Source organism: Terrabacter sp. NPDC080008, from assembly GCF_040702505.1.
Classification (GTDB): Bacteria; Actinomycetota; Actinomycetes; order Actinomycetales; family Dermatophilaceae; genus Terrabacter.
On sequence record NZ_JBFBLC010000001.1, the window covers coordinates 906827 to 1021337 of the forward strand.

At 72.3% G+C, this 114511-nt stretch carries 101 protein-coding genes and 1 pseudogene (2 of these 102 cut by a window edge); 66 read left to right on the forward strand and 36 right to left on the reverse strand.

Translation table 11 applies throughout. The annotated features are described in order from the left end of the window. From AB0316_RS04215 to AB0316_RS04240, 6 genes are all read left to right on the forward strand, one after another. Nucleotides 1–652 carry the 3' portion of a nucleotide exchange factor GrpE gene (locus tag AB0316_RS04215; protein WP_366270706.1) on the forward strand. 65 nt of this gene lie to the left of the window's left edge, so the window shows 652 of its 717 coding nt (coding positions 66–717); its start codon lies beyond the left edge, outside the window; its stop codon occupies nt 650–652. An 89-nt stretch (nt 653–741) separates the two neighbouring features. After that, entirely contained in the window at nt 742–1761 is a 1020-nt protein-coding gene (locus AB0316_RS04220) for a DnaJ C-terminal domain-containing protein (RefSeq protein WP_366270707.1), read from the forward strand. Between the two features lie 21 nt (nt 1762–1782). Beyond that, entirely contained in the window at nt 1783–2250 is a 468-nt protein-coding gene (locus AB0316_RS04225; protein ID WP_366270708.1) for a helix-turn-helix transcriptional regulator, read from the forward strand. A gap of 119 nt (nt 2251–2369) precedes the next feature. Continuing rightward, the gene (locus AB0316_RS04230; protein ID WP_366270710.1) at nt 2370–5525 is read left to right on the forward strand and encodes an ATP-binding protein; all 3156 of its coding nucleotides are present in this window, start codon (nt 2370–2372) and stop codon (nt 5523–5525) included. A gap of 128 nt (nt 5526–5653) precedes the next feature. After that, nucleotides 5654–6331, forward strand: coding sequence for an ANTAR domain-containing protein (locus AB0316_RS04235; RefSeq protein WP_366270711.1), 678 nt, complete (start codon nt 5654–5656; stop codon nt 6329–6331). Nucleotides 6332–6350: 19 nt separating this feature from the next. After that, nucleotides 6351–6602, forward strand: coding sequence for a hypothetical protein (locus AB0316_RS04240; RefSeq protein WP_366270712.1), 252 nt, complete (start codon nt 6351–6353; stop codon nt 6600–6602). Nucleotides 6603–6635: 33 nt separating this feature from the next. Here the strand turns inward: AB0316_RS04240 and AB0316_RS04245 are convergent, their stop codons facing one another. Next, a complete protein-coding gene (locus AB0316_RS04245) occupies nt 6636–7028 on the reverse strand; it encodes a DivIVA domain-containing protein (protein WP_366270716.1) in 393 nt (130 codons plus the stop codon). 146 nt (nt 7029–7174) lie between these two features. On the opposite strand from AB0316_RS04245, the gene clpB reads away from it, so the two are divergent. Continuing rightward, on the forward strand, nt 7175–9739 hold the full coding sequence (gene clpB / locus AB0316_RS04250) for an ATP-dependent chaperone ClpB (RefSeq protein ID WP_366270717.1): 2565 nt from the start codon (nt 7175–7177) through the stop codon (nt 9737–9739). Between the two features lie 347 nt (nt 9740–10086). On the opposite strand, the gene AB0316_RS04255 is transcribed toward clpB, so the two are convergent. From AB0316_RS04255 to AB0316_RS04265, 3 genes are read right to left on the reverse strand one after another with little or no spacing between them, the layout of a single operon-like run. Next, nucleotides 10087–10992, reverse strand: a complete 906-nt coding sequence (locus AB0316_RS04255; RefSeq protein ID WP_366270718.1) for an ABC transporter permease — start codon at nt 10990–10992, stop codon at nt 10087–10089. Beyond that, nucleotides 10979–11944, reverse strand: a complete 966-nt coding sequence (locus AB0316_RS04260; RefSeq protein WP_366270720.1) for an ABC transporter ATP-binding protein — start codon at nt 11942–11944, stop codon at nt 10979–10981. The genes AB0316_RS04255 and AB0316_RS04260 overlap by 14 nt, the downstream gene beginning before the upstream one ends. Next, nucleotides 11941–13164: a hypothetical protein gene (locus AB0316_RS04265; RefSeq protein ID WP_366270721.1), complete on the reverse strand. Its 1224-nt coding sequence runs from the start codon at nt 13162–13164 to the stop codon at nt 11941–11943. The genes AB0316_RS04260 and AB0316_RS04265 overlap by 4 nt, the downstream gene beginning before the upstream one ends. A 105-nt stretch (nt 13165–13269) precedes the next feature. On the opposite strand from AB0316_RS04265, the gene AB0316_RS04270 reads away from it, so the two are divergent. Both AB0316_RS04270 and AB0316_RS04275 read left to right on the forward strand, forming a co-directional pair. Then, a complete protein-coding gene (locus AB0316_RS04270) occupies nt 13270–13920 on the forward strand; it encodes a response regulator transcription factor (protein ID WP_366270722.1) in 651 nt (216 codons plus the stop codon). Next, a complete protein-coding gene (locus AB0316_RS04275; RefSeq protein WP_366270723.1) occupies nt 13917–15350 on the forward strand; it encodes a HAMP domain-containing sensor histidine kinase in 1434 nt (477 codons plus the stop codon). Before AB0316_RS04270 ends, AB0316_RS04275 begins: the two co-directional genes overlap by 4 nt. On the opposite strand, the gene AB0316_RS04280 is transcribed toward AB0316_RS04275, so the two are convergent. Together AB0316_RS04280 and AB0316_RS04285 are read right to left on the reverse strand one after the other, a co-directional pair. Further along, on the reverse strand, nt 15322–15936 hold the full coding sequence (locus AB0316_RS04280) for an HAD family hydrolase (RefSeq protein WP_366270725.1): 615 nt from the start codon (nt 15934–15936) through the stop codon (nt 15322–15324). The genes AB0316_RS04275 and AB0316_RS04280 overlap by 29 nt on opposite strands. Beyond that, nucleotides 15933–16673: a hypothetical protein gene (locus tag AB0316_RS04285; RefSeq protein ID WP_366270726.1), complete on the reverse strand. Its 741-nt coding sequence runs from the start codon at nt 16671–16673 to the stop codon at nt 15933–15935. Before AB0316_RS04285 ends, AB0316_RS04280 begins: the two co-directional genes overlap by 4 nt. Nucleotides 16674–16790: 117 nt before the next feature. Here AB0316_RS04285 and AB0316_RS04290 point away from each other — a divergent pair, with 117 nt between their 5' ends. Continuing rightward, nucleotides 16791–17501: an LppX_LprAFG lipoprotein gene (locus AB0316_RS04290; protein WP_366270728.1), complete on the forward strand. Its 711-nt coding sequence runs from the start codon at nt 16791–16793 to the stop codon at nt 17499–17501. A gap of 10 nt (nt 17502–17511) precedes the next feature. Further along, the gene (locus AB0316_RS04295) at nt 17512–19248 is read left to right on the forward strand and encodes an MFS transporter (RefSeq protein ID WP_366270730.1); all 1737 of its coding nucleotides are present in this window, start codon (nt 17512–17514) and stop codon (nt 19246–19248) included. A gap of 108 nt (nt 19249–19356) precedes the next feature. Here AB0316_RS04295 and AB0316_RS04300 read toward each other — a convergent pair whose 3' ends face one another. After that, complete coding sequence (locus tag AB0316_RS04300) at nt 19357–20148, reverse strand: exodeoxyribonuclease III (RefSeq protein ID WP_366270732.1); 792 nt, start codon at nt 20146–20148, stop codon at nt 19357–19359. 52 nt (nt 20149–20200) lie between these two features. Here AB0316_RS04300 and AB0316_RS04305 point away from each other — a divergent pair, with 52 nt between their 5' ends. The 16 genes from AB0316_RS04305 to AB0316_RS04380 all read left to right on the forward strand — a co-directional run bounded on the left by AB0316_RS04305 (nt 20201) and on the right by AB0316_RS04380 (nt 37331). Next, nucleotides 20201–20977 (forward strand): SDR family oxidoreductase, encoded by a 777-nt coding sequence (locus AB0316_RS04305; RefSeq protein WP_366270733.1) that lies wholly within the window; start codon nt 20201–20203, stop codon nt 20975–20977. Between the two features lie 409 nt (nt 20978–21386). After that, nucleotides 21387–22064, forward strand: a complete 678-nt coding sequence (locus AB0316_RS04310) for a HAMP domain-containing sensor histidine kinase (protein WP_366270735.1) — start codon at nt 21387–21389, stop codon at nt 22062–22064. Beyond that, a complete protein-coding gene (locus AB0316_RS04315; RefSeq protein ID WP_366270737.1) occupies nt 22061–22711 on the forward strand; it encodes a response regulator transcription factor in 651 nt (216 codons plus the stop codon). The genes AB0316_RS04310 and AB0316_RS04315 overlap by 4 nt, the downstream gene beginning before the upstream one ends. 92 nt (nt 22712–22803) lie before the next feature. Further along, nucleotides 22804–23511 carry a response regulator transcription factor gene (locus AB0316_RS04320; protein WP_366270738.1) on the forward strand — a complete coding sequence of 236 codons (708 nt, stop codon included), beginning with the start codon at nt 22804–22806 and terminating at the stop codon, nt 23509–23511. Nucleotides 23512–23603: 92 nt separating this feature from the next. Further along, nucleotides 23604–24791: a DegT/DnrJ/EryC1/StrS family aminotransferase gene (locus tag AB0316_RS04325; protein WP_366270739.1), complete on the forward strand. Its 1188-nt coding sequence runs from the start codon at nt 23604–23606 to the stop codon at nt 24789–24791. Next, complete coding sequence (locus tag AB0316_RS04330; protein WP_366270740.1) at nt 24788–26287, forward strand: polysaccharide biosynthesis protein; 1500 nt, start codon at nt 24788–24790, stop codon at nt 26285–26287. Before AB0316_RS04325 ends, AB0316_RS04330 begins: the two co-directional genes overlap by 4 nt. 37 nt (nt 26288–26324) lie before the next feature. After that, on the forward strand, nt 26325–27788 hold the full coding sequence (locus tag AB0316_RS04335; RefSeq protein ID WP_366270742.1) for an RtcB family protein: 1464 nt from the start codon (nt 26325–26327) through the stop codon (nt 27786–27788). A gap of 21 nt (nt 27789–27809) precedes the next feature. Further along, the gene (locus AB0316_RS04340) at nt 27810–29267 is read left to right on the forward strand and encodes a hypothetical protein (RefSeq protein ID WP_366270744.1); all 1458 of its coding nucleotides are present in this window, start codon (nt 27810–27812) and stop codon (nt 29265–29267) included. Next, nucleotides 29264–30322, forward strand: a complete 1059-nt coding sequence (locus AB0316_RS04345; protein WP_366270746.1) for a hypothetical protein — start codon at nt 29264–29266, stop codon at nt 30320–30322. The genes AB0316_RS04340 and AB0316_RS04345 overlap by 4 nt, the downstream gene beginning before the upstream one ends. Continuing rightward, nucleotides 30319–31548 (forward strand): glycosyltransferase, encoded by a 1230-nt coding sequence (locus AB0316_RS04350; RefSeq protein ID WP_366270747.1) that lies wholly within the window; start codon nt 30319–30321, stop codon nt 31546–31548. The genes AB0316_RS04345 and AB0316_RS04350 overlap by 4 nt, the downstream gene beginning before the upstream one ends. After that, complete coding sequence (locus AB0316_RS04355; protein WP_366270749.1) at nt 31545–31967, forward strand: hypothetical protein; 423 nt, start codon at nt 31545–31547, stop codon at nt 31965–31967. Before AB0316_RS04350 ends, AB0316_RS04355 begins: the two co-directional genes overlap by 4 nt. Then, nucleotides 31964–32986, forward strand: a complete 1023-nt coding sequence (locus AB0316_RS04360) for an aminoglycoside phosphotransferase family protein (protein WP_366270751.1) — start codon at nt 31964–31966, stop codon at nt 32984–32986. Before AB0316_RS04355 ends, AB0316_RS04360 begins: the two co-directional genes overlap by 4 nt. Further along, nucleotides 32983–34383 (forward strand): O-antigen ligase family protein, encoded by a 1401-nt coding sequence (locus tag AB0316_RS04365; RefSeq protein WP_366270753.1) that lies wholly within the window; start codon nt 32983–32985, stop codon nt 34381–34383. Before AB0316_RS04360 ends, AB0316_RS04365 begins: the two co-directional genes overlap by 4 nt. 1 nt (nt 34384) lies before the next feature. Continuing rightward, nucleotides 34385–35668: an oligosaccharide flippase family protein gene (locus tag AB0316_RS04370; protein ID WP_366270755.1), complete on the forward strand. Its 1284-nt coding sequence runs from the start codon at nt 34385–34387 to the stop codon at nt 35666–35668. Beyond that, complete coding sequence (locus tag AB0316_RS04375; protein WP_366270757.1) at nt 35665–36693, forward strand: hypothetical protein; 1029 nt, start codon at nt 35665–35667, stop codon at nt 36691–36693. Before AB0316_RS04370 ends, AB0316_RS04375 begins: the two co-directional genes overlap by 4 nt. Beyond that, a complete protein-coding gene (locus AB0316_RS04380) occupies nt 36588–37331 on the forward strand; it encodes a sugar transferase (RefSeq protein WP_366270759.1) in 744 nt (247 codons plus the stop codon). Before AB0316_RS04375 ends, AB0316_RS04380 begins: the two co-directional genes overlap by 106 nt. A gap of 100 nt (nt 37332–37431) precedes the next feature. On the opposite strand, the gene AB0316_RS04385 is transcribed toward AB0316_RS04380, so the two are convergent. The 3 genes from AB0316_RS04385 to AB0316_RS04395 form a co-directional block, all read right to left on the reverse strand. Continuing rightward, nucleotides 37432–39021 carry a Rieske 2Fe-2S domain-containing protein gene (locus AB0316_RS04385; protein WP_366270761.1) on the reverse strand — a complete coding sequence of 530 codons (1590 nt, stop codon included), beginning with the start codon at nt 39019–39021 and terminating at the stop codon, nt 37432–37434. Nucleotides 39022–39099: 78 nt separating this feature from the next. After that, on the reverse strand, nt 39100–39555 hold the full coding sequence (locus AB0316_RS04390; protein ID WP_366270763.1) for a hypothetical protein: 456 nt from the start codon (nt 39553–39555) through the stop codon (nt 39100–39102). After that, nucleotides 39552–41015, reverse strand: coding sequence for a right-handed parallel beta-helix repeat-containing protein (locus AB0316_RS04395; RefSeq protein ID WP_366270764.1), 1464 nt, complete (start codon nt 41013–41015; stop codon nt 39552–39554). The genes AB0316_RS04390 and AB0316_RS04395 overlap by 4 nt, the downstream gene beginning before the upstream one ends. A gap of 182 nt (nt 41016–41197) precedes the next feature. On the opposite strand from AB0316_RS04395, the gene pyrE reads away from it, so the two are divergent. Continuing rightward, the gene (pyrE, locus tag AB0316_RS04400) at nt 41198–41761 is read left to right on the forward strand and encodes an orotate phosphoribosyltransferase (RefSeq protein ID WP_366270765.1); all 564 of its coding nucleotides are present in this window, start codon (nt 41198–41200) and stop codon (nt 41759–41761) included. Here pyrE and AB0316_RS04405 read toward each other — a convergent pair. After that, nucleotides 41725–42408: a hypothetical protein gene (locus AB0316_RS04405; protein ID WP_366270767.1), complete on the reverse strand. Its 684-nt coding sequence runs from the start codon at nt 42406–42408 to the stop codon at nt 41725–41727. The two genes, pyrE and AB0316_RS04405, sit on opposite strands and share 37 nt — an antisense overlap. A 152-nt stretch (nt 42409–42560) precedes the next feature. Here AB0316_RS04405 and AB0316_RS04410 point away from each other — a divergent pair, with 152 nt between their 5' ends. Then, nucleotides 42561–43292 carry a LemA family protein gene (locus AB0316_RS04410; protein WP_366270769.1) on the forward strand — a complete coding sequence of 244 codons (732 nt, stop codon included), beginning with the start codon at nt 42561–42563 and terminating at the stop codon, nt 43290–43292. 4 nt (nt 43293–43296) lie between these two features. Here AB0316_RS04410 and AB0316_RS04415 read toward each other — a convergent pair whose 3' ends face one another. Beyond that, nucleotides 43297–44019, reverse strand: coding sequence for a VTT domain-containing protein (locus AB0316_RS04415; protein WP_366270771.1), 723 nt, complete (start codon nt 44017–44019; stop codon nt 43297–43299). Between the two features lie 343 nt (nt 44020–44362). Here AB0316_RS04415 and AB0316_RS04420 point away from each other — a divergent pair, with 343 nt between their 5' ends. From AB0316_RS04420 to AB0316_RS04435, 4 genes are read left to right on the forward strand one after another with little or no spacing between them, the layout of a single operon-like run. After that, entirely contained in the window at nt 44363–45241 is an 879-nt protein-coding gene (locus AB0316_RS04420; RefSeq protein WP_366270772.1) for an ABC transporter substrate-binding protein, read from the forward strand. Nucleotides 45242–45255: 14 nt separating this feature from the next. Continuing rightward, complete coding sequence (locus AB0316_RS04425) at nt 45256–46149, forward strand: amino acid ABC transporter permease (RefSeq protein ID WP_366270773.1); 894 nt, start codon at nt 45256–45258, stop codon at nt 46147–46149. Beyond that, nucleotides 46146–46904 (forward strand): amino acid ABC transporter ATP-binding protein, encoded by a 759-nt coding sequence (locus AB0316_RS04430; RefSeq protein WP_366270775.1) that lies wholly within the window; start codon nt 46146–46148, stop codon nt 46902–46904. Before AB0316_RS04425 ends, AB0316_RS04430 begins: the two co-directional genes overlap by 4 nt. After that, nucleotides 46901–47545: a TrmH family RNA methyltransferase gene (locus tag AB0316_RS04435; RefSeq protein ID WP_366270776.1), complete on the forward strand. Its 645-nt coding sequence runs from the start codon at nt 46901–46903 to the stop codon at nt 47543–47545. The genes AB0316_RS04430 and AB0316_RS04435 overlap by 4 nt, the downstream gene beginning before the upstream one ends. Before the next feature lies 1 nt (nt 47546). Here the strand turns inward: AB0316_RS04435 and AB0316_RS04440 are convergent, their stop codons facing one another. Next, a complete protein-coding gene (locus tag AB0316_RS04440) occupies nt 47547–48719 on the reverse strand; it encodes a citrate synthase (protein ID WP_366270778.1) in 1173 nt (390 codons plus the stop codon). Nucleotides 48720–48844: 125 nt separating this feature from the next. Here AB0316_RS04440 and AB0316_RS04445 point away from each other — a divergent pair, with 125 nt between their 5' ends. Beyond that, nucleotides 48845–50032: a citrate/2-methylcitrate synthase gene (locus tag AB0316_RS04445; protein ID WP_366270779.1), complete on the forward strand. Its 1188-nt coding sequence runs from the start codon at nt 48845–48847 to the stop codon at nt 50030–50032. Between the two features lie 347 nt (nt 50033–50379). Here the strand turns inward: AB0316_RS04445 and AB0316_RS04450 are convergent, their stop codons facing one another. Genes AB0316_RS04450 through AB0316_RS04465 form a run of 4 tightly spaced genes read right to left on the reverse strand, consistent with a single transcriptional unit; the run spans nt 50380 to nt 54678 of the window. Beyond that, nucleotides 50380–51612: an ABC transporter permease gene (locus AB0316_RS04450; RefSeq protein WP_366270781.1), complete on the reverse strand. Its 1233-nt coding sequence runs from the start codon at nt 51610–51612 to the stop codon at nt 50380–50382. Further along, on the reverse strand, nt 51609–52517 hold the full coding sequence (locus tag AB0316_RS04455; RefSeq protein WP_366270783.1) for an ATP-binding cassette domain-containing protein: 909 nt from the start codon (nt 52515–52517) through the stop codon (nt 51609–51611). The genes AB0316_RS04450 and AB0316_RS04455 overlap by 4 nt, the downstream gene beginning before the upstream one ends. A 35-nt stretch (nt 52518–52552) precedes the next feature. Then, nucleotides 52553–53317 (reverse strand): response regulator transcription factor, encoded by a 765-nt coding sequence (locus AB0316_RS04460; protein ID WP_366270785.1) that lies wholly within the window; start codon nt 53315–53317, stop codon nt 52553–52555. Continuing rightward, nucleotides 53314–54678 (reverse strand): histidine kinase, encoded by a 1365-nt coding sequence (locus tag AB0316_RS04465; protein WP_366270787.1) that lies wholly within the window; start codon nt 54676–54678, stop codon nt 53314–53316. The genes AB0316_RS04460 and AB0316_RS04465 overlap by 4 nt, the downstream gene beginning before the upstream one ends. Before the next feature lie 77 nt (nt 54679–54755). On the opposite strand from AB0316_RS04465, the gene AB0316_RS04470 reads away from it, so the two are divergent. After that, nucleotides 54756–55883 carry a Xaa-Pro peptidase family protein gene (locus AB0316_RS04470; RefSeq protein WP_366270789.1) on the forward strand — a complete coding sequence of 376 codons (1128 nt, stop codon included), beginning with the start codon at nt 54756–54758 and terminating at the stop codon, nt 55881–55883. Between the two features lie 126 nt (nt 55884–56009). Here the strand turns inward: AB0316_RS04470 and AB0316_RS04475 are convergent, their stop codons facing one another. Next, nucleotides 56010–57425, reverse strand: coding sequence for an FAD-dependent oxidoreductase (locus AB0316_RS04475; protein WP_366270791.1), 1416 nt, complete (start codon nt 57423–57425; stop codon nt 56010–56012). Nucleotides 57426–57459: 34 nt separating this feature from the next. Here AB0316_RS04475 and AB0316_RS04480 point away from each other — a divergent pair, with 34 nt between their 5' ends. From AB0316_RS04480 to lysS, 10 genes are all read left to right on the forward strand, one after another. Next, a complete protein-coding gene (locus tag AB0316_RS04480) occupies nt 57460–58308 on the forward strand; it encodes a GNAT family N-acetyltransferase (RefSeq protein ID WP_366270793.1) in 849 nt (282 codons plus the stop codon). 143 nt (nt 58309–58451) lie between these two features. Beyond that, complete coding sequence (gene fbaA, locus AB0316_RS04485) at nt 58452–59483, forward strand: class II fructose-bisphosphate aldolase (RefSeq protein ID WP_366270795.1); 1032 nt, start codon at nt 58452–58454, stop codon at nt 59481–59483. Nucleotides 59484–59670: 187 nt separating this feature from the next. Next, a complete protein-coding gene (locus tag AB0316_RS04490) occupies nt 59671–62043 on the forward strand; it encodes an AAA family ATPase (protein WP_366270797.1) in 2373 nt (790 codons plus the stop codon). Nucleotides 62044–62150: 107 nt separating this feature from the next. Then, nucleotides 62151–62939, forward strand: a complete 789-nt coding sequence (locus tag AB0316_RS04495; protein ID WP_366270800.1) for a pentapeptide repeat-containing protein — start codon at nt 62151–62153, stop codon at nt 62937–62939. Further along, entirely contained in the window at nt 62936–63736 is an 801-nt protein-coding gene (locus tag AB0316_RS04500; RefSeq protein WP_366270802.1) for a Cof-type HAD-IIB family hydrolase, read from the forward strand. Before AB0316_RS04495 ends, AB0316_RS04500 begins: the two co-directional genes overlap by 4 nt. Beyond that, complete coding sequence (locus AB0316_RS04505) at nt 63733–64140, forward strand: DUF3151 domain-containing protein (protein WP_366270805.1); 408 nt, start codon at nt 63733–63735, stop codon at nt 64138–64140. The genes AB0316_RS04500 and AB0316_RS04505 overlap by 4 nt, the downstream gene beginning before the upstream one ends. Nucleotides 64141–64154: 14 nt before the next feature. Continuing rightward, on the forward strand, nt 64155–64958 hold the full coding sequence (locus AB0316_RS04510) for a Cof-type HAD-IIB family hydrolase (protein ID WP_366270807.1): 804 nt from the start codon (nt 64155–64157) through the stop codon (nt 64956–64958). A 220-nt stretch (nt 64959–65178) separates the two neighbouring features. Next, complete coding sequence (locus tag AB0316_RS04515) at nt 65179–66090, forward strand: hypothetical protein (RefSeq protein ID WP_366270810.1); 912 nt, start codon at nt 65179–65181, stop codon at nt 66088–66090. A gap of 201 nt (nt 66091–66291) precedes the next feature. Continuing rightward, entirely contained in the window at nt 66292–67602 is a 1311-nt protein-coding gene (locus AB0316_RS04520) for an adenylosuccinate synthase (RefSeq protein WP_366270812.1), read from the forward strand. Between the two features lie 59 nt (nt 67603–67661). Further along, the gene (gene lysS / locus AB0316_RS04525; protein WP_366270814.1) at nt 67662–69440 is read left to right on the forward strand and encodes a lysine--tRNA ligase; all 1779 of its coding nucleotides are present in this window, start codon (nt 67662–67664) and stop codon (nt 69438–69440) included. Nucleotides 69441–69806: 366 nt separating this feature from the next. Here the strand turns inward: lysS and AB0316_RS04530 are convergent, their stop codons facing one another. Next, complete coding sequence (locus AB0316_RS04530; RefSeq protein WP_366270816.1) at nt 69807–72131, reverse strand: ATP-binding domain-containing protein; 2325 nt, start codon at nt 72129–72131, stop codon at nt 69807–69809. A gap of 60 nt (nt 72132–72191) precedes the next feature. On the opposite strand from AB0316_RS04530, the gene AB0316_RS04535 reads away from it, so the two are divergent. The 10 genes and pseudogenes from AB0316_RS04535 (at nt 72192) to purL (ending at nt 81568) form a co-directional block, all read left to right on the forward strand. After that, nucleotides 72192–72830, forward strand: coding sequence for a GNAT family protein (locus AB0316_RS04535; RefSeq protein WP_366270818.1), 639 nt, complete (start codon nt 72192–72194; stop codon nt 72828–72830). Nucleotides 72831–72840: 10 nt separating this feature from the next. Then, nucleotides 72841–74118 (forward strand): phosphoribosylamine--glycine ligase, encoded by a 1278-nt coding sequence (gene purD / locus AB0316_RS04540; protein ID WP_366270820.1) that lies wholly within the window; start codon nt 72841–72843, stop codon nt 74116–74118. A 69-nt stretch (nt 74119–74187) separates the two neighbouring features. Beyond that, on the forward strand, nt 74188–74814 hold the full coding sequence (locus AB0316_RS04545) for an RNA polymerase sigma factor (protein ID WP_366270822.1): 627 nt from the start codon (nt 74188–74190) through the stop codon (nt 74812–74814). Between the two features lie 164 nt (nt 74815–74978). Beyond that, nucleotides 74979–75752, forward strand: coding sequence for a hypothetical protein (locus AB0316_RS04550; protein WP_366270824.1), 774 nt, complete (start codon nt 74979–74981; stop codon nt 75750–75752). A gap of 79 nt (nt 75753–75831) precedes the next feature. Next, nucleotides 75832–76746, forward strand: a complete 915-nt coding sequence (locus AB0316_RS04555) for a phosphoribosylaminoimidazolesuccinocarboxamide synthase (protein WP_366270826.1) — start codon at nt 75832–75834, stop codon at nt 76744–76746. Between the two features lie 173 nt (nt 76747–76919). Then, nucleotides 76920–77390, forward strand: a complete 471-nt coding sequence (locus tag AB0316_RS04560; protein ID WP_366270828.1) for a hypothetical protein — start codon at nt 76920–76922, stop codon at nt 77388–77390. 87 nt (nt 77391–77477) lie between these two features. Then, complete coding sequence (locus tag AB0316_RS04565) at nt 77478–78107, forward strand: hypothetical protein (protein WP_366270830.1); 630 nt, start codon at nt 77478–77480, stop codon at nt 78105–78107. 91 nt (nt 78108–78198) lie between these two features. Continuing rightward, nucleotides 78199–78447 (forward strand): annotated as a pseudogene (gene purS, locus AB0316_RS04570) (phosphoribosylformylglycinamidine synthase subunit PurS); the annotation flags it as partial. A gap of 110 nt (nt 78448–78557) precedes the next feature. After that, nucleotides 78558–79253 (forward strand): phosphoribosylformylglycinamidine synthase subunit PurQ, encoded by a 696-nt coding sequence (purQ, locus tag AB0316_RS04575; RefSeq protein WP_366270832.1) that lies wholly within the window; start codon nt 78558–78560, stop codon nt 79251–79253. Beyond that, nucleotides 79250–81568 carry a phosphoribosylformylglycinamidine synthase subunit PurL gene (purL, locus tag AB0316_RS04580; protein ID WP_366270834.1) on the forward strand — a complete coding sequence of 773 codons (2319 nt, stop codon included), beginning with the start codon at nt 79250–79252 and terminating at the stop codon, nt 81566–81568. Before purQ ends, purL begins: the two co-directional genes overlap by 4 nt. A gap of 83 nt (nt 81569–81651) precedes the next feature. Here purL and AB0316_RS04585 read toward each other — a convergent pair whose 3' ends face one another. From AB0316_RS04585 to AB0316_RS04595, 3 genes are read right to left on the reverse strand one after another with little or no spacing between them, the layout of a single operon-like run. Beyond that, nucleotides 81652–82668: an LLM class flavin-dependent oxidoreductase gene (locus tag AB0316_RS04585; RefSeq protein WP_366270836.1), complete on the reverse strand. Its 1017-nt coding sequence runs from the start codon at nt 82666–82668 to the stop codon at nt 81652–81654. Nucleotides 82669–82721: 53 nt separating this feature from the next. Further along, nucleotides 82722–83540, reverse strand: coding sequence for a fused MFS/spermidine synthase (locus AB0316_RS04590; RefSeq protein ID WP_366270838.1), 819 nt, complete (start codon nt 83538–83540; stop codon nt 82722–82724). Beyond that, nucleotides 83537–84328, reverse strand: a complete 792-nt coding sequence (locus tag AB0316_RS04595) for a GNAT family N-acetyltransferase (RefSeq protein ID WP_366270840.1) — start codon at nt 84326–84328, stop codon at nt 83537–83539. The genes AB0316_RS04590 and AB0316_RS04595 overlap by 4 nt, the downstream gene beginning before the upstream one ends. A 22-nt stretch (nt 84329–84350) precedes the next feature. On the opposite strand from AB0316_RS04595, the gene AB0316_RS04600 reads away from it, so the two are divergent. The 8 genes from AB0316_RS04600 (at nt 84351) to purM (ending at nt 91784) form a co-directional block, all read left to right on the forward strand. Next, nucleotides 84351–85232, forward strand: coding sequence for an LLM class flavin-dependent oxidoreductase (locus AB0316_RS04600; RefSeq protein ID WP_366270842.1), 882 nt, complete (start codon nt 84351–84353; stop codon nt 85230–85232). Between the two features lie 46 nt (nt 85233–85278). Then, on the forward strand, nt 85279–85641 hold the full coding sequence (locus tag AB0316_RS04605) for a sterol carrier family protein (protein ID WP_366270844.1): 363 nt from the start codon (nt 85279–85281) through the stop codon (nt 85639–85641). Nucleotides 85642–85655: 14 nt separating this feature from the next. Continuing rightward, nucleotides 85656–85919 carry a hypothetical protein gene (locus tag AB0316_RS04610; RefSeq protein WP_366270846.1) on the forward strand — a complete coding sequence of 88 codons (264 nt, stop codon included), beginning with the start codon at nt 85656–85658 and terminating at the stop codon, nt 85917–85919. Continuing rightward, on the forward strand, nt 85916–87124 hold the full coding sequence (locus AB0316_RS04615) for a CaiB/BaiF CoA-transferase family protein (protein WP_366270848.1): 1209 nt from the start codon (nt 85916–85918) through the stop codon (nt 87122–87124). Before AB0316_RS04610 ends, AB0316_RS04615 begins: the two co-directional genes overlap by 4 nt. Next, nucleotides 87121–87693 (forward strand): RNA 2',3'-cyclic phosphodiesterase, encoded by a 573-nt coding sequence (gene thpR, locus AB0316_RS04620; RefSeq protein WP_366270850.1) that lies wholly within the window; start codon nt 87121–87123, stop codon nt 87691–87693. Before AB0316_RS04615 ends, thpR begins: the two co-directional genes overlap by 4 nt. A 26-nt stretch (nt 87694–87719) precedes the next feature. Then, nucleotides 87720–89282: an amidophosphoribosyltransferase gene (gene purF / locus AB0316_RS04625; RefSeq protein ID WP_366270852.1), complete on the forward strand. Its 1563-nt coding sequence runs from the start codon at nt 87720–87722 to the stop codon at nt 89280–89282. A 253-nt stretch (nt 89283–89535) separates the two neighbouring features. Next, nucleotides 89536–90453 carry a hypothetical protein gene (locus tag AB0316_RS04630; protein WP_366270854.1) on the forward strand — a complete coding sequence of 306 codons (918 nt, stop codon included), beginning with the start codon at nt 89536–89538 and terminating at the stop codon, nt 90451–90453. Nucleotides 90454–90653: 200 nt separating this feature from the next. Next, nucleotides 90654–91784, forward strand: coding sequence for a phosphoribosylformylglycinamidine cyclo-ligase (gene purM / locus AB0316_RS04635; RefSeq protein WP_366270856.1), 1131 nt, complete (start codon nt 90654–90656; stop codon nt 91782–91784). Nucleotides 91785–92047: 263 nt separating this feature from the next. Here the strand turns inward: purM and AB0316_RS04640 are convergent, their stop codons facing one another. Continuing rightward, complete coding sequence (locus AB0316_RS04640; RefSeq protein ID WP_142181019.1) at nt 92048–92242, reverse strand: DUF3073 domain-containing protein; 195 nt, start codon at nt 92240–92242, stop codon at nt 92048–92050. A 391-nt stretch (nt 92243–92633) separates the two neighbouring features. Here AB0316_RS04640 and AB0316_RS04645 point away from each other — a divergent pair, with 391 nt between their 5' ends. Next, entirely contained in the window at nt 92634–92825 is a 192-nt protein-coding gene (locus AB0316_RS04645) for a BldC family transcriptional regulator (protein ID WP_045191048.1), read from the forward strand. A gap of 134 nt (nt 92826–92959) precedes the next feature. Further along, nucleotides 92960–93397: a VOC family protein gene (locus tag AB0316_RS04650; protein ID WP_366270859.1), complete on the forward strand. Its 438-nt coding sequence runs from the start codon at nt 92960–92962 to the stop codon at nt 93395–93397. A gap of 21 nt (nt 93398–93418) precedes the next feature. Here the strand turns inward: AB0316_RS04650 and AB0316_RS04655 are convergent, their stop codons facing one another. After that, entirely contained in the window at nt 93419–95125 is a 1707-nt protein-coding gene (locus AB0316_RS04655; protein WP_366270861.1) for a helix-turn-helix domain-containing protein, read from the reverse strand. Between the two features lie 149 nt (nt 95126–95274). Here AB0316_RS04655 and AB0316_RS04660 point away from each other — a divergent pair, with 149 nt between their 5' ends. Beyond that, complete coding sequence (locus tag AB0316_RS04660) at nt 95275–96543, forward strand: FAD-dependent oxidoreductase (RefSeq protein WP_366270863.1); 1269 nt, start codon at nt 95275–95277, stop codon at nt 96541–96543. Between the two features lie 91 nt (nt 96544–96634). Here the strand turns inward: AB0316_RS04660 and AB0316_RS04665 are convergent, their stop codons facing one another. The 12 genes from AB0316_RS04665 to AB0316_RS04720 all read right to left on the reverse strand — a co-directional run. After that, nucleotides 96635–98365, reverse strand: a complete 1731-nt coding sequence (locus tag AB0316_RS04665; RefSeq protein WP_366270866.1) for an alpha-amylase family glycosyl hydrolase — start codon at nt 98363–98365, stop codon at nt 96635–96637. Nucleotides 98366–98544: 179 nt separating this feature from the next. Further along, nucleotides 98545–101934, reverse strand: coding sequence for a glycoside hydrolase domain-containing protein (locus AB0316_RS04670; protein ID WP_366270868.1), 3390 nt, complete (start codon nt 101932–101934; stop codon nt 98545–98547). Nucleotides 101935–102108: 174 nt separating this feature from the next. Beyond that, nucleotides 102109–103089: a BadF/BadG/BcrA/BcrD ATPase family protein gene (locus tag AB0316_RS04675; protein ID WP_366270870.1), complete on the reverse strand. Its 981-nt coding sequence runs from the start codon at nt 103087–103089 to the stop codon at nt 102109–102111. Beyond that, the gene (locus AB0316_RS04680; protein ID WP_366270872.1) at nt 103086–103994 is read right to left on the reverse strand and encodes a carbohydrate ABC transporter permease; all 909 of its coding nucleotides are present in this window, start codon (nt 103992–103994) and stop codon (nt 103086–103088) included. Before AB0316_RS04680 ends, AB0316_RS04675 begins: the two co-directional genes overlap by 4 nt. Further along, a complete protein-coding gene (locus AB0316_RS04685; RefSeq protein WP_366270874.1) occupies nt 103991–104902 on the reverse strand; it encodes a sugar ABC transporter permease in 912 nt (303 codons plus the stop codon). The genes AB0316_RS04680 and AB0316_RS04685 overlap by 4 nt, the downstream gene beginning before the upstream one ends. Before the next feature lie 49 nt (nt 104903–104951). Continuing rightward, complete coding sequence (locus AB0316_RS04690) at nt 104952–106277, reverse strand: extracellular solute-binding protein (RefSeq protein WP_366270875.1); 1326 nt, start codon at nt 106275–106277, stop codon at nt 104952–104954. 67 nt (nt 106278–106344) lie between these two features. Further along, entirely contained in the window at nt 106345–107316 is a 972-nt protein-coding gene (locus tag AB0316_RS04695; RefSeq protein WP_366270876.1) for an N-acetylmuramic acid 6-phosphate etherase, read from the reverse strand. Nucleotides 107317–107520: 204 nt separating this feature from the next. Continuing rightward, a complete protein-coding gene (locus tag AB0316_RS04700) occupies nt 107521–108420 on the reverse strand; it encodes a MurR/RpiR family transcriptional regulator (RefSeq protein WP_366270877.1) in 900 nt (299 codons plus the stop codon). A gap of 4 nt (nt 108421–108424) precedes the next feature. Next, nucleotides 108425–110158 carry a serine hydrolase gene (locus AB0316_RS04705; protein ID WP_366270878.1) on the reverse strand — a complete coding sequence of 578 codons (1734 nt, stop codon included), beginning with the start codon at nt 110156–110158 and terminating at the stop codon, nt 108425–108427. A 60-nt stretch (nt 110159–110218) separates the two neighbouring features. Beyond that, the gene (locus AB0316_RS04710) at nt 110219–111541 is read right to left on the reverse strand and encodes a DUF1343 domain-containing protein (RefSeq protein WP_366270880.1); all 1323 of its coding nucleotides are present in this window, start codon (nt 111539–111541) and stop codon (nt 110219–110221) included. Between the two features lie 36 nt (nt 111542–111577). Then, on the reverse strand, nt 111578–113392 hold the full coding sequence (locus AB0316_RS04715) for a glycoside hydrolase family 3 protein (protein WP_366270882.1): 1815 nt from the start codon (nt 113390–113392) through the stop codon (nt 111578–111580). 154 nt (nt 113393–113546) lie between these two features. Beyond that, nucleotides 113547–114511: the 3' portion of an ATP-dependent DNA ligase gene (locus AB0316_RS04720; protein WP_366270883.1), read on the reverse strand. 592 nt of this gene lie beyond the right edge of the window; 965 of the gene's 1557 nt are visible here — the last part of the coding sequence; its start codon lies off the right edge, out of view — the gene reads right to left on this strand; its stop codon occupies nt 113547–113549.

The following is a 114511-nucleotide window of genomic DNA, read 5'->3' on the forward strand; positions in this document are numbered from 1 at the left end:
TGCCGGCGGCGACGCCGCCGGCACCCCGCCGCGGGGCGACTCGCGGGCCGAGGCCCACGGCGAGCGCCACCACACCTACTACGAGGGCGGCCCCGGCGCCTCCTCCGAGCCCGGCGGCGAGGACGAGTTCGACCACGCCTCGAGCGAGCCGAGCGGGTCCAAGCCGGCCGGCGACGCCGCTGCGGCGGCCGACGGGGAGGCGGAGGGCACGGCCCTCGCCGAGGAGGAGAGCATGGCCGCGACGCTGCTCGCGGACCTGCAGCGACTGCAGGCCGAGTACGTCAACTACAAGAAGCGCGTCGACCGTGACCGCGAGGTCATCCGTCACACGGCGGTCGGCAGCGTCGTCGAGTCGCTGCTGCCGGTCCTCGACGACATCCACATGGCCCGCCAGGCCGGCGACCTCGCCTCCGGCCCCTTCGCCTCGATCGCCGACAAGCTGGAGGCGACCCTCGGTCGCTACGGCGTCGAGCGCCTGGGCGAGGCGGGGCAGGAGTTCGACCCCACCGTGCACGAGGCCCTCATGCACGTGGAGGCCGAGCTGCCCGAGGGCGCGACGGGGACCACCGTCGTGCAGGTGCTCCAGCCGGGCTACCGCATCGGTGACCGGCTCGTGCGCGCGGCGCGGGTGTCGGTTGCCGACCCCGCCTGAGACGTCCGCCGCCGGGCTGCACGCGCAGCCCGGCGGCATACCCGATGATGGGAGCAGCGTGAGGGCTCTCGTGACGAAGGAGGTGCGCCATGGCTAGTCAGGACTGGTTCGAGAAGGACTTCTACGCGATCCTCGGCGTGCCCCAGGACGCCGACGCCGCGACGATCAAGAAGACCTACCGCAAGGTCGCCCGCGACCTGCACCCCGACCACAACGTCGGGGACACCAAGGCGGAGGAGCGCTTCAAGGAGGTCGGGGAGGCGTATGCCGTGCTGTCCGACCCCGAGAAGCGCAAGGAGTACGACGCCATCCGTGCCATGTCCCACGGCGGCGCCCGCTTCACCGCGGGCGGCCCGGGTGGGGGCGGTGCGGGCTTCGAGGACATCTTCTCCGCGTTCGGCGGTGCGGGTGGACCCGGCGGACCCGGCGGCACGCGCGTCCGCTTCGGCGGCGGCGGTGCCGGTGCGCAGCCGAACCTCGAGGACATCCTCGGGCAGATGTTCGGCGGTGCCGGCCCGGGCGCGGGCTACGGCGGCTACGGCGCGCCGGCCGGACCCCGGCCGGGCGCGGACGTGCAGGCCAGCACGAGCATCGGCTTCCGCGACGCCGTGGAGGGCTCGACCGTCTCGCTCAGCTCGCCCGACCTCGGCCGCATCAACGCTCGCATCCCCGCAGGTGTCAAGGACGGCCAGCGGATCCGCTTGCGCGGCAAGGGCCGTCAGGGCGACCCCGGAGCCCCGGCCGGCGACCTGATCCTGACGGTGACCGTCGAGAAGCACCCCGTCTTCGGACGCGACGGCGACAACCTGACCGTCGACGTGCCGGTGACCTTCGCCGAGGCCGCGCTCGGGGCGACCATCGCCGTGCCGACCCTCGACGGCGGCCAGGTCAAGGTAAAGGTGGCACCCGGCACCCCCAGCGGCCGCGTGCTGCGCGTCAAGGGTCGCGGCGTCAAGCGCGCCGATCATACCGGGGACCTGCTGGCCAAGGTGCAGGTGCTGGTGCCCCAGCGACTGACCGACGAGGCCCGTGAAGCCATCGAGAAGATGGCGGCCGCCGAGAACGGCCACGACCCGAGGGCCGAGCTGTTCCGGCGCGCCCGCGCCTGAGGACGAGTTGAGGAGGAGGTGATGGCGATGGCCCGCAAGAGCGCGCGCCCCGCGGGGCACGACGACGACGCCCCGGTCTTCGTCATCTCCGTCGCGGCCGAGCTGGCCGGCATGCACGCGCAGACCCTGCGCCAGTACGACCGGCTCGGCCTCGTCTCCCCGTCGCGCACCCGCGGCGGGGGCCGTCGCTACAGCACCCGCGACGTGCAGCTGCTGCGCGAGGTGCAGCGCCTGTCGCAGGAGGGGGTCTCCCTCGCCGGCATCCAGCGCATCCTCGACCTCGAGAACCACGTCGCGGCCCTGCAGTCACGGGTGGACGAGCTCTCCGCGGAGCTCGCCAGCGCGCAGGCCGCGCAGGCGGCCCTGGCGGCCGGGTCGCGCGTCTTTGCCGTGGGCCCGCGCGGCGAGGTCGTGACCGTGCGCCCCGGGCAGCGGCCGCCGCGCGTCCCCTCCTCGCAGGCCCTCGTCGTGTGGCGTCCCAACCGGTAGCTCGCGGGCTCGGGGCGCGAGCCTTACGTGTGTAACACTGTGCACGCCTCATGCAGCCGGGGCACCTTCGTTGCCCAATGCCCCGGAGGCAGTTTCTTGATCCCACTCCCGGACGTCGTATGACTCCGCACCAGCCGGAGGGCGACATCCACAGCGGCGCCGAGGCCGTCTCCAGCCGCCTGGAGACGCCTCCGCACAAGGAGACGCAGGCGCTCTTCGCTCAGACGGACTGGTCGACGACGCCTCTGGGCCCGGTCGAGACGTGGCCCAGCAACCTGCGTGTCCTCGTCGACGTCTGCCTCTCCTCGCGCTTCCCCATGCTCATCTGTTGGGGTCCCGAGCTGCACATGCTCTACAACGACGGCTACCGCGACATCCTCGGCCCCAACAAGCACCCGGGCGCATGGACGCTCCCGGTGCGTGCGGTGTGGCCCGAGGTGTGGGACGTCATCGGGCCGATGTTCGACGGTGTCACCAGCGGCGGTCCCGCGACCTGGGTCGAGGACGCGCTGCTCGTCGTCAACCGCGCCGGCTTCCTCGAGGAGGCCTACTTCACGTGGTCCTACGGGGCGATCCACGACGACGACGGCAAGGTCGTCGGCGTCCTCAACGTGGCCACCGAGACCACCGCCAAGGTCGTGGCCGAACGCCGCGCCCGGGTCTCCGCCGAGCTCGTCGAGACACTGGCCGACGCCCGCAGCCCCGAGGACGTACGCCGCCGAGCCGTCGCGGTGCTCGGCTCGCACACGCACGACCACACGAGCGCACAGCTGGTCTGGACCGGTGCCGGGGGCGCGCCCGGCGAGCACGACCGACCCGCCGAGGGCGACGACGTCGTGCACCGGGTGCCGGTGGTCGAGCCCGGGCAGCTCGAGCCCACCGCGGAGCTCCTCCTCACCGGCAACCCCCGCCGGCCGTGGGACACGCAGCTGCAGGTCTACGCCGAGCTGTGCGCCTCGCACGTCGCCATGGCCCTGAGCGGCATCCGGCACCTGCAGGAGGAGCGCCGCCGCGCCGAGGTGCTGGAGGAGCTCGACGCCGCCAAGACCGACTTCTTCGCCAACGTCAGCCACGAGCTGCGCACGCCGCTGACCCTCATCGCGGGGCCGGTCAACGACGCCCTCGCCGCCGACGGCCTGGAGCCCGACCAGCGCCAGCGTTTCGAGCTGATCCGTCGCAACACCGAACGACTCACGGGTCTCGTCGACCGCATCCTCGACCTCACTCGTGTCGAGGCCGGTGCGGTGGAGCCGCACTGGGTCGAGGCCGACATCGAGGAGCTCACGACCGGCGTCGCCGCCAACTTCCGCCCCGCCATCGAGCGCGCCGGGCTCGAGTTCGAGGTCGTCGCCGACGAGGTCGAGCACGCGGTCTACGTCGACGTCGACATGTTCGAGCGGGTCGTGCTCAACCTGCTCTCCAACGCCTTGAAGTTCACGCCGCGCGGCCGCATCAGCCTCCGGCTGGAGAGTCGTGACGACGGCTACGCGGTGTCCGTGACCGACACGGGCATCGGCATCGCCGAGAAGAACCTCGACCTCGTCTTCGACCGGTTCCGCCAGCTCGGCCGCGTCGACGACCGCCGCTCCCGTGAGGGTGCCGGCATCGGGCTGTCCCTCGTCCGGCAGCTCGTCGACCTGCTGGGCGGCACCATCGACGTGGCGTCCACGGAGGGGGAGGGCAGCACCTTCACGGTCTCCCTGCCGTGGGGCGAGCCGGCGTCGCACGAGGCGCTGCGGCCCTCGATCCGTCCTCGCTCGGCCGAGTCGTTCATCCTCGAGGCCAGCACGTGGGTGGTCCGTGACGACGTGGCGGCCCGGATGGAGGCAGGCGCGCCGGAGGCGGCCGCCTCAACGTCCGGCTCGACGTCCGACGCGGCCGCAGGCACGGGTGTCCGCCCGACGCTGCTCGTCGTCGAGGACAACCACGACATGCGCGACTACATCGCCCGGCACGTCGTCAGCGACTACGACGTCGTCTCGGTGCGGGACGGCGTCGAGGCGCTCGAACAGCTGCGGAGCGACCGGCCGTCCATCGTGCTGGCCGACGTCATGATGCCGCGCATGGACGGCATCACGCTGGTGCGCGAGATCCGTGCCGACCCGTCGCTGCGCGACCTGCCGGTCGTCCTGCTCTCGGCGCGCGCCGGCGCCGAGGCCAGCAGCACCGGGCTGCTCGAGGGAGCCGACGACTACGTCGTCAAGCCCTTCGACCCGCAGGAGCTCCGGGCCCGCCTGGCCGCCAACCTCGTCCGCTCGCGCTCGAGGTCGCGCGATGCCGCCTGGCTGCGCGCGATCGTCGAGGCCATCATCGAGCCGTTCGTCATCGCGGACGCGCAGGGACGCGTGCTCGACATGAACCCGGCCTTCACGCGTACGTTCGGCTGGTCCCTGGCCGACGGGCCGCTCGTGCCTCCCTACCCGTGGTGGCTCCCGGCGCAGGCCGGCGGGATCGAGCGGTCCCGGCACGAGGAGCGGATGACCGAGCTCCAGGCCGGCCGCCCGGTGCTCGACGACCGCTACCGCATCCTGCGCAAGGGCGGCGGCGAGGCATGGGTGCACGCCCGTGCGGCCAGCGTCCCGGCCACCGCCGACCACGACGGTTTCATCATCGTCGTCGTGCGCGACGAGACGCGTGAGCACGAGTCGCGGATGCGGCGTGAGCTGGCGGCCCGGATCGCCGTCGACCTCGCGAAGGCCGAGGACCTCGACCAGGCCCTGGCCACTGCGGTCACCGGCTTCACCGTCCTCTTCGACGGCGCGGTGACCCTGAGCGTCTCTCCGACGAAGGGCAAGCCGGTCGTTCTCTCGCCCCGCGGGCGGGTGTCGGCGGCGGAGCTGGAGCCGGCCGCGCGTCGCGGGCTCGAGTCGACCCCGTCCCGGCACGACGCCCTCGTCGGCGAGAAGCGCGAGGGACTGCTGCTGCTTCCCCTGGCCCAGGAGTGCGACTGCCGGGCGTGGGTGCAGTTCGACGAGCCCCGTCTCGTGTCGAGCGACGAGCTCGTCGTCGGAGACCTGCTCGCGCAGTCGCTCGGCCAGGCCGTCGACCGCGTGGTCGTGCTGCAGGCGCGTGCCCAGAAGGAGACTCAGCTCGAGCAGGCCATCGAGAGCCACCGCCTGATCGGCCATGCCGTCGGCGTGCTCATCGAGCGTCACCGGATCACGGCGCAGCAGGGTTTCGAGATGCTGCGCCGGGCCTCCCTCAACCGCAACATCAAGCTGCGCGAGATCGCCGCACGGGTCGTCGAGACGGGCCAGGACCCCGACACGGCCTGACCTCCCGGCACGGATTCCGATGCCGGGGGCCGCTGTCGCCGTGGCGTTTTGGCGGGAGCCCGGCCGGGATGCAAGACTGTGCTGCCTCCAAGATCGCGGGCCTTCGCCGGCATGCCTTGGAGGCTCGCGTGACGATCCCGCCCCCGTTCCCTTCAGCGAGCGACGACCGAGTCCTCGGTCGTCCGGCCGCTGCGGCCGAGCGGATCGCGGAGGCCGCCCGACGGATGGTCCTGCTCGACGAGCTCGAGGACGTGATGACCACCGCGGCCGCTGCCGTCGGTGACGCGATGGGCGCCGACGCGGTCCTGCGGGTCACCACCGCCCAGCACGACCTGTACGCGACGGCGTCGGGTGTCGTCCCGCCCGCCGCGCTGCCGGTCGAGGCCCGGGCGGCCCTGCTCGACGGCAGCGGTCCTGGCGTCCTGCTCGAGTCGGTCGCGGAGCTGGTCCGCTGCCGCAGCTGGGTCGGTGTCGACCTGGGGGTCGAGAGGGTCGAGAGGGCCGAGCGGACCGAGCTGCCGGACGCCCGGCTCGTCGGGGAGCTGCTGCTGCACTCGCTCGCGCAGGCGGTCCAGCGGACGGTCATCGTCGGGCGCAACCGCCGCAACGAGGCCAACCTGGAGCGCGCCCTCGACAGCCACCGCCTCGTCGGCCAGGCCATGGGCATCCTCATCGAGCGCCACCGCATCGTCGCCCACGAGGCCTTCGACCTGCTGCGCCGGGCGTCGCAGGACCACAACATCAAGCTCCGCGAGGTCGCCGAGCGGGTCATCGAGACCGGCGCCGAGCCGGGCGAGGTCGTCTGATCCCCCTACGCTTGGCTCCGTGAGCGCCGGCACCGAGCACCTGATCGTGCTGCCCGACCGCGAGGTCGCCGACGAGCTCGCCGCCGAGCTGGAGGCCGAGGGGTTGCCCGAGGTGCGCGTCGTGCGTGAGGCGCTCGCGGGCGAGGACGACGCGGAGGACCACGAGTGGGCCGTCTACGTGCGCACCCCCGCCGAGAGGGCGTATGCCGTCCGCTTCGAGGCGCTCGCCGCGGCCCACGGCGGGTGGTACGACCCCCACCCGCAGGGCTGAGCTGTCGGCTGGATGCCGAGCTGGGCCGCGGGCTCAGCCGCCGAGGAGCCGGGACAGCAGGCCGCGCCGCGGCTCGGTGACCGCGGAGGGCAGCTCAGCCACCGGGGCGGTGCCTGCGGTGGACGCAACGGGCGCGGTGGCCAGACCCTCCGGCTGGGCGCCCCCGAGGGTGGTGACCAGGCGGTCCAGCACCGCGTCGACGTCGGCTTGGGCGTAACCGCGCCGAGCCTTCGTCGTGGGGATCCAGGCGTTCTGCACCATGGCGACGAGGTCGGCGTCCGCCCGTGAGTCGGCGCCCGGGGAGAGCAGTCGCGCGACGATGGCGTCGATCAGGTCGTCGACGGCGGACTCCTCGTAGCCCTCGCGGAACTGCGTGGTGTGGAACCGCGCCCGGCGCAGCTCGTCGGCGAGGGCGGCACGGTCCATGGGCCGAGCGTACGGCGGCACCTGGCGTACGGCGGGTCGCCACGCGACGGCATACGCCCTCTCCGACCCACGCCGAAGTTGAGTGGAATAGACTCAACTCGGACCCGGTTGATCCCTGTGAACCCATCCCTCGACCAGGAGAACGCATGGACCTACAGCTGACCAACAAGGCTCAGGAGGCCTTCGCCCAGGCCGCGACCACCGCGACGGGCAAGCACCACCCGAACATCGAGCCGGCTCACCTGCTGCTCGCGTTGGCAGCACAGAGCGGCACGACCACCCCGGCCCTGCTCACGGCCGGCGGCTCGAGCGTGGCCGCCGCCACGGCGGCCGCCGAGCGGGCGATGGCGTCGATGCCGCAGGTCACCGGCGGCGTCCAGCAGCCGCAGCTCTCGCCGATCGGGCTGCGTGTCGTGCAGCAGGCCCAGCAGTACATGACGGCGATGGGTGACTCGTTCGTCTCCACCGACCACCTGCTCCTCGCGATCGCCCGCACCGGCCAGTTCGGCCTCGACGCCGACGCGATCGAGAAGGCCATCCCCGAGCTGCGTGGCGGCCGCAACGTCACCTCCGACAACCCCGAGGGCACGTTCGAGGCGCTGTCGAAGTACGGCACCGACCTCACGGCCCGTGCCCGGGAGGGCAAGCTCGACCCCGTCATCGGGCGCGACGCCGAGATCCGCCGCGTCGTGCAGGTGCTCTCGCGGCGCACGAAGAACAACCCCGTCCTCATCGGCGAACCCGGCGTCGGCAAGACCGCCGTCGTCGAGGGCCTGGCCCAGCGCATCGTCGAGGGGGACGTGCCCGAGAGCCTGCGCGACAAGACGCTCTACAGCCTCGACCTCGGCGCGATGGTCGCCGGCGCGAAGTACCGTGGCGAGTTCGAGGAGCGGCTCAAGGCCGTCCTCGAGGAGATCAAGGGCAGCGACGGGCAGATCGTCACCTTCATCGACGAGATCCACACCGTGGTCGGCGCGGGCGCCGGCGGCGAGGGCGCGATGGACGCCGGCAACATGCTCAAGCCCATGCTCGCCCGCGGAGAGCTGCGCCTCGTCGGCGCGACCACGCTCGACGAGTACCGCAAGCACATCGAGAAGGACGCCGCGCTCGAGCGGCGCTTCCAGCAGGTGTTCGTCGGCGAGCCGTCGGTCGAGGACACCATCGCGATCCTGCGCGGGCTCAAGGAGCGCTACGAGGCGCACCACAAGGTGACGATCGCCGACTCGGCGCTCGTGGCTGCCGCGTCGCTGAGCGACCGCTACATCAGCGGGCGCCAGCTGCCCGACAAGGCCATCGACCTCATCGACGAGGCGGCGTCGCGGCTGCGCATGGAGATCGACTCGAGCCCCGTCGAGATCGACGAGCTGCGCCGCGCCGTCGACCGCCTCAAGATGGAGGAGTTCGCGCTCGAGCAGGAGACCGACGCGGCCTCGCGTGACCGCCTCGAACGGCTGCGCAAGGACCTCGCCGACCGCACCGAGGAGCTCGCCGCCCTCAACGCCCGGTGGGAGGCCGAGAAGTCGGGCCTCAACGCCGTCGGTGACCTCAAGGCGCGCATCGACGACCTGCGCACCCAGGCCGACCGGCTGCAGCGCGAGGGGGAGCTCGCGGCGGCATCGAAGATCCTCTACGGCGACATCCCGACCCTCGAGAAGGAGCTGGCCACCGCCCAGGAGCGCGAGGCCGCGGCGGCTCCGGGTGGTGTGGAGGAGCCGATGGTCAAGGAGGAGGTCGGTGCCGACGACATCGCCGACGTCATCTCCGCCTGGACCGGCATCCCGGCCGGCCGGCTGCTCGAGGGCGAGTCCGAGAAGCTGCTCCACATGGAGGAGCACCTCGGTGCCCGGCTGATCGGGCAGACCGACGCCGTGCGCGCCGTGTCCGACGCCGTGCGGCGTACGCGGGCGGGCGTCTCCGACCCGGACCGACCCACCGGCTCGTTCCTCTTCCTCGGCCCGACCGGTGTCGGCAAGACGGAGCTGGCCAAGAGCCTCGCGGACTTCCTCTTCGACGACGAGCGCGCCATGGTGCGCATCGACATGTCGGAGTACTCCGAGCGCCACTCGGTCGCGCGGCTCATCGGAGCGCCTCCCGGCTACGTCGGCTACGAGGAGGGCGGCCAGCTCACCGAGGCCGTGCGCCGCCGGCCCTACTCGGTGATCCTGCTCGACGAGATCGAGAAGGCCCACCCCGAGACGTTCGACATCCTGCTCCAGGTGCTCGACGACGGGCGCCTGACCGACGGGCAGGGCCGCACGGTCGACTTCCGCAACGTCATCCTCGTGCTGACCTCCAACCTCGGCTCGCAGTTCCTCACCGACCCGCTGCTGTCGCCCGAGGCCCGGCGCAACGAGGTCATGGCGGTCGTGCGGTCCTCGTTCAAGCCCGAGTTCCTCAACCGGCTCGACGAGATCGTCGTCTTCGACGCGCTCAGCCTCGAGGACCTGACCCGGATCGTCGACCTGCAGGTCAAGGCGTTCGCGCAGCGGCTCGCCGACCGGCGGATCAACCTCGAGGTCACCGACGACGCGCGCCGGTGGCTTGCCGACAAGGGCTTCGACCCGGCCTACGGCGCCCGTCCGCTGCGCCGCCTGGTGCAGCGCGAGATCGGCGACCGCCTGGCCCGCGGCCTGCTGTCCGGCGAGGTCCGCGACGGCTCGACGGTCAAGGTCGGCGTCGGCTCCGACGGCGAGGCGCTCACCCTCGTCTGACCCACCCGCTCCTCGAGAGCGCGTTTCGTCCCACCTGTCACGCCGGCGTGTGGGGCGCGTGGGACGAACTGCGCTCTCGAGTTGGGTGGGAGGGGAGGAGGGCGTACGCGCGTACGTCCTTCGTCGTCGAGAGCGCGTTTCGTCCCACTCGAGTGCGCGTTTCGTCCCACCTGTCACGTCGGCGCGTGTGGCCCGTGGGACGAACTGCGCTCTCGAGTTGGGTGGGAGGGGAGGGCGTACGTCCTTCGTCGTCGAGAGCGCGTTTCGTCCCACCTGTCACGTCGGCGCGTGTGGCGTGTGGGACGAACTGCGCTCTCGAGTGGGGGGCGTACTCTTCATCGAGTGGGTCAGCTCGTGACGTCCTTGCCGGAGAATCGCGCCCAGGCCAGCAGCCAGAAGACGACGGCATACCCGAGGTCGACCCACAGGCCACGGGCGATGTTGTCCCAGAAGGGTGGGTCGCGGAGCAGGTCCGCGAAGGCCTGCCACTGGTCGACGAGCAGCCACGGGTGCAGCCACGCGATCTGCGGCACCGCGTCGGCGATCCACGACAGGATCGTGAAGATCACCAGCGCCACGGTCGCGGCGAGCGGCTGCTCCGTGAGCGTCGAGATGAACAGCCCGACGGCGCCGAGGGCCGCCAGCCCCGCGGCGATGTAGAGCCCGACGAGCACCACCCGCCAGACGGCCGTCCAGAACGGCAGCTCGGTGCCGGAGAGGGTCGGCATGGGCCCGGTGCCGAAGAGTGCGATCCCCGCGATGGCGCCCGCGACGGTCACGACGGCGACGCCCCAGACGGCGCCGATGACGAGCGAGGCGTACTTGACGGCGAGCAGCCGGGTGCGCCCGACCGGGACGGTCAGCAGGTAGCGCAGCGTGCCGAGGTTGGCCTCACCGGCCACCGAGTCGCCGGAGAGCATGGCGATCGCGAGCGGCAGGAACAGTCCCATCTCGACGCCCAGCGCGGCGAGCGGCACGAAGAGCCCGTTCGAGGTGATCGAGGACAGGAAGTCGGGCCCGCGCCCGGCGCGCGGCGCCGAGATGCGCACGGCGACGGCCATGAGCACCGGCACGGCGGCCAGCACGAGCAGCCCCATCTGGTTGCGGCGCCGGCCGCCGATGAGCGCCAGCTCCGACCAGAGCAGGCGGCCCGAGAGGCGCCTGCCCCATGGCGTCGGGCCCGCGGCCGCCGTCCCCGAGGGCGCGGACGTAGGCGCGGAGGTGGACCCGGTCACCGACTCAGCCACTGACATCGAAACCCTCCCCGGTGAGCGCGACGAACAGGTCCTCCAGGCTGGGGCTGCTCACGGTGAACTCCCTGACTCCCACCCCGCCCTGGACGAGCGCGGCGACGATCTTCTCCGGCTCCACCCCGCCGGGCACCCCGCATACGCCCCCGGCCGCCTGGGCGACCGAGGCCACGCCGAGCTCGCTCATGATGCGCATCGCCTCCGCGGGCTGCTCGGTCAGCACGCGTGCGACCGGCGCGGCCCCGCCGCGCACCTGCGCGGTCGAGCCCTGCGCGACCAGCCGCCCCTCGCTCATGACCCCGAGGTGGGTGCACATCTGCTCGACCTCAGACAGCAGGTGGCTCGAGACGAACACTGTCGTGCCGTCCGAGGCGAGCGAGGCCACCAGGTGGCGCACTTCGCGGGTGCCCTGCGGATCGAGGCCGTTGGTCGGCTCGTCGAGCACGAGCAGCTCGCGGGGGACGAGCAGCGCCGCCGCGATGGCCAACCGCTGGCGCATGCCGAGGGAGTAGGCGCGGTAGCGCTTGGCGGCGGCGGGAAGCAGTCCGACCCGGTCCAGCGCGGCGTCGACCCGCGCCGCAGCACTCCGACGGTCGGCCGTCAGGTCCGCGGCGTCGAGCCGTCGCAGGTTGTCGCGTCCCGAGAGGTACGGATGGAAGGCCGGCCCCTCGACGAGCGCCCCGACGCGGGGGAGCACCTGCTGCGCCTCGCCCGGAACCGACTGTCCCAGCAGGCTGCTCGTGCCCTCCGTCGGTCGGACCAGACCCAGCAGCATCCGGATCGTTGTCGTCTTCCCGGACCCGTTGGGCCCGAGGAAGCCGTAGACCGAGCCGCGCGGCACCGCGAGGTCGACCGCATCGACCGCCGTCGCCCCGCGGAACCGCTTCGTCAGGCCGCGGCTCTCGATCGCGAGGTCGACGACGTCCCCGACGCCGGCCACAGCAGTGGCGGTCACTTCGCCGCCAACGCGGTGTAGAGGGTCTGGGGTGCCACGGCCCCGACCGCCACGCGACCGTCGTCGGTGAGGACGGCGGAGAACAGGGTGCCCTCCAGCACGTGCCCCGTGCCCCACGCCCCGGAGGCTGTCGGCAGCGCCTTGAGGAGCGTGGCCAGCTGGCGTGCCGTGGCGTCGGAGCCGCCGCCGCTCGCCGACCCGGAGGCGGCCGGCATCCGGCTGACGACCACGGTGCTCCAGCCCGAGCCGACGACGCGCGTGGCGCCGGCCACCTTGGCTGCCGCGGCGGCCTGCTGCTTCGACGGTGCCGGGTTGGTCCCGGCCGTCCCCTTGGGCGCGGCCTGGTCGGACTGCGTCACGGTGGTGCCGGCGGGCGGCGTGAACGCGAACTGCCGTGCTTCGGGGGTGGAGAAGTCGACGGCCGTGAAGCCGACCTCGAAGGCGGGGTTCGACGCCTTGGTGGAGTAGACCTGCACGCGCAGGGGCACGTGCTTCTCGGCGTCGATCGCGATGCGCACCGAGGCCACGCGGGTGGCCGCGTCCTTCGGGGTCAGGACGAGCTCGTAGGCCGAGCGGCCCGCCACGGACGCGGTGCCCGAGGTGGTCACCGTGGTGTCCTTGCCCATCGCGGCGAGCGCCGCCGACGCGGCCTGGTCGGGAGTGCTCGGGACACCACTCGGTATGCCGCTCGGCCGCCCCGAGGGCCGGAGCGGTGCCGTGCCGCTCGTGCCGGCCCCTCGGTGCCCGGCCGGCACGGTGTGGTGCACGGCCGTCTTGTCGGCGCTCGACCACAGCCAGAGGTCGGTGCCGTTGCGGATCACGTCGGACTCCCCGCTCGTGCCGACGAGCGCGAGGCGCTGCCGCGTCGGACCGTCGACCCAGACCCGCCAGGTGTGGGTGCCGGACAGCAGCGAGGTGAGGGAGCTGCCGCCGGCCCCCGCCAGCGCGCCCGTGCCGCCACTGCCGCCGCCTGCCGGGCCGCCTCCGGTGAGCCCCGCGAGGGAGGGGAGGCCGAGGTCGGAGGTCTGCACCACCGTCCCGGAGAGGCTCGAGACGTCGGCGGAGCGCACGTCGGCGAGCAGCTGCTGCGCCGTGCGCGGTGGAAGTCCCGCGTCGGCAGATGCCGTTTGGTTGAGCGTCAGGGCGGCGACGCCGATGACGCCGAGGGCCGCGGCGGGCAGGCCCCAGCGAGTGGCCGGGTGCTGGGTGAAGATGCTCATGGGTTCATCGTGCGCCCGCCGGCCTGAGAGGCCACTGAGAACGCGAGAGGGGGCCACGGTCCGGCTCCGGCGCGCTCCGCCGCTGCGCCGTGCCATGGTTGCCGTGTGCGGGTGCTGCTGGTCGAGGACGAGGAGCGGATGGCGGCTGCCTTGGTGCGTGGGCTCGGCGCCGAGGGCTTCGTCGTCGACCACGTCGCCGACGGCGTCGCGGGCCTCGAGGCGGCCCGGTTCGGCGGCTACGACGTCGTCGTGCTCGACATCATGCTGCCCGGCCTCTCGGGCTACACGGTCGTGCGGACCCTGCGCGAGGAGCAGAACTGGGTGCCGGTGCTGCTGCTCACCGCCAAGGACGGCGAGTACGACGAGGCGGACGGCCTCGACTACGGCGCCGACGACTACCTGACCAAGCCGTTCTCGTTCGTCGTGCTGCTCGCCCGGCTGCGGGCACTGCTGCGCCGGGACCCCGGTCCGAGGCCGGTGGTGCTGAAGCAGGCGGGCGTAACGCTCGACCCCTCCAGCCACCGGGTCGAGGTGGACGGCGCCGAGGTGGCACTGGCGCCGCGCGAGTTCGTCCTGCTCGAGCACCTGATGCGCGCCGACCGTGCGGTCGTGGCGAAGGACGAGCTGCTCGACCGCGTGTGGGGAGGGTTGGAGGACCCGAACGTCGTCGAGGTCTACGTCGGCTACCTGCGGCGCAAGCTCGGACGGTCGCGCATCGAGACGGTCCGGGGCGCGGGCTACCGGATGGCGCAGTGAGCGAGTCGCTCCCACGAGCTGCCCTCTCGGACAGGCGAACCCACCGCCTGATGCAGCTCGGCCTGCGGGGGCGCCTCATGCTCGTGGGGCTGCTCGGCGTCACCGCCGCCCTCGTCATCGGAGGCGTGCTGCTCTACGTCGTGCTCACCGAGTCACTCTCGCGCTCCGTCGAGGCGGCCGCCCGCGCGAGCGCGGAGCAGGTGGCTTTGCTCGTCGATGCCGGTCGCGTGCCCGACCCGGTCCCCGTGTCGGGTGCGCAGGTGCTGCAGGTCCTCGACGGCAGGGGCCGGGTCGTCAGCGGCTCCGTGACGGCCGACCGGCTCACCTCGCTCGTCACCGACGACGAGCGCCGGCGGGCACTCGCGGGAGAGACGGTCATCGTGCCGGGCAGCCGCTCCGGCGTGAGCGGACGGCTGCAGGTGGCCGCCGTCGCGGCCGGCTCCGCGGGGCCGGAGGGTCGCGCCTACACCGTCGTCGCCGCGGCCTCCACAGCCGACATCGAGCAGAGCGCGAGCACCGTCCGCTGGCTCCTGCTCGCGATCTTCCCGCTGCTGCTGCTGGCGCTCGCACTCATCGCGTGGCGGGTCATCGGGGCCGCACTCGCCCCGGTCGAGTCGCTGCGCCGTGGAGCCGAACGCATCGACGACCCCTCCTCGGAACGTGAACGGCTGCCCGTGCCGCCGACCGGCGACGAGATCAGTGCCCTCGCCACGACCCTCAATGCCATGCTCGACCGCATCGCCACGGCTCGGCGCAAGCAGCGGGCCTTCGTGGCCGACGCCGCGCACGAGCTGCGCAGTCCGCTCGCCAGCATGCGCACGCAGCTCGAGGTCGCGCAGCGACTGGGGGAGGGTGGCCGGCTGCCCGGCGAGGTGCTCCCCGACGTCGACCGGCTCTCGGCGCTCGTCGACGACCTGCTGCTGCTGGCCCGGGGCGACGACGCGGGGACCGCCGGCGGCACGGCGCCCTCCCGCCCGGCGGCCACCGTCGACGTGCAACGGGTCGTGACCGGAGTGGCCGAGCGCTACCGCGCCGCGCGGGTCCCCGTTCGCGCGCCGGTCGCCCACCCGGGTGCCCGGCTCGACGCGAGCATCGCCGCCGAGGACCTGACCCGGGCCGTCACCAATCTCGTCGACAACGCGGTGCGCCACGCGAGGAGCGCGGTCACGCTCGAGGTCCGCAACGGCGCCGGGCACGTGGTGGTCGTGGTCACGGACGACGGGCACGGCATACCGGAAGCGGACCGCGAGCGCGTCTTCGACCGCTTCACCCGCCTCGACGAGGCCCGTGACCGCGACAGCGGCGGCACCGGCCTCGGCCTGGCCATCACCCGCGCCCTCGTACGGCGCTGGGGCGGCGACGTGCTCCTGGAGGACGCCGAGCCGGGCGTCCGAGCGGTGGTCACGCTCCGTGCGGCGCCTCGAGAATGAAAAGCTCTGCGGCCCAACCGAACTCACGCGCGGCGGCCACGTTCTCGGCGCGGTCGTCGGTGAACCACACGCGTTCGTGGGCCAGCTCGCACCCGAGGTCGGCCTCGATCGCGGCGTGCGCGGCGGCATACGCCCTCGGGTCGGGCTTGACCACGCCGAAGTCCGCGCTGTTGAGCACATCGTCGAAAAGCCTTGCGATGCCGAGGATCTCGAGCTCTTGCGGCACGAAGTCGGTGCCGTTCGTGAAGACGTAGGTCCGGTGACCACCCGAGCGCAGCGTCTCGAGGCGCTCGACCGTCTCGTTGACCACGGTCCCGCGGTGCTCGCGCCAGCGGGTCATGTGCTCGCGCACCCGGGCCGGCTCGGGGACGACCTCCTCGAGCGCGCCGCAGATGGCGGCATACCACTGCTCGAAGGTCTGCCGGCCCGTGATGGTGGGCAGCAGCAGGTCGCTGCGAAAGGCGGTCGCCGCGACGTGCCCGGCCGGCAGCCCGAGAGCCGCCTCGATCACCGGCGCGGCGTCGCCCGGGCCGAAGTCCCGGACGACGCCGTCGAGGTCGAAGACGTAGGCGGCGTGCTCCCTCACACCGAGGAGTCGCGCGGCGTGCGCTCGTCGTCGGCGGCAGTCGCGCCGTCGTGGCGGCCGGTCTCAGTGGCGTGGTCGGTGGTGTGGTCGGTGGTGTGGTCGGAGCCGTCGCCGTATGCCGTGTGCTCACCGGGTGCCGCGTCCGTCGGTTCCCCGGCCATCCCGTTGCCGACCGTGTCGTTGCTGAGGGTGTCGTTGGTGTCGCTGCCGTGGTGCCAGGAGGCGGTGCCCTCGTGGACGTTGCCGTGTGCGCGTCCGGTGACGACGTCGGCCACCGACGGCTGCTCGCGCTCGCGCAGCTCGGCCTCGCGCAGCGAGATCTCCTCCTCGCGGTGCGTGAGCTCGGACTCTCGCGTGTCGAGTCCCTCGTGGCGCGCGGCCAGCTCGTTCTCGCGGCGGCGCAGGTCCTCGTCGCGCAGGCCGGCGTCCTGCAGTCGCTGCTCGTGCTCACGGCGCGTGTTCTCCGCGTCCTGCTCGATCTCGGCGACGCGGGCGCGCTCCTTCTCCTCACGGCGCAGGCGAGCGCGCCGACGCACCGCGGCGGACAGTGCAGACCAGCCGAGGGCGAGGAGCAGCATGGCGGCCGCGCCGTAGAGCACGAGCTCGAAGGGGGAGGCGTCCCGGGTGAGGCCGAGCGCCGTGATCGCGACCGTCGTGGTCGCGGCGTGGGTGGCCACGTAGGCCAGCACACCGACTGCCGCGCCCAGCAGCAGCAGGATGACTCCGAGCAGTGCCATGGTTCGTGCTCCTTCATCAGGTGGCGAGGCGGTCCCGCCGCGGTCCCCGAACCTAGCCATACCCACAACGGCCCGGCCAACCGAGAGCACGGCACGGACTCGGTTAGCCTGAGGCGCATGCGCCTTCCGGGAAAGCTTGCGGCCGCTGGTCTCTCGGCGCTCTGCGTCGTCACCGCGGCCTCCTGCTCGAGCAGCGACGAGGGCGGGGCGCCGGGGCAGACGCAGCTCTCGCCCGCCCAGCGCCTGGCGGCCGCCAAGGCCAAGGTCGACGCCGCCCCCTCGGTCCACCTCCAGCTGGCCAGCTCCGAGGTGCCGCAGGGCGCGAGCGGCGTCGTGTCGGCCGACGGCTGGGGCAAGCACCCGCCCGCGTTCAAGGGCACCTTCAAGGTCTCGCTCAAGGGCGTGCAGGCCGATGCCGAGATCACCTCCCTGGGCGGTGACGTCTACGCGAAGCTCCCGCTGATCCCGGGCACCAACAAGATCGACCCCAAGGCGTTCAACCTGCCCGACCCGGCGGTCCTCTTCTCGCCCGACACCGGCCTGACGACGCTGCTGACGGCGACCACCTCGCCGACCGCGGGCGGGCAGGTGCGCCGCGGAGCCGACGTGCTCTCGACGATCAAGGGCGCCCTGCCGGGCAAGGCGGTGACCGACCTCTTCCTCATCGGTGACCCCAACGGCAGCTACTCCGCAACCTACGGCCTCACCGACTCCCAGGAGCTGCGCCAGGTGTCCATCGCGGGTCCGTTCTTCGGCTCGGGCACCACGTCGACCTACACGCTGGTCCTCGACCAGTACGGCAAGCCCGTGACCATCACCCGGCCCTGACGAGCGCGTGATGCCAGCCGCCGCGCTCGCAGGCACCCCGCGGTTCGCCCTCCTCGCGGCCGCCTCGGCAGCCGTGGCAGTCGCCGCCGCCGACACCTACGTCGTCGTCCTGGCCCTGACCGACATGATGGCCGGCGTCGGCATCGGCATCGACGCGCTCCAGCGCGCGACGCCGATCATCTCCGGCTTCCTCCTCGGATACATCGCCGTGCTCCCGCTCATCGGCCGGCTGTCAGACCTGCTCGACCGCCGGCGCATCCTCCTCGGGTGCCTGCTCGTCTTCGCGGCCGGCTCCGCCGTCACGGCGCTCGCCGTCGAGATGCCGGTGCTGGTCACCGGGCGGGTGCTGCAGGGCATCGGTGGCGGCGGCCTCGTCCCGGCCACCCTGGCGCTCGTCGCGGACCTGTGGCCGGCCGACCGGCGCGGCACCCCGCTCGGCGTCGTCGGCGCGGTGCAGGAGCTCGGCTCCGTCCTCGGGCCGGTTCTCGGGGCCGTCGTCCTCGCCTGGTCGGGATGGCGAGCGATCTTTTGGCTCAACATGGTTGCGGCCCTCGTGCTGTATGCCGTGATCCACCTCCTCGGGGGCCGCGCCCTCCGGCCTGAGGCGGGCAGCACGCACACGACCCGCCGGAGGCTCATGACGGCCGTGGCGCTCGGCCTGCTCGTCCTGGGTCTCGCCGCGACGGGCCTCGCCCTGGCGGCACCGGACGCGCTCGTGACCGACGTCGTGCTCGGTGCGCCGTTCGTGCCGTTCACCGGCACGTCGCGGCTGCTCACACCGATCGGCGTCACCGGCCTGGCCCTCCTGCTCGCGGTGGCCGCGCTGACCGCCCCGCGCTGGTGGCAGGTGCTGCGGCGGGCCGACCTCGTGGGCGCCCTCCTCGTCGCGGTCGCCCTCGGCAGCCTCGTGCTGACCTTCGCCTCCTCCGACCCGGAGAAGGAGGTCGTCGGGCCGCTCGGTTACAGCCTGCTGCCGGTCGGCGCCGTCGCGCTGGTGGTGCTGGCGTGGTGGCACCGGCACGCCGCCGACCCGCTCGTGCCGCGCGGGACCGTCGGCGCCAAGGGCCTACGGGCTCTTGTCGTCAACCTCCTGGTGGGCGCGGCACTCGTGGCCGTGGTCGTCGACGTCCCCCTGCTCGCAAGGCTCGCGGACGGCTACGACGAGACGGGGGCCGCCCTCGTGCTCGTCCGCTTCCTGCTCGCCGTCCCGGTCGGCGCACTCGCCGGCGGCTGGGCGCTGCGGCACCTCGGGGACGGCGCGGTCGCCGGGCCGGGCCTGCTGCTCGCCGGCGCGGGGATGCTCGTCATGTCGCGCTGGACGCTCGAGTCCGTGGCCGACCCGGTGCCGGCGACGGCGGTGCTCGTCGCGGTCGGCCTCGGGATGGGGCTAGCCCTGGCACCGGTCAACGACGCCGCCCTCGCCGACTCGCCGGCGCACGCCCACGGCGTCGCGAGCTCCCTCGTCGTCGTGGCCCGCATGGTCGGCATGGTCGTCGGCCTGGCGCTGCTGACCTCGATCGGCCTGAGCCGCTACTACGACGCGGTGCGCCGGCTGCCCGACCAGCTCGACACGCACGCCCTCATCGGTGCCGGCGTCGTGCAGGTGCAGACGGTCTTCCTCGGCGGTGCCGTGGCAGCGCTGGCCGCCGCGGGCATCGCCCTGTCCCTCGGTCTGAGACGCCGGTCCGGGGCGTCCACACCGCTGGGGGCCGGCGAGAGCGACGCGCCCCGCTTCGTCGCTCTCTGACGTGCTCCGTCGCGACTACCGACCATGGGGTGCGGTTCGGAGGTCGCGAGCCCGCGCCCGCCGCGGGAACCCGCCACCTGGCGGGGCGTCGCGGTCGAGCGCCGGCTCTCAGCCCTCGACCTGGAAGACGACGGGCGCGTGGTCCGAGGCGCCCTTGCCCTTGCGCTCCTCGCGGTCGATCGCCGCGCCGACGACCCGCCGCGCCAGGGCCGGCGAGCACAGCGCGAAGTCGATCCTCATGCCCTGCCGCTTCGGGAAGCGCAGCTGCGTGTAGTCCCAGTAGGTGAAGGTGCCCGGCTCGCTCGTGTGCGGCCGCACGACGTCCTCGAAGCCGGCATCGACCACGGCCTGGAACGCGGCGCGCTCGCCGGGCGAGGTGTGGGTGCGGCCCTCGAAGAACGCCGGGCTCCACACGTCGGCGTCGGTCGGCGCGATGTTCCAGTCGCCGAGGAGCGCGATCTGCGCGTCGGGCTCCTCGGCGAGCCACTCGCGCCCGGCGACGGCCAGCGCCTCGAGCCAGGTCAGCTTGTAGCCGAGGTGCGGGTCATCGAGCGCGCGGCCGTTGGGCACGTAGAGCGACCACACGCGTACGCCGTTGCAGAGCGCCCCGATCGCGCGCGCCTCCGGGAGGGCCGGGTCGCCCCACCCGGGCATCCCGTCGAAGCCCACGCGCACGTCGTCGAGGCCGACGCGTGAGGCGATGGCGACGCCGTTCCACTGGTTGAGCCCGTGGTGCGCGACCTCGTAGCCGAGCGACTCGAAGCGCTCGAGCGGGAACTGGTCCTCGCGGGCCTTGGTCTCCTGGATCGCCAGCACGTCGACGTCGGTCCGCTCGAGCCAGGCGGTGACGCGGTCGATGCGGGAGCGGATGGAGTTGACGTTCCAGGTGGCGATGCGCACAGTCGGCCACCCTAGACGGCCCCGCAGACACGGGGTCCCTAGGGTGAGGCGCATGAGTGCAGCGCAGACCACGCGACCGACCGCCCTCGTCACCGGCGCGAGCGCCGGCATCGGGCGGGAGTTCGCGCGCCAGCTGGCCGCCCGTCACCACGACGTCGTGCTCGTCGCCCGGGACCGGGGCCGCCTCGAGCAGCTCGCCGCCGAGCTGATGAGCACGTATGCGGTGTCCGCCGAGGTGCTCGTCGCCGACCTCTCGGACCGATCGGCCCTGCAGACGGTCGCCGACCGCGTCGGCGACCGCGACCGGCCGGTGGACGTCCTCGTCAACAACGCGGGCTACGGCCAGCGTCGCTCCTTCCTGCGCAACGACCTCGCGGTGGAGGAGGCGGCCTTCGACGTGCTGACCCGTGCGGTGCTCGTGCTCTCGCACGCCGCGGGGGTCGCGATGCGCGAGCGCGGCCGCGGGCACATCGTCAACGTCTCGTCCGTCGCGGGCTTCATCGCCTCGGGCTCCTACTCGGCCGCCAAGGCCTGGGTGACGACGTTCAGCGAGGGCCTGGCGACCGAGCTGGCGGGGTCGGGCGTGACGGTGACCGCACTGTGCCCGGGCTTCACCAACACCGAGTTCCAGCAGCGGGCCGGCATCAGCAAGCCGGGTCCGCAGTTCATGTGGCTCGACCCGCAGAAGCTCGTGGCCGACTGTCTCCACGACGTCGACCGGGGCCGGGTCGTGTCGGTGCCGGGCGCGCAGTACAAGGCGGTCGTGGGGCTGCTCCGAGTCGTGCCGCGCTCTCTGGTCCGCAGCCGCGCGCGTCTCGTCCGGCGCTGAGCTGAGGTGTTTTCGCCACGTATGTCGTTTTGAATCAAGCAATTCGGGCGACCTTCCGGCATCTCGCTCATCTGCGGATTGCCGGTGTTAACGTCAATGGGCGGGAGCTCGCCGACTGCCGTTCACCTTCAGTTCAACGCCGAGTCACCGCCAGCAGGGGGACGGTGGCCCGCTCGTCTCACCTTCGGACCTGACAGATGACAGTGAGTTCGCGCTTGTTCGCCCGTCCAGCGGTCGGACGCCACGTGGGGAACGCGCCGTGCGCTGACCACGAGAGCCATGCGCTGCTCGCTGCGTCGGTGGGGGTGGTCCGTCGTGACCTGTCGTCCGTCCGAGACGGTCGACAGGCGCCGGGGACGCACGGGTGGGGCGAGAGTCCGCAGTAGACAGACAGCCATCAGGGGGATGCATGTCAGTTCAAGAGGTGGGTTTCGGCCGCCATCAGGGGCACGAGGGGGCCGCAGCGGTCCGTCACCATGACGCACCGACGCGCCGGCCGCGCGAGGTCGACTCCATGCGGGCCCTCTGCCACGACCTGATCCAGCCGCTCACGGCTATCCGGCTGCTGGCCGACGGGCACCTCTGCACCGGCGAGGAACGCCTGGCGGCCATCCGGCACGAGGTCTCCTGGCTCACCGAGCTCGTCGGCTCGGTCCTGGGTGACGGGCACGCCGACGAGCAGGAGCAGCTCGAGCTGACGGAGGTCACCCAGTACGCGCTGTCGTGCTGCGGCCCGTTCCTGACGTCCAACGTGACGCTCGACACCTGTGGTCCGGTGCCGGTGCAGGCCACCCGCGTCGCCCTCGTCAGGGCCCTGATGTGCCTGCTGGACAACGCTGCCCGGGCGGCAGGCCCGCGCGGGAAGGTGGCTGTGACGATCCGGAGGCGGGGGTCGTCCGCCGTGCTGGCCATCGCCGACGACGGGCCCGGGCTGGGGCGCATCGCGCCGCAGCACTCCATCGGCCTCGTCACGGTGGGGGGCGTCCTCCAGCAGTGCGGGGGACGTCTCCGGTTGGAGAACGGGCCCCGGGGTGGCGCCGTCGCGACCGTGGAGCTGCCGCTCGTCGAGCAGGTCGAGCGCCCGTGAGGATCGTGCTCTGCGACGACCACCGTCTGCTCGTCGAGGCGCTGGGGGCATCCCTCGCCGCCCGGGGCTACGACGTGGTGGCCATGGCGCTGACGCCAGAGGAGGCCCTCGCGGCCGTGGCGGAGCATGCCCCCGACGTGTGCCTGCTGGACCTCAACTTCCCGGACGGGACGAGCCTGGGCACCCTGCGGGTGATGGCGGAAGCCCAGCCCGCGACCAAGGTCGTCGTCTTCTCGGCCACGGCCGACCCCCAGGCGGTCGTCGGCGCGCTGTCGGCGGGAGCCGCCGGCTTCCTCGCCAAGTCGATGTCCGTGGACGCCATCGCGGCGATGCTCGAGCGGGCCGTCGACGGCCAGGTGGCGGTGGAGGCCGGCCTGCTGCAGCGGGCGTTCCTGCCCCCGTCGACCCACGACCCCCTGTGGTCGCTGCGGTTCCTCACCGACCGTGAGTGGGACGTCCTTCGGTGCATCACCCGGGGCCAGACCACCCAGCAGATCGCTCGTCAGTTGGGCGTGCGCACCAGCACGGCGCGCACCCACGTGCAGAACCTGCTCACCAAGCTGGGGGTGCACTCCCGGCTGGAGGCGGCCGCCCTCCTCGCGGACCACGGCAGCGCCGAGATCTGGCCCGCGCGCCTGCGCTCCTGACCGCACGTCCCTTGTGAGTCGGCCATGTGACGTAGTCGGAGGCCGTCCAGACGTCGGGTGTGCACACCGCACGCCGCTCCGATGCTGTCCCCATGACGCCGCAACCGGTCCGGGTCGTGGTCTTCGCCCGGCAGCAGCTGCTGCTCGAGGCACTGGCCGAGACCCTCGGTGCGCTGCCCGGGCTGCGCGTCGTCGGTCGCGCCGACACGGCTGACGGACTGCTGCAGGCCGTGGCGGCCGGGTCGGTCGACGTGCTCGTGCTCCACGCCGTCAGCCGCCAGGATGCCGTCCTCGAGCTCGCTCGCTCGGCCCTGCAGCAGGCGCCCGATGTGGGCGTCGTGCTCGTCACCCAGCCCGAGGCCGGCGACATGTCGCGTGACGCCCTCGAGATGGGCATCCACGGCTGGGTCCGCAGTGACGAGCCGTTCGCGCGACTCGTGACCGCCGTGCGCCGGGTGGCCGCCCACGAGGTGTTCATCCCGGTCGCCCTGATGGCCTCCCTGCTCGGGCCGCCGCCGGCGCACGGGTCGCCGGGGTCTGCCGGCGCACTGCTGGAGATGCTGACCCCACGCCAGGCCGACGTCCTGCGCTGCCTCATGGACGGCCACTCCCGCGCGGAGACGGCGCACCTGCTCGGCATGTCGCCCAACACCGTGCGCACCCACGTCGGCGCGATCCTGCGGCGCCTGCAGGTCCACACGACGCTCGCCGCCGTGGTCGAGGCGCGTCGCAACGGGCTTCTCGGTCGGAGTGCCGAGGAGGCGTCTACCGCGAAAGGCGTAGACGGCCTCGGGCGCTGAGCGGGTGTGCCGAGGCGTCGGCGTTCCTAGCGTCGAAGGGGCGGGAACCACCCGCACCAGAGCCAGCAGGCTCTCGACCCCAGGGGAAAGACATGACTCTTCACACAGCGCCGCGACGGACGGTGCACGCGCGCTCGATTCCCTTCGCGCGCACGGTAATCGGGCCAGAGGCGCGCGGCGCCGTGGCCCACGTCCTGGAGTCGGGGTGGGTGACGACCGGCCAGGAGGTCGTCGCCTTCGAGAGGGAGTTCGCGGACTACGTCGGCGCCTCCCGGGGGGTCGCCGTCAGCTCCTGCACGGCCGGCATCGAGCTCGCCCTGCGGGGCCTGGGCCTGCCTCCGGGATCGCGTGTGCTGATGACGACGAACACCTTCTGCGGCGCGGCCGGGGCCATCGCCCACGCGGGTCTGCAGCCGGTCCTCGTGGACGTCGACCGGTGGAGCGCCGTGCCGAGCGAGGACCACATCCGGGCCGTCGTCCGCGAGGTCGGCGGGGTGTCGGCAATGGTCGTCGTGCACCTCGGCGGCAACCCCGTCGACGTGGAGGCGGCCGCCGCAGCAGCCGGCCTGGGGTTCGACCGGGTCATCGAGGATGCCGCGCACGCCCTGGGGACGAACGTCGGCTCCCGGAGGGTGGGCTCGATCTCCCGGGCCACGTGCTTCAGCTTCTACGCGACGAAGAACCTCGCCATCGGCGAGGGCGGGATGGTCACGACCTCGGACGAGGAGTTCGCGGAGACGCTGGTCCGCACGCGCCTGCACGGGATGTCGCGCGACGCCTGGCGCCGCTACCAGCCCGGGGGGACGTGGCGCTACGACGTGGCCGACGACGGCCTGAAGGCCAACCTCACCGACGTCCAGGCCGCCATCGGCCGTGCCCAGCTGCGCTGCTTCGACGAGCACCAGGCCCGTCGACGCGAGCTGGCGGCCCGCTACGACGCCCAGCTGGCCGCGCTGCCGGCGGTCAGCCTGCCGCCGCGCCCGGTGGACGGCCAGCACGCCTGGCACCTCTACGCCATCCGGATCCACGCCGGCTTCCGCGTCTCCCGCGACGAGGTCATCGAGCGCCTGAACGCGCTCGGCATCGGCTGCTCCGTCCACTTCATCCCCCTGCACCGGCTCACGTGGCACGTCAACCACTGCGTCCTGCCCTCCGGGGGCCTACCGGGTGCGGACGAGGTCTTCGCGGAGACCCTGTCGCTCCCCTTCGACCAGAACCTCAGTGATGACGACGTCGACGACGTGTGCGCGGCGTTGTGGCAGATGGGAGGCACGCGATGACCTCGGAAGTGGGAATCCGGCCGCGGAGCGGGACCGCCGCCCCGGGCACGGGTCTGCGGACCCTGATCGTGGGGGCGGGAGCGGCCGGCAAGGCGCTGGCCCGGGACCTGCAGCGGGTGGAGGACTTCGGGCTGAGCCCGGTGGGCTTCCTCGACGACGACCAGACGAAGCGGAAGGTCCGTCACCTGCCGGTGCTCGGGAGACTGTCCGACCTCGTCAACGTCGCGACCGCGGAGCGCATCGACGTCGTCGTCCTCGCCATCCCGGGTCTGCCCGAGACCGAGGTGGCACGGCTGGCCACGGCTGCGGCACGGGTGGGGGCGAGCGTACGCCGGCTGCCCTCCTTCGTCGCGCTGCTGCGGCGTGACGTCGTGGGCACGGACATGCGCTCCCTCGACGTGGCCAAGCTGATCGGTCGCAGCGAGGTGCACGTGGCCTCCCCGGAGGTCGCCGAGATCATCACCGGCAGGACGGTCCTGGTCACCGGGGCCGGCGGCTCGATCGGCAGCGAGCTGTGCCGGCAGGTCAACGGCTTCGCCCCGAGCCGGCTGGTCATGCTCGACCACGACGAGTCCAACCTGCACCGGCTCCAGCTCGAGCTGCGCGGCGAGGCGTTCATGGAGTCGCACGACACGGTCGTCGCCGACATCCGTGACGCGGAGCGGATGCACCAGATCATGGACCACTACCGACCGCACGTCGTCTTCCACGCGGCGGCCCTCAAGCACCTGCCGATGCTCGAGCAGCACCCCTGTGAAGGGGTCAAGTCCAACGTGCAGGGCACGGAGAACGTGCTGGCCGCGGCCGTGGCCTCCGGGGCCGAGCGACTCGTCGCCATCTCGACGGACAAGGCCGCCGACCCGACCTCGGTGCTGGGGGCCACGAAGCTGCTCGCCGAGCAGATCGTGCAGAAGCACGCCGGCGGCAGGACCGTCGTGTCGGCCGTGCGGTTCGGCAACGTCCTCGGCAGCCGGGGGTCCCTGCTTCCGGTCCTCGTCGCCCAGATGGCCGCCGGCCGTGACGTGACCGTCACGCACCCCGACGTCACCCGCTACTTCATGACGATCGAGGAGGCCGTCGGCCTGGTCCTCGAGGCAGCCCGGATGACGACCGGCTCGGAGACCTTCGTCCTCGACATGGGCTCCCCCGTGCGGATCGTCGACCTCGTCGCGAACTTCGCGCGCCAGCTCGACGTGCGCGACGTCAACATCCGCTTCACCGGCCTGCGCCCGGGCGAGAAGCTGCACGAGGCGCTCTTCAGCGACAGCGAGGAGTGTTTCCCGACGAGCCACCCTCGGATCTTCGCCGCGCGGGCGGTCCCCGTGCACCAGGACTTCGACGACCTCCTGCGCACGCTCTACGACGCGGCCCACCGCAACGCGGCGGACGAGGTGCGCCGCGCGCTCGGCGCCGCCCTGCCGGCGTACTGCCCCGAACCGGAGCCCGTCGCAGCGCTCCAGGCCGTGACGGCCGCGCCCTACCCGGACGACTACTGATGCGGTCCGGCACCCACCGAGAGGACAGGTTGCATTCATGAAGATCAACGTCATCGCGGGTCGCGCCGACGAGCCGCAGGTCGGTTCCGGCGCCGGCCACCACGCCCCACGGGTGTTCGACAGCGACTCGGTCCCCGCGGACCGTGGCCTCGTGGCTTCGCTCGACTCCGCCACCCTGGGCATGGACCTGGCCGCACCGCCGGTCGTCCTCCCGGACTTCCACCACAAGTCGGCCATGGAGATGCCCTCGAGCATCGCCGTCGCGACCGCGGGCACGATCCGGCCGACGCTGACGAGCTCCTCCGTCAACTGCGGCATGGCGCTCATCGCGCTGAACTGCGACCGGCCGACCGACGCCGCCGTGAGCGACTTCTACCGGCGGGTGCGTGAGCGCTACCCGTACCCGACGACCAACCGGCGTGACCTCACCTACCGGGAGGTCATCAGCGCTGCGACCGACGGGGCCGACTTCGCGGTCGACCGCAACGGCGTCGACCCCGCGGAGCTCGAGCGGGTCGAGGAGGGCGGCCGGATCGACCTCGCCCAGTGGGGTGGCAAGGAGCGGCTCGTCGCCGAGATCCCGGCCCTGACGTGGCAGCTCGCCCGGATGCGCTTCGGCACCGTGGGCCCGACCAACCACTTCGTCGAGCTCCAGCAGGTCGAGGAGATCCTCGACCCCGAGGCCGCCCGGCTGCTCGGCGTCCGGGAGGGGCAGGTGACGCTGCAGTACCACGCCGGCGGAGGTGTGCTCACCGGGGAGATCGGTCACCTCTTCGCCCGCCGGCGGGACACCGCCCGGGTCATGCGGGCCGCGATGGCCGTCCAGAAGCCGCTCTTCCACCTCGCGACCGCCCGGTCCGCGGAGCAGCTGCGGGAGCGGATGCGCCTCTTCTTCAGCTCCGCGACCCCTCCCGTCAGCCTGGACTCCGACGAGGGCAAGCGGCTGATGCTGGCCAACGCCGCGGCCATGAACTACGGCTACGCCTTCCGCATGGCCACCTACCAGGCGCTGCGCCGGCTGGCGGCCGAGGCGTTCGGCGGTGCGCCGGGCACGCTCGTCGTCGACTCGCCGCACAACTCGATCTACGAGGAGGAGGTGGCCGGCGAGCGCGCAGTGGTGCACCGCCACAACTCGTGCCGCGCCTACCCGGCGCACCTGATGACGCCCGGGACCACGTTCGCGCAGACCGGTCAGGCGGTTCTGCTCCCGGGCACGCACCGGACCTCCTCGTACCTCGCGGTCGCCGGGCCCTCCAGCGGCCAGAGCCTCCACTCCGCCTGCCACGGAGCGGGCACGGTCATCGACCAGTTCGCCAAGAACGGCACCTCGCAGTCCGATCCGGCAGGTCGGTACACGCTGCGGTTCCGCTACGACGACACGGCGCCCAGCCAGGCGCCGCACCTCGACGACGCCGGCGTCAACGCCGCGATGTCGGTCCTGTCCACCCACCAGATCGTCCGGCCGGTCGCGCGGATGCGTCCGTTCGCAGTCCTGCACTAACCGACGAGAAAGAGAAGTCACATGCGCATCGATGAAGCCTTCCGCCGAGTGATCGGGGGGTACTGGTGGTTGATCGGCCTGCTCGTCCTCGCTGCGGCGTTCGGGGCCAGCACGTACGCCTCCCACCAGGACAAGCAGTACCAGGCGGTCGCCCGCGTCCAGATGTCCGGCGGCCTCGCCAGCACGAACGTGCAGGCCGATGCCGCGACGCAATGGTTGCAGGGCGTGATCACCTCTCCCAACCTCGTGCGCGCGGCGATGAAGAGCGCCGGGATCAAGGGCGACCCCATGCTGTTCGCCACGGATTCCGTGGCGGTGAACCGGGTCGGTGTCTCGACGGTCAACGACGTTTCCGTGACCAGCGGTGACCCCCAGCGCTCGGTGATCGCCGCGAACGCGCTCGTGCAGCAGGCCCTGCGGTACGCCAACACCGCGCACCAGCGGGACGCGGCGCAGATGACCGCGCTCAACCGCGAGATCACCAGCCTGACGAAGCAGCGTGACAGCCTCATTCGCCAGCTCGCGGTCGCTCCTCCCGGCCCGGTGCTGGAGCTGCAGGCCCGGATCGGCGCCATGGCGCCGACGCTCACCGACCTGCTGCGCCAGCGGTCCGACCTCATCCTTGCGACCTCGCAGCGCTCGAGCATCGGCCTGCTCGACCCCGCCACCGCGGTCGCCGACCCCGTCGGCCCCAAGGAGTCGCAGCTCGTGGGACTGGCCGCTCTGGCCGCGCTGATCCTGGCGCTCGGCCTCGTGGCGCTCCTCGAGGGCGTCCGACCCCGCGTCCGCGGGCGCCGCTGGGTCGCCGCCGAGCTGGATGCCCCGCTGCTCGGTCACCTGCCCACTCCCGACCTGGCGAGCCGGCGGGGCGCCCGCAGCGTACGCGAGTTCGGCAGCGCCGCAGCGGTGCTCAGCGCTCGCTTCGCGGGTCGCCCGGTCCTGGTGCTCCCGGTGGAGAAGAAGTACGAGAAGCTGGCCGCCCGGATCTGCTCGGAGGTCGAGACGCTCACCGGGGTGCGCCTCCAGCTCGCCTCGGACGCAGCGGCGGTCCGCGCGGGGAGCCCGGAGGGCGGCAGCCAGCAGGACGCGGTCGTCATCGCGCTCAGCCCGTCCGTGGAGGCCCAGCGCAAGCTCGAGGAGCTGCAGCGCAACGCCGAGGTCATGGGCTGGCCCGTCGTCGGCGTCCTCACCTTCCGGCACCACCTGATCCTCGACAGCCTCTTCCCCGTGGAGGAGGGCCGTCACGTCGGGCCCGCCAACGCGCCGAAGCCCGCCGCGGCGGCCAAGGCGAAGCCCGCCACGACGACCGTGGCCGAGCCGGCCACGGCGAAGCCCGCCACGGCCAAGCCCGCCACAACGAGCGCGGGCGAGCCGGCCGCGGCGGCCAAGCCGAAGGCACCCCAGACCGCCGGGGCATCGGTCCCGAGCTCGGCGAACGGCGGCGTGCTGAGCGGCCAGAAGATGCGGAGGCTGCCGTGACCCTCCGCGCCGAGTCCTGCGGGCTGGCAGTCGGGTTCGACTCGTCGTCCCGCGCCTGGTCCGAGGTCGCCGACCGCGCGTTCGGCGGCGCCTCGGGCCCGGGCGACCCGGCCCCGGTGTGGGCGCAGGACCCGGCGCGGACGGCCGACGTGGCCGTCCGGGTGGAGGACTCCCACGACGCCTTCGACCTCGCCGGGCTGGCTCCGCTGACGCGCGGCGCCTTCGGGGACGGGAGGCGCGTGGTGCTCACGGATGCGTGCGGCAGCGGTCTGGACCTGCTCGTCGAGCCGTCGCCGGGCACGGGCCGGCTCACGGTCACGGCGAGGCCACGACCGCGGCCCAGCCACCGGGCGCTGCGCCTGGCCGCCCCGGGGCGCACCGAGCTGCTCTGGAGGGCCGCCCTCCTGCAGTACCCGGCGCTGTGGTGGGCCGGGGTGAGGGGCTGCGTGCCTCTCCACGTCTCGGCCGCCCAGGTGGGGGACCACGGCGTCGTGCTGGCGGGGCCCGGCGGGGTGGGCAAGTCGACGCTGCTCGCGAGCCTGGCCCCCGGTGAGGGCACGCCCGTCAGCGACAACCTGTGCGCGTACGACGGGGACCGGTTGCACGGCCTGCCCGAGCCGCGACGCGTCTCGGAGCCGGGCGGCGCACGGCTCCGGGCTCGGACGATGCCGCACGGTCGTGTCGAGAGGCGTTGGGACAGCAGGCAGTCCGGCATCCGTCCGACCCTGGTGGTCGTGCTCCGGCGGGGCAGCGGTGAGCGCCCCGTCGTGCGGCGGGTCTCGCCGGAGGTGGCCGCGCGCGACCTCGTCGCGGGCACGTACGCGGCGGGTGAGCTGCGCCGCTACTGGGCCTTCAGCGCGACCCTGGCCCTGGGCACGGGGCTCGGACCGGCCCACCCGGCGATCGACGCGCAGGCGGAGCGGCTCGCCCGGTCGCACCGGTGCGTCGAGGTGGAGCTGCCGGCTCGTCCGGGGACGCCGCTGGCCGAGATCGTCGACCTGGCGGAGCGCGCCCCCGGTCGCCACGCTCCCCGGATGACGGAGGTGGGGGCATGACCCAGCGCGTGGCCCACATCATCACCCGGTGCGTGGCCGGCGCAGGCGGGGTCGCGGTCAGGGGAGCGGTGAGCCTGCCGCGGGACCTCTACTGCAGCACCCTCGTCGTGGGGTCGGGGGACGTGCTGCTCGACGAGGCCCGCGCCCACGGCGTGGAGGTCATCGTCGTCCCCGACCTCGTCTCGCCGATCAGCCCGGCCTCGGACGCCCGAGCGCTCAGGTCACTCGACGCGATCGTCCGCTCGGGCGGGTTCGACGTCGTGCACACCCACAGCGCCAAGGCCGGCGTGCTGGGACGGGTCGCCGCAGCCCACGCCAAGGTGCCGCGCATCGTGCACACCCTGCACGGGTTCCCTTGGCACGACTTCCAGTCCGTCGCCGTGCGGCAGGCCTACATCCGCACCGAGCGCGCGCTGTCCCGCATCACCGACGCCTACCTGGCCGTCGGGACTGGGGTCGCCGTCGAGGCGCTGCGGCGGGGCGTCGTGCGTCCCGACCAGCTCGTGACCATCGGCCCCGCCGTGGAGCCTGCGCGGGTGACGGCCTCCCCGCTCTCGCGGGCCCGGGCCAGGGCGCTGCTGGGGCTGCCGGACGACGCGACCGTGGTGGGCACCGTGGGACGGATGGACTTCCAGAAGGCACCGGAGGTGATGCTCGAGGCGGTGCGGCGCATGCACACCCGCGCCGTGCTCGTCTGGGTCGGTGGCGGGCCGCTGCTCGAGGCAATGGCCCACCGCGCTCACGCCGCAGGCCTGTCCGACCGGGTGCTGCTGCTGGGCAACCGGCAGGACGTGCCCGAGCTGCTGCCTGCGTTCGACGTCTTCGCGATGTCGAGCCGCTACGAGGGACTGCCGTGCGCCATCGTCGAGGCGCAGGAGTGCGGCATCCCGGTCGTCGCGACATCGGTCAACGCGGTGTCCGACGTCGTGGTGCCGGGCGTGACCGGTCTGCTCGTCGCGCCCCAGGACCCGACGCAGCTGGCGGCGGCACTCGACCACGCGCTGTCGCACCCGCGCCAGGCCGCGGCCTGGGCCCAGCGCGCCCGCGCGCAGCTGGGCGACCGCTACGAGCCCGGCACGCTGGGCGCGACGCTGTGCGAGGTCTACGCCGCCGAGCCCACCGAGCCCACCGAGCCGACCGGGCCGCTTGGGCCCACCGGGGAGCGCGCGACGCTGACGCACCGCCCGCTGCTCACCCCCGTGACCGCCTGGCACCGGGCCTCATGAGCGCCGTGGACGCGGCCGTCGCCCTGCTCGTGCCACCGGGGACCCCGGTGGTGACGGTCGACCGCACCCGGCCGCCGTCGGGCACGGCCCTGCCCGTGCTGTCGGCGGGGGAGCGGCTCGTGCTCCTCGACGGCCGTCGACTGGCCGTCCGCCGGCTCCGGCGCCTGGCCCGCAGCGCCGGCCTCGTCGTGGACCGCGAGCTCGTGGTGCTGCCGAGCCTCGGCGAGCCCGCGTTCGTCGTCGAGGACGCGCCGGAGAGCCTGGGGTGGTTCTGGAAGGCCTTCGCCACGGTGCCCCCCGGGCGCGCCAAGGGCTCCCTGCTCGTCACCGCCGCGACCGTCGCAGGTCGGCACCGTCTCGTCCTCGACCGCGTCGGCCGCCTGGTGGCCGGACGCATGATGATCGCCCACCGCCCATGAGCACGCCCACCTCAGTCAGCACGTCGGCCGGGCCCCCCGGCGCCCCGGTCGACCTCGTCGCCGTGGAGGGGATCCTTCGCCGGCACCTGGGTCCCCAGCCGGCGCGGCTGGCGCTCGTGGCCATGTCCAGGGACGACAACCCCAAGGCCGTCGTCGTCGCCACGCCGGTGGGTGGGGCTCCCGCGCTCGCCGTCAAGGCGGCGCTGACCCCAGGTGCCGCCGAGTCGGTGCGCGCGGAGGCCGCCGCGCTCACGCGCCTCGCCGAGCTGGACCCCGGCCTCGTCGAGGGCACCGTCCCGCGGCCGATCGCCTTGCACGACACGGCCGCCGGCACGTTCCTCGTGACCACGGTCGCGACCGGTCGCCCGCTCTCCGTGGACTACCACCGCTGGCACCACACCGGCCGACGCCGGGATGTGCGTGCCGACTTCGCCGCCGCGGCGGCCTGGCTCTCCCGCCTGCACGCCCTCGCCGTCCCCTCGGTGCCCGAGCCCGACACCGGCCGCCTCCTGCAGGCCCGCTGGGCCGGCGAGGAGCTGGGGCAGGCAGCCGCCGACGTATGCCGTGGGGCCCGTGAGCGCGTCGGCGAGCTCGACGCGACCCACGTCGCACACGGCGACTTCTGGTTCGGCAACGTCCTGCGGACCGGGCGCCGGGTCAGCGGGGTCGTCGACTGGGAGCACACCGTGTTCGGCTCCTCCCCGCTGTGGGACCGGGTGCGCTTCGCGCTCGCCTACACCCTCTACCTCGACCGGCACACCGCCGGGGGAGCCCCGGTGCACGGCCACGCCGGCCTTCGGGCAGTGGCCTGGGGAGACCCGGTGCGACACCTGCTGCGCGGCCAGGGCTGGTACGCCGACCTCGTGTCCGCGTTCATCGCCCCGGGCGCCGAGCGCGAGCTCCGCGCCGTCCCCTGGCGCGCCGCCCTTCTCGTCGGTCTCGCCCAGGTGGCGGCCGGCAGCGACGAACCGGAGTTCGCCCGCGCACACGCACTTCTCCTCACGGAGGTAGGACCATGACGACCACGACCACAACGTCGACCTCGGCGACAGGCCCGACAGCAGCCCCGACAGCAGCCCCGACGGCGGGCCCGACGACGGCCGTCCCGGGCACGGCCCGGCAGGACCTCACCCCGGTGCGGCGGCCGAGGCGCGGGCGGGTCGAACCGGCATCGCTCTCCCTCCGGTGCATCCTCGTGGCCTCCGTCGCGGGCCTGCCGCTCCTGGTCCCGACGGGGCCGGGGAACACCTCTCCCGCAGACCTGCCGATCCTTCTCGCGATCGGTGGCGTCGTGCTGTGGCTCTCGCGCAACCGTGTACGCCTCCACGTGCCCTACGCGCTCGGCGTGTGGCTGCTGCTGCTCGCCGGCGCGGTCGCGGCGTTCACCCACCAGGACGTCGGCTCCACGGCGGTGCTGGCCCAGGACCTCTTCCTGCTGGTCTGGGGCGGCGCCGTCGCCAGCGCGGTCCGGGCGGACCGTTCGCTCCTGCGCCTGGTCTGCGCCAGCTGGTCCTGGACCGCCGCCGTGTGTGCCGGGCTGCTCGTGGTCGGCCGGCTCGCGGGCATCGCGTGGCTCGCCGGGCAGACGCTCCGCGACGGGTCGCGGTCCGCGCTCACCTTCGGCGACCCCAACCTCGCCGGCAACTACTTCGTCGTCTCCCTCTTCCTCGTCCTCGCCTCGCGCTACCCGCGTCGGCGCCTCCCGCGCGCCGGGGTGGTGGCGCTGCTGCTGCTCGCGATCCTCTTCACCGGCTCCAACGGCGCCATGGTGTCGACGCTCGTGGGCCTCGGCGTCGCCGCCGTCGTCGGGGCGTGGCGCTCGCGAGGGGCTCTCGCGGCGCTGGGAGTCGCCTGCGTCCTGGCGCTGGGTGCGAGCCTGCTCGTCACGTCGGTGGACTGGGCGTCGCTGCAGGCCCGGGCCGCCGCCGGACCACCGGTCCTGCACGACTCGGTCGGCCGCGGCGACTCCTCCAGCCAGGACCGGCAGGTCCTCTTCCACGAGGGCGTCAAGCTCTTCTGGAACGGCAACCTCGTCGGCATCGGGGCAGGACGCACCAAGGAGGCCCTCGCCGCGCAGCCCGCCCCCTACATCAAGGAGGCGCACAATGACTACGTGGCGACGCTCGTCGAGCTCGGCCTGGTCGGCGGCGTCGGCCTGGTCGTCCTGCTCGCCACGGTCGCGACCCGGCTCGCGCGGGTGGCGGGCCGCCGGGGCAGGCGGGATTCCCGCACGCGGGACCTGCTCCCCTCCCCGCACTTCCTCGTCGCGGCCGCGGCGGCGTTCCTCGTGTCCGGAATGTTCTACGAGGTGCTCCACTTCCGCCACCTGTGGGCCTTCCTGGGCCTGGTGGCCGGTCTCGACCTGCTCGGGGGCGACCCGTCCGAGCCGGCGCCCCTGACCACCGGGAGGCGGTGACGTGTTCGTCCGTTCCGACACCGTCCGCCGTCCGCGCCGGCTCCGCCTGCCCGGGCGCGCCGTCCTCGACAACATCACGGCCCGCCTCGTCGCGGTGGTCGCGCTGGGGCTCGGCACGATCGTCGTCGCGCGCACCGGCGGCGCCGAGGACGTCGGCATCCTGGCCCTGCTGCGCGTCGTCCCCGGCCTCGTAGGAGTGCTCGCCGCCTGCGGCCTGCCCGGGGCGATGGGCTACTTCCTCGCCGGCCCGCGCTCCACCGAGCCCAGGCTGTGGCCGACGATCCTCGCGCTGCTCGCGGCGGGCATCGCCCTCGGGACCGCGGCGTGGCTGGTGCTGCTCCCGGCGATCCACGCGGTGCTCCTGCCGACGACCACCACGCTCGTGATGCTCCTGGCCGGGGTCAGCGTCGGCACCCAGCTGCCGGTGGCGGTCGTCAAGGCGAGCCTGCAGGGCCTCGACGACCGGAGGGGCTCCAACGTCGTCACGGCGTCCGAGGAGGCGGCCTTCCTCCCCGCGTTCGGCGTCGCCTACCTGCTGGGCCTGCGCGGTCCGCTGCTCCTCGTGGTCGTGCTGATCGCGGCGGACGTCCTGGTCGCCGTCGCCGGGTGGGTCAGGCTGACGCGCCAGGTGCATTCTCGGGGGATGCGCCTGACCGGCCGGCCCGACCGGGAGCTCGCCCGCTCCGTCGTGTCGTTCGGGCTGCTCGGCCAGGTGGGCGGCGTGGTCAACCTGCTCAACCTGCGTCTCGACTTCCTCGTCCTCGGCTCGCTGGCCGGGGCGGCACCGTTGGGGGTGTATGCCGTGGCCTCGAAGTTCGCGGAGCTGGTCAAGCTCCCGGCGCTCGCCGTGACGTGGGTCAGCTACCCGCGGATCGCCCGCCTCGGCCCGGAGGGCTCCGTGCCGTTGATGCGCCGGCAGCTGCCGTGGCTGGCCGGTCTCGGCGTCGTGGGCGCGGTCGTGCTGGCCCTGGCCGCCCGGCCGCTCCTGCCGCTCCTCTACGGTCAGGAGTTCGTCACCGCCGTGGTGCCGGCCGCGATCATCTCCGTCGGGCTGGTCGCCTCACCTGCCGGCGGCCTGGCGAGCGGCTACCTGCTCGGGACCCGGCGGCCGGGGACGAACTCGTTGCTGCAGGCAGGAGGGCTGGTGGCCACGCTCGTGCTCGACTTCCTGCTCATCCCGAGGTTCGAGGTCATCGGGGCCGCGTCGGCGAGTGCCGTCGCCTACCTCGTCACCGACCTCGGCACGGTGCTGGTCGTGCGACGTCTCCTCGCCGGTGCGTCATGAGTCGGCGTCGCGCCGGGGCCGCACTGTCCCTCGCGGCGACCCTCCTCGTGGCGGGTTGCAGCGGCTCGCCGCAGGGCTCAGCGCCCTCGAGCAGCACGCCTCCCGAGCCCGCCGTCGTCGCCGCGCGTGCGCCCACCGCCGGCAAGTACGTCGAGCTGGTCAAGGAGCTCCGGGCCAGGGGCACGGGGGTGTGGATCGAGTCGGACTTCGTCAAGGCGTACCTGGCCGGGGACGCGCGCTACCGCCAGGTCGTCGGCGCGGCGCTGGGGCTCGCCCGGCAGCCGGGAGTGGCGGGCATCAAGGTGGCCGACGAGCTCGGCTACCACGACGGCACCACGTCCGAGCAGGCCTTGGCCCTGCTGCGTCAGGCCGTCCACGACATCCACGCCGCGTCCCCGGGGACCAAGGTGCTCATCGACGTCGTCGTGCCCGAGCTGGGCTGCCTGTCCTGGCTGCCGACGTCGACCCCGACGATGCGCATGTGCGGCGCCGACGCGCAGAGCGCCAACCCGGGCGCGACCATCGCCGCCGTGGACGCGTACGCGTCGACCGGTGTCGACGTGATCGACCTCAGCCCGGGCCTGCAGGACGACAGCTGGTATGTAGCCCAGGGGACCTCGCGTGACGAGGCCATGCGCCAGTGCTGGCGCGAGGCCGTGCGACGGTGGGGGAGCCGGGTCACCCTCCAGGCGCGCAAGGCGCTGGCCCACCCGGGCCCCTACACCGGAGGTGAGGCCACCGCCCAGGCCGACGTGCACACCTACGTCGACATCCCCCTCGCCGCGGGTGCCAAGGCGGTCGACATCTGGACGTGGGCCCAGCAGTACAAGGGCCAGGTCTACACGCTCACCGACCCCGGGGGCGCCCCGAACGCGCTGACCCGTGCCCTGCAACAGAGGCGGAAGGAAGGAGCACGGCTGTGGACACACATGACGCCGTCCCTCTACCAGGTGGATCGGGCACACGACGTGCCGGAGGTGACGCAGCAGTTCGACGTCGTCCTCGTCGCGGCCGGGACCGGCTGAGCCGGAGCCGGATCGTCGGCGCCGACGTCAGCCGCGCCCGCCGGTCCCTCGACGTCGTTGTCTCCGCGCTCGCGCTCGTGCTCACCGCGCCGATCCTGCTCGTGGCCGCGGCAGCCATCCGGGCGACGAGCTCCGGCCCCGTGCTGTTCCGCCAGCAGCGCCTGGGGGCCGGGCGCCGGCCCTTCACCATCCTGAAGCTGCGGACCATGACGACCGGCGGCCCCGGCCTCGACATCACCATGCGCAGCGACCCCCGTGTCACGCCCGTCGGGTCCGTGCTGCGGCGCACCTCCCTCGACGAGCTGCCCCAGCTGCTCAACGTGCTCCGCGGCGAGATGACGCTGGTCGGCCCGCGACCCGAGACGGTCGCGCTGGCCGACGGCTACCCGGCCCGCTGCCGGTGGGTCCTGGAGCACACGCCCGGCCTCACCGGCCCGGCGCAGATCCGCCTGCGCGACGCGCGCGTCCTCGACCTGCGGGCTGCAGGCAGTGCGCCCGTCGACCCCCAGCGGTGGTACCTCGAGGAGATCGTGCCGCGCCGCGTCGAGCTCGACGCCACCTACCTGCGCGACCCGACGCTGCGCCGCACGCTCGTCGTGCTGCTGCAGACGGCCGTCTACCTGCTGCGGCCCCAATAGCCCGGTCCCCCTCCCGGGAGGACCCCGGTGGCCCGTGGGCCACCGGGGTCTTCGTCGCCGGGACTCTCCCGCCGTCGAGATGTCCGGGCACGGCGTGAGCTCAGGGCGCCGTCCGGGCGGTCGCGGCCTCGCGGCTCACCGCGAGCGGGTCGCACCGGGCGTTGAGGCACGCCCCCGTCTCGAGGTCGAACTCGAAGTTGTGGCCGAGGCAGCGCAGCTTCCCGTCGTGGATGATGCCGCCGTACTGCAGGTCCTCGCCCGCGTGCGGGCAGTAGCGGCTCACGACGTACTCCCTCTCGCCCTCGCTGAGCACCACGGTCTCCGCGGGGTCGCGGTGGGTCTCGTAGTCCTCGACCGCCTCGAGCGCGTCCTGGTCGGCGTGCTTGAGCAGGCCGACGAGGTAGTCGTTGTAGACATCGGGCTCGCGGCTGGCGCGGATGCGCAGGGAGAGGAAGAGGTCCTCCCAACGGATCCGCCCGGTGAGGACCGCGTCCAGCCAGCGCGCCTCGACGGTCAGGTGGTAGCCCGGCGTCCGGTCGCTCGGGGTGAGGTCGACCTCCGTCGTGTCGGGCCCCAGGCGCACGTCCCACGTGCCCCCGGCGCGGCCGAGCACCTCGAAGCGCACCGTCATGCCGATCCGCCGCAGGAAGTAGTCGGAGAGCGCGCCGAGGCTCAGGAAGTGCTCGCGGAAGCGCTCGGCGAGCCGGCTCTCGGGTCCGGGGTCGGGCAGCGCGGCGTGGACCGCGGCGATCTCGGGAGCCCGGCGCTGCGCATACGCCCGCAGGTAGTCGGAGGTGTCGTCGAAGGAGAAGTCGGCCCACATCGGGTCGCGCTCGACCTCACCCGTCCCGGCGTCCAGCCGGTCGCCCGGGAGCAGGACGAGCGAGGTCTGGGCGGGCAGGCGCTCCCTGAGGAAGTCGAGGGCCTGGCCCTGGTGCGGGAAGATCCCCGGGTGCTCCGCCGTCGGGTTGTGCTGCGAGACAGCGGGGTCGAGGAAGGCGGGCGGCCCGGCATACGGCATGACGATCTTCGGGGGCGCCGAGCGGAGCAGCCGCGTCACGGCCCGGAACTTGCCCAGGCGCTTCTCGGCGCTGATGCGCTCGATGACCTCGGGTGGGTAGTCGTAGCAGATCGGGTGCCAGGAGGCGCCCGACATCTGCACGCCCATGACGTCGATCGGGCGGTCGACCTCCTCGGCGGCGCGGCGCAGCTGGCTGACGCTGAGGCGCGCGTCGTTGGTGTGCAGCACGGCGTGGCCGTCGACGAAGACGAGGATGGCCGCGTCGTGGCACATCGGGCTGAGCTCGGGGATGACCGTGACCCAGTCGCCGCGGTCGTCGAGCGGGAAGCGCTCCCAGGCGTCGAGCTCGATGACGACGTTGCGGATGCCGGCCCCGGCGATGCGGTTGCGCATCTCCCGCGAGGGGTAGCGCGGGATGACCAGGCGCGTGGACGGCGAGAGTCGTTGCAGGAGCGGCAGATCGAGGTGGTCGAGGTGCTCGTGGGAGATCGCGACCCAGTCGGCGTCGAGCATCCGCGGGGTGCGCACGTGGGCGTTGTCCGGGAACGGGAACCAGGAGGCGAGGAAGGCGCCACCCGGTGACATCCAGGGGTCGCAGAGCATCCGCACGCCCGGCGCGTCGATCCGCAGTCCGGCGTGGCCGAGGGAGGTGACGAGTGGTCCGTTCATCCCTCGACGATCCGCCGTCAGCCCCGCGCCGGGAACCGACACGGGGCTGACGCAGGCCTACGTCGTTTGACGGAGAGCTCAGCGGCCGCAGAGGTGGCGCAGGGCCGTCACGTGCTCGGTGACGGCCGCCAGGCTGCCCGAGGCGCGGTCCGACGAGCGGTCCGACGGCGAGCCGACGGTGACGGCGACGCGGTAGGCGGCCAGGTCGTCCGCGAGGTTCTGCGCCATCTCACGGGCGTCGTCCGAGGCCGTCGTCCGCGCCACCTCGGCGGCCCGGCCCCGGGCGGCGTCGACGTGGGCCCGGGCGGTCGCTGCTGGGACTCCACGCCGTGCTCCGTCGGTGACCGTCGTCGCCGCCGCGACGAGTGTCCCGACGGCCACGCAGTCGGGCCTGGTGGCAGGCCCCGTCGAGGGGGCGGCGCCCCCGCGTGACGCGCCGGCGGCGGCCAGGGCGGACCCCAGGGCCACGACGAGGGTGAGGCCGATGCCGAGCAGCAGCTGCCGGCGGCGGGTGGAGCTCGTGGTGGTGGTCATGGTGTCGCCCCGCTCGCTGTCGTCGGTTGGTACTCGTAGGCGCCGCGGTCGTCATAGCTGCGCACGCCCACTCCGGTGTTCGGGGTGCTCGGGTCGTCGACCCGTGGCTTCGACGCGGCGTCGAGGGTCGGCTGGCCGGGAGCACTGGAGTTCGCCGAGTCGATGGCGGGGGACCCGGCCCGCAAGGTGAAGACACCCTGCGACGGGCTGGTCCAGCGCGGGTCGGCCTGCAGGCCGTGAGGCTCCTGGCCGCTGGCGCTCTGGAATGCGGCGAGCGAGGTGTAGGAGGTCGACCCCCAGACCATCATGGTGCCGCCGCTGACGGTGAGGTTCACGAGGTCGTGGTCGAGGGTGGTGCCGAGCTGCGAGGTGCCGTCGACGCGCAGGTTGCCCCTCGTTCGCGGGCACTTGACCGTGCCGCCGGCCCCGTCGGGGCAGTTGACCCCGTTGTCGACGGAGACGTTGTCGGCGAAGGTGAAGCCGCTCGAGGTCCCGGACGGCACGCCCTCGAGGTTGATGCCGGCGCTGACGTTGTCGTAGACGGTGTTGCCCACGACCGAGCTGCCCGTGACGCCGTAGTCGTCGATGCCGTGGTCGCCGGTGATGCACCCCGAGGTGTTGCCGCTGCTCGGCGCGTTGCAGTTGGTGAGGGCGACGGTGGTGAACCCCTTGTTGTGGTAGCTCACGTTGTCCACGATCGTGTTGCCGTCCCCGCCGGGGTAGGACTGGATGCCCGAGTCCTCGTTGTCGTGCACCCGGTTGCCGCTGACGACGTTGCCCGGGGCGCGCAGGTCGATGCCCACGGCGTTGCGCACGTAGCCGTACGCGTTCCACGAGCTCTCGTTGCCGGTGACCTGGTTGCCCGTGGACCCGTTCGTCAGGTAGATGCCCGACGCGGAGTTGTCGGTCACGAGGTTGCCCGTCACGACCGAGCTGGTCATGGCGTTGAGGTACATGCCGTATGCCGTGGAGCCGTTGACCCGCTGCCCTGACCCGCGAGCCGTGTTGCCCGACAGCCGGATCCCGGTGGCGTTGTAGACGTAGAACGCGTTGCTCGTGGAGTTCTGCACGGTGAAGCCCGACACGGTGATCCAGCTCTGGTTCGAGATCGTGAAGCCGTGTATGGCTCCCGAGATCGTCACGGACGCGCCCGGTGCGGGCTGGAACGTGATGGGGGCGCTGGACGTGCCGGAGTGCCAGGGGAAGACCTCGTCGGTGTAGGTGCCCGACGACACCAGGACGGTCTGCCCCGCGAGGGCCACCTTGGCGGCCTTGGCGATGGTGCAGAAGGGCACCGCGGCCGTGCCGGAACCGGAGTCGGAGCAGCCGCTGCCGCCCACGTAGAGGTAGGTGGCGGCCCCGGCCGCCGATCCGACCGGGCCGGCGGCGAGGCCCAGCCCGGCGAGGAGGATGCCGGCGGTGAGCGATGCCCGCCGCCCGTTGGTGCTTGGTGGAGCCATGACTCGTCCTTCCAGCCTGCAGGGCTTGCCCCTCCAGTGTCGGCAGCGGTGTCGCGCCCTGACTTCCACCGGCCGGCCGAGGGCGACTACGCCGATTGCAGGAGGCTGCGGCCTACGACGACCCGCCCACCGCTCGGGCGCCGGCCCACCGGCACCGGCTCGGCGCCCTACGATGGAGCCTCGTGACCCACACCGATGCCAGTGCCGCCCGTGCCCGACTGCTCGAGATCATCAAGGACAAGGCGATCGTCCACGGTCGCGTGACGCTCAGCTCCGGCAAGGAAGCCGACTACTACGTCGACCTGCGCCGCATCTCCCTCGGCGGCGAGGCGGCCCCGCTCGTCGGCATCGTCATGCGCGAGCTGACCAAGGACCTGTCGTATGCCGCCGTCGGTGGCCTGACGCTCGGCGCCGACCCGGTCGCGACCTCGATGCTGCACGCGGCCGCGGCGGCCGGGGAGCGCCTCGACGCCTTCGTCGTGCGCAAGGCCGGCAAGGCGCACGGGCTCCAGCAGCGCATCGAGGGCCCGTCGATCAAGGGCCGTCGGGTCCTGGTCGTCGAGGACACGACGACCACCGGCGCCTCGCCGCTGGCGGCCGTCGAGGCGGTGCGCGAGGACGGCGCCGAGGTCGTCGCCGTCGCCACCATCGCCGACCGCGCGACAGGTGCCGGCGAGCGGATCACGGCCGAGGCCGGCGTGGAGTACCGCTACGCCTTCTCGCTCGAGGAGCTCGGCCTGGCCTGAGCCCGGCCGACCGGACTCGGCCGGCCCACCTGCACGGGCAGGCCGAGCAGCAGAGCCGCCACGACCGAGGGCGGCGTGACGATCCGCGCACGGCCGGTGCCGGGCCGCGGCACGGGGCGCACGGCATACGTGTTGTCCGGCTGCCACGGCACGAGCCGCGCACCGGCCACGACGGCCGGCCCGTCGTCGAGGAGCACGAACGCGCCGTCGGGCAGGTCGGCCCACGCGTACGCGTGCAGCCGGCGGGTGCGCCGCGGGCCGTCCCAGCGCTCGTCGTGGAGCAGCCGGTCGAGCTCGGGCGCGCTCAGGTGCTCGACGTCGGCCGCCCGCGCCACGACGTCGCGGAAGGCCGTGTAGGCCGGGCGGCGGCACTCCGCGCACGGCCGGTGACCGGCCGCAAGGGAGACGGCTTCGTCGAGGAAGAAGAGCGGGGTGTAGTGCGCGGGGTCCCACTGGCGCACCCGGCGGTCGCGGAAGGCCAGCGCGCACGTGATCCACGCCCGGCCGACGTGGTGGCGCCGCACCTCCCGGCTGCCGGACCCCTCGTGCAGCCGCCCCCGGTTGCCCGTCCAGGCGCCGCGCCCGGCCGCCGCGACGACCTCGCCGAGAGGGGTGACGCGGTTCTGGGCCGGTGCCGGCGGTGACATGCCTCCCACGCTAAGCGTGGGCGCCGACACCGATCGGAGGGTCGGTCCCAGGAACCGGTCAACCGCCCCCACCGTCGCACCGACGGCCCGGTCCGAGAGCGACCCCCGCACTAGGATCGGCACACTGACCGCCCAGATTCTCGGGAGAACCCATGATCATCGTCTGGATCCTGATCGGCCTCGTCGTGCTAGCCGCGATCGTGGGCGTCGTCACGTACAACGGCCTGATCGGCCTGCGCAACAAGGTCGAGGAGGGCTGGCGCCAGATCGACGTCGAGCTCAAGCGCCGGCACGACCTGATCCCCAACCTCGTCGAGACGGTCAAGGGCTACGCCTCCCACGAGCGGGGCACCCTCGAGGAGGTCATGCAGGCCCGGTCCGCCGCGATGTCCGGCGCCGCGACGCCGGCGGCTGCCGCGCAGGCCGAGGGGCAGCTGAGCCAGGCGCTCGGCCGGCTCATGGCGGTCGCCGAGGCCTACCCCGACCTCAAGGCCAACCAGAACTTCCTCGCCCTCCAGCAGGAGCTGACGAGCACCGAGGACCGCATCGCGAGCTCACGGCGCTACTACAACGCGCTCGTGCGCGACCTCAACACCAAGGTCGAGTCAGTGCCCTCCAACATCGTCGCCAACATGGCGGGCGTGAAGCGGGCCGAGTACTTCGAGGCCCCGGCGACCGAGGCGGTCGTGCCCAACGTCTCCTTCGGCGACACGCTCGGCCAGGGCCCCCAGGGAGCCCCCGGCGTGGCGCCCTCGACCCAGCCGGGCGCCGTGGGCGGGCCCTCCACCCAGCCGGGTGCGGCACCCGGCGCGCTGCCGCAGGCTCAGGCCCCCGGCGCGGCGCAGCCGGACCCGACCCGCGACTCCGGCACGCCGAACGCCTGAGAGCTCAGCCGCGCTCGGGGCGCGAGACGGTGTCGCCGACCTCGCCGGGCGTCTCGACGCCCTCGGCCGCGCGGGCCTGCGGCTCACGGCGGTGCTTGAGGAACTCGAACACCATCGGCAGCACGGAGACGACGACGACGAGCAGGATCGCGTACTCGATGTTCTTCGTCAGGCCCGGGAAGATCTGGCCGAGGAAGTAGCCGAGCAGCGTCACGAGCACGACCCAGGCCACGGCGCCGACGGCGCTCCAGCCGAAGAAGCGCTGGCGGTGCATGCGGCCGATGCCGGCCACGACCGTGATGAAGGTGCGCACGATGGGCACGAAACGCCCGAGCACGAGGGCGCGGCTGCCGTACCTGTCGAAGAACGCGTTGGTCTTGTCGAAGTTGGCGGTGTTGATGAAGCGCCCCTGCCGCTTGTAGAGCGGCCGCCCGACGCCTCGGCCGATCTCGTAGCCGACGACGTTGCCGAGGAAGGCCGCGATGGCGAGCCCGCCCATGGCCAGCCCCAGGTTGATGTCGATCTGGCCGGTCGCGATGAACAGGCCGACGGCGAAGAGCAGCGAGTCGCCGGGCAGGATCGGGAAGAGCAGCCCGCACTCGATGAAGACGATGACGAGGGCGATCACGAAGAACGCGCTGCCGTACTGATGCAGCAGGTAGGTCGGGTCCATCCACTTCGGGCCGAGGGCGGTGACGGCGGCCGGCAGGGCGGCAAGAGCGTGCATGGGTCACAGGGTAGGCGGTGTGCCCGGGTGCGACGGCATCCTCCGCCGTGAGCCACCTGTGCAGTCCCGATGGGTCTCGGTCCGGTCTCGAGAACGTCTCGAGACCGTCTCGATGGGGCCGCGTCCCTTTTGTCCGGTGGCCCAACCGGCCCACGATGGGGGTGGGAGCGAGGGAGGAGCCCGGCGGCGCCGGAGCATCGGGGCCGCGACCGCCGGCAGAGACCGGCGGCGCGGCGGCGCCGAGCCGGGTCTCCTCCTGACCGGATGACGGACCGCCGTAGACCGCGTGGGGCCAGTTCGTAGACTCTGCCCGTCGCAACCGGTCTGTCCGCAGGAGCCCCTCATGCCTCGTCCCCGCCTTGCCCTCGCCTCCGTCGCCGCGCTCGCGGTCGCCGCGCTCGGCGCGTGCGGCTCCGCCACGCCCGACGCCGCGAGCGGTGCGCCCGCCGGCACGGGGACGGTAGGGGCGAGCTCCTGCGCGAAGGCCTCCCTCAAGCTCGTCTCGCCGGGGACCCTGACCGTCGGCACCGACAAGCCGGCTTACGAGCCGTGGTTCAGCGGTGACGACCCCAGCAACGGCAAGGGCTACGAGTCGGCCGTGGCGTACGCCGTCGCGGAGAAGCTCGGCTTCGCCAAGAGCGAGGTCAAGTGGGTCGTCGTGCCCTTCAACACCGCCATCTCACCGGCACCCAAGAGCTTCGACCTCGACGTCAACCAGGTCTCCATCTCCCAGGACCGCCGCAAGGCCGTCGACTTCAGCTCCGGCTACTACGACGTGCGCCAGGCCGTGGTGACCTACAAGGGCAGCCCCATCGACGGCAAGACCTCGGTGGCCGACCTCAAGTCGGCCGACCTCGGTGCGCAGGTGGGTTCGACGTCGTACACCGCGATCAAGGACCAGATCCAGCCGAGCAACGACCCGAAGGTCTTCGACACCAACGACGTCGCCGTCCAGGCCCTGAAGAACAAGCAGATCGACGGCATCGTCGTCGACGTGCCGACGGCCTTCTACATGACCGCCGCGCAGCTCGACGACGGCGTCATCGTCGGGCAGCTCCCGGCCGCGGGCGGCACGCCCGAGCAGTTCGGTGCCGTCCTCGACAAGGACTCCGCGCTCACGCCGTGCGTGTCCAAGGCCGTCGACGCGCTGCGTGCCGACGGCACCCTCGAGAAGCTGCAGAAGCAGTACCTCGCCGGCGCGGGCGCGCCCGAGCTGAAGTGACGAGCTCCCCGGGTATGCCGGCACCTCCCTCGAGCGTGCCCGCGACCTCTGCCGCCGGTGACCGTGCCTGGTCCCCGTCTGCGGTCGAGGTCCAGCGCCGGGAGTTCCGGCGGTCGCGCACGGTCCGGTCCGCGGCGCTGTCGGCCGTCAGCACCGTCGTCGTGCTCGGGGTGCTCGCCTGGCTCATCACGCACTCGCAGGGCTGGCCGCGGGTGCAGGAGACCTTCTTCAGCTGGGACAAGGCCGTCTCGTCGTTCCCGGCGGTGCTCAAGGGGCTGTGGCTCAACATCCGCCTCATGCTCATCTGCGGGGTCTCGATCCTCGTCCTCGGGCTGACGCTGGCGGTCATGCGCACCCTGCGCGGCCCGATCTTCTTCCCGCTGCGGCTGCTCGCGACGGTCTACGTCGACCTGTTCCGGGGGCTGCCGCTGCTGCTCCTGCTGCTCCTGCTCGGGCTCGGGGTGCCGGCGCTGCGCCTGCCGAACGTGCCCACCGAGCTGGCCTTCTGGGGTGCGGTGGCGATCGTCCTGTCCTACTCGGCCTACGTCGCCGAGGTGTTCCGCGCCGGCATCGAGTCGGTGCACCCCTCCCAGCGGGCGGCGGCGCGGGCCCTGGGCCTGTCGCACGGGCAGACGCTGCGGCACGTGGTGCTGCCGCAGGCCGTGCGCCGGGTGACCCCGCCGCTGATGAACGACTTCGTGTCGCTGCAGAAGGACTCGGGCCTGATCGCCGTGCTCGGCGCCACCGACGCGATCCGCGCAGCGCAGATCGAGACGGCGACCGACTTCAACTACACCCCGTACGTCGTGGCGGGTGTCCTCTTCCTCTGCCTGACCATCCCGATGGCCCGGCTGACCGACCACGTCGCCCGCAAGCAGGGCTGGCACGGGGCGGGGGGCACCCTGTGAGCGCGGGCACCGCCGCACTGGGCGCGCCGCTGCTGTCGGTGCACGGCGTGCGCAAGAGTTTCGGCGACAACGTCGTGCTCGACGACGTCCACCTCGACGTGCAGCCCGGCGAGTGCGTCGTGCTCATCGGCGCCTCCGGCTCGGGCAAGTCGACCCTGCTGCGCTGCATCAACCTGCTGGAACAGGTCGACGACGGTGTCATCTCCCTGGCCGGGGTCGACATCACCGATCCGCGCGTCGACGCGGACGAGGTCCGGGCACGCACCGGCATCGTCTTCCAGTCCTACAACCTCTTTCCGCACCTCACCGTGCTCGACAACGTCACATTGGCCCCGCGCCGCGTCCACCGGGTCCCGCGGGCCGAGGCCGAGCGTCGCGCCATGGGAATGCTCGAGCGGGTCGGCCTCGCGGAGAAGGCCCGAGCCCGACCCGACGACCTGTCCGGCGGTCAGCAGCAGCGCGTCGCCATCGCCCGGGCGATGGTCAACTCCCCGCAGCTGCTGCTGCTCGACGAGGTGACGAGCGCCCTCGACCCCGAGCTCGTCGGCGAGGTGCTCGACCTGCTCCGCGAGCTGCGCGAGGAGGGCATGACGATGATCCTGTCGACGCACGAGATGGGCTTCGCCCGCAACGTCGCCGACACGGTCTGCTTCCTCGACGGCGGCCGCGTGCTCGAGCAGGGCCCGCCGTCGGAGGTGCTCGGCGCGCCCCGCGAGGCCCGCACGCGGCAGTTCCTCTCGCGCCTGGTCTCGTGACCGGCCGGGACGACGTGCCCGCCGGTCCTGCGGAGGAGGTCGGTGTCGGCCCGTGGCAGGGGCCCTGGCCGGAGGGGGAGCAGTGGGACCCCGAGCTGCTCGAGCACGGTGACCGCCGCAACGTCGTCGACGCCTACCGCTACTGGCGCCACGAGGCCATCGTGGCCGACCTCGACACGCGGCGGCACGACTTCCACGTCGCCGTCGAGAACTGGGGCCACGACTTCAACATCGGCTCGGTGATCCGCACCGCCAACGCGATGGGGGCCGCGGCCTTCCACATCGTCGGTCGCCGCCGCTGGAACCGGCGCGGCGCCATGGTCACCGACCGCTACCAGCACGAGCACCACCACCCGGACGCGGCCGCGCTCGCGCGGTGGGCGGCCGCCGAGGGACTGGTGCTGCTCGGCGTGGACAACCTGCCCGGCTCGGTGCCCCTCGAGACGTTCGAGCTGCCCCGGCGCTGCGTGCTCGTCTTCGGCCAGGAGGGGCCGGGCCTGTCGGAGGAGATGCGCGCGGAGTGCGAGGCGGTGCTGCACATCGAGCAGTTCGGCTCGACCCGCTCGATCAACGCCGGAGCGGCGGCCGCCGTGGCGATGCACGCGTGGGTGCGCCGGCACGTCTTCGACCAGCCGGTGTAGCTCACCCCTGCGGGTCGCGACCGCGCCAGCGCAACGGCTCCTCGGCGTACTCCTCCACGACGTGAGCGGCGACGCCGACGGACCGCGCGATCTGGAAGACCGCCTCGCCGGACTCGGCAGGCAGGCCCAGAGCGTGCAGCACGGCAGCGCTCGCGAGGTCGACGTTGGGTAGCGTGCCCGTGCGCTGCGACACCAGCGCGGAGAGGGACTCGACGCGCTGTCGCAAATCCGCCGTGCCCGGCCGGCGCCACAGCGCCTCGAGCACCACGTCCGCGCGAGGGTCGCCGTCGGGGTAGAGGAAGTGCCCGAAGCCGGCCACCGAGCCGCCCGACCGCAGCGCCCGGGCCACGAGCGTCGCCGGGTCTGGGCCGTCGGTGAGCAGCGCGTGGGCGGCGACCGGGGCGGCGCCGTGGAGCGGGCCGGACATCGCGGCGTACGCGGCGCAGAGGCAGTCGGGCAGGCCGGCGCGCGTCGAGGCGGCCACCCGGGCGGCGACGGTCGAGGCCGTGAGGCCGTGGTCGAGCAGCGCCACGAGCAGCACACGCAGCACCTCGACGTCGCCCGGCTCGTCGGGCCGGCCGCCCAGCGCCGCGAGCGCGAGCGCCGCCAGGTCGTCGCCGTAGGCCGGGTGGCCCGGGATCGCGCCGGCGAGCAGGAGGAGCGCGGTCCGCAGGGTCGGGACCGCGGCGGCACGCACCCGCTCGGGGTCGGTGTCCCCGGCGAACGGGTCGGCGGCCGCGAGCAGCTGAACGGCCACCGGCATACGCCGGGGGAGGGGGAGGCGCCCGAGGTCGAGCGTTACGGCGGCAGGCAGGGGCCCGGCGCTCGCGGGCGGTGTCGTGTCGAGCACGACAGCAGCGGCGAGCTCGAGGGAGTCGAGGGCGACCACCTCGACGAGGGACCGCCCGCGGTAGAAGAGCTCGCCCTCGGCCTGGCTGCTCACCGTCGTCGCGATGCTGCGGAAGCGCAGCACCGGCGGCGGACCGCCCGGAGGTCGGGTCGAGGTCGCCATCGCGTCGATCTGCGCCCGGTCGAAGAGGCTCTCCTGCTGGCCCGGCCGGCGCTCGCTGCGCAGCAGGCCGCGGCTGACGTAGGCGTAGAGCGTGGACCGTTTGACGCCGAGACGCTGGGCCGCCTCGGTCGTCGTGATCCAGGAGCCGGCTGGCGTGGCCACGTGACCTCCTCGCGCTGGGCGCCGTCGGCGCCATCCGTGTTGACCCGGTCAACGGTTGACTGGATCAACATTGACGACGTTGATCAACATCGTCAGGGTGAGAGTGAACCCGAGAGGAGCACACCATGTCCAGCAGCTCACCCGCCCCGACGCCCACCGGCTTCGTCCTCGTCCCGCGCGGGCTCGCAAAGGTCGTCGTCACAGACACCGAGATCGGCGACGTCCGCGGCGACGAGGGCTTCTTCCACTACCGGCAGTACTCGGCCGTCGAGCTGGCCGAGAAGGTCGGCTTCGAGCAGGCCTGGCACCTGCTCTTCCACGGGCGCCTGCCCTCCGCCACCGAGCTCGACGCCCTGCGCGAGACGGCGGGGCGGCTTCGGGTGCTGCCGGCCGCCCTCGCCGACCTGCTGCCGGCGATCTGCGCGACGACCGGTGACTCGCTGCAGGTTCTGCGCACCGCCCTGTCCGCGTGGGGCGGCATCACCGGTCAGCGTCCGCTCTACGACGCCGACGAGGAGGAGCGGCTGGCCTCGGCCCTGGCGGCGGTCGCGGTCACGCCGACGATCCTCGCGACGGCCTCCCGGCTGAGGGCCGGACTCGAGCCGGTGCCGGCCGACCCGGACCTGCCGCACGCCACCGACTACCTGCGCATGGTCACCGGGCGGCTGCCCGCCGAGCGCGATGCGCGCGCCGTCGAGCAGTACCTCGTCGCCACGATGGACCACGGCTTCAACGCCTCGACGTTCACCGCCCGCGTCATCGCCAGCACCGGGGCCGACCTGGCGGCGTGCCTCGTCGGCGCCATAGGGTCCTTCTCCGGGCCCAAGCACGGCGGAGCCCCGAGCCGGGCGCTCGAAGCGCTCGAGGAGATCGGGACACCGGACCGGGCCGAGCCGTGGGTGCGCGAGCAGGTCGCCCGGGGCGCCCGCATCATGGGGTTCGGCCACGCCGTCTACCGCACCCACGACCCGCGCTCGGAGATGCTCAAGGCGGTCGCGCGGGGCTGGGACGACCCGCTCGTCGACTTCGCGGTCGGGGTCGAGACGACGATCGAGCGCGTGCTGGCCGAGCTCAAACCCGACCGGCCGCTCTACGCCAACGTCGAGTACTACGCCGGCGTCGTGATGCGCCTCGCCGGCCTCGAGCCGAGCATGTTCACGCCCACCTTCTGCGTGGCGCGTGCCGTCGGCTGGACGGCCAACATCCTCGAGCAGGCGCGTGACCCGAAGATCATCCGCCCCGCCGCCCGCTACGTCGGGCCACCGCCGCCCCAGCCGGTGCCGGCGGAGGCGCGTACGCCGCTGCCCGCCTGAGAGCGGACCGCAAAGACGGCGCGTGGCGCCGCCTGGCCCGCCGGTCGCCCCTTGGCGCCATTTGGGCATCGAGCAGGCCCCGACGCATCCGGGTGCCGGGGCCTGCTCGGCGCGACCAGGGGAGCACCGGTCGCTGGTGTCGTCGCCCGGAGCCCTCCGAACGTCATGTCCACGGTAGGCCCGATCACGCCGGCGCGCGATGGGCTGCGGTTAAGAACTGCACAAGGGCACGTCAAGGTCCGGCAAACGCCGCCGGCGAGGCCGCGGCACACACCGGTGGATTTCGTGACAGGTGCTGACGAATGCCATTCGCCGACGGCGACCACCCGAGTCCGCGCGGCCCTCCGTCAGTCCGCCGCGGTGAGTGCCTGCTTCCACGAGACCCGGCCCCGCGTCTGCATCAGGGACCGCCGGTAGATCCGCTCGCCGACGACCACGGTGGCGGCCGAGAAGCCGGCCATGATCAGCAGCGCCAGCGCCGGTTCCCACCACGCGGCGTCGCCGGCCAGGATGCGCCCCGGCATCGAGACGACGGAGGCGATCGGCACGAACGAGGCCACCTTGAGAGCGGTGCCGCTGAGCCCGAAGCTCGCGATGTAGACGACCATCATCACGATCGTCATCGGAGCCGTCGTGGACTGAAGGTCCTCGGTGCGCGAGGCGAGCGCCCCCGCCACGGCGTAGAGGCAGGCGAGTGCGAAGAAGCCGACGGCGAAGAAGAGCACGAACCACACGACGGCGCTCGACAGGCTCGGCAGCAGCGTCGAGGCGTCGGTGAAGGACACGGCCACGAGACCGACACCGGAGAAGAGGACGACCTGGGCCAGGGCGATGGCCGAGTTGCCCACGACCTTGCCGGCGAGCAGCTGCCGGAGCGGGATCGCGGTGGCGATGATCTCGATGATGCGTGACTGCTTCTCCTCCACCACGCTGGCGGCGATCTGCTGGCCGAACATCATCGCGGCCATGAAGAAGAGGATGGCGAAGGCGAAGGTCGCGCCCTTGACGAAGCCGCTGTCGGTGGTCGCGCCGTCGAAGCGGGCCGTCGTGAGCGTCGTGCCCTGCTCCAGGGCGGTGACGCTCGTGCCGGCCGCGGCCGCGTTGCGTTCGAGGGCCGTGCTGCGCAGGGCGCCCTCCAGAGCGGTGCGCAGGGTGGCGTCGACGTCGCTCTCGGAGGTCAGCGTCCAGCCCGCACCACCCGGGTGCAGCCAGACGTCGGCGTCGCCCTGCTCGACGAGGGCACGAGCCGCCGTCTCGCCGGGGACCGCCGTGGCGCGAACCGTGACCTTATCGTCCGTGCGGTGGGCGGCGGTGGCGGCGCGCTCGACGATGGAGGCGCCGTCCGTGCCGGTGACCGCCACCGTGTAGGTGGTCGTCCGTCCGCTCTGCCACACCGAGAAGGCGCCGTAGCCGGCGATGAAGACCAGGGTGATCAGGGTCGAGACGAGGAAGGCCCGGTTGGTCAGGCGCACGACGACCTCGCGCGCGGCGACGACCGCCCACATGCGCGTGGTGGGGGCCTCCACCACGCCGGCGCCGGAGTCGCTTCCGGTGGAGGGGCGCTGCTGGACGGTGGTCATGCGGTCACCTCGCGGTAGATCTGGGCCAGGCTCGGGCGCTGGCGGGAGAACTCGTGCACGTCGCCGCGTCGCAGCGCCTCCTCGAGCAGGTGGCGCTCCGCCCCGGGCTCGAGCACCTCGAGCAGCGCCCGGTGGCCCTCGACGTCCACGGCGTGGATGCCCGGGAGGCCGCGCACCCAGCCGGCGTCGCCCGACAGGACGAGGTGGTGGCGGGCGACCGACCGTGAGCGCAGGTCCTCCGGCGTACCGTCGGCGACGACGCGACCGCGGGCCAGCACCACGAGGCGCTCGCAGAGGCGCTCGACCAGGTCGAGCTGGTGGGAGGAGAAGAGGACCGGCACGCCACGGGCGGTGTGCTCGCGCAGCAGCTCGACCATGTTGTCGACGGCGGCCGGGTCGAGGCCGCTGAACGGCTCGTCGAGGACCAGGGCGTGCGGCTGACCCATGAGCGCCGCGATGATCTGCACGCGCTGCTGGTTGCCGAGGGACAGCTTCTCGACGTGGTCGCGGGCGCGCTCGGCGAGGCCGAGCCGCTCCAGGTGCGTGGTGACCGATGCCCTGGCGGCTGCCGCGCCCAGTCCGCGCAGCCGGCCCAGGTAGACGAGCTGGTCGAGGACGGGCTGCTTCGGGTAGAGCCCCCGCTCCTCGGGCATGTAGCCGAACCGGCGCCGGTCGGCGGCGGTGATGGGCCGCCCGTCCCACAGCACCTCCCCTCCGCTGGGCGACAGGACCCCCATGAGCATGCGCATCGTCGTCGTCTTCCCCGCTCCGTTGCCGCCGACGAAGCCCGTGAGCAGGCCGGCCCCCACGGTGAAGCTGATGTCGTCGACGGCAGGCACGTCGCCGAACGTCCGCGACAGGTGTCGCAGCTCGATGTCGGCGGTCGCTCTCCTGGTCTCCCTCATGCCCGCAACGCTAGGGCGCGGGCAGGCGCGGCGGATCAGCCGCGCGGGGGAGCGTCGAGCTCCCCCGGCAGGATGAGGCCGGCCTCGTAGGCGAGCACGACCGCCTGCACCCGGTCGCGCAGGTGCAGCTTGGCGAAGACGTTGGACAGGTGCGTCTTGACGGTGGCCTCACCGAGGTGGAGGCGCACCGCGACCTCGGCGTTGGACAGGCCGCGGCCGACGAGGCCGAGCACCTCGAGCTCTCGTGGGGTCAGCTCGGCCAGCCGCCGGTCGGGTCCTGCGGGCACCGCCGGCACCGACGAGCCTGCGTATGCCGTGTCGTGCCCCGGGTGGCGAGTGGTTCCGTCCACTCCGGTGACCTCGCCGGCCGTGCCGCGCGCGAGCTGCTCGATGACCCGGCGGGTCACCTCGGGGGCGAGGAGGGCGTGTCCCTCGGCCACGGTGCGCACGGCCTCGACGAGGTCCTCGGCGTTCGAGTTCTTCAGCAGGAACCCGCTGGCCCCGGCCGCGAGGCCGGCGAAGACGTAGTCGTCGTGGTCGAAGGTCGTCAGGATCACGACGCGCGAGTGGCCTTCGGCGGCGATGAGACGTGTCGCCTCGATGCCGTCCATGACCGGCATCTGCACGTCCATGAGCACGACGTCGGGACGCAGCTCGCGGCAGAGGCGCACGGCCTCGGCGCCGTCGCCGGCCTCACCGACGACCTCGAGGTCGTCCTCCACCGAGAGGATGAGCGAGAACCCCGAGCGCACCAGGCGGTGGTCGTCGACGAGGAGGACGCGGACGGTCGGCGCGCTCACGAGGTCGCCTCCGGCAGCGGCATACGCACTCGGACGCGGTAGCCACCGGTCACCCGGGGGCCGATCTCGCTGACCCCGCCGTGGGCGGCGAGGCGCTCGCGCACGCCGAGCAGCCCGAGCCCGGTGCCGGACGTGCCCGACCGTGGCCGCCCGTCGTCGAGCACCTCGACCTCGGCGTAGCCCTGGGCGAAACCGGGCTCCGGGCGGCGGTCGACGCGGACGAACACGCTCGCGGCCGAGGCGGTCGAGTGCCGCCGGGTGTTGGACAGGGCCTCCTGCACGGTGCGGTAGAGGGAGAGGCCGACCGGGTCGGGCACGGCGGCGACAGCCCCCGGGCAGTCCTCGACGACCCGGCACTCGACGCGGAGGCCGGCGGCCGACACCTCGTCCACCAGGGCCGGGACGTCGGTGAGGCGGGGCTCGGGCGCGCGTGCCCCGTCGGTCCGCGTCTCGTCGCCCGAGCGCAGGGTGCCCAGCAGCGCTCGCATCTGCGAGACGGCATCCCGCGACGAGGTCTCGACCGAGCTGAGCGCCCGCTCCGCCGCGTCGGCGTCCTTGCGCAGCACCCGGCGGGCCGCCGCGGCCTGGATGCCGATCACCGAGACGTGGTGCGCGGCGACGTCGTGGAGCTCTCGGGCGATCCGCAGCCGCTCCTCGACGACGGCCTGCCGCTGCAGGCTCGTGGTCTGCTCGTCGATGGTGCGGGCCTGCTGGGCGAGGCGGTCGCGCTGGAGGGCGCCGCGCCAGGCGGCCTGCCCGCCGATGATGGCGCCGCCGAAGTAGACGACGTTGACGAGCAGCGAGTAGACGACGTAGGCAGCGGCCGGGCTGAAGATGCCGTGCCGGGTCAGGGGCTGCCCACCGCGGCTCATCGCCTCCTGGACGCCGCTGCCGACCGCGAACTGCCAGGTGAGCCAGCCGAACATGAGCAGCACGACGCCGAGAACGACGCCCAGCATGGCCCGCCGGTCGCGGGCCCAGGCCACCCCGGTGAAGAGCGCGAAGAAGTAGACCACCTGCATCGGCATCGAGACGGCGATCGCCGGCATGAGGATGCCGAACGCGAAGAGGTGGAGGGAGAGCCCGGCGGCCACGAGCAGCGGCCAGCGCCGACGCCACACCAGCGGCACGGTCCCGATCGCCACCGCGACGTGCGGCCACACCCACGAGTCCCGCTGCGTCCCCAGGGCGTCGATGCTGCGCAGCAGCTCCACGCCGAGGGATCCGGCGAGCAGGAAGGCCAGCGCCAGCCACGCGTCGACGCGCCGGGTCCGGGCGGGGTCGGCGGGCACCCGCTCCCAGTCGACGTCGACGCCTGCCCACTCTGCGACTCGTGCGCCCACCGCGCGGCCACCGACCATGGCGCCCAGCCTAGGGACTGCCCACCGGCGTCGGATCCCCCGCCAGGGGGAGGGGCCGCGGCGGTACGGTCGGGCGCATGGGTGTCAGCTCCTCTCCTCTCGACGTCACGACGATGCGCTCCCGGCTCGACCGGCTGCGGGCCGAGGCGGGGGCCGCGGGCGTGGCGGCGACCGTCGTGTCCCCGGGCTCCGACCTGCGCTACCTCACGGGGATCGCCGGCTCCTCCTTCGAGCGGCTCACCGCGCTCGTCGTGCCGACCGACTCCGGCGTGGCGCCGGTGTTCGTCTCGCCGGCGCTCGAGTACGCCGGCCTCGGGCACGTGCCGCTCGAGGAGCTGGGCGTGGAGGTGCGCACGTGGGTCGACGGGGAGGACCCGTACGCGCTCGCCCTCGGTGGGGTGCCCTCGGGCCGGTTCGCGGTCTCGGACATGACGCCGGCCCTGCACCTGCTGCGGCTGCGCGACGCCGGTGCGGCCGACCAGCAGCTGGCCGGGCCGGTGCTGCGCGAGCTGCGGATGCGCAAGGACGCCGCCGAGCTCGCCGAGCTGCGCGCCGCCGGGGCCGCGATCGACCGCGTGCACGCGCGGGTTGGGCAGTGGCTGCGCGCCGGTCGCACCGAGGCCGAGGTCGCCGCCGACATCGGCGCCGCGATCGTCGAGGAGGGCCATGCCGCAGCCGATTTCGTCATCGTCGGGTCGGGGCCCAACGGCGCGAGCCCGCACCACTCGGTCAGCGACCGGGTCATCGAGGACGGGGACGTCGTCGTCGTCGACATCGGCGGACCGCTGCCCTCCGGCTACGGCTCGGACAGCACGCGGACGTATGCCGTGGGCACACCCCGTGAGCCCGACGTGGCCTCCGCCTACGCGGCCCTTCAGGCGGCGCAGCAGGCGTCCGTCGAGGCGGTGCGGCCGGGTGTGACGTGCGAGGCCATCGACCGGGCCGCGCGAGAGGTGCTGGCCGAGGCCGGTCTCGCCGAGCACTTCATCCACCGCACCGGCCACGGCATCGGCCTCGACGGCCACGAGGAGCCCTACATCGTCGCGGGCAACGACCTGCCGGTCGAGCCGGGCATGACGTTCAGCATCGAGCCGGGCGTCTACCTCTCGGGCCGCTGGGGCGCCCGCATCGAGGACATCGTCGCCGTGACCGAGGACGGCGTCGAGCGCTTCAACACCCGCCCGACGGATCTCGTCATCCTCTGACCCGAGCTCTCCACACGTCGAGTGGGCACTTTGCGACACCGCCCGTGACGCAAAGTGCCCACCCGACTTCGGGGTCTGGCGACCCGAGCACGTCGAGTGGGCACTTTGCTTTGCGACGGCGAACGGTCAGGAGTCGAAGCCGACGCCGATCCGGTCGAGCGACTTCAGCCACAGGTTGCGCCGGCCGGTCCGGTCCTCGGCCGCGAGCGAGGACCGGGTGGCCCGCACGGCGGCATACCGGATCGGCTCGGGAGGGAAGGGAATCGGCTTGCGCCGCACCATCTCCAGCCGGGTGAGCTCGGTGTCCCTGCCGTCGACGAGGTCGAGCGCGACGGCCGCGCCGAAGCGGGTGGAGGCGACGCCCAGCCCGGTGTAGCCGACGGCATACGCCATGCGCCCGCCGAGGGCGGTGCCGAAGACCGGCGTGAACCGTGACGTCGTGTCGATGACCCCCGCCCAGCGGTGCGTGAACCGGATGCCCTCGAGCTGCGGGAAGATGTCGAGGAAGTGGTCGGCGAGCAGCCCGTGCGAGGCGTCGTTCTGCTCGAGCGCCGGGTCGATGCGGCCGGGGAAGTGGTAGTTCGCGTCGTAGCCGCCGAAGAGCACCCGGTCATCGAGCGTCCTTCGGTAGTAGTGGAACTGGTTGCCCGCGTCGGTCAGCCCCTCGCGTCCCTCCCACCCGATCGCGGCGAGCTGGGCCGGCTTCAGCGGCTCGGTCATGAGCACGTGGTCGTAGACGGGCAGCACCCACGCGCTGAAGCGCTTGAGCACCCCCTGCGAGGCGTTCGTGCCGAGAACGACGCGTCGGGCGTGGATGGACCCGCCGTCACCCAGGGAGACGCGTACGCCTGAGCCCTCGGTGTCGAACCCCGTTGCGCGCGTGTGCTCGTGGAGCCTGACGCCGAGTGACTCGGCGGCCCGTGCCAGTCCCCACACGAGGCGGGCCGGGTCGACGAGTGCCACCTCGGGGTCGTACATCCCAGCCCGGTAGAGGGGCGAGTGCACGCGCGCCTGCGCCGCCTCGGCGTCGAGGAGCTCGGCCGGGACGCCGTGCGCGCGGTGCAGGTCGTAGGACTCCCGCACGGCAGGCACCTGGTGGTCGGTGAGCGCGAGCGTCAGCTCCCCTGGCCGGTGGAAGTCGGCGTCGATGTCGTATGCCGTGAGCGTCTTCTCGATGCCCGCGATGTTCTCGGCGGCGAGCCGGTCGAGCGTGGGCATCTCCTCGGGCCAGCAGCTGACTCCCTGGGCGAGGCCGTGCGTCAGCGACGGCGCCATGAAACCGCCGTTGCGCCCGGACGCGCCGTCGGCGAGGCGCCCGGCCTCGATGACGGCGACCTCCCGCGCCGGGTCGGCCTCCTTGGCCTGGATTGCGGCCCACAGCCCGGTGAAGCCGCCGCCGACGACGAGCAGGTCGGTGCGCGGCGCGGCGCCGGTCAGGGCCGCGCGGGACTCGGGTCGCTCGGGCCGGTCCGTCCAGAACGGAGCGGGCCGGGCATCGGCGAGGGCAGCGGCGGCTCGCGGGGAGGGGTGGGAAACAGGCATGACGAGACGGATTCGACCATGCTTGGCTCTCCCTGTGAACCCCTCTTCGTTCCAGAGCGATGGCCCCTCCACCCCCGCGCGTGCGACCCTCGAGCCGGACCAGCTGCTGCGCGTCTTCCACGACCAGACCCGGGCGCCGGTCCCGCTGGGCACTGCCGAGCGGCCGGTCGAGCTGGAGGGCCCGGCGCGCAAGCACTACGACCTCGACCCGGCCGGGTACTTCGCGATGGTCGAGAGCCCCGACGGGCTGGGGGAGGACGCCGACGCGCTGATCGCCCGGATGCGTGACTTCTTCGCCGAGCGCGGGCAGCGCGTCGAGTGGAAGACCTACGACTACGACGAGCCGGCCGACCTCGGTGCGCGGCTCGAGGCCGCCGGCTTCGTCCGCGAGGACGACGAGGCGCTCATCCTCGGCGAGGCCGCGCCCCTGGCCGAGCAGGAGCTCAACCTGCCCGAGGGGGTCGTCGTCCGGGCCGCCAACTGCTTCGAGGACTTCGTGCGCTTCCGCACCATGTCCGAGACGGTGTGGGGCGAGGACCACGCCTACGTCACCGAGTCGCTCTACCCCGACTGGCTGGCCAGGCCCGAGTCGATGCACGTGGTCGTCGTGGAGGAGTCCCGAGAAGGCCCGGTGCTGTGTGCAGCTCGAGGCGAGTACGACGAGAGCAGCTTCACCGGCCTGTGGGGCGGCTCGACGCTGCCGCAGTGGCGCGGCCGCGGCCTCTACCGGGCGACCCTGCTCGAGCGCGCCCGACTCGGTCTCGAGCGGGGCAAGGAGTACGTCCGGGTCGACGCCTCGCCGGACTCCGAGCCGATCCTGCGCCGGCTCGGTCTGCACCGGGTCGCGACGACGACGCCGTACGTCTTCGACCCCCGCCGCTGACCGCGCCGGTCGTCCGAGCCGGCCCCGGCAAGACGGCCTGAGCGGGCGCTCACCGCTTCGTGGGCACCCGCCGACACGACCCGGCATACGTGGCAGGATTTCGAGCGGATCGTGAACCCGCTTCCCCGACAGCAGGAGTTGCAATGCCCATCGCCACCCCCGAGGTGTACGCCGACATGCTGGACCGCGCGAAGGCCGGCTCCTTCGCGTACCCCGCCATCAACGTCTCCAGCTCGCAGACGCTGAACGCCGCCCTCAAGGGCTTCGCTGACGCGGGGTCCGACGGCATCATCCAGGTCTCCACGGGCGGCGCCGACTACCTCTCGGGCCCGAGCATCAAGAACATGGTCAGCGGCTCCCTCGCCTTCGCGGCCTACGCGCACGAGGTGGCCAAGAACTACCCCGTCAACATCGCGCTCCACACCGACCACTGCCCCAAGGACAAGCTCGACGGCTTCGTGCGCCCGCTGCTCGCGGCGAGCACCGAGCGGGTCAAGGCCGGCGGCACGCCGTGGTTCCAGTCGCACATGTGGGACGGCTCGGCCGTGCCGCTCGACGAGAACCTCCAGATCGCCCAGGAGCTGCTCGCCCTCGCCAAGGCCGCGAACGTCATCCTCGAGATCGAGGTCGGCGTCGTCGGCGGCGAGGAGGACGGCGTCGAGGGTGCCATCGACGAGAAGCTCTACTCCACGCCCGAGGACGCCATCGCCACGGTCAAGGCGCTCGGCGCCGGCGAGAAGGGCCGCTACCTGACGGCCCTGACCTTCGGCAACGTCCACGGCGTCTACAAGCCGGGCAACGTCAAGCTGCGCCCGGAGATCCTGCTGCAGGCCCAGCAGGCCGCCGCCAAGGAGCTCGGCCTGTCCGACGACGCCCGTCCCTTCGACCTCGTCTTCCACGGCGGCTCCGGCTCGCTGCCCGAGGAGATCTCGGCCGCCGTCGACAACGGCGTCGTCAAGATGAACGTCGACACCGACACGCAGTACGCCTTCACCCGCAAGGTCGCGGACTGGATGATCTCCAACTACGCCGGCGTGCTCAAGGTCGACGGCGAGGTCGGCAACAAGAAGCAGTACGACCCGCGCAATTGGGGCGCAGCGGCAGAGGCCGCCATGTCGGCCAGGGTGGTCGAATCATGCTCGGCTCTGCGATCGGCCGGCCGCCACCAGGCCTAGCCGCCGCAAGTGACGACCGACGCCTCTCGGGCAAGGCCCCGAGGGGCGTCGGCGCGTTCCAAGGTAGAAATATCTGTTCAATAGCCATGGACTGCCCCCTCCACATGGTGTAAATCAGACTCATGCCATTCGCTCCCGCGTGAGCAGCGACAGGCGGTCCAGCGGCGTGTCGGGCAGGGGGAAGTGCGTGGGGGACGGGCTCAGTTCTGATCTTTTCGGGCGTCAGCGTGAGATGCACGCCCTGGACGGCATGATCGATAATCTTCTTGCGGCACAGGAGAAATCCACATCGCGAGTGGCCCTCCTTTCGGGCCACAGCGGAGTAGGCAAGTCCGCTTTGGCGTCAGCGGCTCTGGAAAGGGCGCTGGCGCGAGGGGCTCAGGTGGTGCGTATTGCTTGCGAGCCATTCCATGATGGCATGAGCTTCTTCCCGATTCGGGAGATAGTCCGGCAGCTCACGGAGGGCAGGCCGCTCGACAAGGCCGTCGCGGAAATCTACGGGGAGAACTCGACGCAGTCCGAGATGGCGGCGGTCAGCGAGTCTCCCACCGCGGAGCCTGCCAGCCGGCGTGAAGCACTGGTGGCGACGTTCACCAATGTCATTGTGGGGCGCTTCTCCGCCCAAAGCCGGGCACCTCTCATTATCTTCATCGACGACCTGGAGCATCTCGATGCTGGTAGCGCAGACGCGCTGATATGTCTCATCTCGCGCATCTCAGAAGCGCCAGTGCTGCTCATGGGGGCATATCGACGAGATCTGACCATGGCGTCCACGCACCCCCTGCGTACCGTCATCACCACCGCGAGGCGCGTCGACGGCATGCTCACGCTTTTAGAAGTCGACACGTTCGCCGAGCGCGACATCGCCGAACTCACGCAGGTGATGCTGGGAGGGAGGTGTGACCTACCCGGTGCCTTCTACGACAAACTGGCGAAGGAGACCGAAGGGAACCCGCTCTTCATCCGAGAGATCTTGCGAACTCTAAGCACGCCGGGTCCGTCCCAGGAGGTGCCTCCACTTCGAGCGGTGGACGGGGTGTGGACGTTCGGTGGGCTCATCGATGTCTGGAGGATCCCGGAGACGGTTGAAGATGTCATCGCTGCCCGCCTGAACGCTCTCGACGGTGACCGAAGGCAGGACCTCGAGTATGCCGCGGTGGTCGGAAGGCGCTTCGCCTTCGAGGTTCTGTCGAAGCTGATCTCCATCGGTGAAGAAGAACTGCTCGGGCACCTGGAGCAGTTTCTGTCCTTCGACATCATTCGCGAGGTGGACGTCAGAGATGACACGTTTGAGTTCTCGCACGGCAAGATCCGTGACGTCCTCTACCAGTCCTTGAGTGGGCTTCGCCGCCGCCGCATCCATGCGAAAGTTGCTGAGGTTCTGACGCACTTCATCGGCTCCACGAACGAAGACTGGGACGCGCTCATCGGACGGCACCTGCACGCCGCGTCGAACTATACAGAGGCCTTTCCTTACCTTTTGCGAGCTGCCCGAAGCGCGGCAAAGACCGGGAGCGCACGCGAAGCGGCCTCCCTATACCGCGACGCGTATGAGTCAGCGGATCATGCCATTCTCACCGGGCACGAGTCCAAGAGTGCTGTTGGGCTGGAGCTTGTGGAGGCGCTGCTCGGTGTGACAGAGACTGTCGAGGCCCGAAAAGTTCTAGAGACTATGTTGGGTGACCCTCTGCCTGCGGACTCGCGGGCGATGGCGCTGAACTACCTCGGCGACGCACTCCTCTTCGAAGGCAAGATCGCGGAGTCGTTCGAGGCCTACGCCAATTGTGAGGTGCTTGCCAGGGCCAACAACTTGGAAGAGGCGATCTGCGAGGTCGCGTGCGACCTCGCAGAGGTTCATGGCCGCCAGTACGAGAAACTGGCAGGCAGCGATCCAGTGAAGGCGACCGAGCACGGCAGGACGAGTCAGCACTACGTGGAAGAAGCCTATGCGCGTGTACAACGCGTCAGCTCAGCGACGCTGAAGGCCAGAACCCTGCGGATCAAGGCGAAGCAGTTGCGCGTAGCAGGGGATCTGCGAGGTGCTCTTGACCTGTACAAGCAATCGATCTCCTGTGTGGACAAGCGCGTTGCCGGCCATCGGTTCCTCATTCCCTATGCGAAGGCGCTTCGCCTCGTAGGGGATGCGAGCGAGGCCGCGCGCGTGGTTGACCGCGTCATGGAGTGGAGTATTCAGGCGGGATCGAGGCGCTCGGAGGCAATCGCTCTGCAGTACCGGGGTCTGATGCGGATGATGTCCGCGGCCGATGCACATGAGCTAGATGAGGCGAAGCTGGACCTAGTGAAGGCGGTGACGTTGCATCGAGTTGTGCGCTTTGTGCAAGGCATCCACGAAACGGAGCTTCTGCTCGGTGAGGTGACGCTGCGTCTCGGCAACTACGACGAGGCCCTCGACCACCTGCGTACGGCCGTTGGAACACCTGACACCGACCTGCACGGGGTGCTTCTTTCAGCTGCCAAAGAGCTGGATGCGAATGGCGAAGCCGACCGCGCCGGCGCGCTGCGCCAGTTTGCAGCCTCCACGTCTTTCGGGGCCTCGTGAGGCGGCCGCAGTCGACGGTCGTCGCTCTCGGCGTCGCTGTGGTTGCCCTCGGTGGCGGCCTAATCATGTGGGCCGTCGGACCGCGCGAAGGCGACAAGTACACCGACATGGGCACCAGCATCGTCGTGAGCGCCGGCGTCGGGCTGGTACTCCTCGCGATCGAGCGCGCGTTTGAGTCTCGTGAACGCCATGCCGAACAGAGCCGGGGCGAGAGGCAGCGATTCATCACCAGCCTGCTCTCGACGAAGGCGTTGAGAGGGGTGGACTTGCGCGCCCGAGACCTGAGTCAGATCTTCTTCACGGAAAGAGATCTTCAGGATGCAAATCTCTCGGGGTGCACGCTTTCTCAGACGGACTTTCGTCATGCCCTATTGAGTTCGTCGACGCTAGACGACTGTTCACTGGACGAGGCGAACTTCGAGAATGCGGATCTGCGCAACGCCCGGTTTCGGCGGGCCGTGGGTGAAGATGCCTCCTTTGATGGGGTGAGTGGCCACGAGTCCGACTGGTCCGGTGCGCGACTGCCACGTGCATCTTTTGTGGGCGCAAATCTCTATCGCTCCACGTTGAAATCGGTGCGAATGCAAGGCGGGGACTTCAAGAGGGCCAATCTAAGCGAGTCGGAGGCGGCTGGTGCCTCATTCTCGCGAGGGGACTTCCGTACGGCAATGCTGCGCGAAGCAGATCTCGCCGGCGTGGATCTACGCGACTGCGACATGCGTGGCGCTGACCTGAGTCATGCGAATCTGGACTCCAGCGACGTGAGAGGGTGCGACTTCACGGATTGCCGTCTCGATGGGGCGACCGTGAATGACGTGGTGTGGGACCAGGGGACGAGATGGCCAAGCGGCTTCACGCCGTTGCCGCAATCCGGTGAAGAAAGGCATGTGCCGTGACGTTGTTTTGCTCTGATATCGACGGGACGCTCCTGAATCCTGAGCGAACGCTGTCTGATCGTACGGTGGCGGCGATACGGTCGACGCTGGACGCGGGCCACTCGTTCGTGCTCTGTTCGTCGCGCATGCCGTCGTCAATGCGCATCCTCGAGGGGCTTTACGACGGTCATGACGCTCCCATGATTGCCTACAACGGGGGTCTGGTCCTCCGCTCAGACGGCTCGGCGTCCCTCAATGTGCCAATTGGCGAGCGGGATGCACGAGCCCTGTACGAAAGATGTCGCGACCTCAACGTGCACATGAGCGTCTACGTGGGAGACGACTGGTATGCGTGGGACGATGACTTCTGGAGCCGAAGGGAGACCAACAACACGGCTGTCGCTCCCAGCTTGAGATCCGCCCATGACTACTTCGGGGAGACCCGCCTCCCCGGGGGCAGCCCCCACAAGGTGATGTGCATGGGGGAATCGAACCTCATCGATCAGATTGCTTCCTCCGTCGGTGGGATGGCTGGGCTGATCTCGTACCGATCCAAAGACACCTATCTCGAGATCGCCAACGGCAATTGCTCCAAGGGGGATGCGGTGAAATCCGTGGCTGGGGACCTGCAGGTGGCACTGTCGGACGTGGTGTTCTTCGGCGACAACTACAACGACCTTCCTGCCTTCGCGGTAGTGGGGACGTCGGTTGCTGTTGCGAACGGCCGACCGGAGGTTCTGGCCGCCGCCACACACACCACGGCGCGGCACCACGATGATGGTGTGGCCCAGTTCCTCGAATCTTGGATCGGATCATGACTGACAATCTGCTTGGCATCCCCGAGACCCGCCTCGCGCCCGACCCGGCCGCCGAGAAGCTCGACGCCGGCGTCGACCCCGTCCAGGTGGCGGCCTCCTACCCCGCCAGCTCGCTCGCGTGGGCCGTCCTCGCCGAGGACGCGCTCGGCGACGGTGACCGCGACGTCGAGGCGTACGCGTACGCCCGCACCGGCTACCACCGGGCGCTGGACAGCCTGCGCAAGTCCGGCTGGCGTGGCCAGGGCCCCGTGCCGTGGTCGCACGAGCCCAACCGGGGCTTCCTCCGGGCGCTCGCAGCCCTGGCCCGCGCCGCCCGCGCCATCGGCGAGAGCGACGAGGAGGCCCGCTGCACGCAGTTCCTCCGCGACAGCTCGGCCGAGGGGGCGCGCGAGCTCGGTCTCTGAGCCCGCTCCATCGCATGACCCTCTTCTGCTCCGACGTCGACGGCACGCTGCTCGACCACCGTCGCACCCTCTCCGACCGCACCGTCGCCGCCATCCGGGCGGTGCGGTCGGCGGGGCACGCGTTCGTGCTCTGCTCCTCGCGGATGCCGGCGTCGCTGGAGGGCCTCGAGCGGCTCTGCGGGGTCGAGCCGACCCCGCTCATCGCGTACAACGGCGGTCTCGTCCTACGCGCGGACCGCAGCGTTGTGACCGACGTGCCGATCGCGCCGGGCGACGCCCGGGAGGCGTATGCCGTGTGCTCGCGTCTTGGCCTGCACGCGAGCTTCTTCGCCGGTGACGACTGGTACGCCTGGGGCCCCGACGAGTGGACCGAGCGCGAGGCGATGGTCACGGCCGTCGAACCGAACGCGGAGTCGGCGCACGACTACGTGGGGCGGGGCTGGGTGGACGCGCGCCCGCCGCACAAGGTCATGGCGATGGGCGACCCGGCGCTCGTCGACGAGCTCGAGACGGCGCTGGCCGGACGCACCGGCATGGTGACGTACCGGTCCAAGCCGACCTACCTCGAGATGGCCAACGCCGCCTGCTCCAAGGGCGACGGACTGCGGGCGCTGGCCGGGGAGCTCGGGGTCGGCCTCGAGGACACGGTCTTCTTCGGCGACAACCACAACGACGTGTCCGCGTTCGCCGTGGCCGGCACGGCCGTCGCCGTCGCCAACGCCGTGGAGCCGGCGCTGGAGGCCGCTCACGTCGTGACCGCCCACCACCGCGAGGACGGTGTCGCCGAGTACCTCGAGCGCTGGCTCGCCTCGCACTGACGCTTCGCTCGTGCGGCCCGGTTCGGTTCCGGTCGAGCCCGTATGCGTTGAGCCCGCTGGTGTGCGTTCGGTCCGTCGGTACGTGGTTCACCACCTACCGACCGACCGGATCGCTCACGAACGGACCTGCGCGTCCACATCCCCGGCACCCGACGCCGCCGCGTCCACAGCCACCAGCTCCGGCATGGCCGCTCGAGCAGGGCCGCAGCAGGGTCGGGACATGGACCCCGCCCTCATCGCCCACCACGACGTCTTCCCCGCCGCCCGTGCATTGGCGTCCGGCCTGACCCGGGCCGACCTGCGCCGCCTGCTCCGGGAACGGCGTATCGTCCGGCTGCACCGCGGCTGGTACGCGACGCGCCTGCCGCGCGACGACGCCGACCTGCATCGCCTGCGCGTCGAGGCGCTGCTCGCCGAGTACGCCGGCCGCGCGGTCGCTACCGACGCATCGGCGCTGCTGCGGCTCGGCATCGCGACGTGGCGGCCGGACCTGCGCTGCGTCCACCTCGAGCTGACAGACCCCGACACCAACCGGCATCGCAAAGCCGACCTCGTGGTCCACCCGTACCGGCCCGCCGCTCCGTTGCTCCTGCCCCGGCCCACCTCGGGAACGGTGCACCCCGCGGTCGCGATCGCGGCTGCCGGGCTGAGGGACCCGCGGGCCTTCCTCGTGCCGGCGGACGACGCCCTCCGACGAAACCTCGTCACAGCAACCGAGCTGGCCGTCGCGGTGGACGGGCTCGGACGCCGGCACGGCGCTGCTGGCGTGCGAGCGGTGCGCGACTGCTGCGACCCTCGGCACGAGTCGCCGGGGGAGACCTTGGTGGCCCACCTCCTCCGGCTGGCCGGGCACGAGCTCGACCCGCAGTTCGTCGTGCCCGGCACCGGCCGGTGGACACGGGGCGGCCGTGGCTACCGCGCCGACCTGCGCCTTCGCGGAACCCGTGTCCTGGTCGAGTTCGACGGGCGGGTCAAGTACGAGGACCGGCAGGCGCTCTGGGAGGAGAAGCTGCGCGAGGACCGCATCCGGTCGCTGGGGTGGGTCGTCGTGCGGCTGACGATGGCGGACCTGCGCGACCCGGCGGCCGTCCGGGCCCGTGTCGAGGCCGCCGTGGAGCTGGCGGCAGCGTGAGCGAAAGGTACGAGGCCCTCGTTCGGGTCACCTGGTACGTGATCGAACGCGTGCAGGAAGACCCAGCGGTTCCCAGGAGACCCTGCGGACGCACGGGGCGCGCGGCCGGGGACGCCGCGGGTGGGGCGGGCGGAGTCGGGGACACGGGTCTCGAACCGATAACCTTGCGGTTGGCTTGAACCACAACCGGAAGGCAGACCGATGCCGGCAATCGTGCTCGTCGGAGCGCAGTGGGGCGACGAGGGCAAGGGCAAGGCGACCGACCTGCTCGGCAGCAGCGTCGACTACGTCATCAAGTTCAACGGCGGCAACAACGCCGGCCACACCGTCGTCATCGAGAAGGACGGCAAGCGCGAGAAGTACGCGCTGCACCTGCTCCCCTCCGGCATCCTCTCCCCGAACTGCACCCCGGTCATCGGCAACGGCGTCGTCATCGACCTGTCGGTCCTCTTCGAGGAGCTCGACGGCCTGCAGGCCCGCGGCATCGACACGAGCAAGCTGCTCGTCAGCGCCAACGCGCACGTCATCCCGAGCTACAACCGCACCATCGACAAGGTGACCGAGCGCTTCCTCGGCAAGCGCCGCATCGGCACCACCGGCCGCGGCATCGGCCCGACGTATGCCGACAAGATGAACCGCGTCGGCATCCGCATCCAGGACCTCTACGACGAGGGCATCCTGCGCCAGAAGGTCGAGGCGGCCCTCGAGCTGAAGAACCAGATCCTCGTCAAGGTCTACAACACGCGCGCGTCCGCGGTCGACGAGGTCGTCGAGGAGCTGCTGTCGTATGCCGACCGCCTCGCCCCCATGGTCGCCGACACGAGCCTGGTGCTGAGCCAGGCGCTCGACCGGGGCGACACGGTGCTCTTCGAGGCGGGGCAGGCGACCCTGCTCGACGTCGACCACGGCACCTACCCCTACGTCACGTCGAGCAACGCCGTCGCGGCCGGGGCCTGCACCGGCTCCGGGGTGCCGCCGACCCGCATCGACTCGGTCATCGCGATCCTCAAGGCGTACACGACGCGCGTCGGTGAAGGACCGTTTCCCACCGAGCTGCACGACGACATGGGCGAGTTCCTGCGCAAGACCGGTGCCGAGTTCGGCGTGACCACCGGCCGCCCGCGGCGCTGCGGCTGGCTCGACACGGTCATCGGCCGCTACGCGACCCGGATCAACGGCGTCACCGACTTCGTCATCACCAAGCTCGACATCCTGACCGGCCTCGAGAAGGTGCCGGTCTGCGTCGCCTACGACGTCGACGGCGTGCGCCACGACGAGATGCCGGTCAACCAGACCGACTTCCACCACGCGGTCCCGATCTACGAGGAGCTCGACGGCTGGTGGGAGGACATCAGCCAGTGCCGCACCTTCGAGGACCTGCCGGCCAACGCCCAGGCCTACGTGCTGCGCGTCGAGGAGCTCATCGGTGCCCGGGTGTCGGCCATCGGCGTCGGCCCGGGCCGCGACGAGATCATCGAGCGCTTCCCGCTCAAGCCGGCCGTCGCGGGCTGACGCGTCCACGCCCAGCCAGGCACACCGCATACCAAAGCTCTTGCAACTGAAGGAAACCCATGACTGAAGAGGTCACCGCGCTCGACTGGGTCACGCGTCTGGCCGACGACGTGATCGCGGAGGCGCAGGAGCGCAACCCCGGCGAGACGATCGTCTGTGCATCGGGCATCAGCCCGTCCGGCCCGATCCACCTCGGCAACTTCCGCGAGCTCATCACGCCGCACCTCGTCGCCGACGAGATCAAGCGTCGCGGCATCGACTGCGAGCACATCCTCAGCTGGGACGACTTCGACCGCTTCCGTCGAGTGCCGAAGAACCTTGCGGGCGTGGACGACTCGTGGGAGCAGTACATCGGTATGCCGCTCACGTCCGTGCCGCCGCCGGCCGGCTCGCCGCACGCGAGCTGGGCCGACCACTTCAAGGCCCCGCTGCTCGAGGCCATGGCCGCCACCGGCATCGAGGTGCGGCAGATCAGCCAGACCGAGCAGTACCGCGCCGGCGTCTACCGCGAGCAGGTGCTGCTCGCGATGCGTGAGCGCACCGCCATCGACAAGGTGCTCGACCAGTACCGCACGCTCGAGGCCGTCGAGGCCGCGCGCCAGAAGGCGAGCGGCAAGGGCAAGGGCGGCCAGCAGCAGAAGGCCGCCAAGCTCACCGAGGAGCAGGCCGCTGCGGCCACCGAGGCCGAGCGCGGCTCCGGTGCGGCGTCCGAGGACGACGGCAGCGAGGGCAAGGCCGGCTACTACCCGTTCAAGCCCTTCTGCACCGAGTGCGGCACCGACTTCACGACCGTCACGGCCTACGACGACGACAGCCACGAGCTGACCTACGAGTGCACGAAGTGCGGCCACCATGAGACCGTCGACCTCGACACCTTCACCAACGGCAAGCTCGTGTGGAAGGTCGACTGGCCGATGCGCTGGGCGCACGAGCACGTCATGTTCGAGCCGTCGGGCGTCGACCACCAGAGCCCGGGCAGCAGCTTCGTCGTCGGCAAGGACCTGGCGCCGATCTTCGGCTGGGAGCGGCCGATCGGCCCGATGTACGCGTTCGTCGGCATCGCGGGCATGGCCAAGATGAGCTCGAGCAAGGGCGGCGTGCCGATCCCGACCGACGCGTTGGAGGTCATGGAGGCGCCGGTGCTGCGCTGGCTCTACGCCCGGCGCCGGCCCAACCAGAGCTTCGACGTCGCCTTCGGTCCGGAGCTGCAGCGCCTCTACGACGAGTGGGACGCCCTGAACCGCAAGGTCGCGGACGGCTCCGCCCAGGCCGGTGACCTCGCGGCGCACCTACGCGCCACCTCGACCGCCGCCGGCCCGCTGCCGACGACGCCGCGCCCGATGCCGTTCCGCACCATCGCGTCCGTCGTCGACGTGACGCAGGGCGACGAGGCGCAGACCGTCCGCATCCTCGGCGAGCTCGAGCCGGACAACCCCGTCACCTCGACCGACGACCTGCGCCCGCGGCTCGACTGCGCCGAGCGCTGGATGCTCGGCTACGTCCCGGCCGAGGACCGCACCATCGTGCGCACCGAGCCGGACACCGAGCTGCTCGGCAGCCTCGACGAGGCGCAGCGGGAGTCGCTGCGCCTGCTCGTCGAGGGCCTCGACGAGCACTGGTCGCTGGACGGCCTGACGCACCTCGTCTACGGCGTGCCGAAGATCCAGCGCGGCATCGACCCGGCGGCCAAGGTCAAGGACCCGGAGCTGTCGGCCGCCCAGCGCGCCTTCTTCGTCCTCGTCTACCGCCTGCTCGTCAGCAAGGACACCGGACCCCGGCTGCCCACGCTGCTGCTCGCCGTCGGCGCCGACCGGGTGCGCACCCTCCTCGGCCACTGAGGGCCTCCGAGGGCCACTGAGGGCCACGGAGCCCCACGCATACGGCCGGAGTGCCGTGACGCAAAGGGCCCACTCCACGATCGTCGAGTGGGCACTTTGCGTCACGGACATGGGAGCGGGCGAGGGGCGAGATGCAGGGGGGTTGCATCTCGTCCCTCGCCCGAGTGCGCCGTCCTGTTGGGGGGAGTCGGACCGACGCGCTGCGCCGAGGGTCTCTTGGGGGGAGGAGACGGCGGGGAGGGTAGGTTCGCGCGCCTCGGCGATGGGCCCAATCATCCTCCCGACGGCGGCCACAGTCGACGCCCCGACCGCATCCTTGAACAAACCTTTACCTGACGGCGGCAGTTGCCGCGCGGCCGCCGGCTCTCAGGACAGCACCGTCATGCGGTGCGCAGCACGCGTCAGCGCGACGTACAGCACGCGGATCCCGCCGGGGGACTCGGCGGTGATCTCGTCGGGGTCGACCACGACCGTGGCGTCGTACTCGAGGCCCTTCGTCGACATCGGGTCGATGACCTGCACGCGGCCGTCGCCGAGCTCGGCGACCGGCGCCAGCGCGGCGGCGTGGGCGCCGGGCGTGATGACGGCGATGGCCCCCTCCACCTGCTGCAGCAGGGACTCGACGGCCTCGGTGACCGAGGCGAGCACGTCGACACCGAGCGGCCGCTCGAGCGGCTCGACTCCCGTCTCGCGCACCGCCTGGGGGATGTCGGCGTCGGGCACCTCGCGGCGCACCACCTCGGCCGCGTAGTCGAAGATCTCGCGGGCGTTGCGGTAGTTGGTGTCCATGTGGAACGACTGGCGCGCCTGCGAGCCGAAGGCGTCCTCGCGCGCGGCGGCGGCCTCGGTCGCGTCGGGCCACGACGCCTGCGCGGCGTCACCGACGACGGTCCACGACGCGTACCGACCCCGGCGGCCGATCATGCGCCACTGCATGGGCGAGAGGTCCTGCGCCTCGTCGACGAGGACGTGGGCGTACTCCTCGGGCTTGCCCACGCGTCCGGCGAGCAGCTTCTCGCGGGGCTGGGTGAGGACGACGGGCGCGCCGTCGTCACGCGCCGCGCTGCGCACCGGCTGGACCTCGGTGACGCCGTACTGGCTGAGGTCCTCGAGCTCCTCGATCTCGTAGAAGCCGCGCTCCTCCTGCGGCGCCTCCTGGACCGGGCCGAGCCGAGCGGAGATGTCGTCGATGAGGGCCACGTCGGCCACCGACCACGTGCCCGTCTCGAGGGCCAGCCGGAAGGACGCGGCCAGGGGCTCGATCTCGTCGTCGCGCAGCGAGCCGCGGGCGTGCCGGCGCACGAGGGCCGGATCGCCGAGCCAGAGCAGCACCTCGCGCGGGTCGACCTGCGGCCACCACGACTGGAGGAAGGCCTCGACGTCGAGGTGGTCCTCCCACTTGTCGAGGAACTCCTCCTTGGCGTCGCGGTCGCCGGTGATGCCCAGCGATGCCCAGGCGGCCTCGCCGAGGGCGGCCTGCGCGGCGGCCGTGGCGGTGTTGCGCTGGTGCTGGCGCAGCACCTGCGAGCGCACGCGGTCGAGGACGCGGGCGTCGAGGCGGACGGGCCGGCCGGCGACCATGGCGCGGAACTCGGTCGGGGCCTCCGGCACGCGACCGCGGGCGGCCGCGCCGAGCAGGGTGCGGATGCGGGTCGAGCCCTTCGTGCGCGCGACGGCGGGGGAGTCGAGGCGCTCGGTGTTCACGACGTCGAGCACGTCGCCGAGGGCGCGCAGGACGACGCTCTCCTCGCCGAGAGACGGGAGCACCCGCTCGATGTAGGCCGTGTAGGCGCCCGACGGGCCGACGACGAGGATGCCGCCGGACTCGAAGCGACGGCGGTCGGAGTAGAGCAGGTATGCCGCCCGGTGCAGCGCGACGACCGTCTTGCCCGTGCCGGGGCCGCCCGTGATCTCCGTGACGCCCCGCGCGCTGGCCCGGATCGCCTCGTCCTGGTGGGCCTGGATCGTCGCGACGATGTCGCGCATCCGCTCGCCACGGCTGCGGGTCAGGGCGGCCATGAGCGCCCCGTCGCCGACGACGACGAGGTCGTCGGGCGCCTCGGGGACCATGAGGTCGTCCTCGACGCCGATCACGGTGGTGCCGCGGCTGCGCAGGACGCGCCGGCGGATCACGCCCATCGGCTGGGTCGGCGTCGCCCGGTAGAACGGGGAGGCGGCGGGTGCGCGCCAGTCGATGACGAGCGGCTCGTAGTCGTCGTCGCGGACGCCGAGACGGCCGATGTAGCGGACCTCGCGGTCCTCCTCGGACGCCTCACGGACGGAGCGGTGGCCGTCGCCCTCGGTGCCGGCGGCCGCGCGCAGCATGGCGTGGTCGATGTCGAGCCGGCCGAAGACCAGGCCCTCGTACTGCGTGTCCAGGGCCGTGCGGCGCTTGGCCGCGTGGAACATCAGGGCGTCGCGCTCGAAGAGGCCGGCGCCCTCGGCGTCTCCGATCTCCACCTGCCGCCCGAACTGGCTGCGGGCCAGGCCCTCGGCCTGCACGCTGTCGGCACGCAGGCCGGCCTTCTCGAGCTCCTTATGGACGCGGTCCACGTGCGCCTGCTCGACGGCGATCTCGCGGGCGAGCTCGTCGGGGACGCGCTTGGTGGCAACCGGCGAGGCATCCGTGGCCCGGTGAGCACCGGGAGTGCTGCTCCGCTGGGACGACATGTTCGAAGTGCTCACTGACATCCATGGACTCTCGAGGGGCGCCTCGGGCGGCGCGGGAACCATCAAGTCTACTGTCACTCCATGCTCGAGAAGGCCTGTTTCGCGCCGACCGGCGCGCCGCTCGTGGGCCGGTTCGTCCGGCTCGACGTGACGACTCCCGACGACGCCGACGGGCTCTTCGCCGTCTACTCGGACCCGCGCTGCTACGAGCAGGGCTACGTGATGGCGCGACCGCACCGGACGGTCGCCGAGACCGAGGCGCTGGTGGAGGCGGCGGTCGCGGCCCGCGCCGCCGACGGGACGGGCCGGACGGCATACACGATCAGGCTCGTCGCGGACGGCGGGCTCGGCGCGGGAGGGACTGTCGTCGGCACGAGCTCGCTCGGCGACGTCGACACCGTGCGGGAGCACGTGCACCTCGGGTGGACGATGTACGGCTCGCGCTGGTGGGGCACACAGGTCAACCCCGAGGCCAAGCTGCTGCTGCTCGGGCACGCGTTCGACACGTGCGGCTTCGGGCGCGTCAAGATCCAGACCGACGTCGTCAACGAACGGTCCCGGGCCGCGATCCTCAGGCTGGGCGCGACCTTCGAGGGGGTCACGCGGCGCGACGTGCGCCGCGCCGACGGCTCGTGGCGTGACACCGCCGTGCACTCGATCCTGGTCGACGAGTGGCCCGCGGTGCGGGCAAGGCTGCTGGCCCGGCTGGCATCCCCCTAGGCTGGCGCCCGTGAAGGTCCTCGTCCTCGGTTCCGGAGCCCGTGAGCACGCCCTCGTCAAGGCCGTCGCGGCCGACCCGGAGGTCGACGCGGTGATCGCCGCACCCGGCAACCCGGGCATCGACGCCACCGCGCTGTGCGTGCCGGTCGACATCCTCGACGGCGCCGCCGTCGCCGCCCTGGCCCGCGAGCACGACGTCGATCTCGTCGTCGTCGGCCCGGAGGCTCCGCTCGTCGCAGGAGTCGCGGACGTATGCCGTGAGGCGGGCTTCCCGGTCTTCGGCCCCTCTGCCGAGGCGGCCCGGCTCGAGGGCAGCAAGTCCTTCGCGAAGGAGGTCATGGCCTGTGCGGACGTGCCGACCGCGCTCGCGCACGTGTGCACGACGATGGCCGAGGTCGAGGTGGCCCTCGACGCACTCGGGTCCCCGCACGTCGTCAAGGACGACGGGCTGGCCGCAGGCAAGGGCGTCGTCGTCACCGACTCGCGGGAGACGGCCCTCGAGCACGCCCGCGCCTGCCTCGCCAAGCCGGACGGGCGGCTCGTCGTCGAGGAGTTCCTCGACGGCCCCGAGGTCTCGGTCTTCTGCATCAGCGACGGACAGGCGGTGGTCGCGCTCGCTCCGGCGCAGGACTTCAAGCGGGTCGCCGACGACGACGCGGGCCCCAACACCGGCGGCATGGGCGCCTACTCGCCGCTGGACTGGGCTCCGGCAGGTCTCGCGGACGATGTCGTCGCGCGCGTGGCGCAGCCGACGGTCGACGAGATGCGTCGCCGTGGCACCCCGTTCGTCGGGACCCTCTACGTCGGGCTCGCGCTGACCTCCCGCGGTCCGAAGGTCATCGAGTTCAACGCCCGCTTCGGCGACCCCGACGGGCAGGCGTCCATCGCCCGGCTCGAGACGCCCTTCGCCCAGCTGCTGCTCGCCGCCGCCACGGGCGGCCTGGCCCACTTCGGCCGGCTGCGCTGGTCCGACGACCACGCGGTCGTCGTGGTGGTGGCGTCCGAGGGCTACCCCGCGTCCCCCCGCACCGGTGATCCCATCACGGGGCTCGACGCCGCGGCCGAGGTGCCCGGCGTCGTCGTCCTGCACGCCGGGACCGCGCTCGACGGAAACGGGGCGCTCGTGTCGGCAGGTGGGCGGGTCCTCGACGTCGTCGCCGTGGCGCCCTCGCTAGCCGAGGCCCGGCAGGCGGCCTACGACGCGGTCGCCGTCATCGAGCTCGAGGGCTCGCACCACCGCACCGACATCGCACTGCGCGCCGAACGCGGCGAGATCTCCACCGGCTGAGGCGAACCCTCCCGGCGCGGCCGGACTCTCCACGGTATGAACGCCCTTACCGTGACCGGAGGAGGTCCGATGACGTTGCCTGACAGGGGAGGCATCGCTTCACAAGCCATGCCCGGGAGCGACCGGGAGCTGTGGTCCCGACTCGCCGTCGTGGACGAGCGGGCGCTGACCGCGCTCTTCCGCCGGCACTCCGACGCCGTCTACAACTTCGCGTTCCGCCGCACCACGTCGTGGTCGACGGCGGAGGACGTCGTGCAGGCCACGTTCACCTCACTGTGGCGCCGAGCCCGGCAGGGGACGGTGGACGAGCTACGCGCCGAGTCGGCGCTCGCCGTCCTGCTCGTGATGGCCGGCCACGAGTGCACCAACGCCGTGCGGTCCGCGCGCCGGCAGCGGCTGCTGGTCGGCCGCATGGAGTCCGTGGCCGGCGCGACCGCGACGGGGGACCACGCGTTGGACACCGCGACTCGGGTCGACGACGAACGGCGAATGAGCGAGGTCCGCCGCGCTCTTGGTCGCATCCCGGCGGCCCAGCGTGAAGCCATCGAGCTCGTGGTGTGGTCGGGCTGCTCGCTCGCGGAGGCCGCCGTGGCGCTCGGGGTGCCGGAGGGCACCCTCAAGTCACGTCTGCACCGGGCCCGCCGGAGCCTGTCCGGCATCATCGAGATCGCCGCCCTCAAGGAGGCCCTGTCATGACCCTCACGCCGCCTCCCGACCGCACGCTGCCGGAGCCGGAGGCCGTCCTGGCCCGGGTCCTTTCTGCGGACGCCCCTCACAGCGAGCGAGCCCTCCGCTCTCGGTGGCTCGCTCCGTTCAGCGCCCTTGCAGCGGCCGGTGTGGTCGGCGCAAGCGTGGTGGGTGTGAGCGCCCTGAGGCACGGTGACGTCACGGAGCCTGCGCCCGGGGCGGGCGAAGCCACGAACGCGTCGACGGCGACGTCGTCGACCCCCTCGGCGCCCAGGGCGTCCGCGACGCCCACCGGAGCCACCACGCGCCCGGCAGCGGCCTCGGCGACCGAGACCGGACCGGCTGCCGTCGCTCTCAGAACCGGGCCACTCACCACCGCGGAGGCCCGGACGATCACGAAGGGCTGCACGAGACAGTTCCACATCACGGCCCGCTCCACGGCGCACGAGCGCTTCGTCGAGGTCGGCGGTGCCTTCCCCATCAGGCTGCTCACCGTCGTCGTCACGGCCACCGACGGCAGCAAGTGGGGCTGCAGCGCCCCGGCCGGCGAATTGCAATTCGTCGACGGCGGGCTGCTGGGCAGCAAGACGAACCCGAGCCGCACCCCGCCCCGGGTATCGCTCGGCGTCAGTGGCGGTGTCGACGGGAAACCGTCGACCCCGGACTTCGTCGATGCGTCCGGCTGGGCGGTCGTGGCGCCGGACGCGACGTCGGTGCGGGCCCGCTGGTCGGTGAACGGTCGCCCCGGACCCTGGGTGACGACGGCAACCTTCGACGGCTACGCGTTCGTGATCGCTCACATGGAGGCGCCGACCATCGTGGGTGATGTCCTCAAGGTGGAGGCGCAGGTGCTCGGCGCGACCGGGAAGGTCGTCGATCGCGCGCCGGCGGTGGGGGTGAAGGTCGCCTCGCAGGGTGGCGTGGTCGGGCTCGAGCCCGTCCCGTGAGACAGGCGTGCCGCTGCACCGTGCCGGCGCAGCGGCACGTCTGCGGCACCCCGAGCGCCGTGATGGAAGGATGGGCGCCGTGACTGACGCGAGCGCCACAACCAGCCAGGTCGAGCTGCCCGGCTACGAGCACGTCTACTCCGGCAAGGTGCGCGACCTCTACGCGCCGGTCGGGCCGGACGGCGAGGTGGTGCCCGACCAGCTGCTCCTCGTCGCCTCGAACCGCCTGTCCGCGTACGACTGGATGATGTCGCCGGAGATCCCCGACAAGGGCGCCGTGCTGACCCGCCTGTCGCTGTGGTGGTTCGACCAGCTCTCCGACCTCGTCCCCAATCACGTGGTGTCGACCGACGTCCCCGAGGCCGTGGCAGGCCGGGCCGTCCTGGTGCGGAAGCTGGAGATGCTCAAGGTCGAGGCGATCGCCCGTGCGTACCTGACCGGTGGTGGGCTGGAGGAGTATGCCGCCAAGGGGTCGGTCTCCGGCGTCACCCTGCCGGAGGGGCTCGTCGACGGCTCGAAGCTGCCGGAGCCGGTCTTCACCCCGACGACCAAGGCGCCGGTCGGTGAGCACGACCTTCCCATGTCGCCGGCCGAGGTCGACGCCGAGCTCGGCCCAGAGGTCGCGGCCGAGGTGTCGCGACTGACGCGCGCGATCCTCGCCCGGGGCAACGAGATCGCCGCCGGGCGCGGCATCCTCATCGCCGACACCAAGGTCGAGTTCGGCATTGCCCCGGACGGCTCGGGCGGCCTGGTCCTGGCCGACGAGGTGCTGACGCCGGACTCGTCGCGCTTCTGGCCGGCCGAGCTGTGGGAGCCGGGTCACCCGCAGCCCTCCTACGACAAGCAGTTCGTCCGCGACTGGCTGACCTCCTCCGAGTCGGGCTGGGACCGCAAGGCCGGTGGCCCGCCGCCCGAGCTGCCCGCGCACGTCGTCGAGCAGACCCGGGCGAAGTACGTCGAGGCCTACGAGCGCCTCACCGGCGAGACGTTCTGAGGAGACGCCTGACGCAGCTCGTGCCGTCGGTGCGGTCTGCGCCCAGGGGATTCGGATGATGCTCCAAGGCTGAGTAGGGCTGCGCCATGCCGGGAGTTCACCTCCAGTTCACCCGGGCTGGGAAGCGTCGCCGGTTCTGCCGGAACGGCAGGTCCCGATCCCAGGAGCGCCTCATGGCACCCACGTCGACCCGTGTCGAGTCCGAACCCGGCACCGCGAACGCCGCGACCCCCGGACGCCGCCTCTTCGGCATCCTCACCGGCCTCACGGCCCTGCTCGTCCTCCTGCAGGGCCTCTGGGCCGGCATCTTCCTCGAGCACGACGGCGAACGCGACGCCGCGAGCTCGTGGATCGAGGTGCACGCCCACGGGGGCGAGGTCGCCCTCGTCCTCGCCGTGGCGGCGGTCGTCGTCGCGTTCGTCAAGCTCCGGCCGCGTCGCGACCTCCTCATCGGCAGCACGGCCCTCGTCGTGCTGCTCCTGCTCGAGTCGTACATCGGTGGCCTGATCGCCGACGACAGCCTCGACTCGCTGACGGCGGTCCACGTGCCGCTCGCCATGGCCACGATGGCGGTCGCCGTCTGGCTGCCCCTGCGCGCCCGGCACGGCGGCACCGCCGTCGCCGACTCGTCGCGGACCGACTGACGCGCGGCCGCGGCTCGGCACCCTCACCCCAGGCACACGGCATACACCCCCCCCGGTGGGGAGGCCGCGCTGTGGCACCCTGACGGCATGAGCGAGCCGCCTCCCGACGCCGTGGTGGACGCGCCTGCCGAGCGCTACGTCCTGCGGCAGGAGCTGACGCTCGCGGTCAACCGCTACGAGGTCGTCCGCGCGGACGAGCGGGGGCGGCAGCTCGGCCTGCTGTGCTTCGCCGAGCAGGACCGCACGGCCGCCAGGGAGCAGGTCACCTTCTACACCGACGCCGCCAAGGAGCACCCCCTCTTCGGCTTCCAGGCCCGCCGCCGCCTCGACCTCGGCACGACCTACGACGTCACCGACAGCCACGGGCAACCGATCGGCTGGTTCAAGAAGCGCTTCAGCGCCTCGCCCGTCAGCTCGACGTGGACGCTGGGCCTGCCTGACGGGCGCCAGTTCGTCGGCCGGGAGCGCAACACCACGGTCGCGGTCGCGCGCAGGCTCTGGGAGGTCGTCCCCGTCGTCGGCGACCTCCCCGGCCCCTTCCTCCTCCACGTCGACTTCGTCTCCGCCGACGGCCGGGTGGCCCTGAGCGCGACGACGCGGGCAGGGGTCAGGGGCGTCCACCGGGTGACGCTGCCGGCGCAGGAGGACGGGCGCTCGATCGACTGGCGCGTCGGGATGGCGATGGCGGTGGCGCTGGACGCGCTGACGTCCCGTTGAGACGTTGTCGGGAGGCGTGTCGGGCGCCCGATAGACTCGGCCCGTCCTGGGGACGTCCCCTCACCCATCCAGCGCAGGAGACCCACCACTGATGGGAAGCATCGTCGTCGACGTCATGCTCAAGCCCGAGATCCTCGACCCCCAGGGCCAGGCCGTCGGCGGGGCCCTGCCACGGCTGGGCTTCGACGGGTTCACCGACGTCCGGCAGGGCAAGCGCTTCGTGCTCTCCGTCGACGGTGACGTCACGGACGAGCACCTCGCCGCGGCCCGGGAGGCCGCCGAGAAGCTGCTGTCCAACCCGGTCATCGAGGACGTCGTCTCGGTGCACGTCCTCGACGAGGCCCCGGCCGACTCGGACTCGGACGCGGACTCGGACGGGTCGGGTTCCGACGGCCACGAGAACGACCACCAGAACGACCACGAGCACGGCCGGGCGGAGGGCGACGCGCAGTGAGGATCGGCGTCGTCACGTTCCCCGGTTCCCTCGACGACCGTGACGCCGCGCGCGCCGTCCGTGAGTGTGGCGGCGAGGCCGTCCCGCTCTGGCACGGCGACGCCGACCTGAAGGGCGTCGACGCCGTCATTCTCCCCGGCGGCTTCTCCTACGGCGACTACCTCCGCTGCGGCGCCATCGCCCGCTTCGCGCCGGTCATGGACGCGCTCGTGCCGGCCGCGCAGGGCGGCCTGCCGGTCCTCGGCATCTGCAACGGCTTCCAAGTGCTCACCGAGAGCCACCTGCTGCCGGGCGCGCTGATCCGCAACGACCACCGCAAGTTCAACTGCGTCGACCAGCGCCTCGTCGTCGAGAACGCCTCGACCGCCTGGACCACCGACTTCGAGGCCGGCCAAGAGATCACCATCGTCCTCAAGAACGGCGAGGGCGGCTTCGTCGCCGACGAGCGCACGCTCGACGAGCTCGAGGGCGAGGGGCGCGTCGTGTTCCGCTACGTGCCCGACGAGCAGGGGCGCAACCCCAACGGCTCCTACCGCCACATCGCCGGCATCACCAACGAGCGCGGCAACGTCGTCGGGCTCATGCCGCACCCCGAGCACGCGGTCGAGGAGGGCTACGGCCCCAGCCTCGACGGGCGCGGCTTCTTCACCTCGATCATCAAGCAGACCCTCGAGAGCGCAGCCACCGCATGAGCGACACTCAGACCGTCCCGCCGGCGCCGGTGGCGCCCGTCCTCGACACGGTGCAGCACGCCGCCGAGACGCCCGACGTCGAGCAGCCGTGGGCCGAGCTCGGGCTCAAGGCCGACGAGTACGCCAACATCCGCGAGATCATCGGCCGCCGCCCGACCATCGCCGAGCTCGCGATGTACTCCGTCATGTGGAGCGAGCACTGCTCCTACAAGTCGAGCAAGATCCACTTCAAGCTCTGGGGCGAGAACACCACCGACGAGATGCGCGAGAAGCTCCTCGTCGGCATCGGTGAGAACGCCGGCGTCGTCGACATCGGCGACGGGTGGGCCGTCACCTTCAAGGTGGAGTCGCACAACCACCCGAGCTACATCGAGCCCTACCAGGGCGCTGCCACCGGCGTCGGCGGCATCATCCGCGACATCATGTCGATGGGTGCCCGGCCGATTGCCGTGATGGACCCGCTCCGCTTCGGCAACCTGCACCACCCCGACACCCAGCGCGTGCTGCCCGGCGTCGTGGCGGGTGTCGGCGGCTACGGCAACTGCATCGGCCTGCCCAACATCGGCGGCGAGGTCGTCTTCGACGACTGCTACCAGGGCAACCCGCTCGTCAACGCCCTGTGCGTCGGCGCCATGCGCGTCGAGGACATCCACCTGGCCAAGGCGTCCGGCGCTGGCAACAAGGTCATCCTCTTCGGCGCGCGCACCGGCGGCGACGGCATCGGCGGCGTCTCGGTGCTGGCGTCCGAGACGTTCGACGAGGGCGGCCCGACCAAGCGCCCCGCTGTGCAGGTCGGCGACCCGTTCGCCGAGAAGGTGCTCATCGAGTGCTGCCTCGACCTCTACAAGGCCGGCGTCGTCGACGGCATCCAGGACCTAGGCGGTGCCGGGCTCTCCTGCGCGACAAGCGAGCTCGCCTCCAACGGCGACGGCGGCATGCAGGTCGAGCTCGACCTCGTCCCGCTGCGCGACGCGAGCCTGCAGCCGCAGGAGATCCTCATGTCCGAGTCGCAGGAGCGCATGATGGCGGTGGTCGCGCCGGAGCACCTCGAGGAGTTCATGGCGATCACCGACAGGTGGGACGTCGAGGCCACCGTCATCGGCGAGGTCACCGACGGCGACCACCTCGTCATCACCTGGCACGGCGAGACCATCGTCGACGTGCCGCCGCGCTCGGTCGCCCACGAGGGCCCGACCTACGACCGCCCGCTGGAGCGGCCGGCATACCTCGACGGTCTGAACGCCTCGGGCGCGCGCGAGCTCGCCAAGCCGCAGACGGGCGAGGAGATCCGCGCCCAGCTGCTGACGCTCATCGGCTCGCCCAACCTCTGCGACAAGTCGTGGATCACCGACCAGTACGACCGCTACGTCCTCGGCAACACGGCGCTCGCGCAGCCCGACGACTCGGGCGTCGTCCGCGTCGACGAGGAGACGGGCCGCGGGGTCGCGATCTCGACCGACTGCAACAGCCGCTTCGCGAAGCTCGACCCGTATGCCGGGGCGCAGCTCGCGCTCGCCGAGGCCTACCGCAACGTCGCCACCTCGGGCGCCGCGCCGCTCGCCGTCACCGACTGCCTCAACTTCGGCTCGCCGGAGGACCCGGGTGTCATGTGGCAGTTCCGGGAGTCGATCCGCGGCATCGCCGAGGGCTGCAAGTTCCTCGGCATCCCCGTGACCGGCGGCAACGTGTCGTTCTACAACCAGACCGGCGACGTCGCGATCCACCCGACCCCCGTCATCGGCGTCCTCGGGGTCATGGACGACGTGTCCAAGCGCTCCGGCTCCGGCTTCCGCAGCGACGACGCCCACGTCTACCTCCTCGGCGCCACCCGTGACGAGCTCGACGGCTCCGAGTGGGCGCACGTCATCCACAAGCACCTCGGCGGGGTGCCGCCGAAGGTCGACCTCACGGCGGAGCAGGCGCTCGCGCGAGTCCTGGTCGAGGCAGCCCGAGCCGGCATCGTCGAGGCGGCCCACGACCTCTCCGAGGGTGGGCTCGCGATCGCGCTCGCCGAGGCATGCATCCGGCACGGTGTCGGCGTCACGATCGACGGCATCGACCAGGTCGGCGTCGACGCCGACGGCAACCCGCTCGACGTGTTCACCGCGCTCTTCTCCGAGTCGAGCGCCCGCGCGCTCGTCGCGGTCCCGGCCGGCCACGCCGCCGAGTTCGAGGCACTGCTCGGCGACCTGCCGCACGCGCGCATCGGTGTGACCGGAGGCCGTGACCTCGATGTCGTCGGCCACTTCGCCGTCTCGGTGGCCGAGCTGCGCTCAGCCCACCGGTTCACGCTGCCGGCCGTCTTCGGCGACTGACGCACCGGTCCGACGTCCTCGTCGGGCTGACGAAAGGGCCGGGTCCGACGGACCCGGCCCCTTCCGGTGTCGACCGACCGGGGTCAGCGCCAGCCGAGGCCGGGCGCGACGTCCTTGAGGACGCTCTCGATCACGTGGGCGTTGTAGTCGACGCCGAGCTGGTTGGGCACGGTGATGAGCAGCGTGTCGGCGGCCGCGACCGCCGAGTCCTCCGCGAGCTCACGGACGAGCTTGTCGGGCTCACCGGCATACGTCTTGCCGAACCGGGCGAGGCCGCCCTCGAGGTGTCCGACCTGGTCACGGCTGGCCGTCTCGCGGTAGAAGTACTGCCGGTCGAGATCGCTCGTGATGGGCAGGATGCTGCGGCTGACCGACACGCGCGGCTCGCGCTCGTGCCCGGCGGCGCGCCACGCGTCGCGGAACCGCGAGATCTGCTCGGCCTGCAGCTCGTGGAACGGGACGCCCGTGTCCTCGGTGAGCAGGGTCGAGCTCATCAGGTTCATGCCCTGCTCGGCGGTCCACTCGGCGGTCGCCCGGGAGCCGGCGCCCCACCAGATGCGGTCACGCAGCCCCGGCGAGTGCGGCTCGATGCGCAGCAGGCCGGGCGGGTTGGGGAACATCGGCCGAGGGCTGGGCTCGGCGAAACCCTCGCCCTCGAGCACCTGCAGGAAGACCTCGGTGTGCTGGCGCGCCATCCCGGCGTGGTCGTCGCCCTCCGGCACGTAGCCGAAGTAGCGGAAGCCGTCGACGACCTGCTCGGGTGACCCGCGGCTGATGCCGAGCTGCAGCCGGCCGCCCGCGATGAGGTCAGCTGCCCCCGCGTCCTCGGCCATGTAGAGCGGGTTCTCGTAGCGCATGTCGATCACGCCCGTGCCGATCTCGATGCGGCTCGTGCGTGCGCCCACCGCCGCGAGCAGCGGGAACGGCGACGCCAGCTGCCGGGCGAAGTGGTGCACGCGGAAGTACGCGCCGTCGGCGCCCAGCTCCTCGGCCGCGACCGCGAGGTCGATCGACTGGAGCAGTGCGTCCGAGGCCGAGCGCGTCTGCGAGTGCGGCGACGGCGTCCAGTGCCCGAACGAGAGAAACCCGATGTTCTTCACGCACTGTCCAACGCCCGAGGGCCGCGAACCCTTCCGCCGCCCGCCGCCGGCCGTCAGCGGGCGCGCCACTTCCCCGTCTCGGGTGGAGGGGGACTCTGCTCACCCTCCTCGCCGAACGGCTTGGCACCGGCCAGCAGCCGCGTCAGCGCCATGCCCTCTCGCAGCCCGGTCGGCAGGGCCGCCCGGGCCACCTCGCGGCGCAACGTCGCCGATGGCAGCGGCGCGGCGCTCGCCAGCAGGACCGAGTTGCCGAAGCGCCGACCCTTGAGCACCTCGTGTGTCGCGACGAGGGCGACGTGCGGGAGCAGCGTCGACACGGTGGCGATGAGGCGCGAGACCCAGCGCATGCCCGGCTCGTCGGCGAGGTTCCACAGGCCGAGTCCCGTCGGGCGCAGCACCCGTGCCACCTCGCGGGCGTATGCCGTCCCGGCCAGCTCCGCAGGCACCCGGCCTCCTGCGTAGGCGTCGGTCACGACCACGTCGGCCGCGTCGTCCTTGAGCGCCCGCAAGCCGGCGAGTCCGTCGACAGGGCGGACGCGGATGCGGTGGCGCCGGGGCAGGGGGATCTCGCGGCGCACCAGGTCGGTGAGCGCCTCGTCGGGCTCCAGCACGATCTGCGGCGAGCCGGGTCTTGTCGCCTCGACCCACCGCGGCAGTGTCAGTCCCGCGCCGCCGACATGGGTGACGCCGAGGGGGCCGGACGGCAGGGCCTCGATCGCGAGCGCGAGGTGCTGGACGTACTCGAAGACGAGCAGGGTCGGGTCGTCGGGCTGCACGTGGGACTGCGGCTGCCCGTCCATGTGCACGGTGACGCCGCCGCGCTCGTCCCACTCGAGCGAGACGTGCTGCGCCGCAACGGGATCCGGACTCACGCGAGGTCCAGGACGAGCGTGCGCTCCTCGCCGTAGCGGGTGAAGCCCAGGCGGCGCAGGATGGGGGAGGAGGTGTCCACGACCCCGTGGGTCAGGGCGAGGGTGGCCCCGGCCTCGCGAGCCGCGGCGAGACGGGCGGCGAGGACCCCGCGGTAGGCCCCGCGGCCGCGGAGCGAGCGGTGCGTGCCCCCACCCCAGAGACGGCATACGTCCTCGGCGAGCGTGTAGCCGCCCGTGCCGGCGGGGCGCCCGTCGACGTAGGCCACCCACCGGGCGCCGGTGCCGTCGGCGAGCCCGGCCTCAACCTCCGAGAGGCTGGTGGCGACCTGCTCGTCGGTGATCTCCTGCCCGCCGAACGCGTCGTTCACGACCTCGAGGGCGTCTCGCACCGTCTGCTCGTCGGTGACCTGGCGCACCGCGACGTCCGCGGGCACGGCGAGGTCGGGCAGCCCGCCCGCGAGCGGGAGCGCCAGCACGTCCATCCGGTCCTCGACCACGGCGCCCCGGGACCGGAGCTCCGGCTCCAGATCGGACGGCCTCGTGAACTCCGACAGACGCCACCACAGCCGGTCGCGACCCCAGCCACGCGACACCGCGCTGACCTCGTCGGCGAGCTCGGCCGCGTCCCGCTGCGAACCGAAGACCCGGGCGGAGGTCGGGGCCAGGAACCAGTCGGGGTAGGCGACGACGAGGTACTCCTCGTTCGCCACGTGCGGAGCACCGTCCGGGACCCACGCCCAGGCGTTGGAGGCGGCGAGCACGGCTTCGGCGTCCCAGTTCGTCGTCACCGGGACAGGCTACGGTCGGGCCATGCGATTCGGTCTGACGATCCTGCCGGAGCACTCCTGGTCGGCAGCCGAGCCGATGTGGCGCGAGGCCGAGGCGATGGGCTTCGACCACGCGTGGACGTTCGACCACGTCACGTGGGGCGGCCTGCCCGACTCGCCGTGGTTCGCGGCGCTGCCGACGTTGGCCGCCGCGGCGGCGGTGACCGAGCGGATCGGGCTCGGCACCTTCGTGTCCTCGCCCAACAACCACCACCCGGTCCAGCTGATGCGCGAGGCGCTGGCGCTGCACGACATCTCCGGCGGCCGCTTCCTGCTGGGGCTCGGCACCGGCGGCGACCTCGACTCCCGGATCATGGGGGAGGACCTGCCGCTGCGCGACCGGGTCGCCCGCTTCCACGAGTTCACCCGGCTGCTCGACCGCCTGCTCCGCGACGACCACGTCACCGAGGAGGGGCGCTTCTACACGGCCCGCGACGTGCGCACCCTGCCCGGGCCGGTGCGTGGCGCCGACGTCGGCAACGTGCTGCCGCTCGTCGTCGCCGCCAACGGGCCGAAGTCGATCGCCCTGGCGGTCGAGCGCGGCGACGGCTGGCTGACCTACGGCGGCGCGGCCGACACCGACGAGGAGTGGTGGGCGCTGGTGGGGCGTCTCGCGCGCCGCGTCGACGACGCGCTGGCGGAGGCGGGCCGCGAGGGCAGCTCCTTCGCCCGCTACCTCAATGTCGACTCCGCACCGACGTTCTCGCTGACCTCCGTCGCGGCGTTCGAGGACGCCGTGGGCCGGGCGGCCGAGCTCGGCTTCACCGACGTCATCACGCACTGGCCGCGGCCCACCGAGCCCTACCGGGGCACGCGGGAGGTCCTCGAGCAGGTCGCCGGGGAGGTCATGCCCCGCCTGCGCTGAGGGGCCTTGGCGTCGGCCGTCGGAGGCCGTGGTTAGCCTTGTCCGCATGCCACCTCGTCGCCGCACCCCCGTCGCCGAGGGTCGCGCCGCCCTCGAGGAGTGCCGCGCGGCCGAGTGGTCCGCCGACCGCCGCACGACCGCCACGGCCGTGCGCTTCACGCTCGAGGAGCTCGCGACGACCGCGCCGGGCCGCACGGTCGAGGTGCGCGTGCCGCCCTTCGGCGCCGTGCAGTGCATCGAGGGCCCGGTCCACACCCGCGGCACGCCGCCCAACGTCATCGAGACCGACGGCGCCACCTGGCTTCGCCTCGCCACCGGCGACCTCGACTGGGACTCGGCCCTGTCCAACGCGCTCGTGCGCGCCAGCGGCCGGCGGGCGCACCTCGACGGCCTTCTGCCGCTCGTCTGACCTACGCTGGATCCGTGACGCTTCCCTCCTCCCACAAACCCCCGCACACGCGACCCGCGAACCAGCCGCGAGTCCCGAACTTCAAGCGCTTCCTCGTCACGGGTGCCGTGGTCGGCTTCGTCATCGGCGCCGTGATCTCGATCATGGGCGACGAGGTGCAGGGCTACTCGACGACGAGCGGCGCCCTCTACATCGGTGCCTTCGGCGCCTTCATCGGCACGGGCCTCGCCGGCATCGTCGGCATCCTCCTCGACCGCTCGGGTCGCGACTCGTCGTGACGTCCGCACGGGCCGGCGCGAGCGGTGGGGATGCCGCGCGCCCCGGCCCGCTGGCAGGCGTACGCGTCGTCGAGCTCGCCGGGATCGGCCCCGCGCCGTTCGCCGCCATGCTGCTGGCTGACCTCGGCGCCGACGTCATCCGCATCGACCGGCCCGGCGAGGGCGCCCTGCCGGTGCCACTGCAGCCTGAGCGCGACCTGCTGCGCCGCGGCCGGCCCTCGGTGTCACTGGACCTCAAGCACCCGGACGGGCTGGCCACCGCGCTCGCCCTCGTCGAGCGGGCCGAAGTCCTGGTCGAGGGATACCGACCCGGCGTCGCCGAGCGCCTCGGTCTCGGCCCCGACGAGTGCCTGGCCCGCAACCCCCGCCTCGTCTACGGCCGGATGACCGGCTGGGGCCAGGACGGCCCGCTGGCCCACGCCGCCGGGCACGACATCGGCTACGTCGCCATCACCGGCGCCCTGCACGCGATCGGCCGCGCCGGAGGTCCTCCGCAGGTCCCGGTCAACCTCGTCGGCGACTTCGGCGGCGGCGCCCTCTACCTCGTCGTCGGGGTGCTTGCGGCGCTCCTCGAGGCCCGCGGCAGCGGGTGCGGACAGGTGGTCGACGCCGCGATCGTCGACGGCACGGCGCACCTGTCGTCCCTCGTCGTGGGGCTCGCCTCCGCGGGGCTGTGGTCCGACCGGCGCGGCACCAACCTCCTCGACACCGGCGCGCCCTTCTACGACGTCTACGAGACGAGCGACGGCGGCTGGATGGCCGTGGGTCCCCTCGAGCCGGCCTTCTACGCCGAGCTGCTGCGGCTGCTCGAGCTCACCGACGTCGCGCCCGATCGCCTCGACCCGCGGCAGTGGCCCGCGCTGCGGTCGCTGCTCGCCCAGGCCTTCGCGCGGCGCACTCGCGACGAGTGGACCGCCGTCTTCGAGGGCACCGACGCCTGCGTCGAGCCCGTCCTCAGCTACGCCGAGGCACCCGGGCACCCGCACCTGGCCGCGCGTGGCACCTACCTCGAGCACCACGGCACCGTCCAGCCCGCACCGGCACCGCGCTTCTCCCGCACGCCGGCCTCCCTCGGTGCACCACCGAGCGTGCCGGGCGCCGACACCCGCGCGGCCCTGACCGCCTGGGGCATCGACGACGTCGACGCCCTGCTGGCGTCCGGCGCGGCCGCCGAGGCGGACGTCGCCCCTTCCGGCACGCCATGAGGCTGTTCGTCGCCGTCGTCCCTCCGGACGAGGCGCTCGACGACCTCGAGGAGCACCTCGAGCCGCGCCGCGAGGCCGGACCCGAGATCCGATGGACCGACCGCCACCAGTGGCACGTCACCCTCGCCTTCCTCGGCGCCGTGCCCGAGGCACGCCTCGACGAGCTCACCGAGGCGCTGGGCCGCTCCGCCGCCCGCCGCGACCCGCTGGTGCTGCGGCTCGCCGGCGCCGGCGCCTTCCCCAACCCGTATGCCGCCCGCATCCTCTGGGCCGGCGTCGAGCAGCTGCGCGGTGACCTGGGGACGGTGGCACACGGCATACGGATTGCCGCGGGCTCGGTGGGCGCGACGCCGGACGGCACCCGCTTCTCGCCGCACGTCACGCTGGGGCGGTTCCACCGACCGACCGAGGCCACCCGCTGGATCCGGGCGCTGGACGCCTGGGAGGGACCCGCGTGGCAGGTGCGGGAAGTGGCGCTCGTCGAGTCGCACCTCGGGCAGGGGCGGGGGCGGCGGCCACGCTACGAGGTGCTTGCCGAGCTGCCGTTGCGGGTCGAGCGAGCGGACTGACCGCTCGGGTGTGGGAGACTTGGCCGGTGGCACGTGGCGACGGTCGTTTGAACCATGACCTCATCCCCGGCGAGAAGGGCCCGCAGGACGCCTGCGGGGTCTTCGGTGTCTGGGCCCCCGGAGAGGACGTCGCGAAGCTGACGTACTTCGGGCTGTACGCACTGCAGCACCGCGGGCAGGAGTCGGCCGGCATCGCGACCGGCGACGGCGAGAAGATCCTCGTCTACAAGGACATGGGCCTCGTGTCCCAGGTCTTCGACGAGACCGCCCTGAGCTCCCTGCGTGGCCACATCGCCATCGGGCACACGCGCTACTCCACGACCGGCGGCTCCACGTGGGAGAACGCCCAGCCGACGCTCGGCGGCACCGGCCGCAGCACGCTGGCGCTGGCCCACAACGGCAACCTCATCAACACCGTCGAGCTCAAGGCCCTCGTCGACGAGCACTTCGGCGACACCCGCATCACCGGCGAGCTGGCCCGCGGCAACACCTCCGACACCGCGCTCGTGACGACGCTGCTCGCCGCCGACGAGGACCGCACCCCCGAGCAGGCCGCCCTCGAGCTGCTGCCGAAGCTGCGCGGCGCGTTCTCCTTCGTCTTCATGGACGAGACGACTCTGTATGCCGCCCGCGACCCCTGGGGCGTGCGGCCCCTCGCGCTCGGCCGCCTCGAGCGCGGCTGGGTCGTGGCCTCGGAAACCGCTGCCCTGCAGACCATCGGCGCTGCGGTCATCCGCGAGATCGAGCCCGGCGAGCTGATCGTCATCGACGAGGACGGCCTGCGCTCGCACAAGTTCGCCGAGCCCCAGCCGAAGGGCTGCGTCTTCGAGTACGTCTACCTCGCCCGTCCCGACGCCGTCATCCGCGGCCGGGTCGTGCACGAGGCGCGCGTCGAGATGGGCCGGGTGCTGGCCCGCGAGCACCCCGTCGACGCCGACCTCGTCATCGGTGTGCCGGAGTCGGGCGTGCCTGCGGCCGTTGGCTATTCGCAGGAGTCGGGCATCCCGTTCGGGCAGGGCTTCGTCAAGAACGCCTATGTCGGGCGCACCTTCATCCAGCCGTCGCAGACGCTGCGCCAGCTCGGCATCCGGCTCAAGCTCAACCCGCTCGAGCACACGATCCGCGGCAAGCGCCTCGTCGTCGTCGACGACTCGATCGTGCGTGGCAACACCCAGCGTGCGCAGATCCGGATGCTGCGTGAGTCGGGAGCGGCGGAGGTGCACGTGCGCATCAGCTCACCGCCGGTGCAGTGGCCGTGCTTCTACGGCATCGACTTCGCCACGCGTGCCGAGCTGATCGCGACCGGCCTCGGGGTCGAGGAGATCCGCGCCTCCATCGGCGCCGACTCCCTCGGCTACATCTCCGAGGAGGGCATGGTCGGCGCGACCAACCAGCCTGCCGACCAGCTGTGCTCCGCGTGCTTCACCGGCAAGTACCCCATCGAGCTGCCCGAGGACGGCCGCATCGGCAAGCACGTCCTCGAGACGCTGCCGCTGTCGGTGCGCACCGGTCACGACCGCTCCGTCGACGTCGAGGGCGTCAGCCTCGGGGTCGGCGTCGGCGGCGAGAGCGCCCTCCAACACCCCTGACGCGTTTGCCCCGCGCCCGGCTCGGCCTTTACGGGTCGAGGTATGCCGTCGCGCTCGGCCGCGACGAATCACCTCGACTCGCTGGGAGCGATCCCGGGTGGAGGTATGCCGTCGCGCTCGGCCACGACGAATCACCTCGACTCATTCGAGTGACGACTGCCTGCGTCCACATCCCCGGGCGTCGGTGAGCCACTCTCCACAGGGTCTGATGAGGCTCCGGCTGCGGGGCTGGCGCGCCATCATCCTCGGGGGCATGGATGGAACCGCACGTCGCGCGATGGCCCGGAACCTGGCGGAGGGTCAGGGCGGCGTCGTCTCACGCCGACAGCTGCGGGCGCTAGGCATCACGCACGACCACGTCCGCAACGAGATCGCGGCGGAACGGTGGGCTGCCCTCGGGCGCCAGGCGGTAGCCGTACACCGTGGACTGCTTCCCATCGAGGCTCGGGCCTGGTGTGCCCTGTGGGAGGTCGGAGAGCGCATCGCTGTGCTCGACGGCGTCACCAGTCTGATCGCCTCCGGCCTGACCGGCTTCGATGAGGCCGTGCTCCATCTGTCGGTCCGCCACAGCCACGACATCCCGAAGGTCGACGGAGCCCGCATCCACAAGGTCATCCGGCGCCTCGAAGACGAGCTCGTGCCGTCCGGCATCCCGCGCACGCGTCCCGCGGTGGCTGCCGTCCGCGCGGCCGGGTTGGCAGTCAGCGATCGACAGGCTGCGCTCCTGCTCCTCATGCCGATACAGCAGCGCCTGACCACGCCCGACGCCCTGCTCATGGCATCCCGGCGCTTCATGGGCCGACGTCGGCGAGGTTTCATCAAGGCAGTGGTCGGAGACGTCGCCCTCGGCGTCCAATCGCTCGGCGAGCTCGACTTCGCCAGACTCAGCAGGACAAGAGGCCTGCCCGAGCCCTCGCGTCAGGTCGTCCGCAAAGGCCCCAGGGGCCGGATCTACCTCGACGTCCGTTGGGACGGAAGGGCTCTGGTCGTGGAGATCGATGGTGCCCAGCACCGTGAAGGCCTGGCCGTCAGCATCGACAACCTCACCCGCAACGCCGTCGTGCTCACAGGCGACCGTGTGCTTCGGATCGACCGCGTGGGCCTGCGGCTTCACGAGGAGGCCTTCATGGCCCAGGTTGCGCTCGGTCTCGCCGTCGCCACGTCGAGGTGAAACGGCGCGGCGGCCCGCGACTATCCACCTCGATTCAGTTCCGCCGCAGGCGGTTGGAGTGCGCCTTCGCGCTGGAGCGCGACGGGATACCTCGAATCGGTGCAGGAGCGGGGGATCGGGGATGCAGGCAGATGCGGGCAGGGGGAGGGTGTGGTGGACGGTGGGGTGGGGGTGGTCGCGGCGCCGGTAGGCTGGGCGACGTGAGCGACGCCCCCATCACGTATGCCTCGGCCGGAGTCGACGTCGAGGCGGGTGACAGGGCGGTGGAGCTGATGAAGGCCTCGGTGCGCCGTGCCACGCGCCCGGAGGTCCTGGGCGGCCTGGGCGGCTTCGCCGGGATGTTCGACGCGAGCGCCCTCGCCGGCATGACCCGCCCGGTGCTGGCCACGAGCACCGACGGCGTCGGCACCAAGGTCGCCATCGCGCAGGCGCTCGACCGGCACGACACCATCGGCTTCGACCTCGTCGGCATGGTCGTCGACGACATCGTCGTCTGCGGCGCCGAGCCGCTCTTCATGACCGACTACATCGCCACCGGCAAGGTGGTGCCCGAGCGCGTCGCCGCCATAGTCGGCGGCATCGCCCGTGCCTGCGAGGAGGCCGGCGTGGCACTCGTCGGTGGCGAGACCGCGGAACACCCGGGCCTGCTCGACCCCGACGAGTACGACGTCGCAGGCGCGGCCACCGGTGTCGTGGAGTATGCCGCCGTGCTGGGGCCCCAGCGCGTCGCCGATGGTGACGTCGTGGTGGCCCTCGCGAGCAGCGGCCTGCACAGCAACGGCTACAGCCTGGTGCGCCGGGTCGTCGCCAGCGCCGGGTGGCATCTCGACCGGCACGTCGACGACTTCGGGCGCACCCTCGGCGAGGAGCTGCTCGAGCCGACCCGCATCTACACCAAGCCGCTGCTCGAGCTCGTCGCCGACGACGCTGTCGAGGTGCACGCCCTGAGCCACGTCACCGGTGGCGGCCTGGCCGCCAACCTCGCCCGCGTGCTGCCCACCGGCACCTTCGCGCGCGTCGACCGCTCGACGTGGACCCCGCCGGCGGTGTTCCGCACCGTCCAGGACCTCGGCCGCGTGCCCCAGGCCGACATCGAGCGGACCCTCAACCAGGGCATCGGTTTCGTCGCCGTGCTGCCCGAGGCGCACGCCGAGCGAGCCACCGCCCTCAGCGAGGCACGTGGCATCCGTGCCTGGCGCCTCGGTGAGGTCGCGACAGAGGAGCGTGCGCACGCCGACGGCCTGGTCGCCGAGGGCGTCGAGATCGTGCGTGGCGCCAAGGGCGTCGACGGCGGCGCCGTCCAGGTCGTCGGCACGCACCCGACGGCCTGAGCGCCGACGACCCGGCCGCGCGCCCAGCGCACCAAGACCGTTCTGCCCACGGGCCGCAGCGCTTCGGGACGGCCGGCCACACGGCATACGTCATCGCGTGACGAAGCCCGCGCGCCCGGGATGGGCGTGCGGGCTTCGTTGCGTCACCGAGACGGTCGACCGGTCAGGCGGCGCAGGACCGAACGCCTCGAGGGCAGCACGGACGCATGCCGGGCGCGGACACCCGACACACGAGGTGCAGACGGAAGAGGAAGGCGGGCGACTCAGCGCTCGCCCGAGACCCACTTGCCGTATTCGTCGTACTCGTCGTCGTCGACGGACCGTGGCTGGTTGGCACCGTCGCGTTGCGACGGTCCGTGCAGCTCACGCTCCAGCGCGCTCAAGTCCGTGTCAGGTGTGTAGTACTTGAGCTGCCGTGCGACCTTGGTCTGCTTGGCTTTGGCTCGGCCGCGCCCCATGGCGTGACCCCCTCGTGCGTCGTGCCGGGACGGCATCGCTCGTCGGAGAGCCGAGCGGCTCTTCGATGTACGCGTAGCGGGCCCGGGAATGTGTGTGTTCTCGTGGGGCTAACGCTACATGAGTGCCGGCGTTCCTGCGCCCGCCGGACCCCCGGCTCGCCGAGGACCGACCGAGGACCGACCTGGTGGGCGACGCCGGCCTGCGTGTCGCGGCGTCGAGGGCGGGGCCCGCGGCCTGTATACACCCAGGAGGCCAGAAGCAGGTCGATTTGACTCTTTTCAGTGTTTACCTGTCATTGGGAGCGTCGAGACTTTACCCTTGCTTTACTGGGCTCCGAATGGGGCGCATGCGTGTCGCTGCACCTAGCGACAGGGTGGTGGGGAAATGAACATGACGACTCAGGATCGACACGAGACCGAGAAGCTGCTCACTCCTGCAGAAGTGGCGGCCCTCTTCCGAGTGGACCCGAAGACGGTCACCCGGTGGGCCAAGGCAGGGAAGCTGACTTCGATCAGGACGCTCGGTGGGCACCGGAGATATCGCGAGTCAGAGGTTCGCGATCTCTTGGGTGGCGGGCACTGAGCTCGACCTTCAGTTGGGGGTGACAACCGGTCGGGCGGTCGGGGGACGGCACAACGCAGCTGATCCCCCGACTGTCACCGGGGATCGGCGGGCGCAGGGGCCCGTTGTCGGGGTGGCGTCGTAGCGTCAGGGGCATGAGCGGACCCGAGGTCACCGTCATCACGCTCGGCGTCCGCGACGTCGAGCGCTCCCTGGACTTCTACGCCCGGGGGCTGGGATTCCGGTGCGTGGTGCACCTGCCCGGCGAGATCGCGTTCGTGCAGTGCGCGCCCGGGCAGCTGCTCGCGCTCTGGGACGTGGCCCGGATGCCGGGCGAGTACGGCGACGTGGCCCACGGGCCCTCCGCGCCGCCCATGTCGCTCGGGCACAACGTCGACACGGCCGAGCAGGTCCAGCAGCTGTATGCGGTCGCCCTGGCTGCCGGGGCCACCTCCGTGGCCGCCCCTGCCGTTCGGGAGTGGGGCGGGGTCAGTGCCTGCGTGGCCGACCCCGACGGCTTCCGCTGGGACTTCGTGCACAATCCCGGCTTCCGCATCGACGGCGACGGCACCGTCCACCTCGGCGAGCAGTAGCCGGGCCTCGGGGCCCGGCGCTCAGTGGCCCAGCGCGCGCAGCTGCAGCCGCAGGGCCAGCCTTGTCTCGGGATCGTGCAGGTCCAGCTCGACGAGGTCCGAGAGCCGCTGCAGCCGGTAGCGCAGCGTGTTGGGGTGCACGTGGACGCCCGCCGCGGCCGCCCTCGGGTCGCCCGGGTGGTCGAGCCACGCTGCCAGCGTCTCGAGGTATGCCGTCTCGTGGGTCTCGTCGTGCTCGCGCAGCACCGAGACCGGACCGAGCAGCTCCTCGGTCCAGATGCCGCCGACCGCACGGGCGTTGGTGACCGCGGCCCAGGCGTCCTCGACCGTCGTGCTGGTGCCGGTCACGCGGCCGAGGGCGCGAAGCCGCTGCACCTCCGTGGCCTCGCGCCGGGAGCGGCCGAGGTCGACCGTCCGCGAGACCGGTCCGCCCGCGCTCGCGGTGGCCGTGGCGGTGAGGCCGGCGACCTCGTCGACGAGGGCCAGCAGCCAGGTCCACGTGCCGGGAGAGCTGTCGCCGGGGGCGTCCCTGACCAAGGCCAGGGCGCTGCCGTCGAACCCGGCGAGCAGGGGGTGGCGCCACGAGCGCCTGCGAGCGGCGGCCTCCCAGACGTCGATCTCCCGCTCGACGTCCACCGGAGCGGCCGGATCCGCTGAGCCGGCGGGGTGGGCGGGCTGGGCGGAGTCGGCCGGTCCCGGAGCAGTGCTGCGCGGCCGGTAGGCGCCGGAGAGCACGACGACCCGCCACGGCGGGGCCGGGAGCCAGCCCTCGATGTCGACGGTGTCACCGCTCAGCACGGCTCGCAGCCGGTCGGCGGAGACCCGACGGGCCAGGTCGGCCTGCGAGCGCAGCCGCAGCAGGTGCAGGGCGACGACCGATGCGGTCTGTGCCAGCGACGAGAGCACCTGGGGGTTCGGCGCCTCGTCGACGACGGCCCAGATCGAGCCCAGCCATTCGGTGCCGGCGCGCACCGGCACGACGACGCGCGGGCCGAGTCCGCGTCCGGCCGGCACGAAGAAGGGGTCGTCGGAGCGGGCGAGCCTGCGGAAGACACCGCGGCCGCGGAGGTTTGCCAGCACGGCGTCGGGGACGCGGCGGCCCACGATGGTCGACACGCGTGCCGGGTCCGCCAGGTCTTGGATGGAGGAGTAGGCGAGCACCCGGGACTGGGTGTCCTCGATGGTGATCGGGCCACCGACCAGGCCCGCGCACGCATCGGCGAGGGCGAAGAGCTCGTCGAGGACGGGCCCCTCGGCGCGCACCGCCGGCCCGCTCGCCGCCCGGTCGAGGACGCCGCGCAGCAGCCAGACCACGTGCGCCCACGAGGCGTGCTCGGCCAGCTCGACGAGGCTGACGCCGAGGCGGGCAGCAGCCGCGCGCACCTGCTGGTCACGCGCAGCGGCGCGTCGCAGGACGACTGCGCCACTGCCCACGGCCGCGGCGCCCTCGAGCAGCGCCACGGCGTCGGCGGGCCGGTCGACGCCGACGCCCAGGAGCAGATCGCCGGCCTGCCCGAAGACGCCCGAGCCTGGCTCGGCAAGGGTCACGTCGTCGACGGCGCGGCCGCCGGCGTGGACGACGACCGTCAGCAGGCCGCCGCCGAGCGTGTCGGCGAGCTGCGCCACCGGCAGCCCCACCGGCGTCGTCGACGAGGTGCGCGTGGTGGCGCCCGCCGCGGAGGAGCCGGTCGACGAGGGTGCGTTCGAGCGGGGGGACGCGGACGGCATACGCCATCGTGGCACGCGCGACTGTGCCGGGGGCACAAGTGGAGGCCCCAGGTCTGGCCGCACAGCACGAGGGGCAGCGGTGAGCGTCCACCGACCATGGAGGGGAGGGCATCCCTGCCCACCTTGCGCCCCACACAGGAGTCGATCGCATGCCCGCCGTGACCCCCGCCGGTACCCCCGTCCCCGAGCGCGTCGCCGTCGTCGGCGCCGGCATGGTGGGCCTCGCCACCGCCTGGTTCCTCCAGGAGCGCGGCGTCGAGGTGACCGTCATCGACCGCGACGGCGTCGCCGCCGGCTCCTCGTGGGGCAACGCCGGCTGGCTCACCCCCGGCATCGCCACGCCGCTGCCCGAGCCCGCCGTGCTGAAGTACGGCCTGCGCGCCGTGTTCAGCCCCAGCTCGCCGGTCTACGTGCCGCCGAGCGTGCGCCCGGACTTCCTCAAGTTCGTGACCGGCTTCACCCGCCACAGCACGATGACCGCGTGGAAGAAGGCGATGGGCGCGCTCGTGCCCGTCAACGACCTCTCGCTGCAGAGCTTCGACCTGCTGGGGGAGGGCGGCGTCGAGGCCGAGACCTACGAGGCCAAGTCGTTCACCGCCGCCTACCGCACGGCCGAGGAGCGCCAGACGCTGCTCGAGGAGATCGAGCACATCCACGCCTCCGGCGGCGACATCACCTTCGACGTGCTCTCCGGCGACGAGGCCCGCGCCATCGAGCCGGCCCTGTCCGACGAGATCGGCGCCGCGATCGTGCTGCACGGGCAGCGCTTCGTCAACCCCGGCGCCTACGTCGCCGCCCTCGCCGACTCGGTCACCGCACGCGGCGGCAAGATCGTCACCGGCAGCGCCGTGCGCGGGATCACCGACACGCCCACCGGCGTGCTCCTCACGACCGACCAGGGCACCTCGGAGCACTACGACTCCGTGGTCATCGCGACCGGTGCGTGGCTCGGCCGGCTCGCCCGCGAGTTCGGCGTCAAGCGCGTCGTGCAGGCCGGCCGCGGCTACTCCTTCTCCGTCGAGGTCGAGGACCTGCCCAACGGCCCCGTCTACTTCCCGGCCGCCCGCGTCGCCTGCACGCCGGTCGGTGATCGCCTGCGTGTCGCCGGCATGATGGAGTTCCGCCAGCCCGAGGCCGCCCTCGACCGGCGCCGCATCAAGGCCATCGTCGAGTCGGCCCGGCCGCTCCTCAAGGGCGCCGACCTCGACCACCGCCAGGACGAGTGGGTCGGCTCGCGCCCCTGCACCGCCGACGGCCTGCCGCTCATCGGTGCCTCGAAGAACCCCAAGGTGTTCGTGGCCGGCGGCCACGGCATGTGGGGCATCACCCTCGGCCCCGTCACCGGCCGCCTGCTCGCCGAGCAGATGGTCACCGGCGTCGCCCCGGCGCAGCTCGCGCCGTTCGACCCGACGCGCTGAGCACTCCCTGACGTGGTCCGCAGGCGCGAGGTGCCGTGCCTCCGGACCCGGAACGAGCCGGTCCCACCTGGTGGGACCGGCTCGTTCACGTTCAGGCCGGGGTGAGCACGACGAGGCTGTAGGCGCCGACCGAGACGGTGCCCCTGGCCGGCTGGTCGTCCACAGGCTCCTCGGCCGCCTCGATGTCCAGGGTCTTGTGGCCGGCGAACAGTGCGCTGTAGGTCGCGGCGTCGGAGTTGAACCGGACCGCCCAGTGCCCGGCGAAGGGCATACCGGTCGTGACGTCCCGCGGCTCCGCGCTCGCGTTGACGACGACGACGGCGACGTCGTCACCTGCACGGCGCGCGTATGCGAGCGTCTTGGCCTCGTCGTCGAGGTGGAGCACCTCCAGGCCGTCGCCCCGCAGGCCCCGCGAGACGCCGTCGGCGTCGCGGCGCAGCCGCACGAGGTCACCGGTGAGCCGGACGATGTCGCGGAACTGCTCGGCGCGCTGCCAGTCGAGCGGGACGGTGTCGCGGAACTCCTGGCCCTCGAGGAACTCCTGTCCCTGGAAGAGCATCGGGATGCCGGGCGCCGTCAGCGTCAGGGCGAGGGCCAGGGTCGCGCGCTTCTGCGCCGCCCAGCCCGTGGGGTCGCCGCCGTCGACCTCGTCCGGCACCCGGAGGCTGCCCTCGGCGACCTCGTCGTGGCTCTCGGTGTAGATGACGCGCCGGAACGGGTCGTCGCTGCCCCGCAGCGCCTGCACGAGCTCGGCCATGGACCGGTCGTGGTCGTCGACGGCGGTCAGCACCTGCCGCACCGGGTGGACGAAGCCCGGGTCCCACTGGGCGTGGAAGCCCGCGCCGCCGTCGTCGACCGTGGTGAGCGCGGCGTCGGACTGCAGGTCCTCGGCGATGAGGATCTTGTCGGGGTGGCGCTCGCGGACCGTGGCGGTGATGGAGCGCATCAGCTCCCAGCCCTCCGGGATGTCGCCGGTCCCAAGGCCGTCGACCGTGCGGACGTAGAGCGTCGCGTCGAAGCGCAGCCCGTCCAGGTGGAACTCCTCGAGCCACATGAGCACGTTGTCGTGCAGGTAGGCCCGGACCTCCTCGCGGCCGTAGTCGGGACGGGTGTCGCCCCACGGCGTCGACGACCGGTCGTCGTTGTAGAAGTAGATCCCGCCCTTGTCGTTCTCACTCCAGCCGTCGAACTGCCAGAGCGCGAGGTCGCTCGGGCCGAAGTGGTTGATGACGACGTCGAGGATCACCGCGATGCCGTGGCGGTGGGCCTGCTTGACGAAGTCCTTGAGCGCGTCCGGCCCGCCGTAGGTGTTGGAGACGGCAAAGGGGTTGGACGGGTTGTAGCCCCAGGAGTAGTCGCCGGCGAACTCGGTGACGGGCATGAGCTCGACGGCGCTCACGCCGAGGTCGGAGAGGTAGCCCAGCCGCCCGGCGAGGCCGCCGAGGTCGCCGGGGTCGCCGTCGCCCGCGACGAACGAGCCGATGTGCGCCTCGTAGACGACGAGGTCGTCGTGCGGCGGGCAGCCGAACGCGTCACCCTCCCAGTCGAACCCGTCGCGGTCGTAGACGATGCCGTTGCCCGAGGAGTGCGTGACGGCGCGCGCTCGGGGGTCGATGCGCATCAGGCGCTGGTCGCCGTTGGTGACGAGGAACTGGTACTCGTCGCCCGGGCCGGCGCCGGTGACGTCGACGTACCAGTGGCCGTTGTCCTCGGGCGACATCGGCAGCCCGTCCTCGGACCAGTCGGTGAAGCTGCCGGTCACGGCGACGGCGTCGGCGTTGGGTGCCCAGACGCGGAAGGCCGTCCCGCCGTCGTGAGGCATCGAGCCGAGCCCGGGGAGTGGCGTGGCGTGCTCGGGCGTAGGGGCAGACGAGGGGGCTGGCATGCCGGCTCCAGGGGCAGGAGGGGACGGCCGCGGGTGCGTGCCGCTGCGGAGGTGGACCGGCCCCGGACATACCCGTTCCTCCCCCGCGGCCGGACCGCGGGGGAGGGGTGGCAGCGTCAGCGCAGGTAGCCGGTGACGTCCGCGACGAGGTGCACCGTGCCGCTGGAGTGGTTGACGACGGTGACCGTGCCGCTGCTCGACAGGCGGCTGACGAGCAGGTTGGCGACGGTCTGGCCCGCGGTGTAGTTGGCGGTGGACGTGCCGGTGCTCGAGGTGGAGTCGACGCTGAGGAAGCCGACGTTCTGGGGCGCGGTGGCGGTGAGGTTGATCGCCGCTGCGGTGGCTCCCGCGGGGACGGGGGAGCCGTTCACGCCGGCGACCTTGATGGTGACCGAGCCCCCGGCCGGGACGGCCGTCCTCACCGGGTTCGTGGCGGTGCCGGAGCGGGTGTCGAGCAGGCGGGCCGGGGCGACCGAGGCCCACTGGTTCGCGCTGCCGCCGGCCGTCAGGTAGCCGGTGACGTCGGCGACGAGGTGCACCGTGCCACCGGAGTGGTTGACGACGGTGACCGTGCCGCTGCTCGACAGTCTGCTGACGAGGAGGTTGGCGATGGTCTGGCCGGCCGTGTAGTTGGCCGTGGACGTGCCCGTGCTGGAGGTCGAATCGACGCTGAGGAAGCCGACCCTCTGCGGTGCGGTGGCGGTGAGGTTGATCGCCGCGGCGGTGGCTCCGGCAGGGACGGGGGAGCCGCTGACGCCGGCGACCTTGATGGTGACCGAGCCCCAGGCCGGAACGGCGGTACGGACGGGGTTGGTCGCCGTGCCGGAGCGGGTGTCGAGCAGGCGCGTCGGCGCCACCGTGGCCCACCGGCTCGCCGTGCCGCTGGTGGTGAGGTAGCCGGTGACGTCGGCGACGAGGTGCACCGAGCCGCTGGAGTGGTTGACGACGGTGACCGTGCCGCTGCTCGACAGTCTGCTGACGAGGAGGTTGGCGACCGTCTGGCCGGGGGTGAAGTTGGCCGTGGACGTCCCGGTGCTGGAGGTCGAGTCGACGCTGAGGAAGCCGACCTTCTGCGGTGCCGTCACGGTGAGGTTGACGGCGGCCGCGGTGGCTCCGGCCGGGACGGGGGACCCGCCGACCCCGGCGACCTTGATGGTCACCGAGCCCCAGGCCGGGACGGCGGACCGCACCGGGTTGCTGGCGGTGCCGGACCGGGTGTCGAGCAAGCGCGTCGGGGCGACCGGAACGAGGTGGGAGAAGGCCTTGGGCGTCACGGGGGCCGACGCCTGCGAGACCGGTCCGGTCCCGACGACATTCGTCGCCTGGACCGTGAAGGTGTAGGCGGAGTCGTTGGCCAGGCCGGTGATGGTGGCCGACGTCGCCGACCCCGACACCGTCGTCCGCGCCCCACCGGGGGAGGCGGTCACGGTGTAGCTCGTGACGGGGCTGCCGTTGTTCGTCGCGGCGGTCCAGCGCACGGTCGCACGGCCGTTGTCGGGGACAGCGCTCACGGAGGTGGGAGCGGAAGGGGCGGTGGCCACGAGCCTGAAGCGCATGGCGTCGATCCCGACCTGCTTGGTCGTCGAGATCGTGCTGCTGTCACCGGCGTGCACCCCCACCGACGTCCCGTTGCGCGCCAGGTAGGTTCCCAGTGCGCTCCAGCCCGAGAGCGTCGACTGGTCGAGCTGCTTCTTCACCGTCCCGTTGGCATCGGTGACGGCATACGTCACCCTGGCCGTCGCGTTCGTCTCGGGGACGTACGCGTCGACGGCGTAGAGGCCGGTGGACAGGCTCGGCGACCAGGTGGCGCCGTTCTCCTCGAGGCTGCCATCCTTGGAGTAGCTGGTGTACGTGTAGTAGGCGCGCTTCTGGTAGCCGTAGCCCTCGTTGGCCTTCCAGTAGTACATGCTGCCGGTGAAGAGGAACGAGGTGCTGCCGGGACCGAACGTGCCGGCGCCGTAGCCCACCGACACGGGGTTGCCCGTGACGCGCCCGCCGAGCCAGTTGGCGTCGATGTTGAGGCTCGCGCCGCCCCAGGTCTCGGTGCCGGTGCTGTACTGGTGCAGGCGCTGGCCGGCGCTCCAGTAGGAGTCCTTGAAGTCGGGGTAGACAGTCGAGTCGGACAGGGTCTGCTGGCCGTTCCAGCTCGCGAACCACACGTTGTCGGGAGGGGTGAAACCGGACGTGCCGATGGCCCGCGACATGTCGACCATGAGCGAGGACGTGCTGCCGTACGCGCCGGAGTTGTAGCCCTTGGCGTGCAGCTGCTGGGTCCACGCCGTCATGAACGCCATGACCGTGCCCGTGCAGCCCGACGCCCGGTTGTTGTAGCCCTCCATGTCGTAGTAGATCGGCGTGCCGCTGCCGAGGCCGAAGCGCGCCGCCTGCGTCACCGCGTCGTTGGCCGCGGCCTTGCCCTGGGCGGCCGCCTGCTTGGGGTCGATCGTGGCCAGGCCGGTCTGGTTGACGCACGGTGCCTGGACGCCGACGTAGATCGGGATCAGCCCCCACCCCATCGAGCTCACCTGGTTGACCCAGCTGGCGGAGAGGTTGCCGTCGCCGCAGGCGCGCATCGAGCCGCCGATGTAGACGCCGACCGCCCGGTAGGGCGACCCGAGCCACTTCTGCATGGTCGCCGCGCTCGGTGCGGCGCAGGTGTCGAAGCCCATGCCGGTGAAGGTGCGCGGAGACGCTGCCGTGGCGGTCAGTGCGGCCGGGACAGCCGCTGCGGTGGTCGGGGTGCCCGCGGCGCTCGTGAAGGTGGCGGGGCTGACTACGGCCGTGCCGGCGTACGCGCTCGGGCTGCTCTGGGTGCTGGCGCCGCTGGAGGTGGTGGAACTGCTCGAGGTGCTGGGGCTGCTGGAGGTGCTGGAACCGCTCGACGTGCCGGCGCCGCTCGGCGGGCCGGCCGTGGCCGGTGCCGCCTTCGCCGTGGCGAGGACCTCGTCGACCTTCGCCTCGCTGTCGCCCCACGCGGCGTCGACCTGGACGTCCTTGCCGGTGAAGCGGGCCGACTTCGCCCGCTCCTGCGTGCTCCTGCCCGTGTGGGCCTGGAGCGCGCCGACCTTGGAGGTGCGGCTGGTCATCGGCGTCGTGTCGCGGTCCGAGGCAGGGTGCAGCCAGACGGTCTGCGCCCGCCCGACCTTGTGGGCGGGACAGTTCTGCTGGCTGCCCGGCGTGCCGACGTAGACGGCGTCGACGTCGAGCCGCACGCACCGCGTCGGGTCGGTGTCGAGGTCGACGACCGACCAGCCGGCCGGGGCGGTCACCTGCACGCCCCGATAGTGGACGGTGCGCGGCTTCGAGGGGCCGGAGGGCTTGGCGGGGGCGTCCGGTGCCGCGGAGGGCCCGCCAGGCTGGGCGCCGGAGTCGGTGCTGGTGCTGGTGTCGGGGCCGGTGGTCGGGCCTGCACCCGGGCCGGGACCGGCCGTCGCCACCCCCGCACCGCTGACCGTCAGCGCCACCGCACCGATGAGGACCGCCATCCGGCGCCATGAACGGGACATCGTGAACCTCTCGAGCTTCTGCAGTCTGGTCGGGTGCGCCGGCCGGGACCCCACAGCCTCTCGACACAAAACGCGCAAATACGTCACCCGGGCTCGACGGTACCTCCCATTACGGCCCCATGTGTCCCGACTGCCACATCAGTCTCGGCTGCTCGGGAACTCGACAGTGAGCTCTCAGTCGACGAGCAGGTATGCCGGGTGGCGGGGGAGCGTGCCCGTATCGCGCAGGTGCCGGCCGAGGTGCACCGCACCCTCGAGCGCCCCTCCCGCGGCGGGGGACCGGTGGGCACCGACGGCCGCCAGGTGGTCGTCGAGTGCCGCGGCCACCGGGGCCGAGGTCAGCAGGCCACCGGTGGCGCAGAGCACCGGCCGGTCGAGGCCCTCCGCCGCGCGCAGCAACGAGGTCGCCAGCTCGGTGCCGGCGCGCCGACACAGCTCGAGGGCCACGGGGTCGGACTCGGCCGCGCCGGTGACGAGGGGCGCCACGGACGCGAGGCGCTCCGGCGCGTCGGGTGCGGCCATGACCAGGCGCGGCCAGCCCTCGGGTGGGCCCAGCAGGTCGGTGGCGGCACGCAGCAGCGTCGGCGACCCGTCGGTGAGGCCGTCGTGGGCCCGGAGCGCCGCCCGCAGCCCGGCCATGCCGAGAGCGGCGGCGGACCCGGCGTCACCGAGCACGTGGCCCCAGCCGTCGACGCGGCGCCACTGACCGTCGAAGTCGGTCCCGAACGCCACCGCGCCGGTCCCGGCCGCGACGACCGCACCGGGACCCAGCCGGCCGGTGGCGCCGACGAGGTTGGCGACGGCGTCGCTCACCACGACGGTGCGACGGGCGCCGAGACCTGCCACGACCGCGGCGAGCACGGCGGACCGGTCGGCGAGGAAGAGCAGCCCCCGCATCGACCAGACGACCACGGCGGGCGCCTCCTCCGCCGCTCCCGACTCCTCGGTCGTCGCGGCCTGGGGCCCGAAGCCGGTCCCGTCGGCCGCCAGCAGGGCCCGGGCATCGGCCACGAGCGCGGCCACGTCGATCCCCCCGGGCCGCACCCGCGCCCCGGGAGCGGTGAGCACGGGACCCAGCCCGCCGGCATACGTGCTCAGGCGCAGGCCCGAGCCGCCGACGTCGACGGCCACGACCCGGCCCGGGCGCGAGGTCACTTGGCCATGCCGGCGGTCAGGCCCGCCACGATCTGCTTCGTCGCGAGCAGGAAGAGCACGATGAGCGGGATGGTCGTGATGACCAGGCCGGCGAAGACGGCGGAGTAGTTCGTCGCGTTCTCGCCGAAGAAGTTCGTGAGCCCGACGGGCAGGGTGTACTTCTCCTCGCGGCGCAGCAGCACCAGGGGGAAGAGGAAGTCGTTCCAGATCGGCACGAAACGGAAGACTGCCACGGTCGCGACGGCCGGGCGCACCATCGGCACCATGATCCGCCAGAAGGTCTGCCACGTGCTGGCCCCGTCGAGCGCCGCGGCCTCCTCGAGCTCTTCGGGCAGCTGCCGGAAGAAGGTCGTGAGCACGAAGATCGAGAACGGGATGCCGGAGGCGGCGTACATCAGCGTCAGGCCGAGCCGGGAGTCGATGAGGCCGAGCCCGTCGAAGAGGTAGAAGATCGGCAGGATCGCGAGGTGGATCGGCAGCATCAGGCCCGAGAGGAAGAGGGACTCGAGCCACCGGAAGATGCGTGAACGGCCCCGGGCGAGAGCGTAGGCCGCCATGGTCGCCACGGTCGTCGAGATCGCCACCGCTCCGACCGTCACGAGCAGGGAGTTGCCGAAGTAGGTCGCGAAGTTGCCGGTGGTCCACGCCTCGACGTAGCTCGCCGTGGTCGGCGGGCTGGGGAGGCCGAGCGGGTCGGAGATGAGGTCGCCGTTGGAGCGGAAGCTGTTGACCAGCATGAGCAGCAGCGGCACGAGCGCCAGGGCGGCATACCCCCACAGGAGCAGGCTGGCACCGACGCCGCCGACCGGCTTGGAGGCACGGGGCGCCCGGCGCCGGCCGGGCCGGGTCGGGCGGGCCGCTGCGAGCTCCGAGGGTGCCTCGGTGGTGGCGACGGCGGTGGTCATGCGGTGATCCTCCGCTCGTGGCGGCGCAGCACGGCCGTGGCCGCGTAGGCACCGCCGAAGATGATGAGGAAGAGCATTGTCGCGAGGGCCGACGAGCTGCCGATCGCGTCGGTCGCGCCCGAGTCGAACGCCGTGCGGTAGAAGAGCAGCGAGACGAAGTCGGTTGCGCCGGCAGGGTTTCCGGTCGACCCGCCGAACGCGTACGGCAGGGCGAAGGCTTCCATGGCGAAGATGAACGTCAGCACCGACACCGTGCCGATGGCGGGGACGAGCAGCGGCAGGGTGATCTTGAAGAAGGCCTGGCGGTTGGTCGCGCCGTCGACGCGGGCGGCCTCGGTCAGCTCGTCCGGCACCCCGCCGAGCGCGGCGCCGTAGAGCAGGACGGGGAAGCCGATCCACTGCCACACGCTGACGAGGATGACCACCCACAGGGCCGTCTTCGGGTCACCGAGCCACGGCAGCGCCCACGAGTCGAGGCCGACCTTCGTCAGCAGCGTGTTGACCGGGCCGAACGTCGGCGAGAGCAGCAGCGTCCAGAGGTAGCCGATCACGATCGGGCTCACGAGGTAGGGCATCGCGTAGAGCGTCTGCAGCACGCGGCGGCTGCGCGGGCGGGTGTAGAGCAGGTACGAGATCGTGAGCCCGAACGTGTTCTGGATCAGCATCGTGCCCACGAAGAAGAGCACGTTGTGCAGCAGCGCCTGCGGCAGGTCGGTCGTGAACGGTGCCTTCGTGAACAGGGTGACGAAGTTGGTCAGCCCCGCGAACGCTCCGCGGGTCGTGCCCTGCCACGAGAAGAAGGCGTAGGAGAACGCCGTCACCATCGGGTAGAGCACGAACACCGCGAAGAGCGCGAGTGCCGGCGCGACGAAGAGCAGGCCGGTGCGGCGGCCCATGCCCTGCCTCATGCCGTGCCTCCTGTCGATCCTGCTGTTGCTGTTGCCGTCGGCCGGGGCGTCACGCGCTCGGCTTGAACCAGGTGCTGATGCCGGTCTGGAGGTCCTGGCTGACGGCCGCGGCGTCCTTCGAGCCGAGCAGCAGCTCCTGCAGGCCCTTGCCGAGCAGCTCGCCACCCGACGGGGTGCCGTAGCGGAAGTCGGTGAGCAGCACGTAGGGCGAGCCGGAGTTCTTGTAGTTCTCGCTCATCTGCTTGAGCAGCGGGTCGCTCGGCTCGACGCCGGGGACCGCGGTGATTTGCTTGATGTCGTCGTTGACCATCTGGCCGAACTGCTTGGAGGTCATCCACTTGACGAGCTCCGTGGCCTCGGCGGGGTGCTTGGACTTGGCCGAGACCGCGAAGTTGCCATCGGCCCATCCTGCCGTCGTCGCCGTCGAGCCGCTCGGTGAGCCCGGCGCCGGCGGCACCTGGAAGATGCCGATCTTCATGTTCGGGTTGGCCTTCTGGAAGACCGACAGGTCGAAGCTGCCGCCGGGGATCATCGCGGCCTTCTCGGCGGAGAAGAGGGTCTGCGCGTCGGTGGCGGCCACGCCCGTGACGTTCTTGGGCATGTACTTCTCGAGGTCGCCGACGACCTTGACCGAGGCGACCCAGTCGGGGTCGGTGAAGGACTTCTTGCCGGCGACGACGGCGTCACGGAACGCCTTGCCGCCGAAGCGGGCTCCGGCCACGACCTCGTGGACGATCGGGAGGGTCCAGTCGTCCTTGGCGCCGACGGCGATCGGGGTGAGCCCGGCGGACATGAGCTTGTCGTTGGCGGCGATGAACTCGGCCCACGTCGTGGGCGCCTTGATGCCGTTCTTCTCGAACAGCCCCTGGTTGTAGAACATCTGGACGGTCTGGCGGGCGAAGGGAACGGAGTAGATCTTGCCGTCCTCCTTGCCCTTGGCGCTCGCGACGATGTTCTCGTCCCAGCCGGTGAGGTCGACCTTGCCGTCGAGCGGCAGGAGCGACTTGGAGGCCACCGTGGTCTGCAGCTGCCCGTAGGAGCGGACCTGCGGGACGTCGGGGCCGCCGGAGCCGGCCAGGCCGGTGGCGAGGATCTTGTTGTACTCGGTCGCCTTGAACGCCTTGAAGTCGACGTTGACGTTCGGGTGGGACTGCTCGTACGCGGCGAAGATCTTCTTGTATGCCGCCTCGTCCTCGACGCGCCACGACCAGACCGTGAGGTTGACCTTGCCGTCGCCCGCGCCGGTGGAGTCCGAGGAGCCGCTCGCGGAGGGGGAGCAGGCCGTCACGAGGAGCGCTCCGGAGAGGGCGGCGAGGGTGACGACCGTGCGGCGGGCGCGCCGCGACGAGCCGGGGAGGCGTGGGGCGAACGTCATGGTGGTGCTCCTGTCGGGTTCTGCAGGGTGCCGGGGAGGCGGCACCGGGTGGGTTTGGGGGTGCGGTTCAGCGTTCGGGGGCGGGGGTGGTCGCCGGGCCCGCGGTGGTGGCGGCGGCCGGGCTGGCTGCAACGGTTGCGCCCAGGGAGCTCAAGGCGCGGGCGACCGAGCCTCCGTCGGCGGCGATGGCCGCGCGGGCCGTAGCGGCGTCGACCCCGGCGAGCATCGACAGGAGCGCCGTCTTCAGCTCGCCGTCGGCCTCGTCGAGCGCGGCGCGCGCCTGCTCGGCGCCGGCGCCGGTGGCCTCCTGCAGGATCCGGACGACGCGGCCGCGCAGCTTGGCGTTGGTCGCGACGACGTCGACCATGAGGTTGCTCCAGGTGCGGCCGAGTCGGATCATCACGGCGGTCGAGAAGGAGTTGAGCACGAGCTTCTGCGCCGTGCCGGCCTTCAGGCGCGTCGAGCCGGTCAGCGCCTCCGGGCCGGTGCGCACCGCGAGGAGGATGTCGGCGTGCACGGCGGCCTCGGCGCGCGGGTTGGCGGTGACGAGGGCGGTGACGGCGCCGAGCTCGCGGGCCCGTTCGAGCGCTCCGGCCACGAACGGCGTACGACCCGAGGCGGTGAGCCCGACGGCGATGTCACCGGCGCGCAGGGCCTCGGCCTCGGACCGGCCGAGCTCGGCGTCGTCCTCGACGTTCTCGACCGCGTGGACCAGCGCCGCGGTGCCCCCGGCGTGGTGGGCGACGAAGAGGCCCTCCGGCGCGTTGAACGTCGGGAGCAGCTCGGCCGCGTCCAGCACGGCGAGGCGGCCCGAGGTGCCGGCGCCGAAGTAGTGCACCGCCCCGCCGGCGGTGAGGGACTCGACGGCACGGTCGACCAGGAGGGCGAGATCGGGCAGCACCTCGCTGACGGCGGCGGCGACCTTCGCGTCCTCGGTGTTGAGCGCCCGGAGGATGTCGAGGGAGGTGTGCGTGTCGATGGACGTCGTCCCCGGGTGGCGCTCCTCTGTGGGCGCGTCCACGGTCACCTCGCTCTTCACCCGTCGGAGGTTACTTTCCTACGGCACCACCGTCAATGACGTAAATCAGTAACAGTCCGGTCACGACTACTCACGACGTCAGCGGGTGTGGACAAGTGCGGGAAAGTGCCCACTCGACGGGTTGGGGAGGCGCTCCTCCACGTCGAGTGGGCACTTTGCCACGTTCGTCCACGGGCCGAGGGTGCGCGCTCGAGGGAGGGGGGCTCAGTCGGTGACGTGGTGGCCGGCGACGGCCTCGCGGGTGTCGACGACCGCCTTGCGGGCGCGGCGCAGGTTGCGCTGTGCGACGGCGATGTAGAGGCAGTCGACGACCGTCAGGGCGGCGATGCGGCTGGCCGTCGCGCCCGAGCGCAGGCTCGTCTCGCGCGCCGCGGTGGTCAGCAGGAAGTCGACGCCGGAGGCGAGCCGTGAGAGCGGGAAGTTCGTGATGGCGATGGTGCGCGCGCCGGTGGAGCGCGCGGCGGCCAGCGACTCGATGGTCTCGGTGGTGGTGCCGGAGTGCGAGATGCCGACGGCGACGTCGCCCGGCCCGAGCAGCGTGGCGCTCGTCAGGGCGATGTGGGGGTCGTTCCAGGCGAAGGCGACGATGCCGATGCGGTGCAGCTTCTGCTGCAGGTCGGTGCCGACGACGGCGCTCGCCCCGATGCCGTAGATGTCAACCCGTCCGGCGCGGGCGATGGCCGCGGCCGCGGCAGCCAGGGCGTCGCGGTCGAGCTGCTGGGCGGTCTCCTCGACGGCGCTCGCGTCGGTGAAGGCCACCTTGGCGATGATGTCGTCGATCGTGTCCTTGGCGCTGATGTCGGTGCCGCTGCGGCGCAACGTGCGTGGGTGCGCCGACTCCTCCGCGAGCGCGAGACGCAGCTGGGGGTAGCCCGGCAGGCCGAGGCGGCGGCAGAAGCGCAGCACCGTCGTCTCGGACGTGCGCGCCGCTGTGGCGAGCTCGCTGATCGTCAGACCGGCAGCCCGCCGCGCGTCGGCGAGGACGATGTCGGCGACCCGGTCCTCGGCGGGTGACAGGGAGGGCCGGATCCCCCGCAGGTGGATGAGCAGCGATGCGCTCGCCGCACCTGCGGGGGACGAGGCCCCGTCCTCGGTCCTTGGCATGGGCCTACGCTACGGCGTCACGGCCGACGAGCCGCCACCCTTGGGGGGTGAACGCGCCGGGCGTCTTCTCGCCGTCGAGCAGCAGGCCTCCCGGGCCCTGCACGCGGATGTCGTCGACGGCGACGCCGCGCCCGAGGTAGCCGGCGTCGGTCGTGTGCCGCCAGCGCAGCTGCTGGTCGCCGGCCGGCAGGTCGGCGCGCACCTGGACCCAGCGCCTGGTGCCCGACCCGGAGATGACCCCGTCGGCGCTCTCGGTCTGCCCGCGGTCCTTGACCGCGAACGGGATCGCCGTCCACGTCGCCCCGCCGTCGGTGGAGCGCTCGAGGTGGAGCAGGTCGGTCTCCTCCGTGTCGAGGAACAGGTCGAAGCCGAGCCGCGCACCTCGTGCCCCGACCGCGAGGGACGGCGTCGTCAGGGTGGTCGTCGACGCGTTCTCGCCGCCGGTGACCCAGGCGGTGTCGCCCTGTCGGGGACGGATTCCCATCGACGCCGCGAGCCCGTGCGCCCACTCGCGCCGGGCGCCGTTGACGGAACCCCAGTTGCGCGACGGGTGCACGCGGTTGGTGAGCAGGATCGCGAAGGAGCGCGACGTGAAGTCGATGACGATCGAGGTGCCGGTGTAGCCGGTGTGGCCGGCGGTGCGTGGCCCGGACAGGGCGTCCATGTACCACCGCTGGTTGAGCTCGAAACCGAGCCCGTGGTCGTCGCCGGGGAAGTCCTCGTTGAAGTTGGTGATGAGGGCCTCGACGCTCTTGCGGCTGAGGATGCGCTCGCCGCGGTAGGTGCCGCCGTTGAGCAGCGCCTGCGACAGGACGGCGAGGTCGTCGACGGTCGAGAAGACGCCGGCGTGCCCCGCCACCCCACCGAGCGACCAGGCGTTCTCGTCGTGGACCTCGCCCCGGACCAGGCCGCGGGGCGGGGCGGTCTGGTACTCCGTCGCGGCGGTGCGCGCCTTGTCGGTCGGGTTGTAGCCGGTGTCCTTCATCCCGAGCGGCGCGGTGATGCGGTCGTGGACGACCCGGTCGAGCGGCTCGCCACGCAGCCGCTCCACCATGACGCCGAGCGTGATGAGGTTGAGGTCGCTGTAGAGATAGGTCGTGCCGGGCGGGTTGGTGAGCGGCTGGTCCATGACCGCCTTGATGCGAGACGCCTTGTCGGGCCACTTGCTCCACAGCGGCAGCCACGACGTGAAGCCCGAGGTGTGCGTCAGCAGCTGCCGCACCGTCACGGACTCCTTGCCGTTCGCGGCGAACTCGGGGAGGTATGCCGCCACCGGGCTCTCGAGGGAGACCTTGCCCTCCTCGACGAGCTGGACCACGGCGATCGAGGTGAACAGCTTGGACATGGAGGCGAGGTCGAAGATCGTGTCGGTGCGCATCGGCTCCCACTGGTCGCGCGGGAGCTCGGTGGTGGCGTCGGCGTAGCGCAGGGCCCAGCCGCTGGCGTCGCGCTCGACGACATGCCCCTCGTGGCCCATGATGCCGACGGCGCCGGCGAAGAGCGGGTGACCGCTCGCGTCGACCTGCTCGTGCGCGTGGATCTGGGCGACCGCCTGCGCGATGGGGGCCGGGTCGAGACCCAGCGAGGCGGGACTGGCGTCGGACAGCACGGTGTTGGGCGGTGCGAAGCCGCGGTCGGGCTTGCTGAAGTCGTCGGCAGCAGCCGGCCCGGGGGTCACGAGGCTCCCCACGACGGCGAGGCTGCCGAGGGCAGCGGGGACGAGTCTGCGCAGGCGCATGTCACTCCTGGATTGTCGCGGGATCGTGGCTGGACCGTCGGTGGTGGTGCCGCTGGGCGGTCACTTCGCCGGGCCGCGGTAGAGGAGGTACTGCTTGCGCCGCGCGTCGAACGCGGCGAGCTCGTCCCGCCAGGCGCCGACGACCTCGTCGGCCGGGGCGCCGGCCGAGATCTGCGTGCGCAGCCGCTGCGAGCCGGTGAGCTTGTCGATCCAGTAGGGCCGGCCCGGGTCGTAGGAGTCGTAGCGCCACTCGAAGTCGGGGTAGAGCGCCTTGGCCGCGACGAGCATCTCGACGGCGGCGCGCATCGGGTCGAAGGCCGACGGGTCTGTGACGTGCAGCTGCACGCCACCGCAGACCTTGCCGGTGTGCTTGCTGAAGGTCGGCGAGAAGTACGCCTCGCGGAACCCGACGCCCGGAAGGCCAAGCCCCGCAAGCCGTTCCGCCCACTTGTAGTCGACGAACGGCGCACCCACCAGCTCGAAGGGCCGCGTCGTCCCACGTCCCTCCGAGAGGTTCGTGCCCTCGAACATGCCGGTGCCCGGGTAGACGAGCGCGGTGTCGGGAGTCGGCATGTTGGGACTCGGCATGACCCACGGAAGGCCCGTGACGGCGTACGGCACGTCACGGCGCCAGCCCTTGACCTCGACCACGGACAGCTCGGCGAGCCGGCTGCCCGCTTCGGCGGCGAGGAACTCCCCGTCGAAGTAGCGGGCCAGCTCGCCGACCGTCATGCCGTGCGCCTGGACGATCTCCTTGGCGCCGACGCCCGAGGTCCACGGCGTCGTCATCATCGGGCCGCGCGCCGTGCCCCCGATCGGGTTGGGCCGGTCGAGCACGACGAAGCGCGCGCCGACGGCGACGGCTGCCTGCATGGCCGTGTACATCGTCCAGATGTAGGTGTAGAAGCGCGCCCCGACGTCCTGGATGTCGAAGACGACCGTCTCGACGCCGGCGGTGCGGAACATCGAGGTCATCTTCGCGACGTTGGCGCCGTAGGCGTCGTAGACGGTGATGCCGGTGCGCGGGTCGGGGTGGGTCCCCTCGGAGTCCCCGGCCTGCGCGGTGCCGCGGAAACCGTGCTCGGGCCCGAAGACGCCGACGACGTCGACGGTCCCGGACTCGTGCATGTCGTCGACGATGGTGCGCAGGTCGGCGAGGATGCCGGTCGGGTTGGTGATGACGCCGACCTTCTGGCCCTTGAGGGTGGACCACTTCGACGCCGCTGCGCTCTGGGCGCCCGTCGTCACGGGGTTGTTCGGGTAGTTGCTGCCGTATGCCGTCTGGCCGCCCTCTGCGGCGCGGGAACCTGCCGCCGTGGCGGGGATGGCGAGGGCGCCGAGGGCGCCGGCGGTGAGCAGCTGTCTGCGGTTGGGCTTGGGCATGTGAGGAGCTCCGTTCGTGACCGGTCGGGCCGGTGGTCAGTAGGTGAGGCCGTGGCCGAAGGGGTAGAGCACGGTGTCCGGGGCGCCGGCGACGGGGATGTCGACGGGCAGGGTGGCCGTGGGGGAGACGTCGCCGACGATGACCCGGGCGGCCGCCTCGATGGCGACCGGGCTGTAGGAGTACGTCGCGACGTAGGTGGGGGCGTCGGTGAAGTAGGCGATGTCGTATGGGTCGCGCACGGCGACGACGACGACCGTCTTGCCGGTGGCGAGCAGCTGCTTGACGAGCTTCTGCTGGCCGCCGCGGGTGTCGGTGACGTTGGTGTCCCAGGCCTTCATGGTGGTGACGACGACGACGTCCTTGTCGGCTGCGGCGGCGACGGCGGAGGTGACCTGAGCGTCCGTCGGCGACGTGCCGGTCTGGACGGTCTGCACCGCGGCGCCCTTGCCGGTCAGGGCGTTCGCCAGGGTGGCGGTGGTGCCGACGCCGTAGCCGGTGACGAGGACCTTCTTGCCCTTGGGGGCGATCGGGAGGGCCTTGCCGTCGTTCTTGACGAGGGTCGTCGTGCGGTCGGTGACGGAGTCGGCCGCGGCGAGGTGGGCCGGCGTGCCGACCACGGAGGAGACGGCGCTGGGGTCGGCGTACGGGCGGGCCACGATGCCGCGGCGGTACTTCAGGCTCAGCACGCGGCGTACCTTCGCGTCGAGCTCGTCCTTCGGGATGCGGCCGCTGTGGACGGCGTCGAGGACGGCGGCGAAGGCGTCGTCCATGGCAGGGGTCATGAGCAGCTGGTCCACGCCGGCGAGCAGGGCCCGCACGGCCACCTCGGCGTCGCCGTAGAGGTCGCGAACCCCTTGCATCGCAAGGGAGTCGGTGACGATGACGCCCTTGTAGCCGAGCTGGCCGCGCAGCAGGTCGGTCATGATCGGCTTGCTCAGCGTCGCCGGGTTGCCCGAGTCGTCGAGGGCCGGGAACGACAGGTGCGCAGTCATGATCATGTCGATCTGCTCGTTGATGGCGGCCTTGAACGGCGGCGCGTCGATGGTCTCCCACTGCTCACGGGTGTGGGTGATGACCGGGAACGCGACGTGGCTGTCTGTGGCGGTGTCACCGTGGCCCGGGAAGTGCTTGGCCGACGAGGCGACCTTGCCGTCGCGCTGGTAGCCGGCGACCTGCGCGGCCGCCAGCTGGGCGGCGAGCTCGGGTCGCGACGAGAACGACCGCGTGCCGATGACGGGGTTGAGCGGGTTGACGTTGACGTCGCAGTCGGGCGCGAAGTTGGTGTTGACGCCCATGGCGAGCAGCTCCATGCCGGTGATGGCCGCGGCCGTGCGGGCATCGGCGGCGCTGCGCCCGGCGCCGAGCGCCATCGAGCCGGGGAACTGGGTGGCCGGCGGTCCGATGCGCGTGACGACGCCCTGCTCCTGGTCGGTCGCGATCTGGAGGGGGATGCGCACCTTGCTCGGCTGCGTCAGTGCGGCCTTCTGCAGGCCGTTGGAGAGGCCGACGATCTGGTCGGGGTTCTGGACGCTGTCGGTCCAGGCGAAGTAGATGTTGCCGCCGAGGTGGTACTTCTGCACGACCTCTGCCGGGCTGGCGACGCCGTAGAGGGGCACGTTGCGCTGGTCGGGCGTCGTGGCGTCACTGCCGTAGACGTTCTGGATGAAGAGCTGACCGACTTTCTCCTCCACCGTCATCCGGGCCATGGTCGAGGTGACCCAGCCGTTCTCGGCGGCCGGCGGGTGCACCGGGTTGCCGGTCGCGCGGGCGCTGCCGGCAGCCGCACCGGCGGCGGCCGCCGCGAGCCCGCCGGCGAGGACCGAGCGTCGCGAGAGGTTGGACATGGACATGGAGGCCTCCGGTGATGTGAAGAAGTGACGTATTCGTCTCCTTCTTCGGAACTTACCTACGCCCCGGGAGGTCGGCAACAGATAGCACCGACCCGTCCACCGGACAGCGCGTCGGCAGGACACCGACCCGGCGGTGACTGGCTCGCGCCGGGCCTCACCAGCCGGCGAGGGACCTCACGGTCTGCACGGTGTCGATCTCGGAGACCGGCTTGTCGTCGCGGTAGCGGATGACCCGGGCGAAGCGCAGCGCCATGCCGCCGGGGTAGCGGCTCGAGCGCTGGACGCCGTCGAACGCGATCTCGACGACCTGCTCGGGACGCAGGGTCACCACCCAGCTGCCCCCGTCGGCCGGCTCGACGGCGAGCTCTTGGAAGCGCTCGGTCTGCCAGGCGAGCATCTCGTCGGTCATCCCCTTGAACGTCTTGCCGAGCATCACGAGCTCGCCCGTCTCGGCGTCGCGGGCGCCCAGGTGGATGTTGGACAGCCACCCCTTGCGCCGGCCGCTGCCCCACTCGACCGCGAGCACGACGAGGTCGAGGGTGTGCCGGGGCTTGACCTTCACCCACCCGGGACCGCGCCGTCCGGCGGCATACGGCAGGTCGGGGTCCTTGACGACGACGCCCTCGTGGCCGGCGGCGACGAGGTCGGCGAAGAACTGCTGTGCACGCGCGGGGTCGTCGGTGAGCTGGCGGGGCACCATCCAGGACGGCGGCACGGTGCGGGCCAGGTGCGACCACCGGGTGGCCGCCGGCTCGTCGAGCAGGTCCTCGCCGTCGAGGTGCAGCAGGTCGAAGAAGTACGGCGTCAGCGGCACCTCCTCGCGCAGGCGCTCCACGTCGGCGCTGCTGGCGGTGCGGGCGCCGGTCACCTGGAAGGGCTGGGGCCGACCGTCCTCGGCGAGGGCGATCACCTCGCCGTCGAGCACGACCGTCTCGACGTCGAGTCCGGCGAGCGCCTCGGTGATCTCGGGCATGCGCTCGGTCACCTCGTCGAGGGTGCGGGTGAAGAGGCGGACGCTGCCGGGGCTGGTGCGGTTGTCGACGTGCGCCTGCAGCCGTATGCCGTCCAGCTTGGTCTCGACGACGACCTCTCCGCCCAGCGTGGCGAGGGCCGCGGCGA

Bases quoted from the DNA above. Each gene is read 5' to 3' on its own strand.
- AB0316_RS04495 (WP_366270800.1), top strand. From the start codon at position 62,151: ATGGGCACCAGCATCGTCGTGAGCGCCGGCGTCGGGCTGGTACTCCTC.
- AB0316_RS04545 (WP_366270822.1), top strand. From the start codon at position 74,188: ATGACGTTGCCTGACAGGGGAGGCATCGCTTCACAAGCCATGCCCGGG.
- AB0316_RS04230 (WP_366270710.1), top strand. From the start codon at position 2,370: ATGACTCCGCACCAGCCGGAGGGCGACATCCACAGCGGCGCCGAGGCC.
- AB0316_RS04385 (WP_366270761.1), bottom strand. From the start codon at position 39,021: ATGAACGGACCACTCGTCACCTCCCTCGGCCACGCCGGACTGCGGATC.
- AB0316_RS04415 (WP_366270771.1), bottom strand. From the start codon at position 44,019: ATGCACGCTCTTGCCGCCCTGCCGGCCGCCGTCACCGCCCTCGGCCCG.
- AB0316_RS04685 (WP_366270874.1), bottom strand. From the start codon at position 104,902: ATGAGGCAGGGCATGGGCCGCCGCACCGGCCTGCTCTTCGTCGCGCCG.
- AB0316_RS04350 (WP_366270747.1), top strand. From the start codon at position 30,319: ATGACCCAGCGCGTGGCCCACATCATCACCCGGTGCGTGGCCGGCGCA.
- AB0316_RS04340 (WP_366270744.1), top strand. From the start codon at position 27,810: ATGCGCATCGATGAAGCCTTCCGCCGAGTGATCGGGGGGTACTGGTGG.
- AB0316_RS04375 (WP_366270757.1), top strand. From the start codon at position 35,665: ATGAGTCGGCGTCGCGCCGGGGCCGCACTGTCCCTCGCGGCGACCCTC.
- AB0316_RS04690 (WP_366270875.1), bottom strand. From the start codon at position 106,277: ATGACGTTCGCCCCACGCCTCCCCGGCTCGTCGCGGCGCGCCCGCCGC.
- AB0316_RS04560 (WP_366270828.1), top strand. From the start codon at position 76,920: ATGGCACCCACGTCGACCCGTGTCGAGTCCGAACCCGGCACCGCGAAC.
- AB0316_RS04455 (WP_366270783.1), bottom strand. From the start codon at position 52,517: ATGAGGGAGACCAGGAGAGCGACCGCCGACATCGAGCTGCGACACCTG.
- AB0316_RS04410 (WP_366270769.1), top strand. From the start codon at position 42,561: ATGATCATCGTCTGGATCCTGATCGGCCTCGTCGTGCTAGCCGCGATC.
- AB0316_RS04420 (WP_366270772.1), top strand. From the start codon at position 44,363: ATGCCTCGTCCCCGCCTTGCCCTCGCCTCCGTCGCCGCGCTCGCGGTC.
- AB0316_RS04325 (WP_366270739.1), top strand. From the start codon at position 23,604: ATGACTCTTCACACAGCGCCGCGACGGACGGTGCACGCGCGCTCGATT.
- AB0316_RS04365 (WP_366270753.1), top strand. From the start codon at position 32,983: ATGACGACCACGACCACAACGTCGACCTCGGCGACAGGCCCGACAGCA.
- AB0316_RS04265 (WP_366270721.1), bottom strand. From the start codon at position 13,164: ATGAGCATCTTCACCCAGCACCCGGCCACTCGCTGGGGCCTGCCCGCC.
- AB0316_RS04395 (WP_366270764.1), bottom strand. From the start codon at position 41,015: ATGGCTCCACCAAGCACCAACGGGCGGCGGGCATCGCTCACCGCCGGC.
- AB0316_RS04225 (WP_366270708.1), top strand. From the start codon at position 1,783: ATGGCGATGGCCCGCAAGAGCGCGCGCCCCGCGGGGCACGACGACGAC.
- AB0316_RS04425 (WP_366270773.1), top strand. From the start codon at position 45,256: ATGCCGGCACCTCCCTCGAGCGTGCCCGCGACCTCTGCCGCCGGTGAC.
- AB0316_RS04245 (WP_366270716.1), bottom strand. From the start codon at position 7,028: ATGGACCGTGCCGCCCTCGCCGACGAGCTGCGCCGGGCGCGGTTCCAC.
- AB0316_RS04290 (WP_366270728.1), top strand. From the start codon at position 16,791: ATGCGCCTTCCGGGAAAGCTTGCGGCCGCTGGTCTCTCGGCGCTCTGC.
- AB0316_RS04715 (WP_366270882.1), bottom strand. From the start codon at position 113,392: ATGTCCATGTCCAACCTCTCGCGACGCTCGGTCCTCGCCGGCGGGCTC.
- AB0316_RS04530 (WP_366270816.1), bottom strand. From the start codon at position 72,131: ATGTCAGTGAGCACTTCGAACATGTCGTCCCAGCGGAGCAGCACTCCC.
- AB0316_RS04465 (WP_366270787.1), bottom strand. From the start codon at position 54,678: ATGGTCGGTGGCCGCGCGGTGGGCGCACGAGTCGCAGAGTGGGCAGGC.
- AB0316_RS04600 (WP_366270842.1), top strand. From the start codon at position 84,351: ATGCGATTCGGTCTGACGATCCTGCCGGAGCACTCCTGGTCGGCAGCC.
- AB0316_RS04335 (WP_366270742.1), top strand. From the start codon at position 26,325: ATGAAGATCAACGTCATCGCGGGTCGCGCCGACGAGCCGCAGGTCGGT.
- lysS (WP_366270814.1), top strand. From the start codon at position 67,662: ATGACTGAAGAGGTCACCGCGCTCGACTGGGTCACGCGTCTGGCCGAC.
- purL (WP_366270834.1), top strand. From the start codon at position 79,250: ATGAGCGACACTCAGACCGTCCCGCCGGCGCCGGTGGCGCCCGTCCTC.
- AB0316_RS04680 (WP_366270872.1), bottom strand. From the start codon at position 103,994: ATGACCACCGCCGTCGCCACCACCGAGGCACCCTCGGAGCTCGCAGCG.
- AB0316_RS04355 (WP_366270749.1), top strand. From the start codon at position 31,545: ATGAGCGCCGTGGACGCGGCCGTCGCCCTGCTCGTGCCACCGGGGACC.
- AB0316_RS04505 (WP_366270805.1), top strand. From the start codon at position 63,733: ATGACTGACAATCTGCTTGGCATCCCCGAGACCCGCCTCGCGCCCGAC.
- AB0316_RS04305 (WP_366270733.1), top strand. From the start codon at position 20,201: ATGAGTGCAGCGCAGACCACGCGACCGACCGCCCTCGTCACCGGCGCG.
- AB0316_RS04470 (WP_366270789.1), top strand. From the start codon at position 54,756: ATGGGTGTCAGCTCCTCTCCTCTCGACGTCACGACGATGCGCTCCCGG.
- AB0316_RS04630 (WP_366270854.1), top strand. From the start codon at position 89,536: ATGGATGGAACCGCACGTCGCGCGATGGCCCGGAACCTGGCGGAGGGT.
- AB0316_RS04360 (WP_366270751.1), top strand. From the start codon at position 31,964: ATGAGCACGCCCACCTCAGTCAGCACGTCGGCCGGGCCCCCCGGCGCC.
- AB0316_RS04445 (WP_366270779.1), top strand. From the start codon at position 48,845: ATGTCCAGCAGCTCACCCGCCCCGACGCCCACCGGCTTCGTCCTCGTC.
- AB0316_RS04535 (WP_366270818.1), top strand. From the start codon at position 72,192: ATGCTCGAGAAGGCCTGTTTCGCGCCGACCGGCGCGCCGCTCGTGGGC.
- AB0316_RS04645 (WP_045191048.1), top strand. From the start codon at position 92,634: ATGACGACTCAGGATCGACACGAGACCGAGAAGCTGCTCACTCCTGCA.
- AB0316_RS04320 (WP_366270738.1), top strand. From the start codon at position 22,804: ATGACGCCGCAACCGGTCCGGGTCGTGGTCTTCGCCCGGCAGCAGCTG.
- AB0316_RS04565 (WP_366270830.1), top strand. From the start codon at position 77,478: ATGAGCGAGCCGCCTCCCGACGCCGTGGTGGACGCGCCTGCCGAGCGC.
- AB0316_RS04710 (WP_366270880.1), bottom strand. From the start codon at position 111,541: ATGCCCAAGCCCAACCGCAGACAGCTGCTCACCGCCGGCGCCCTCGGC.
- AB0316_RS04665 (WP_366270866.1), bottom strand. From the start codon at position 98,365: ATGCCTCACGACGGCGGGACGGCCTTCCGCGTCTGGGCACCCAACGCC.
- AB0316_RS04515 (WP_366270810.1), top strand. From the start codon at position 65,179: ATGGACCCCGCCCTCATCGCCCACCACGACGTCTTCCCCGCCGCCCGT.
- AB0316_RS04475 (WP_366270791.1), bottom strand. From the start codon at position 57,425: ATGCCTGTTTCCCACCCCTCCCCGCGAGCCGCCGCTGCCCTCGCCGAT.
- AB0316_RS04705 (WP_366270878.1), bottom strand. From the start codon at position 110,158: ATGCGCCTGCGCAGACTCGTCCCCGCTGCCCTCGGCAGCCTCGCCGTC.
- AB0316_RS04295 (WP_366270730.1), top strand. From the start codon at position 17,512: ATGCCAGCCGCCGCGCTCGCAGGCACCCCGCGGTTCGCCCTCCTCGCG.
- AB0316_RS04310 (WP_366270735.1), top strand. From the start codon at position 21,387: ATGTCAGTTCAAGAGGTGGGTTTCGGCCGCCATCAGGGGCACGAGGGG.
- AB0316_RS04330 (WP_366270740.1), top strand. From the start codon at position 24,788: ATGACCTCGGAAGTGGGAATCCGGCCGCGGAGCGGGACCGCCGCCCCG.
- AB0316_RS04660 (WP_366270863.1), top strand. From the start codon at position 95,275: ATGCCCGCCGTGACCCCCGCCGGTACCCCCGTCCCCGAGCGCGTCGCC.
- AB0316_RS04390 (WP_366270763.1), bottom strand. From the start codon at position 39,555: ATGACCACCACCACGAGCTCCACCCGCCGCCGGCAGCTGCTGCTCGGC.
- fbaA (WP_366270795.1), top strand. From the start codon at position 58,452: ATGCCCATCGCCACCCCCGAGGTGTACGCCGACATGCTGGACCGCGCG.
- AB0316_RS04255 (WP_366270718.1), bottom strand. From the start codon at position 10,992: ATGTCAGTGGCTGAGTCGGTGACCGGGTCCACCTCCGCGCCTACGTCC.
- clpB (WP_366270717.1), top strand. From the start codon at position 7,175: ATGGACCTACAGCTGACCAACAAGGCTCAGGAGGCCTTCGCCCAGGCC.
- AB0316_RS04520 (WP_366270812.1), top strand. From the start codon at position 66,292: ATGCCGGCAATCGTGCTCGTCGGAGCGCAGTGGGGCGACGAGGGCAAG.
- AB0316_RS04285 (WP_366270726.1), bottom strand. From the start codon at position 16,673: ATGGCACTGCTCGGAGTCATCCTGCTGCTGCTGGGCGCGGCAGTCGGT.
- AB0316_RS04405 (WP_366270767.1), bottom strand. From the start codon at position 42,408: ATGTCACCGCCGGCACCGGCCCAGAACCGCGTCACCCCTCTCGGCGAG.
- AB0316_RS04655 (WP_366270861.1), bottom strand. From the start codon at position 95,125: ATGCCGTCCGCGTCCCCCCGCTCGAACGCACCCTCGTCGACCGGCTCC.
- AB0316_RS04700 (WP_366270877.1), bottom strand. From the start codon at position 108,420: ATGCCAAGGACCGAGGACGGGGCCTCGTCCCCCGCAGGTGCGGCGAGC.
- AB0316_RS04640 (WP_142181019.1), bottom strand. From the start codon at position 92,242: ATGGGGCGCGGCCGAGCCAAAGCCAAGCAGACCAAGGTCGCACGGCAG.
- AB0316_RS04220 (WP_366270707.1), top strand. From the start codon at position 742: ATGGCTAGTCAGGACTGGTTCGAGAAGGACTTCTACGCGATCCTCGGC.
- AB0316_RS04650 (WP_366270859.1), top strand. From the start codon at position 92,960: ATGAGCGGACCCGAGGTCACCGTCATCACGCTCGGCGTCCGCGACGTC.
- AB0316_RS04605 (WP_366270844.1), top strand. From the start codon at position 85,279: ATGCCACCTCGTCGCCGCACCCCCGTCGCCGAGGGTCGCGCCGCCCTC.
- thpR (WP_366270850.1), top strand. From the start codon at position 87,121: ATGAGGCTGTTCGTCGCCGTCGTCCCTCCGGACGAGGCGCTCGACGAC.
- AB0316_RS04510 (WP_366270807.1), top strand. From the start codon at position 64,155: ATGACCCTCTTCTGCTCCGACGTCGACGGCACGCTGCTCGACCACCGT.
- AB0316_RS04670 (WP_366270868.1), bottom strand. From the start codon at position 101,934: ATGTCCCGTTCATGGCGCCGGATGGCGGTCCTCATCGGTGCGGTGGCG.
- AB0316_RS04450 (WP_366270781.1), bottom strand. From the start codon at position 51,612: ATGACCACCGTCCAGCAGCGCCCCTCCACCGGAAGCGACTCCGGCGCC.